Genomic DNA, 114,125 nt, shown 5'->3' on the forward strand with positions numbered 1-114,125 from the left:
AGCAAAGGCCGCTTCGAGGATCGCGTCTTTCGACCAGAACCCGGCGAAACCAGCGCCAAGATGATACACGCCGAGACCCGTAATCGCGAGAGTGCCCAAGAGCATTGCGACAAAGGTAATCGGGATCGCTTTCCTGAGACCGCCATAATAGCGCATGTCTTGTTCATGGTGCATCGCATGGATGACCGAGCCTGCGCCCAAGAACAGCAGCGCCTTAAAGAATGCGTGTGTGAACAGGTGGAACATCGCCACGCCGTATGCGCCGATGCCTGCTGCGAAGAACATATAGCCGAGCTGCGAACAGGTTGAGTAAGCGATGACCCGCTTGATGTCCCACTGCGTCGTGCCGATGGTGGCGGCAAAGAAGCACGTCGCCGCACCCACGATTGTCACGATCATCAAGGCAGTTGGCGCTGCTTCAAACATTGGCGACAGGCGGCAGACCATAAAGACGCCCGCTGTCACCATGGTCGCTGCGTGGATGAGAGCAGACACAGGCGTCGGCCCCTCCATCGCATCAGGCAGCCATGTGTGGAGGCCAAGCTGCGCTGACTTCCCCATGGCTCCGATGAAGAGAAGGAAGCACAAGATGTCCATTGTCGGCAGGCGCATGCCGAGGAAACCGATGGTAGATCCGCTCATGCCAGCAGACGCGGCAAGTATCTCAGGGATCGAGGTTGTCTGGAACACCAGGAAGGTGCCGAAGATACCTAGCATAAAGCCAAGATCACCCACGCGATTGACCACAAAGGCCTTGATCGCCGCAGCGCCCGCCGATGGCTTTTTGAACCAGAACCCGATGAGCAGGTACGAGGCAAGCCCCACCCCTTCCCAACCGAAGAACATCTGAACAAGGTTGTCAGCGGTCACCAGCATCAGCATGGCGAAGGTGAAGAGCGAGAGGTAAGCGAAGAAGCGCGGCTGATCCGGGTCTTCCTCCATATAGCCCCAGCTATAAAGGTGCACGAGCGCGGAAACCGAGTTGATCACCACCAGCATAACCGCGGTGAGAGCATCCACCCGCAATGCCCAGTCGAAAGTCAAATCACCCGACTGCACCCATTGCAGCACGGGAACGACTTCGGCGGAATGCGTGCCGGTTAGAAACCCGATGAAGATCGGCCAGCTCAATGCTGCGGACAGGAACAATCCGCCGGTCGTGATCGACTTGGCGATCGTGTTGCCCAGCATGCGGTTGCCAAGCCCAGCAACGATCGACGCGATCAGCGGGGCAAAGACGATGATAAGGATTTGCGTGTCCACGAAAGCTTATCCCTTCATCCGTGCGGCATCATCGACCGCAATCGTGCCTTGTCGGCGGTAATAGATGACAAGGATAGCAAGCCCGATTGCCGCCTCAGCAGCAGCAACGGTCAGCACCATCATCGCGAAAATCTGTCCTACAAGATCATTCATGAAGGCGCTGAACGCGACAAGGTTTATATTCACCGCGAGCAAGATCAGCTCAACCGACATCAGGATAACAATCACGTTCTTTCGGTTGAGAAAAATTCCCAGGACGCCAAGCACGAATAGGATCGCACCCACGATCAGATAGTGTTCCACACCAATGGTCATAGCTCGACCCCCTGACCAACGTCTGGGTTCTTCATAACGGTGGCCTCCTCAGGACGGCGGGCGATTTGCTTGCCGATGTCTTGCTGCGCGCGGCTACCTGGAGGCGGCGCTTGGAAGGTCAACACAATTGCCCCGATCATCGCGACCAGCAGGATGATCCCGGCGATCTCAAACAGGATGATGTAGCGGCCATATAGAAGCGCCCCGAGGGCCTCGATGTTTGACGCCCCAGCGCTCTGAGCAGCGGTGCCGTCGGGTGTGCCAAGATCCACCCCGCCCGCTCCATACGCGCCAAGGCCAAGGCCCAGCTCGGCCAGCAAGATAAGCGCAAGCGCAATGCCCAGCGGGAAGTTCTTGATGAACCCAGCTCTCATCGCCGCAAAGTCGATATCGAGCATCATTACCACAAACAGGAACAAGACAGCGACCGCGCCAACATAGACGATGACCAGCAGCATCGCGATGAACTCAGCGCCCACCAGCACCATCAAGCCAGCGGCATTGAAAAAGGCAAGAATGAGCCACAGCACCGAATGCACCGGATTTCTCGACATAATGACCATCACCGCGCTGGCGATGACGACACCTGCGAACAGGTAGAAGGCTAAAGCTTGTATCATCTGATCCCTGTTATCTCGTCCAGCCTGTCAAGACTTGGCCGCGCCCTTAACGATAGGGCGCGTCCGCTTCAAGGTTAGCCGCAATGGCACGTTCCCATTTGTCACCGTTAGCCAGGAGTTTGGCCTTGTCATAAAGCAATTCCTCGCGCGTTTCGGTGGCGTATTCAAAGTTTGGCCCCTCGACCACGGCGTCCACTGGGCAGGCCTCCTGACAAAAGCCGCAATAGATGCACTTCGTCATATCAATGTCATAGCGCGTGGTGCGGCGACTGCCGTCTTCGCGCGGTTCGCTCTCAATCGTGATCGCCTGCGCCGGACACACCGCCTCGCACAGCTTGCACGCAATGCAGCGCTCTTCGCCGTTCGGATAACGGCGCAAGGCATGCTCGCCGCGAAAGCGCGGGCTAAGCGGCGATTTCTCAAACGGGTAGTTGATCGTCGCCTTGGGCTTGAAGAAATACTTCAAAGTCAGCGCATGCGCTTTCAGAAATTCCCAAAGGGTGAAGCTCTTAAGGAGCTGTGTTGCGGTGGTCATTTTTCTTCGTCCGTCGCAGCGCAAGTGCCTTGTGCTAGCACTTTGAGGGGCTCACGACGTTCCTCTGTGCGAGTAAGAGCTATTGGCTGATAGTGAAAGTTCAGGCTTCCGTCGTCCTGCTGGACATAGTGCAGTGTGGCTCCACAATGCCCCTCGGTGAACATGCAAGGGCCTCGACCAACCCAAAACGCGGCAAATGAAGTCGGGCCAGTTTGGATCGCGGGTCGCTTACCCTCAAACTGCAAAGGGCTCGAAGGCCAAACCACCTCAATCTCTCGATCTGTTTTAGTAAGTTGGAATTGCCAAGCCGGGTTAGATTGTTGGCCGAATTGAATGGGAGAGGCTGAAACGCCTCCCTCGCTTTCATTTAGCGCATAGATTTCGCTGAAGGTGCAGTTAAATGACTGCGCAGACACCGAACCGGAAAAGACGAGCGCGCTAGCGGCTATGACTGATGCAATCTTCATGAGCGCTCACCCTCGGGAGCGGCTTCAATCTCCACAATTTCAGATGGAGTGACCGAAGCCGGCTCAACCAGCGGCGCTGGGCCGGTGAAATGCCCCGTCGCCATCAGATAGCCGCTGATCACGGCCACGAAACCAAGGCTCATCGGAAGGAACACCTTCCAGCCAAGGCGCATCAATTGGTCATAGCGATAGCGTGGTACGGTTGCCCAGATCCAGCTGAACAGCAGGAAGAAGAAGAAGGTCTTCAACAGGAACCAGATAAAGCCCGGCACATAGTACAGCGGCGCCCACTCAATCGGTGGCAGCCACCCGCCCATAAACAGGATCGTGCACAGCGAACACATCAGCAGGATATTCGCATACTCACCCAGCCAGAACAGCGCGAACGCCATGGACGAATATTCGGTCTGATACCCTGCGACGAGCTCGGACTCAGCCTCGGTCAGGTCGAACGGTGCGCGCGCTGTCTCAGCCAGAGCCGAGATAAAGAACACCACAAACATCGGGAAAAGCAGAGGGTTAAAGAAGAACCCGTTAACGATACCGAGGCCGTGCCCACGCTGCGCTTCGATAATGCCGGAGAGGTTGAACGTGCCCGCCCACAGGACCACGCAGACGAGGATAAATCCGATGGAGACCTCGTAAGAGATCATCTGCGCGGCGGCGCGCATGGCTGAGAAGAACGGGTATTTCGAGTTTGATGCCCACCCGCTCATCACCACGCCGTAAACGCCCAAAGAGCTGATTGCGAGGATGTAGAGAAGGCCCACATTGATGTCCGCGAGCACCCCTCCATCCCAAAACGGGATCACCGCCCATGCAGCAAGAGCCACGGTAAAGGTGATGATTGGCGCGAGAAGGAATATGCCCTTATTGGCCGCGCTTGGGATAATGGTCTCTTGCAAGAACACCTTAAGCCCGTCGGCAAAGCTCTGAAGCAGGCCAAATGGTCCCACCACATTGGGCCCACGCCGAAGCATAATCGCGCCCAGCACCTTGCGGTCGACATAGATCACCATGGCAACCGCAAGCATCACCGGCAGAGCTATGAGGAGAATGCCCGAGATCGTGGCGGTGAACCAGGCCCACTCATACGGGAGGCCGAGAGTTTCAAAGAACGCGGTCATTAATCGCCCCCTCCATCGCCACCTTCAAAGTCTCCGCCATAACCTGCATCGGAAGCTGTCTCGCTCCCTACGTAGATTCCCATGCTCTTCTTCATGAGACTTGCTTGTTCCTTAGTCTTTCTGTGCGAACGGCCTGCAAGCACACTAATGATCACAATTGCGGCGAACAGACCGAGAATGATCAGAATGAAATAAAGACCACTCATTCCGCAGCCTCCTTCATCTCATCGCCGTGGAGCAGTTCTGCCGAACATTGCTGCATCACAGCCGATGCGCGGGCGATTGCGTTGGTGAGGTAGAAATCCTTGACCGGATAGGCGTTGATGACGCCTTCGGCTTTGCTTTTGCCGTCGGCTTTGGGAAGCGCGCCGTAATCTGCCAGCGCTTCTTCACCCAGAGCAGGCACTTCGGCAATCATCGCGCCTTGCAATTGCGCGAAGCTGTCGAAGCCGACATTCACACCAATCGCATCGGCGAGAGCGCGCAGGATCGTCCAATCTTCGCGGGCATCACCAGGAGCAAACACGGCTTTTTCAGCGAATTGAACCCGGCCTTCTGTGTTGACGTAAGTGCCGTCTTTCTCGGCGTAGGACGCAGCAGGCAAGATGATGTCAGCGTTGTGCGCGCCCTTGTCACCGTGGTGGCCGATGTAGACCTTGAGGCTGTCCGCAAACGGCTCATAATCCATCTCGTCCGCACCAAGGCTGAAGAGCACTTTGGGTTTCGCAGCCACGATATCCGCCATGCCGCCCTCTTGCGCGTATCCGAGCATCAACCCGCCCATGCGCGCTGCGCTAAAGTGCAAGACGTTAAAGCCGTTCCAATTGTCTTTGACGAGGCCAAATTTGTCGACGAGCTTGAGGCCAGCGCCAAGCGCGCCTTGAGCCAACGCCGCGCCGCCAAGGATCACCGCAGGCCGCTCTGCTGCCTTCATGGCATCGCCGAGCGCTTTAGGCACCCGGTTCAGAGCCTTGAGGTCTTCACCAAGGAATTCTGCCGGATAAGTGGTCTCCCACTCAGGGCCGACCACAAAGACCTTCGCACCAGCCTTCACGGCCTTGCGAATACGAGCGTTCACAAGCGCCGCCTCCCAGCGGATGTGCGAACCAACAATCAGGATGCAGTCAGCTCTCTCAATCCCTGCCAGCGTCGAATTGAAATTCACAGCCGTAAGGTTCGACACGTCATAAGTCATACCCGTCTGGCGACCTTCAAGCAGGGCCGAGCCGCAAGCCTTGAGCAGGGTCTTGGCCGCAAACATGGTCTCACAATCCACCATGTCGCCAGCGACCGCTGCGACAGAGGACTTGTCAGCCTCAAGCGCGCCAGAAATCGCCCCAAACGCCTCTGACCAATCGGACGCAGCAAGCTTGCCATCCTTACGAACAAACACGCGGTCCAAACGCCGCTTGGTCAGACCATCAACCTGATAACGCGCCTTATCCGAAAGCCATTCCTCGTTCACATCATCATTGATGCGAGGAAGCGCACGCATAACTTCGCGGCCCTTTGAATGCAGCGAAATATTCGCGCCCACCGCGTCCGACACGTCGATGCTGAGTGTCCGCTTCAATTCCCAAGGGCGAGCCTCAAACGCGTAAGGACGCGAAGTTAGCGCTCCCACTGGACACAGATCGATCACATTGGCGGACAATTCATGCGCCGCCGCCTTTTCCAAATAGGTCGTGATCTGCATATCTTCGCCGCGATACAGCGCTCCGATTTCGTCCACGCCCGCGATCTCTTCAGAGAAACGCACACAGCGCGTGCAGTGAATGCAGCGGGTCATCACCGTCTTGATCAGCGGACCCATGTATTTCTCGGTCACAGCGCGGCGCATTTCCTGCGTGCGGCTTGTGCCCTTGCCATAGGTCATGGACTGGTCTTGCAAATCGCACTCACCGCCCTGGTCGCAAATCGGGCAATCGAGCGGGTGGTTGATAAGGAGAAACTCCATCACCCCTTCGCGCGCCTTTTTGACCATCGGCGTATCGGTGCGAATTTCTTGACCCTCGGTCGCCGGAAGCGCGCAAGACGCCTGAGGCTTTGGCGGCCCCGGCTTCACCTCGACCAGACACATGCGGCAATTGCCAGCGATGCTGAGGCGCTCGTGATAGCAGAAACGCGGGATTTCCTTCCCCGCTTCCTCACACGCCTGAAGCACTGTCGCCCCTGCTGGGACTTCGATCTCTTCGCCGTCTACGGTTACCTTAGGCATTAGTCCGAAAGTCCTTCATTCCACTGAACAATGACCGGCAGATTGGGCTTCATCAGAAGAAGCCACGATAGATCGGCATAAATTGCGTTAGCATTTGCCGTTGGCGCACCATCTTTAAGCGGGAGATGCTCGTAGCAATCCGGTGTTTCCTCTAACATCAGTATCAATGTATCATGCAGTGAAATCGGTCCAGTCTTCCGTTCAAGCGACTGTGCGGCAGCTAGAAGGTCTGCTGATTTAAGGAAATTTGCCCCTTGGCTGGTATAATTTGTCGCTACGCATTTCGAAAAAGCGGAATTTTTCCCAGAAGGTTCATACTGCCTAATTGTCTCAATCTCGGCCTCGGAAAGAGGCGGAACTTCACGTTTCTCAACCGCTGATGGTCTGGCAGCCAAACAAATCTGATTAACGAGATTAATCGCATTCAGTCTCATGCCTGCAGCGCGAGATCGACTGGAAGTAAGATTTGCATCCCAAACAAGAAATATCCAAGTGCGATCGACCAATGTTTTTGACTCAGTGCATTCGGCAAGGAGCTCGCTCGGATTGGCACGTGACTCATCGGGAATGACGAAGAAAATCGCGGCAAAAGCACACATAGCACTCAACACTTTTTTGAAACCAACGCTCATTCCGCCGCCTCCCGGAACTGTGCATTGTGCTCTTCGATCCGGCGCTCGAGCTCGGGGCGGAAGTGGCGGATGAGGCCTTGGATTGGCCATGCCGCAGCATCGCCAAGCGCGCAAATTGTGTGGCCTTCGACCTGCTTGGTGACTTCGTGCAGCATGTCGATCTCTTCGATCTCAGCGTCGCCTGTGCGAAGCCGCTCCATCATGCGCCACATCCAACCGGTGCCTTCGCGGCACGGCGTGCACTGGCCGCAGCTTTCGTGCTTGTAGAAGTAGCTGAGACGAGAAATCGCGCGCACAATATCGGTAGATTTGTCCATCACGATAACGCCAGCGGTGCCCAGCCCAGAGCCGAGGTCTTTAAGACCGTCGAAATCCATCGGCGCGTCCCAAATCTGCTCAGCGGGCACGAGCGGAACCGATGAGCCACCGGGGATGACCGCGAGGAGATTGTCCTTACCACCGCGAATGCCGCCGCAGTGCTTCTCAATCAGCTCGCTGAATGGAATGCTCAGCGCCTCCTCGACCACGCAGGGCTTGTTCACATGGCCGCTAATCTGGAAGAGTTTGGTGCCCTTGTTGTTCTCGCGTCCGAAAGAGCTGAACCACTCCGCACCACGGCGAAGGATCGTGGGCACAACCGCAATGCTCTCAACATTGTTTACCGTAGTCGGACAGCCATAAAGACCCGCGCCCGCCGGGAAAGGCGGCTTCAATCGCGGTTGACCCTTTTTGCCTTCGAGGCTCTCGATCATCGCGGTCTCTTCACCGCAAATATACGCGCCCGCGCCCCGGTGCATAAAAACGTCGAAGTCGTAGCCCGAACCGCTGGCGTTCTTGCCGATCAGCCCTGCGTCATAGGCCTCATCAATCGCGGCCTGAAGCGTCTCAGCCTCTCGGATGTACTCCCCGCGAATATAGATATAGGCCGCGCGCGCGCGCATAGCGAAACCGGCGATCAGAGCGCCTTCGACAAGCTTATGCGGATCGTGGCGGATAATCTCGCGGTCTTTGCATGAACCAGGCTCAGATTCGTCAGCATTGATGACGAGGAAGCTTGGACGACCATCCGCGCTCTGCTTCGGCATAAAAGACCATTTGAGACCGGTGGGGAAGCCCGCCCCGCCCCGGCCGCGCAAACCCGAGGCCTTAATCTCTTCAATGATCGCGTCTTGCCCACGCTCGATCAAAGCCTTGGTGCCGTCCCAATCGCCGCGTTTTTGCGCAGCCTTAAGGCTCCAATCCTGGAAGCCATAGACATTGGTGAAGATGCGATCCTTATCGGCCAGCATCGTCTGATCCCTTCTGCATTTCCCGTGCTTTGCGCGCCATTCGAAGCTGCCGCAAAGTCAAAACCTGAAATATCAATCCCATACCCATCAATACGATACCGGCCGTCTTCTGACCGGTTGCAGACAGGTAAGCGCCAAATCCAAAGCAGGCGAGGCCCGCAATCATCAGAGCAAGAACGCCGCCGTTCATTCGTCACCGCCAATCTTGGCATTAACGACAAACAGCACCACAGTCAGCGCCAGAATAACCGAACCAAGAGCGATCCAAACCGCGCTCATCCGATCACTCCCTGCCCAAAGAAACCTGACTTCCAAAGCCCGGCCATAATGCCGAAGATCAAAACGATCACAGCCACGCGAATGAGGCCCATCAACACCTTGTAGGCGATGAAGGCGAGGCCAAGCGTGAGCAGGATCGAGAGAATATCCATCGAGGATTACCAGTCCTCCCGGTAATCGTGATTGGATGTCACCATTTCTTTGAGCGAGGTCGGGCCGCCCGCAGGTTCAGACGTATGGCGCCCGGGCTCCTGTGTGCCAGCTTTTGGCGTTTCGCCCGCAGCCAACGCGTCAAGCACCGCATCGAGGCGTTCTGGCGTCAAATCTTCGTAATTGTCATCGTTGATCTGAACCATGGGAGCGGTGGCGCAATTGCCCATGCACTCAACCTCGGTCAGCGTCCAAAGGCCGTCGTCGGAGACCTTGCCAAACGCCATGCCGCGCTTTTTGCACGCGCTGATAATGTCGTCCGACCCGCGCAGCATACACGGCGTCGTGCAGCAAACCTGGACGTGATATTTTCCGACCGGCTTCATATTGTACATGAAGTAGAAGGTCGCGACTTCGAGCACGCGGATCACCGGTACGCCCAAATATTTGGCGACATATTCGATGACAGGCAGCGGGAGCCAACCTTGCGTATCGGTCTCTTCGCCCACCTGACGCTGAGCCAGATCAAGCAGCGGCATCGTCGCCGACTTCGCCCGGCCTTCGGGGTATTTGGCGATGTGGTAATCGGCCTTCTTCTTATTCTCTTTCGACCACTCAAAAGAGCCCCAACGCGCGCGCAGTTCAGGAGTATCGGGTGCGGGTGTACGGTCAGCCATTGGCATTCTCGTTCAAGTTTCCGGTGTTCAAACTGTATGTCCAACCCAAAGCAGAGACCAATACGCCACCTGCATAGGAGAAAGTCACATTCGAAAAAGTCTTACCGGTTGCCTCGATAAAGCGGATTTCAACCTTAGTAGGCTCACAAACGTCTTGAGCGAAATTCATAAAGTCCCATCCGGGATAGGAGTACTCAACCGCATTCAACCGCCTTGCGAGGCCTACAACTCCAACGAGCCCATTTTCAAAAGGCAAGCCAACGTCACCTGTGCCAAGGCGAAATTCCGCATCTTCATCAACGATATTTTCGACATCGCCAACCTCACCGGCAGCACCGGCGGTAACAATCTTTAAGCTACGCGCGACATAAGCCTCGTATTGCGCGCGGGCATCCTGAGCATCAGTCGGAGGGACGCAGCCAGTAAGCATCCCAACAGTGCCGAGAAACAGACTCACCGATCACACTCCCCAAATACAACATCAATCGCGCCAAGGATTGCCGTCGCATCGGCCAGCATGTGGCCTTTGGTCATCATTTCCATCGCTTGGAGGTGACTAAATGCCGTCGGGCGGATTTTGCAGCGGTAGGGTTTATTCGTCCCATCGCTGACGAGGTAGACTCCAAACTCGCCCTTAGGGCTCTCAGTTGCGACGTAAACTTCGCCCGCTGGCACGTGGAAGCCTTCGGTGTAGAGCTTGAAGTGGTGGATCAAGCTTTCCATCGATTGCTTCATCTCGCCGCGCTTGGGCGGGGAGACTTTGCCATCTTCGCTCGCAATGGGCCCCTGCGGCATATCGCGGATGCATTGCTTGATGATTTTGGCGCTCTCGCGAACCTCTTTGACCCGCACCATAAAGCGGTCATAGCAATCCGAATTGGTGCCGACAGGAATGTCGAATTCCATCCGGTCGTAAACATCGTAAGGCTGCGACTTGCGCAGATCCCATGGAATACCAGCTGCTCGGATCATTGGGCCAGAGAAGCCCCAGGCAATCGCATCATCGCGCCCAACGATGGCGATATCGACATTGCGCTGTTTAAAGATGCGGTTGTCCATCACGAGGCTCATCGCGTCGTCGAACAATTGGAAGAACCGGTTGTCGAGCCAGTCGCCAATATCAACCAGCAGCTTCTCGGGCACATCCTGATGCACGCCGCCGGCACGGAACCAAGCCGAGTGCATGCGCGCGCCAGAAGCTCGTTCAAAGAAGTTGAGGCAATCTTCGCGCAGCTCAAACACCCAAAGGTTAGGCGTCATCGCACCCACGTCCATAACGTGCGCGCCGATGTTGAGCATGTGGTTGCAGATGCGGGTAAGCTCAGCAAACAGCACACGCAGATACTGCGCCCGCTCAGGAACTTCGATGTTCAGCAGCTTCTCAATCGCGAGCACATAAGAGTGCTCCTGACACAGCGGCGAACAGTAATCGAGGCGGTCAAAATATGGCAGCGCCTGAAGGTAGGTCTTCTGCTCGATCAGCTTTTCAGTGCCGCGGTGGAGGAGCCCCACATGCGGATCAACCCGCTCAACTACTTCGCCGTCAAGCTCCATCACCATGCGCAGCACGCCGTGCGCCGCCGGGTGCTGAGGCCCGAAGTTGAGCGTGTAATTCTGAATGACCTCGCCGTCATTGGTGGGCGATTCTTCGATTTGGACGCTCATTTCTCGTCCTCCTCTTCAATTTCGATCTCGATCATATTGGGCGGAACAGCATCCGTGCCTTCCGCCGCTTTCTCATCCGCCTTCGCCCCAGCACCAGTGTCAGCCGGTTTCTCGGTCACTTTGGGCTTGTCCACCTGCGGCGGGCCGTCCGCTTTCTCATCACCGGGTAGCACGTAGTCCGAACCCTCCCATGGCGAAAGAAAGTCGAATGTGCGCATATCCTGCGGCAGCTCAACCGGCTCGGACACAACACGCTTTTCCTCTTCGGAATAACGCAGTTCGGTGTAGCCGGTCATCGGGAAGTCTTTGCGGAATGGGTGCCCTTCAAAACCGTAATCGGTGAGGATGCGGCGAAGGTCCTGGTTTCCTTCGAACACAACACCGTACATGTCGAACACCTCACGCTCGAGCCAACCCGCATTGGGCCACAGCGTCGTGACGGTGGACACTGGCGTGTTCGCATCGGTTGAGCACTTGACCATCACACGGTGGTTCTTGGTCAGCGAGAGGAGCATATAAACGACTTCAAACCGCTCAGCACGGTCAGGATAGTCAGCGCCAGCGATCTCCATCAGCTGCTGATACTCATGATCCTCTTTCAAGGATTGGAGCACCGTCGCGATTTCTTCGCGTTTCGCGGTGAGAATGATTTCGCCATGCTCTTCGCTGGTTCCATCGAGCCAAACGCTCAACGACTTGCCAAGCGCGTCAACTACGCCTTCGTTGGAGGCGCATTTGGGGGCGGAGTGGAGAACTGCCATCAGTCAAAAAACTCCAGCGTGTCAAAGAACTCAGCGGCCTTTTGCTGCCGCTGCGGGTCGTCGGCATCAGCCTCGTTATCAAGCGCTCCCCCCACATGGATCAGCACCGCCAGTTCGGCTTCGGCAAGCTCGACCACTTGAACAATCATGGAGGGGCTGTAGGGATTGACCGCGCGAAATGCCCGCTTACCGCTAACTTCGAAAACCTCTATCTGGCCATAACGATTGGTTTCGGTGAGCGCGGCGTGAATCCCGTCAAAAGTGTCGTCGCCTTCATCCGGCGTCAGACCATTGCGCGTCACCAGTGCTCCAAAACCAGAGCCATTGTCACCCACACGGCATTGCACTCCGGGCGAGATCGCGCCGGTCAACATGTTTGATATTGTCGGGGGCGCAAGGCGTCTTCACAGAGAAAAGACCCTGCCGGACATCAACACGGTGCCATTCAGCTGCCGCGTCGCCGCCCTCTTGGGCCAGACCAAGACTTGGCGCGCAAATTAGCGAAAGCGCAGCAAGAAAGAGCGAATGACGGATATTGATCACCGTTCAATCGTCCCGACACGCCGAATTTTGCGCTGCAATTGCATCACGCCATAAAGCAGCGCTTCTGCGGTCGGAGGGCAACCTGGTACATAGATGTCCACCGGCACGATCCGGTCGCATCCGCGCACAACGGAATAAGAATAGTGGTAATAGCCCCCGCCATTGGCGCACGACCCCATGCTGATCACATATTTGGGATCAGACATCTGGTCGTAAACCTTGCGGAGCGCAGGGGCCATCTTGTTGCACAGAGTGCCAGCCACAATCATCACGTCCGATTGGCGCGGGGAGGCGCGCGGGGCTGCACCGAACCGCTCCATATCATAGCGCGGCATGTTCACGTGGATCATCTCCACCGCGCAGCAGGCAAGACCAAAGGTCATCCACCACAGCGAGCCAGTCCGCGCCCATTGAAACAGGTCTTCGGTTGAAGTGACAAGGAAGCCTTTGTCGTTCACCTCGGATTGAAGCGCCCGGAAATAATCTTGATCCGGCGCACGCACTTCGCCGCCCTTGGCGGTTTCCAAAGCGCTTACGTCAGAAAGATTTGCAGGGGGAGTAATCGTATTCATAGCTAATCCCTAAGGGCCAGCGGCCTATTGCCAATCAAGGGCGCCCTTCTTCCACTCATACGCCAAACCGATGGCCAGAATGGTGAGGAAGGTCATCATTCCGATCCAGCCGGTCCAGCCGGTCTCGCCCAGGCTAACCGCCCAAGGAAATAGAAAAGCTGCTTCGAGATCGAAGATGATAAAGCTGATTGCGACAAGATAAAACTGTACGTCAAACTGGCTGCGCGAGATCCTCAAAAGCGGGAAAGCCGCATTCATATTCGGACAGCTTTTCGGCGTCCGGATTGTGCGTGCCAGTCAGGCGCGAGACGCCCATCGGCAGAAACACAAAAAGGACCGAAAGGCCAAGAGCTATTCCGATGAAGAGCAGTATCGGCAGATACTGGCTAAGGTCGACAGATTGGTCGAGCATCCCGCTGTCCATGTATTTTTAATCCCAATGGCCAGCCCCCTACGCCTGCCCTCGCTCTCGTGCAAGCGAAAGTAAGACGCAAAACGCAGCATTTCCCGTGCATAAAACCGAAGGCTTTGAAGGTACCTTTGGCAATCGGGGGCCACGCGAGAGCCCTCCTATAAAAAGGCCAAGCCCCAAAGACCCGGTCCAATACCGCGCAATCATCATCCAATACCGCGCGATTGGGCTGCTCCAGAGGCTACTTCATCAAGCCTGCAATCGCCTTTTTCGTGGCCTTACCGTAAGGCGGTTTGAACCCGCCCAGTTTTGCAATATCGAGCTTGGGTTGATGATAGACGGCGCGCGCGTGGCTAAATTCTTTAAAGCCTTCAATCGCATGATAGCTGCCCATGCCCGATGGTCCCACACCGCCAAAAGGCAGGTTCTCGTTCGAAATATGGAAGATCACGTCATTCGTAGTGACCCCGCCTGAGATTGTGCGGGTAAGGACACGTTCTTGCTCGGCCTTGTCTTCGCCAAAGTAATAGAGGCCAAGCGGACGGTCATTTTCGTTCACGTAGTCAACGGCTTCGTCGACCGCGCGGTAAGTTTTGACTGGGAGCACTGGACCAAAGATCTCCTCTTGCATCGCCTGCATCTCATCATTGACGTTTTTAAGGATGGTCAAAGGCATCTTGCGCTGGTTGGCATTGCCGAAGTCTTCGCCCGCAGGGTTGACCTCAATCACCTCAGCACCCTTGCCGCGCGCATCTTCGACCATGCTTTGCAGCCGTTCGAAGTGCCGGTCGGACACGATTGAGGCATAATCGTCATTGTGAAGCACGGTCGGATACATGCTGGTCGCGCCTTGCACCACGCCCTCAACCGCCTCATCCTCGCTGCCCTGAGGCACATACATGTAATCAGGAGCCAAACAGATTTGCCCAGCGTTCATCATCTTGCCCAGGGCGATACGCTCACCCGCCTTCGCAAAATCAGCGCTCTTGCCCATGATCACAGGCGACTTCCCGCCCAGCTCTAATGTCACCGGCACTAGGTTCGCCGAGGCTGCTTCCATCACCCGGCGTCCGGTGGCGGTAGAGCCGGTGAAGACGAGGTGATCAAACGGCAGTGATGAGAAAGCGGCTGCCACCTCGGGCCCTCCAGTTACAACCACAAGCTCGTCCTTAGTGAAATACTCATCGACAAGCTCAGCCATCAGCATGCTGGTGCGCTCAGTAAATTCGCTTGGCTTGATCATCGCGCGGTTGCCGGCTGCAAAAATCTGCATCAACGGACCAAAGGCGAGCTGAACCGGGAAATTCCACGGCGAAAGGATGCCAATCACGCCCTTAGGTTCGTAGCGAAGTTCACCCTTCCCGCCCAGAAGGTTCAGCGGAAATTGGGGACTGCGCTTTTCGGTTTTGGCCCATTTGTCCATGTTCTTGAGCGCATGTTTGCCTGCGCCAACCGTCGTTGCGATATCCGTAATCATCGACTGATCAATCGAGCGGCTGCCGAAATCTGCTGCCATAGCCTTGCACAGGTTCTCTCCGTGATCTTTGAGCAGCGCCATGGTTCGCTTGATCCGGTCCTTGCGCAAGGACATCGCCTCTGGCCTTGATGCAATGAATGCACCGCGTTGCAGTTTCAGCAGTGCTTCTTGTTCCTCGCGGCGATCATCGGCCATGTGCGACCCTCTCCCATATAGCTTAGTTTTAATTTGAGACGCATCTTGATCGAACTCAGCCCCTTGCGCAAGGTTATTGCGCCTTCACATTCCCAAAGCGCGTTGCGTTTCGGGAAAGCGGACCTTAATTGAGAATGAAGCAAACACCCCCTCCCCCTAAAAGGACAAAAACTATGAGCCAGTTCGCCGCCTCTGATCCCGTTGTTATCCTTTCCTATGCCCGCACCCCGATGGGCGGCATGCAAGGCGCTTTGTCTGACGTGTCAGCAACCGAACTTGGGGCGACCGCTGTGAAGGCCGCGGTAGAGCGCTCAGGCGTTGCGGGAGACAAATTCGACCGGGCTTATATGGGCTGCGTTCTGCCAGCGGGTCTTGGCCAGGCCCCTGCCCGGCAAGCTGCCCTGAAGGCGGGCCTTCCAAAATCCGTTCAAGCCACCACCGTCAACAAAGTTTGCGGATCGGGCATGCAGACGGTCATCATGGGCGCAGAGGCGCTTGCTAGCGGCACCATCGACTATGCCATTGCAGGCGGGATGGAGAGCATGACCAATGCGCCCTACCTCCTAAAGAAGCACCGTTCAGGCGCGCGGATCGGGCATGATACGGCCTATGACCATATGTTCCTCGATGGGCTTGAGGATGCTTATGAAGAAGGCCGCGCGATGGGCACCTTTGCGCAAGATACGGCGAACGAATACCAACTGACCCGCGAAGAGCAGGACGCCTATTCGATTGAATCGCTTGCCCGCGCCAACGCTGCAATTGAAAACGGGGCGTTTGCAGATGAAGTGGTCCCGGTGACGTTCAAAACCCGCAAGGGCGAGGTCACTGTCGATACAGACGAGCAGCCAGGAAAGGGACGCCCGGACAAGATCCCGGCCCTTCGCGCAGCCTTCGCTAAAGACGGCACCATTACAGCGGCCACCTCAAGCTCGATCTCGGACGGCGCGGCGGCTGTGGTCCTGACCCGCGAAAGCGTGGCGAAGGAAAACGGCCAAGAACCAATCGCCAAGATCACCGCGATGGCTGCCCATGCGCGCGAGCCGAAGGACTTCACAGTTGCGCCTGTGGGAGCCATTGAAAAGGTGCTCGCAAGCGCGGGTTGGTCCATCGACGATGTGGACCTATGGGAAGTCAACGAGGCTTTCGCTTGTGTTGCCATGTTCGCCATGCGCGACATCGGGATTGAACATGCAAAGATCAACGTAAACGGCGGCGCGACGGCTTTGGGTCACCCTATTGGGGCATCGGGCACACGTATCGTGGTAACGCTAATCAATGCGCTCAAATCGCAAGGCAAAAAACGCGGTGTTGCAAGCCTGTGCATTGGCGGCGGCGAAGCAACAGCGGTGGCGGTTGAATTGGTCTGAACGGGGTTGGGCTCGCCGCGAAACAGCGGCGGGTCTGACGCTTTACATCTCGCCTGAGCCCCAGATGCGTTCCGCAAGCACCCAACCGCTCTTGCCGCCGATGTCAATTTCACAAAAGCTATCACGGCATCGCAGCAGTTCACCTACCACCCCTGGCTGCGCCTGCCAGAGCAATTGCGCTGTGGTGCTCGGCTGTGCGCGAAGCTCAGCATTACCCTTACCCACAATCAGAGCGCCCAGTTTTGGGCTCAGCTGGCTAGAGGCAATCCACCCTTGTGTCCCCTCGGGATCGCGCACCAAACGCCAACTTTCGCGGAGCCGCACGACTTGCACGGGCAGGCCTTTGCGTTTGTAGACCCAGTCAATCGGAAAGTTCTCGCTCGGCCCTTTTCGCATATTCACCTGATCAAAGCGAAGCGTTGCCCAATATGGCGCCTCACGGTTTTGCGCTTGAAGAGCATTTTGCGGGGCGGCAGCCCAGATTGTGAGCACAGTCAGCAAAATGGCAAGAGTTCGAAAAGCTGTCATAATGCCTCGCGTGATAACCAAGCTGAGCGTTCAATTTCAAGACTAATGGCCGCCGCGATGTAAAGCCCTGTACCAAAGCGGGAATGGCGAAAGGGGCGAACCCATGCCTTGACGCATCTGCGTTCAAGGCCCTAGCGCTGAGACACAATGTCACAGTCCCATTCTCCTCCGCAATTCGCATCTGGCAAACCCAAGGTCGTGGTGACCCGCCATTTGGCCCCCGCAGTGGAAAAGCGACTGGGTGAATTGTTTAAAGTCAGCCTCAACACCGATGATACGCCTATGGCGCGCGAAGCGCTGGTTGCGGCTATGGCCTCGTGCGATGTCTTGGTGCCAACGGTTACTGACCGAATTGACGCTGAAATGATCGAAGGCGCTGGCAAAAGCTTGCGCCTTATCGCCAATTTCGGCGCAGGCACCGAGCATATTGATCTGGCTGCGGCTGCTGCGCGCAAGATCATTGTCACAAATACTCCGGGTGTTTTCACCGATGATACCGCTGACCTTGCCATGGCGGGGATCATCGGTGTGCCGCGCCGCATCCGTGAAGGCGTCGAGCTTGTACGCTCTGGCGAATGGAGCGGGTGGGCGCCCACGGGCTTATTGGGCCGCAAAATCGGCGGCAAGGTGCTTGGCATTATCGGAATGGGCCGCATCGGGCAGGCCGTGGCGCACCGGGCCCGGGCATTCGGGATGGAGATTGCCTATACCGGCCGCAAGCCTCTGCCCGCTGCGATGGAAACGATGCTGGGTGCGCGGTTCGTAGAGGATGTGGATGCCTTAATGGCTGAGGCCGATATCCTCACCTTGCATTGCCCATTGACTGACGCCACGCGCGGTATGATTGACGCGCGGCGCATTGCATTGATGAAACCGGGCTCCAGCATCGTGAACACCGCGCGCGGCGAGATTATCGACCAAGAGGCGCTTATCGCAGCGCTCCAATCGGGGCACCTCGCAGGTGCTGGATTGGATGTGTACCAAGACGAGCCGCTGGTCGACCCGCGCTTGATCCGCCATCCGAACGTAATGACCCTCCCCCACATCGGCAGCGCGACAGTCGAGGGGCGCGAGGCATCAGGCGAAAAGGTGATTGCCAACATTCAATTCTGGGTGAACGGCCATAGACCGCCCGATCAGGTGCTGACGGCGCTTGTTGGCGGTTAGTAAGCGCCGAGTTTTTCCAACTCGCCCACTACAATCTGCGTCACTTCTTCAGCAGCCCGCCGTCCGCAACCAAGCGCCATATGCCGGATGTCGACCTCATAGGTTGCATCACGCTCCGCCTTTGTGCCCCGCGCGCAGTCGGGGGCAATGATCCCATCTGAGTGCGACCAAACCGCCACCGTATGAGCCGGTGGCTTCACGCTGGGATCATCGGGCAGTTTGGGCTCTGTCACCGTATGATCATTCAGTGCATTATAGAGCCGCCAAGCGTTATTGGCCTGCCTGTCGCCCGAAAACGGCGTGCCTAACGTCACCACCATTTTTACGAGGTCAGGATGCCTTTGCGCAAGAACCCGCGCGTAGATACCGCCCAAACTCCAACCCACGATAATGGCGGGCGCGTTGTGCCGTTCAACCATTTCCACCAAGCCCACACGCCCCTTGTCGAGCCGCTCGGGAGTAACGCCTGTTAGAAGGCCAAAGCGCGAGGGGTACGTGGGAAATCCGCGCGCCTCCAAAGTGCGGCGCAGGAGGCTGGTCGAACCATCATCCGGGAATCACCATGACGGGCGGCGGAGTGCTCTTGGGCTTGCTGTTGAGGCCGCTCCCCTTCGTGCGTCTGAACCGGCTTGCCGCGATCACAGGGAGCCACGGAAGCTCTTTCAGCAATAGCCTGAAGGACGGCGGTTTGGCTGCGCTCATACCAATTCGAGAGAATAGAGCTTGTTGAAATCGCCCGGTTCATATCCGCCAAACGCGGCGCAAGGTTTGAACCCGAAGCTCTTGTAGAGACCAACAGCCGCCTCAAACAATTCACCAGAACCCGTTTCGAGTTTCACGCTGGTGAAGTTTAACTCCCGAGCCCGCTCAAGCAAATGCACCAGCATCGCCTTGCCAGCTCCCTTCCCCCTCGCATCGGGGTGCGCGCGCATGGATTTAAGCTCGCCAAAACCGTCATGGTGCCTAAGCGCGCCGATTGAACGAACGCTGTCGCCCTCCCAAGCGGCATAGACCTCTACCTCGGGCATTCTGAGGCCAGACAGATCAAGGAAATGACACGTCCCCGCAGGAGACCCCGCATCCATCTCGCGCCCATGCAGTTCGATCAGCGCGATGACTTCAGCCTCGCTAAGGTCAGTGCGCCGGATCTCCATGACTGCCTATCCGTCGAATTTACTCATCAACATCGAGCCATTGGTCCCGCCAAAGCCAAAGCTGTTGGTCATCACCGTATCAAGCCCAGCATTTTCAACGAGGTTGGTCGCGATTTCCTCTGGCGTTAGCGCGGGATCGAGGTTTTCGACATTGATAGAAGGAATGATGAAGTCGTCTTGAAGCGCGAGCAGGCAGTACACCGCCTCTTGCGCGCCGGTTGCGCCTTGGCTGTGGCCGGTCATTGACTTGGTTGAGCTGACCGGCGGCGTGGAGCCTTCACCGAACACACGGCGCACCGCTTCGATCTCACCGACATCGCCGACCGGGGTCGATGTGCCGTGAGCGTTGATATAGCTGACCTTGCGGCCCTCTGGCAGGGTCTTAAGAGCGCCAGCCATGGCGCGTTCGCCGCCCTCGCCTGATGGCGCGACCATGTCTGCGCCGTCCGAGGTGGCGCAGAAGCCGGTGACTTCGGCATAGATTTTCGCCCCGCGGGCCTGTGCATGCTCGAGGCTTTCAAGCACCAGCATCGCGCCGCCGCCGCCGATGACAAAGCCATCGCGGTCTGCGTCAAATGCGCGTGATGCGCGGGTCGGTGTGTCGTTATACTTGCTCGACATCGCGCCCATGGCATCAAACAGGCAAGAGAGCGTCCAATCGAGCTCTTCGCCCCCGCCGCCAAACATCACGTCTTGCGTACCAAGCGCAATCTGCTGCGCGGCCATGCCGATGCAATGAAGCGAGGTGGAACAGGCCGAAGTGATTGAGAAGTTCATGCCCTTGATCTGGTAAGCGGTTGCAAGGTTTGCGCTCACGGTCGAAGACATGGTTTTAGGCACGGCGAGCGGGCCAATACGCTTGGTCGCGCCGGATTTCAGAACCACTTGGTGCGCCGCCAACATTGCAGAGGTCGAAGGCCCGCCCGAACCCGCAATCAAGCCCGTCATCGGGTTGATCACGTCTTTTTCTTCAAGCCCCGCATCTGCAATCGCTTGTCCCATGGCGATATAGGCATAGGCAGCGCCCGGCCCCATGAACCGCAGCGTGCGTTTCTCAACATGCTCTTTGATATCAAGATCAACCGCACCCGCAATCTGCGAGCGGAAGCCGTGCTCGGCCATGTCTTCGTTGAAACTGATGCCAGATTTACCTGCTTTCAAAGAGGCGGTCACCTCTTCTGCGTTATTCCCAATTGAGGAGACAATCCCCAGTCCCGTTATCACTACGCGGCGCATTTGATCCCCTGATATCCTGCGTTCGAAATTACGCCTCTGAGAGCGCGACTTTCATGTCTTTAACCTGATAGATGACTTCGCCATCCGCCTCGACCACGCCGTTGGCAACGCCCATGGTCAGACGGCGCGTTTGCACGGCCTTGGTGAAGTTCACATAATATTTCAGTATCTTGCGATCAGGGCGCACCATGCCGGTAAGCTTTACTTCGCCTACACCAAGCGCGTAGCCCCGGCCCTTCCAACCGCGCCAGCCAAGGTTGAAGCCCGTCAGCTGCCACAGGCCATCAAGCCCCAAGCACCCTGGCATAATCGGATTGCCCGGAAAGTGGCAGTCGAAGAACCACAGATCAGGATTGATATCGTATTCGGCGACGACGTGACCCTTGCCGTGTTCGCCGCCGTCGCCCGAAATGTCCGTGATCCGGTCCATCATCAACATGGGCGGTGCGGGCAGCTGCGCATTGCCTTCGCCAAACAGCTCTCCGCGAGCACATTTCAACAAGTCTTCGCGGTCAAAACTGGTCGGAGAATCTGTCATTGCGAACCCTTGGCTCCTGGCCTTTTGTCTATCTTGTGCCGGGCGATTAGCACTGCGTTCGCGCTATGAAAAGACCGGTCGGCAACCCGCGTTGATAAATGGGAAATTGGCCTGTGAGTTAAGTTTTTGAGCAAGCTTCGATCTGGTCAGGTTCGACCAGCGCATCCCCGCGTTCAAAACGCGTGAAATAGCTGCGCAAGTCAGGCCGCTCAACAAACTCTACCAGCTTATAGCCAACCGCCTCCATCTCACAGAACAGCAGCGTTGGCGGAATACCTCCGGCGTGGGTGGGGCGATCATATTCCACGATGATAATCTGGCCGCCGCGCGCAAGCGCTGGCCACATACGCCACATGAATGCGTAAGGTTCGGTCACTTCGCTGTAGACATGGACTAGGAAAATTCGGTCGAAGCTATCAGTCGGAAGCCGCGGATCGTCCAATTCGCCAAGCTTGATAAAAGTGTTCTCCAGCCTTTCGCGCTCTACACGCTGACCAAGGCGCGCCAGGGCCTCGCCGTCGATATCCTGTGCAAGAACGCGGCCGCCCTCGCCGACTCGCGTGCCCAGACGCACGGTGTAATACCCCTCGCCTGCACCGATATCCGCGACTGTCATGCCTTCGGTGATATTGGCCAGGTCCATGATCGCCTGCGCCTCGCCGCGTTCCTCGCGCGCGTCCTCGTCGGGGAAAGGATCAGCGCCGGTCGCAGCTTCATCGGGCACCGTCCTGTCAGGTTCTGGAAACTCGGCGATATCCTCTGGCCGCTCGCTCAATGGCGCATCGCACCCTGATAAAAGCAAGGCGGCCAACGCAGCAAAACCGATAGAAGCGAGAGGAAGCCTCATCGGATCGGTAGGCTCGCCGATGCAGGGACTGGCTTGTTCAAGAAACCCACCGCCATGATCAGCTCCTTATCGAGATATCCAAGTTGTAGCCCCGGCAGATAGGTGCATCCCAACGGCGCTGAGCTGTAAGAGCCAGAGGCAGGCTGCGAATGAGCCGCATTCTATTCAACGTCTTCAACATCAACCGTTTCCCCGGTCACACGCTGCGCAAGCGCTGCTGAAATATAGCCATCAATTTCACCGTCGAGCACCTTATCGGGCGAGGAACTGGTGAAGCCTGTGCGAAGGTCCTTCACCATCTGATAGGGCTGCAGGACATAGGAGCGGATCTGATGACCCCAACCAATCTCGCTTTTTTCCTGATATTCTCCAGACGCTTCAGCCTCGCGGATCTGCATTTCACGTTCAAAAAGCCGCGCTTTGAGCATGTTCATCGCGGTGGCGCGGTTCTTATGCTGCGAGCGGTCGTTTTGCGACGCGACCACGATGCCCGTCGGTTGGTGGGTGATGCGCACGGCACTATCTGTCGTATTGACGTGCTGACCACCTGCGCCAGAGGCCCGGTAAGTGTCGACTTTGAGGTCTGCTGGGTTGATCTCGATGTCGATATCATCGTCAATAACCGGATAAACCCAAACGGAAGAGAAGCTGGTGTGGCGCTTGGCGGCGCTGTCATAAGGACTAATCCGCACAAGCCGGTGGACACCGCTTTCCGTCTTGGCATAGCCATAGGCGTTCTCACCTTTGATGTGCAGCGTCGCCGACTTGATACCCGCCTGATCGCCCGCCTGATATTCGACCGTTTCAACCTTAAACCCGCGCCGCTCAGCCCAGCGGCCATACATGCGGAACAACATCTCGGCCCAGTCCTGGCTTTCGGTGCCGCCTGCGCCTGCGTGGATTTCGAGATAGGTGTCGTTGCCGTCTGCCTCTCCGGAAAGAAGCGCTTGAACCTTGTCAGCGTCAGCGCGGGCGGCGAGTTTTTCCAGGCTGGCAAGCCCATCGTTGACGATGCTCTCTTCGCCCTCAGCCTCACCCATTTCGATGAATTCCACCGCATCGCCCATCTCGGAAGAGATATCGTTGACCGTGCCGACCGCATTTTCGAGCAGCTTTTGCTCGCGGCTGATCTTTTGCGCTTCTTTAGGGTTGTCCCAAAGCGCCGGGTCCTGAACCCGTGCGTTCAACTCATCCAGGCGCCGCAAAGCGCTTTCCCAATCGAGCGATTGGCGAACAAGATCAAGTGCCGCTTTGATCCGGTCGATATAGGCTTGGGCCTCAGCCCGCATGAGAATTCCTTTGGTTTAAGCTGTGTCCGCTCGCGCTTAGCGACACGGGTTCAATTGTAAAGCAGGCGCGCTATTTGGCGAGATCGCGCACCGCTTGGAGTGTCTTTGAAACATGGGTGCGGTAATCGCTGTCGGAATGCACCAGAGCAATTCGGCCATCGGGGGCGATTACATAGGATGTACGGCTCGCAAGGCCCGATGCGCCGAGCGCCACATCATAGGCATCAATCAAGCGTTCGCCTGCAACGCCCACCGGGAAAGCGTCGCGGCATTCCTCTTTGCTAAAGCGCTTGAGCGTGCCGATTTCATCATTGGACATGCCGATGACGCTTGCGCCTTCTTTGCGAAAGTCGGGCATCGCCTCTGCAAAGGCATTGGCCTCAAGCGTGCAGCCCGAGGTGAACGCCTTGGGGTAGAAATACAGCACCACCGGCCCCATGCGCAAAGCGGCGGCAAGCGAGAAGCCCATCTCCTTGCCTGCAAGGGCTGCTCTTGTGGTGAATGGCGGAGCTTTGGTTCCCTCGGCCAAATCAGCCTGAGCAGGGGTTGAAAAAGCCAGACCTGCGACAAGGCCCGTAAGAGCCAATTTCAAAACGCGCATCAGTAAATTCCGCCTTGCTCTTCGGCAAAGTTTTCAGGCTCACCCTCGGTCCGGCGAACTGTGGTTCCGCCGCGCCGACCCGCAGCAATCAGAGCGAGGATTTCATCGCGCTTGGCTGCAATCTCGTCCTGACGGGTCGAGCGTTCAGGTTCTGTGTCGGGTTTGAACGCCTCCCAGATAATGTCCGATTTCGCGTCACCGCTGGGCCAGCCTGCAAGCACTTTTTTACCGGTGCGCCGGTCAACGCGGACCATCCGAATACCCTCAGGGGCAATAGGCGGCAGGTCAGACCATTGATCGCGCGAGTTCTTGATCAAATCCTTGATGATCGGCGCAACAATTGTCCCGCCATAAGCATAACCGCCCATATTGCGCGGCGTGTCAAAGCCCATATATGCGCCAGCGACAATGCGCTGCGTGCCGCCAACGAACCATACGTCCTTAGGGCCGCTTGTGGTGCCGGTCTTGCCGAACAGCGGAAGACCAAGGTCATTCAGCACAGTGGCCGTTCCGCGTGAGACAACGCCCTCTAACATATGCATGATCTGGAAAGCGGTGCGCGGGTCCATCGCCTGGCGGCCTTTGATACCGAAACGCGGCATCGAAGAGCCGTCATAGGCCGTCATATTGCAGCCATTGCACGGGCGATTGTCCGCACGCCAAATAACTTTGCCCATGCGGTCCTGCACATAATCAATTACCGTTGGACGGTTGAGCCGCCCGTGGTTCGCAAGCGCGCCGTAGGCCGCCACAATGCGCGAAACAGTGGTTTCCTCCGAACCCAAGGACGTCGCTGCATAAGGATCGGCATCATCGCTAATATCGAGCGTTTTGATCATATCGACCACATTGCTCATGCCCGCCTGCATGCCGATTTGCACGGTCATGATGTTTTGTGACTGCTCAAGCCCGTACCGCATCGGGAACTGTCCCGCACGCCCGCCGCGAATGCACTTCTCACCCAGTTGTCGGCCCTGATAATAGCAATACCGCGTGTTATCTATTTCGGTTGACGGGGTCATGCCGTTATCGAGGCCGGTCGCATAAACGAACGGCTTGATGGTTGAACCGGGCTGGCGCATCGCCTGTGTTGCCCGGTTGAAGTCGGACAGCCGGTGGTCAAACCCGCCCTGCATGGCAAGCACGCGGCCGCTTTGAGCGTTCTGTACCACCAGCCCGCCTTCAGCCGCTGGCGGGGTCTCTACCCGGAAACCATTGCCGCTCGGGCTCGCCGTGATCACATCGCCGGCTTTCAAAGCATTGGGTAGGTTCGTAAGGGGCGCTTCATCACCGTTGGAGAAGCCAATTGTGGCTGAAGACCCGGTCCGCGTGGTCACAACGCCCACTCGCCAATCCTCATAGCGCACCGAAAGGAACGAGCTTGCCAGCTGGCTTGCCCAATTGCCTTCGCTTACATCAATAGTGGCAATCGGCCCAGACCACCCTCGCCTCCCGTGGTAGCGCCTCAAACCGCGGCGCAAACTATCACGCGCGGCGTTTTGCATGTCCACATCGAGCGATGTGCGGACCCAAAGCCCGCCTGCATAAACACTGTTCTCGCCGTCTTCCGCTGATTCGCCAAAGTCTGCGATGAGCTGGCGGCGAACTTCTTCAAGGAAGTATCCTGCATCCGCGCTGCGCTGCGAGCGTTGACGAACAAGCCCCAGAGGTTGAGCAGCAGCCGCTGCGCGCTCTGCCTCAGAAATGAAACCGTTGTCTGCCATCTGCGCGAGAACGAAATCACGCCGATCCATCGCGGCTTCTTCCTGCCCTGTTCGGCCATAGCGTTCTGGTGCCTTTGGAAGGATTGCAAGGAAGGCAACCTCATGCAGGTCCAGATCGCCTACATCTTTGTCAAAATATGCTCGCGCTGCCGCCTGCACGCCGAATGACCGCCGGCCCAACGGAATTTCATTGAGGTAAAGCTCAAGGATTTCTTCCTTCGACAATACGCCTTCGATACGGCTCGCAAGGATCATCTCTTTAAGCTTACGTGTGATCGAATATTCATCCCCAAGCAGCAGAATCTTGGCAAGCTGCTGAGTGATCGTGGAACCACCGACCGCGCGCTCTCCCGACCCATATTTGGTCGCGTAATCGAACACCGCGTTCGCCGTGCCTGTTAAATCCACACCGCCGTGGCTGAAGAAGGTCTTGTCTTCGGCCGATATATAGGCCTCAACCAATTGGTCAGGAAAATCGGCAAATTGCAGTTGGACCCGGCGTTCGCGCGCATAAGAATGCACTATCTCACCATCCGCGCCGCGCACAACGGTCGGCAGCGGAGTTTGATATTCCACGAGACCCTCCGCCTCAGGCAAATCGCTGGCGAGGAAAAACCACAGTGCGATCCAAAGCAAAGCAAGGCCAATCAACGCAGCAGCAATGAGCTTAAACAAACGGCTTGTCCGCCATTTCTGGCCAAACCACGCAGCAGCCCCGCCCAAATCACGCGCCAAACGGTAACGGACGTAAGCCAAAAACGGGAGATCAGCTGAACTAGCTGTGGGGGTATCGGTCGACATAGGCTCTCAGATTTACGCGGGTTCGCCGAGAATTGCTAGCGCTTAGGTGGTCCATGAAAGCTCAAGGTTCACGTTTCCGCGCGCCGCGCAAGATAGACCCGGATTGCGCGCTCTAAGGTCTCGACATAGTCCCGGCGCCCGTCCTTGCTCATAAGCCGCTCCAAATCACGCTCATTGGTGACGAACCCGCTTTCAAACAACACGCCTGGAACGTCAGGTGCTCGCAATACGGCGAGTTCAGCTGAACGCTTGGCAAAGGGATGAAAGGCAATTCTGCCCTCGCCTTCTCGAAGGATAAGCGATGCAAACTCGCTTGCGTCTTCCTGAGTGCGTTCCTGCGACAACTCGACCAAAATGTCGCTTACAGGTGAGCTATCGGTCTCAACCCTGATCCCGTTCAAACTGTCAGCAGCATTTTCGCGCGCAGCAAAGCGCGCTGCGGCCTCGTTCGATGCTTCCGTTGACAAGGTGTAGACTGTAGCCCCTGAGACTTCAGATCTATCGCCCGCTGAATCGATATGGATCGACACAAATAAATCGGCTCCCAGCTGGCGCGCGATTTCAGGGCGGTACGCCAACGGAATGATCCGGTCGTCATCACGGGTCAATGCAACGCGCACCCCGCCCCGCTCCAACAATATGTCACGCAGTTCCAACGAAAATGCGAGCACGATGTCTTTTTCATAGACCTCTTCGCCATTGGGCCGGATTTGCACCTTGCCTGGATCACGCCCGCCATGCCCTGCATCAATCACGACCAATGGCCGCGTGGTGTCAGTGGGACCCTCTACATCCGGAAGCTGAAGCGGCGGTGCTTCAGACGAGAGCACGATCCGCGTTACATAGTCGCGGCCCCACTCGGGCAACGGTATCGTCACACCCGCAACCTTTGCCCCGCCAAGCACAAGTACCGGCAGCGCAAGGATCAGGAGAAGGAGTGTGCGGACACTCATAATGCAATCCGGATTAGAATGTTGCGCATGGATAGCGCAATAGTGTTGCGGGCAAGTTCCCACGGTGCTAGCCACGCAAATGAAAGCAGAAAAGGCTGGCCCCTTAAGCTGACCTTACCAGTTTTGCTTTATTCGCAAGGCCAAATCGCTCGGGGAATCGCCCCGCCCGGTAATGGCCACACACAGGTTGATGCAGTGACGAGACGCTCCTCCTCGCAAACACATATCAAGCGCGCTTGCGCGGGTGTGCTTGCGAGTCGCAGCGCGGGAGAAACCCGCAGCTCGCCTCTAGCAGACACGTTCATGGCGTTCATTTCGGCAGACAGCCGGAGCGCTCATCTTAACATCAGTGCGCAGAGTCAGAAGCTGAAAACGCGCGCTGTTCACCCCAACAATACACGCCCACCTTCCGCTTTAACGATGCGCAGATCCGGCGTTTGGAGAAATTTACATGGCAACGCGCATGCTAATAGATGCGCGCCACTCGGAAGAAACCCGGGTGGCGGTCCTCAAAGGCAACCGGATTGAGGAATTCGACTTCGAATCTGCTGAACACAAGCAGATAAAAGGAAACATTTATCTGGCCAAAGTCACGAGGGTGGAACCCTCGTTACAAGCGGCATTTGTGGATTTTGGAGGCAATCGCCACGGCTTTCTTGCCTTCAACGAAATCCACCCTGACTATTACCAGATCCCACAGGATGATCGTGAAAGGCTGCTCGCCGAAGAGGCTGAGGCCGCTGAAGAAGAGGCTCGTCTTCGTGCTGAGGAAGAGGAAGAGGGCGTAACTCCTGGCGAAGAATATGACGCAGATGAGGAAAGCGCAGAGGGTCTAGCGGAAGACCTCGCTGAGGACGGTCTCGAGGAGATCGACACCAGCGACAAGGACAAGGTTTCCACCATCGAAGACGGCGCGTCAGATGACGACGGCGAAGACGACGATGATGATGATGACAGCGACGAAGAGGAAGACGCGGAAGAGACTTCGGAAGACGGTGAAGAGGCGAAACCCCGCCGCGGACGCCGTGGTCGTGGTCGCCGCCGTCAAGGTCGCGGCAGCAAAAAAGGCGGTGCCAATGGAGGCGGTCGCAGCCGCGCCAAAGAAGTCGACGAAGTGCGCGCCAAGCGCATGGCCCTTCGTCGCCGCTACAAAATTCAGGACGTTATTCAGCGCCGTCAGGTACTTTTGGTGCAGGTCGTCAAGGAGGAGCGCGGCAACAAGGGCGCAGCTCTCACCACTTATTTAAGCCTTGCTGGCCGTTACACCGTTCTCATGCCCAACAGCTCGCACGGCGGCGGGATCAGTCGCAAGATCAACTCGTCCAGCGACCGCAAGCGTTTAAAAGACGTCGTAAGCGGCCTTGAGCTGCCCAAATCTATGGGCCTGATCGTGCGAACCGCTGGGCTTTCGCGCACCAAAACCGAAATTAAGCGCGACTTTGACTACCTCGCGAGGCTGTGGGATGGCATTCGCCAGAACACGCTCTCCTCCACTGCGCCATCGCTGATCCATTCGGATAGCGACCTAATCAAGCGCGCGATCCGCGACATCTACAATCGTGAGATCGAAGAGGTGATCGTCGAAGGGGCTGAGGGATACAAATCGGCTAAAGCCTTTATGAAAATGCTAATGCCCAGCCATGCGCGCCGGGTGAAAGCGTATTCTGACCCCGTGCCTTTGTTCCAACGCTACGGTGCGGAAGATCAATTGCGGGCGATGTATGATCCGATGGTTCAGCTGAAATCGGGCGGTTATCTGATCATCAACCCGACCGAGGCTCTGGTTTCCATCGACATTAACTCGGGCCGCTCCACTAAGGAGCACGGTATCGAGCAAACAGCGCTTCACACCAATCTTGAGGCCGCGCGCGAGATCGCTCGCCAATTGCGTTTGCGCGATATGGCAGGTCTGGTCGTGATCGACTTTATCGACATGGACTATAATTCCAATGTGCGAAAAGTCGAAAAGGCGATGAAAGAGGCCTTGAAGAACGACCGTGCGCGCATCCAGGTTGGCCGCATTTCGGGCTTTGGCCTGATGGAAATGAGCCGTCAGCGCCTTCGCACCGGCGTGCTTGAAGCCACCACCCGCGAATGCCCGCACTGCGATGGCACCGGCCTTGTGCGCACTGCGTCCTCGGCTGGTCTATCAGCTCTGCGTCTTATCGAAGACGAAGCGGCCAAGGGCAAAGGCACGATAATCAAGCTCGCTGCCAGCGCGGAAGCGGCCTTCTATCTCCTTAACGAAAAACGCGCCGAGCTGATGGAAATCGAGCAGCGTTACGGTGTCACTGTCGAAGTTGCTCCGGGCAGCGAAGATGAAGGCGCAAAGATGAGTGTCTCAAGCGCAGGCCCTCGCCCATCACAAGCGCCCAAGTTTGAGCCCATCGTTGACGATGACGAGGACGAGGACATTCCAGTCGAAGATGACTTCGATGAGGATGACGAGGACGGCCCCAGAAAGAAGAAGCGCCGCCGCCGCCGTGGTGGCCGGGGCCGCAACAAAAAGCGTCAGGATGAAGGTTCGGAGGAAAGCGAAGAGGGTTCGGACGAAGCCGCTCAGGAAAGCGCTTCTGAGGACAATTCTTCGGGCGAACATGCTGATAGCGACGAGAAGCCCAAGCGCCGCCGCCGGCGCGGTGGTCGTGGACGCCGCCGCAAACAGGATGGTGAGGCTGAAGAAAAGGCGATTGAGGAAGGAGCTGAGGCTCTCTCCGAGGTTTCCGAGAAAGTCGAAGCAGACGTGGCGGTTGTCGCAGCTCCCGACGGCGAAGAGGACGCTGTCCCGGCGACCGAACCTGCCAAAGAGGAAAAGCCCGCGGAAGCTGAGAAACCAAAGCGCAAACGCGCTCCTCGCAAGAAGAAGGTCGAAGAACCCGCAGAAGACAAAACCGCGGACAAAACCGCGGCCAAAACCGCAGAGAAACCTGCGGAAGAGGCACCTGCTCCTGAACCGGAAGCCGAGGAAAAGCCCAAACCCAAGCGCAAACGCGCGCCTCGCAAGAAGAAGGTTGAGCCAGAGGCTGAGGCGGAAGCCTCCGAGGCAACCGCTGCTGAGACAAAGGCTGCTGTAGCAGAGGCCACTGAGGCAGAAGCTGCGCCAAAAGCGTCAGCACCTGCACAAACTCCTGTTGCCGATGAAGCGCCTGCTGACAATGCATCAAATGATGATGCTGACGCTCCTAAAAAACGTGGGTGGTGGCAGCGCACTTTCGGCGAGTAATCGCCTTCTGATACAAAAGGCCCGCCTTCGAGACACTCTCTCTAAGGCGGGCTTTTTATTGACCTAGACGCCCGCTTTCCTTGCCTCGCCCCATTCATTCCACATGGCGAACTTTGGCGCTTTGGGCAGATAGCCTTGTCCCAAAGGCGCTACCTCAAATCCAGCTCCCCGGAATGCCGAGCCGATGGGCCGTGTCAAATGGCATCCGCCTGCAAGACGCTTCCATACAGGCTCAATGCGGTTCTGCCATTTGGCAACGTCCTTATCAGGCGCGCGGCCATGTTCGAGGAATAGCGCTTTCCCGCCCGGGCGAAGAATACGGCGCATTTCAGATAGTACCGCGTCCGGATCCTGCACTGAACACAGGGTAAAGGTGCAAACAACGGTGTCGAAAGAACTGCTCGCGAACGGGATGTTCTCTCCGATCCCTTGGCGGATATCGGCAGGCCAGCCCTTGGCCTCAGCCTCGGCTTTCGCAGCGTCCAAAAGCCCCCCATGTGGGTCGATCCCGGCATAGCTTTTGACCGCGTCAACATCATAAAACTGCTGATTAATGCCGCCACCGCAGCCAAGCTCAAACACATCGCCCTTTGCCAAAGGCACCACATGAGAACGCCGCTTCATCACCTGACCCGTGCTGCACGCACAACGAATGAGCCGCGGCATCACATTTGCATCGTACCAGTCTCCCAGCCCCATGACGCGCTCCTTTTCCTGTCGCTTTGGGCGAGATATTGCGCGAAATGGTTCCATTTGTCCACGCAGCCTAGGGATCGATCAGTTTCCCCGCAAAATCAAACACCTTGCCGCTATCTTCAGGGCTAGCGCGCAACATGACCTCAATGAGGTTTTGCGCCGCCTGCTGAGGCTCGGTAAGCTGACCATCGGGCAGGCCCTTTTGGAACGGTTTGGAGAGCCCTGTATCAACCGTTCCAGGGTGGAGACCCAGAACAACGCCGCGTTTATGTGTGCGGCCCATCTCGTTGGCAAAGTTTTTGATCAGCATATTGAGCGCGGCTTTTGACGCCCGGTAAGAATGCCATCCGCCAAGCTGATTGTCCGAAATCGACCCGACACGCGCACTTAATGCGGCAAACACAAACCGGTCGCCGCGCGGCATCAAGGGTAGGATGTGCTTGGCAATTAACGCCGGGCCGATCGTGTTGAGCGCGAATATCTGGGCCATGACGTGCGGATCGAGCTTGCGCAAAGTGCGCTCCGGTCCCTCCCCGCTTTCCGAAGTTAGAACACCGCTTGCAACTATAACCAGCTCCGGAGGTGCATCGCGCATCAGTTTCGCGGCCTTTGCGATGCTCGTCTCATCAGTCAGATCAAATGCGAATGGTATCTCTCCGGCATAAGCGCCCGCGCCGCCGGACCGCGAGCCAGCATGAACCCGTTCGCAGCCGCCCTGCACCAGCTGCCTGACCAGCGCCCTGCCAATACCCCCACCTGCGCCAAAGACTGCGGCGCTGCGCGGTGTTACTCTGCCTAAACCGGCGTCTCGTTCTCTTAAATTGCTCATCAAAGCTACAGTGAAGCTGAGACGATTGAGTTCCCGCCGAAAAGCATGAGAAAATGACGGCACGTCTCGCCGACTATCATTATCCAGTGATGTCAGATATTTACGACCATCAATGAATGGGCTGGTGCAACAGCCGTATTGTGTTAGCGACCATGCGCCTCCAAGAGCGGGGGGCCGAGGTTGAGGCAAAAACAAGTGCTATCCTAATCCTCGCAACACCCACTGACTTGCCACCCGCGCACAAGCCGTTAGAGAAGAAACAACGCAAACAGGGATTAAGCGATCATGGCGACTTTCACGCTTCCGAAAAATTCGAAGATCACGAGCAATGGCCAAGTTCACAAAGCATCTGGCGGCTCGCGAGTGAAGTCGTTCAAGATTTATCGTTATGATCCCGATACAGGCGACAACCCGCGCTATGACAAGTTTGAGATCGACCTGGACGAATGCGGTCCCATGGTTCTGGACGCGCTTTTCAAGATAAAAAATGAGCTCGACCCTACGCTGACCTTTCGTCGGTCATGCCGCGAGGGGATTTGCGGGTCATGTTCGATGAATTTGAATGGCAAGAACGGTCTGGCCTGCACCACCGCAATTGAAGACCTTAAGGGTGAAATCCGCATTACTCCTTTGCCGCATATGGATGTGATCAAGGACCTTGTACCTGATTTCACTCACTTCTATGCGCAATACGCCTCGATCAAGCCATGGCTGCAAACGGTCAGCACGACGCCTTCTGGTAAAGAGCGCCTGCAAAGCCCGAAAGAGCGCGAGAAGCTTGACGGTCTTTATGAGTGCATTTTGTGCGCCTGTTGCTCGACCTCGTGCCCATCATACTGGTGGAACTCGGACAAATTCCTGGGGCCCGCTATTTTGCTTCAAGCTTACCGCTGGCTTGCCGATAGCCGGGATGAGATGACGGGCGAGCGCTTGAATGAACTCGAAGACCCCTTCCGCCTCTATCGCTGTCACACAATCATGAACTGTGCGAATGTGTGTCCTAAGGGGCTGTCGCCTGCCAAAGCGATTGCGGAAACCAAAAAAATGATGGCGGAACGCGCTATTTAGGCTTTCAGCTCATGTCGTCGCGCGAGGAATATTTCCAAGACGGTCCCTGCCCCGATAATCCGGGTTGGCGGCAATGGAACATCAGGGATAAAACCTTGTTCAATGGCGCGGTCATGGGGCACCTTATTACCCGGGTCGACGATGATAGAAAAGCGCGACTGCGCATGTTTCCAGAGCGTAAGCATCAGAACCTGCAAGGCAATATGCACGGAGCAGTGACGCTTGCGCTGATTGATATCTCAATCTTCAATGCAATGCATATGATCGGTAGTGGTAACGCAGGCCCTTCAGTTACGCTCGAAATGTCAACGCAATTTGTCGATGCAGGTGATCCGGCCCTGCCTCTGGATGCGGTGAATGAAATCGTCCGCGAAACCGGCAAGCTCATGTTTATCCGCGGGCAAGTTGTGCAAGGCGAGACCATCATCGCCTCGCATTCGGCAATTGTGCGCAAGATTATAGCCAAACCTGCACCACAATGACTGGCACGCTTGCGAGGTTTGAACAGCTCATCGCGAATGGAGAGCTGCAAGAAGATGTCGATCAAAGGCGGGCCGCAGCGCGGCTCGATTCCTTGCAGAAAGAGCTAGAAGCGGAGCGTCCGGGCGGGCTCTTGGCCCAACTTTTCGCAAAGAAAGCGCCCCGCGCCCAAGGCGTATACATGTGGGGCGGCGTTGGCAGGGGAAAATCCATGCTGATGGATTTGTTCCACGACAGCCTGACGATCCAAGAAAAACGCCGGGTCCACTTTCATGCCTTTATGCAGGAAGTACACGCCGAAATGCGCGAAGCGCGAAAAACGCACGAGGGTGATCCGATCCCGGTAGTCGCGGCAAAACTCTCCGAAGGCGTACGTGTCCTCGCATTTGATGAGATGGTTGTTACCAATTCTGCCGATGCCATGATTATGAGCAGGCTGTTCACTCAGCTTATAATGGAGCGCGGGGTGACGATCGTGACCACATCGAACCGGGTTCCTGGCGACCTTTATAAAGACGGTCTGAACCGAGAACATTTTCTCCCGTTTATTGATTTGATCAATGAAGAGCTCGACGTGCTGAGCCTAAATGGCCTCACGGATTACCGGCTCGACCGAATTGGCGATATGCAATGCTGGTACGCGCCTGTGGGTGATAAGGCGACGGCGAAAGTGCGTGAGGTTTTCTTCCGGCTCACGGATTTTGCACCAGAGGATGCAGCCAACGTCCCCTCAGGTAAACTCGCGGTGAGTGCAAAGAGGAGTTTGCACGTTCCCAAATCATTGAAAGGCGTAGCCGTTTTCAGCTTCAAGCGTCTTTGTGGCGAAGCGCGCGGCGCCGCCGACTTCCTTACGATTGCGCGCGAATTTCACACGGTGATTATCGTTGGCATTCCGCAGATGGGACCGGAAAAGCGCAACGAAGCGGCTCGTTTTGTGACGTTGATTGATGCCCTCTACGAACACCGGGTCAAACTTTTCGTGACCGCTGCAACAGCGCCAGAAAACCTCTATCAGTCGGGTGACGGAAGCTTTGAGTTTGAACGAACGATAAGCAGACTTAACGAGATGCAGAGCGCAGATTACATGGCGCTTGGCCACGGCGCCGAAGGTTGATTGCGGTGCCCGATATATTCGCGGAGGATGGGGTCAGGCCGCAGCCAAACGGTCCGCAATTCGGCCTTGAGCTGCAACAAGTCTGCTCATCACTTTGAGGTCGGTTTCGCTAAGCTGAAGCGCAGTATCAGCCCAAAGTTCAGTGATCGCATTGAGTTCAGCAAGCTCGATTGGCCATACGAGACCAGTGGCTTTGCGCGCTGCAACCAAGCCAGCGTGTCGCCGTTCCGACTTCTTGATAAATTCGCGCACCGCGCTCTCACCTTCGCCCGGCTCCACGACCTGTTGAACAATGCCGAAATCATACATCTCTTCAGCGGTATACGTTTTGTTCGACAGAATTATGCGCTCAGCCATGGCAGTGCCAAGTTTGCGCGAGAGGAAGACATGCGCCCCCATCCCAGGATACAAACCAAACATAATCTCCGGCAATCCAAACGTCGCCTGGCGCTCTGCGATGATGTGATCGAACGACAAAAGAGATTCGAACCCGCCACCAAGCGCTGCACCTTGTACAAGTCCAATCGTGAGCATCGGCAAATCGAGCGAACGCGCGTTGCGCTCTAGGATCGCGCAGCACCGGTGGCCATATTCCACCAACCCATCGCGGTCCTTTGACCGGATCAAATTTTGAAAAAGCTCCAAATCACCGCCGAAGCAAAAGACGTCCTGTGACCGGCTCCCGAGTATAAGATAACGAAGCGGCACATGGTCCGCACCAAATCCTGCTGAGATGAGTTCTTGCCATGCTTCAAAATTTTCCAGCATGGACGAAGTGAAACTTGGGCGTCCAGTAGGCCTCATGTAAGTCCACAGAGCGGCACTACTGTCGTCATACAGAACATCAAGTTCTGAAAGCTTGAAAAGTCCTTCAGGAACGGCGTTGTTTAGAACGCTCGATGACATAGCTTCGCCTTCTTCAGAAAACGAAATCGGATTTCCAATGCTACTGTCCACGACACCGAACTCCGGACTTGACCCTAATTACGGTGATCTATTGATCATCCGCCTGCACCACGTGATCGCGCTGCGTTGATGAGAGACTACTCCGATTTTGCGATATTTTGCAAACATATAATTTGAACCGCCGAATAGTCTTGGCCATTGCTGTGACAAAATGAGACAGGGCTGTATAATTTTATTACAAAAGCGTTGACATTATTTCCGGCACTCGCGGGCTGATCAACCTTGCACCTGAAGCGCGCGAAGTGATTTTTCGAGCATTAACAACTGCCAAAGCGTTCGTGAATGATCGCTTCGACCCGAAATGTGGGCCTCGGCCAGATTGCCCACAGTTTGTCCATTGATCCATCCAGATTGAACCAATTTGGAGGACCTGGAAATAGAGCGAATTTGGTCGGCCAGAGGCCCGCGCATCCACAATGCTATCGGGGTCACAAAACCTTGCTTGGGACGGTAAAGCACTTCGTCTGGAAGGTAGCGCTCCATGCATTTTTTAAGCAGATATTTGCCGGTTTTGCCTTTCACTCGCATGCCCTCCGGCAGTTTCGCTGCGAACTCCACCAATCGGTGATCGAGCAGCGGCTCCCTCGCTTCAAGGCTCACCGCCATGCTTGTTCTGTCGACCTTAGTAAGGATATCGCCGGGAAGCCAAAATGTGAGATCGGCATATTGCGCACGGTCGAGCCCGCTTCGCGCTGGGGCACTTGCCATCACGGCGACGAGTTCATCTTCTGCCTGAAACCCGCTTAGCTCGCGGCGATACTCATCAGAATACAGATCATGCCTTATGCGCGGCGTGGTCACACCAAGTGCGCGGGCATAGGCAGCCTCTCCATTCTCAGCGAGCGCCAGAAACGTGGTTTTCGCACGCAGAGCCCGGGGTGCCCAATCGGCTTTTGGCCAGGCTCGGCCCAGAGCGCCAAACACGGACCCGCGCACGCTTGATGGGAGCAGCGAGCGCACTCGGTCTTCATTGTGTTGGAAGACTTGTCTGCGATATCCGGCAAATGCCTCGTCCGCGCCGTCTCCAGAAAGCGCTACGGTCACTTTCTTGCGCGCCAATTGACACACCCGCCAAGTTGGCAAGGCGGATGCATCGGCAAAAGGCTCATCAAACATCGCAGCGAGCGTGTCGATTTCGGCAAAATCGTCGGGGCTGACGGTCTTGGCTTCGTGTGATGTTGCGAATTGCTGAGCGATCTTCTCAGCGTAACTCGTCTCGTCGAGCGCCTCTTCGTCAAAGCCGATTGAACATGTGCGAACAGGCTGCGCGCTGGCCTCGCTCATCAGGGCAACAACGCTCGAGGAATCGACACCGCCGGAAAGGAATGCGCCCAAAGGCACATCAGAGACCATGCGCGATTGCACAGCCTCGCGTAGCAAGTGAACCAGCTCCGCTGACAGATCAGCCTCGTTACCAGTAGCCCGGTCTGCAAAGTTGATATCCCACCAACGCCGCTGCTCATTCAAGGGCTTACCTTGATCAAGCAGCAGAAAGTGGCCGGCCCGCAGTTTGGAGACCCCCTCAATTATGGAATGAGTGTCGGGCACATACCCCCATGCCATAAAGGCGTCGAGCGCCTGCGGGTTCATCCGTCTACGCATTAAGGGATGAGTGAGCAGCCCCTTGAGCTCAGAGGCGAAAATCAAGCTTCCATCAGAAAGCTGCGACAAGAACAGCGGTTTGACGCCAAATCGGTCGCGGGCGAGGAACAGTTGCCTTTTGTCAAGATCATAGAGCGCGAAAGCGAACATGCCATCAAGACGCGAAAGGCAATCAGGGCCCCATTTTTGCCAAGCAGCCAAAATGACTTCCGTGTCGCCCTGCGTTTTGAAGCGCGCACCGTCCCTTGCAAGCTCATCACGCAGCTCGCGAAAATTGTAGATCTCCCCGTTGAAGACGATCACGGCCCTTCGATCGGGCGAATGCATCGGTTGAGGGGACCCTTCAAGGTCGATGATGGAGAGGCGTCGATGCCCTAACCCAATGCCCTGATCGATCCATACCCCGGAACCATCTGGTCCTCTGTGGACCATAGCATCGCACATGCGCTCGACCCGGCTAGGATCGACCGGCTTTGGCGTTTCAGAATGAAATATCCCGGCGATCCCGCACATTATGCAAACGCAACTAGCCTAAGGATGCAGGAGCAGCAATGACTGCGACCGAGCCTGCGCATAAAGTCATAGCCAATATCGCGGTGAGTACTGCTATTGGACGCGCGAAACCTGTCTCGAGACGTTTGATCAGGCCGAAGGATGAAAGCTCACTGACGCTCCACCCGTATTCTTCAGGGTCGAGTTCAAAAAACCTCCACGCAAGGCCCAAGATGAACACAACGACGAAAGCGAAGAAGAACCAACCATAGAACACATGGTCAAATCCAGCGGCGAATTCGACCCCTTGGCTTTGCGCGATATAGACGGTGCCCCACGCTCTAATGCCATTGGCAATGATCGGGACAATGATCGACACCGCGATAAAACCCAAACGATTAGACCAACGCTTAAAGCGGGTGAATGCCACCAAAATCGCAAGCGTGAACATGGCGATGAGGAAGCGGACACCGGAACACGCCTCGGCAACAATGAAGAGGCCAACGGGTGTGTCGATATAAATGCCGTCAAAATGGGCCGGAATACCGCTCCAATCGGTGAGAGCGATTGCGATGTGCGCTGTGATCACCTGCAAAGGTTCAATTATCTCATCACCAAACGGAACGAGAAACACAGCGAAACACAAGGGTAGAGCTATGAGCGTTGAAACGCGGGGGCCAAGCGAGGCGATGACCAGCCCTTGAAGCGCTCCAACGGCCCCGGCATGCGCGATGAGGTTTGCGCCGCTTACCCGGCCAAGCAACCAGAGCCCCAATCCCGCTGCAAGGACGCACAGACCCGGTAACCAGGGGCGCGGATCAAGCGTGACGAGCTGACGGGCTTTTAACGCGACAAGCCACCCAATGATAACCGGCACGAGGAGGACATGGGAATAGGTGTCGATATTCCACCATTGGTGAAGCATCTCTGCCCATTCGCGCATAGTGATTGTAAAGAGGGCGAGGGTCCCGAGCGCTAAAATCCCTAAGGCCTCGCGCCATGCTTTGCTGAGCGATCCGAGACCCATTGCTTCAAGCCTGCGATTGAGAGAAGCGTTATGCTGCATCGCGCGTCACCCCTTCCCTCGATTGAACAAGCTCATCGAGAGGGCTGAGCACCGCGTCCCAGGCATGATTGTCCAAAACAAACTGCCGCGCATTGCGGCCCAATTCGGCTGCTCCTGCTGGATCACCCAATAGCTTATCCATCGTCGCACACATGGCCGCCGCGTTTGCCTCGCACAGAGCCCAATGCACACCGTCGGTTGCATCAATGCCTGTCGCTGCTTGCGGTGTCAGGACCACAGGGCGCGCCATCGCCATCGCCTCAAGAACTTTGTTTTGCACACCCCGCGCAATGGAAAGGGGCACAACGACGCAGTCAGCAGCCGCGATGAAGGGACGCACATCGGGAACCTCTCCCCAGATTGTCACACCGTCCCGTGCCGCGTCCTTCACGCGCCGCGTTGGGCTGCGCCCAACGACGTGGATTTCCGCATTAGGATGCTGAGCGCGGTATGTTTCCCAAAAATTATTGATCGCCCAAAGTGCAGCCTGTTCGTTGGGCGCGTAATCCATTTGGCCGGTAAACACGAGATGCGGACCGGGACGCGAGACGATTGCGCTGTGAGGCTGGGTTTTATCGGGGTCGAAGAATTGCGCATCAATGCCGTTTCCAATCACTTGGACATTGGTGCCCGAGGCATCCTCCAAGCGGGAACGGAACAGTGACGCTTCATTTTCGCTGATGAGTACAGTTGTATATGCGCGTTTTGCCAAGCGTTCTTCTTCACGCGAAAGCAAGCGGCCTTCCCGCGCATTGAGCCAGACCCGCTGGCCTGCCTGCGCATAGCTTTCAAATTTGGCGCTATCCACATCGCAAAGGTCAACGACAACACGTCCGGCAAAATCGTCGGGAATGTACTGTCCCATCTGGCCTGAGAAAACGAAGATCGTACTAATCGGCCTGCTTGCAAGGGTATCATGGACCCATTTCTCAAGACGATCACTGTGAAACGCAGTCAGGCTGACAGGCTTGCCAGATAGCACGGCTTCAGCGCCTGCAAGGACGAGCGGCTTGCTCCGGTTTACGACCGAATGAGATGCGGCGATTGCATTGACCTGCGCCCCCCAGCCCTGTCCTCATCACTTTCTGCAAAACAGCCGACATGAACAGGTGCGAGCTGTGCGAGCTTCTTCAGCAGGTTGCTGCTGCGGATCTTGTCTCCGCGATTGGGCGGAAACGGCACCCGGTGCGCCAGAAAGAGAATTTCGCCCACGCCAAAGTTTCCTATGCAAGGCCGCGGGCGATGATTGGGCCCAGGGTGTTTGCCACAGGCAAAGGAAGCTTCTTCCAAAGCTCAATCTTGCGGCTGTAAGCTTCGCTGGTCGGATCGACATCGCGTGCCTGCGCGCCGGGCGGCGTCCAGGTGGCATAGGTGAGAGGCTCAGGATCAAAGCCCCAGTTCTTCTTGAATTTTGCAGGCCCGCTGGCGATTTTCGACCGCCCAAAATCAAACCGCAGAATGCCCCTGCTGCGTGCATGGCGCATTAGCTCAAAATACATCAACTCATTGGCTCTCGCCCCGCGCGCTGCAAAGCCGCCTCCCCCCAAAATGGGAGCACTGCGCCCCCATGATAAAACGAAAGCACGCTCGCGAGGGGCTTGCCGTCTCGCGCGATAGTCAGAATGTCGCTTTCATCCGGAAATGCTTCAAGCATTTTACGGAAAAGAGCTTTGGGAAATACAGGCGTACCTAGGTTTCTGACGCTTTCGGAATACGCGGCATAATGCGCGGCCAAATCCTTGGACGATCGGCCTGTGAAAACATCGAGACCGTTCTTCAATCCTTTACGCACCTCGGCACGCGACTTTCGAGGAATAGCAAGCAATTCTGCTTCGTCATCCTCGGCAAGATCGCGCTCAAAGCCGCAATGTTTGTCGGCGACAGCCTGCCAACCATCCGGCACGGGGCCGCCGCGCAGTTCGGCGCTGCCTGCGCCCAGTTTTACCGCAAGCGCCTGCGCCGCGGTTACGAGCTCGCGGGCTGCCTCAGGCGTTTCGGCGACGATCCCGCCGCCAACTCCAAACCCGCTCGAGACCAAAGCTTTGCCAAAGAGAAACGAGCGCACCTCAGTAAGGGGCAGCCAGCCCCGAATAACGCCGAGCTGCTGCACCAAGATACCGCCGGCACGCTGACCTGCTCCGCGCTCTGCCGCCAGAAGCCAGGCGGGACGGTGAAATATACTCGCCCCCATTTCTTGCACGAAAGCATCAATGCGTAAGGCTTGCTTTTTGTCCGAAAGATCGACGCTTTCGGCCTTCACAGTAAGATTGACAGGAGCATTCATCACACGGCCTCAGCGGCCTGGGATGCAGGTGCGAAATCGAAAGCCCGCCTCGCCTCTACCTCAGCAAGCTCATCCATCCGGCCCCAGCGAAAATCCTTCACAAGCTTAGTGAGCTTGGGCGCCATCTTTTTGAGGTTTGTATAGTGCCGCAGTTTTGAACGAAGCGGCGCATTTGGCACCCGTGGTTGATCTGGGTCCACTTCCCATGGGTGGAAATAGAAAACCGCAGGGCGCTCATCTTCTCGGTTCACCTGAGCGATTGCCCAGCGCGAAAATGCATAAGGAAGAACGCGAAAGAAACCTCCGCCGCCCGCAGCCAACCGGCGTGAGCCAAGAAGCGCTGTTGTCACCGGGATTTCGAGCATCCGCGAGCCAGATACAGGGCGAAAAGCAAATCGGGGAGCTTCGCGCCAGCCATAATGATCGTGAACAATCGGGGCGACGCTTGAGGAATAAGTGTAACCTTGCGCTGCCAGCACATCGTATGCCCAAGACGAACGCGGGTCTATCGAAAAGCTTGGCGCACGATATCCAATGACCTTTTGACCTGATGCGTCTTCAAGGATTTCGCGGGTCTTACGGATATCCTCGCCAAATTTGGCGGGGTCCAGCGTGAATACACGCGTGTGATCATACCCGTGGCTTGCCACCTCGTGGCCAGCCTCTGCGATCCGCCGAATGATATGCGGACAGCGCTGTGCCACCCAGCCAAGAGTAAAGAACGTCGCGTTCACTCCCGCTTCGCCAAAGAGGCTAAGAATGCGCTCCACATTGCCCTCAACACGGCTTTGCAAACTGTCCCAATCATCGCGCCTAATTGCGTTCTCGAACGCGCCGACTTGAAACCAATCCTCTACATCAACCGATAGCCCGTTGATGATCGGCCGGTTGGTCGCGTCTTGAAAAGGAAAAGGACTTTGTGCGTTCATCGAATTAGGCCGCCTCGCGCGACTTATCGTCCTCAAGCCATTCAATCAGCATTGTCATGACGTGCCGGAACGAACGCTCCTGCTCCTCAAGGCGTGCTTCAATGCGCCCCAAAGCCATCGTCAGATCTTCATCGCCCACCGATTGCGGCATCTTGATTTCTGGTTCAGCGCCTGCGGCTTGAAGCTCGCCAATGGCTGCCTCAAGTTCAGCGGCCCGCGCATCGCGCTGCGCCATCATGGCAGCGACTTCGGTTGCCGGAACACTTTCAATTTGAGCTTCCGCTTCAGGATCGACCGGCTCTGCAAGAGCATCTTCCTCCGCAACAGCTTCCAATGACGACTTAAACTCCGGCACCGGCTCGGTGAGTTCGAGCGTTTCAACCTCGTCCTCTGCTTCGGATTGAACCACAGCGGTAGGCGCATCCTCCGGTTTCGGAGGATCCACCGCCAATGACCGCGCCTTTGATCCGCGCAATTGGTCCTCCTGCATTTCGTCCAGCACTGCATCCAACATGCGCAAACCGATCTCATCGCGCTCTTCAATAGCGCCGAGCAAAAGCACCCGGTTCATGATCTGGTTCACACGGCGAGGAATGCCGCCTGTCGCTTGGTAAAGCGCAGGCAAAAGCCCAGCTTCGAGCGATGGCTGGTGCTCCCACCCCACATGAGTGAGGCGGTGGTGGACGTAATCCTCCAGCTCTTCTTCATCGAGCGCCTCGAGGTGATGCGAGGCGATGATGCGTTGACGCAGCTGATCAAGGTTCGGATGATGCGCCAATGTTCTGCGGAATTCTGGTTGACCCAAAAGCAGGCTTTGGAGAAGAGGGTGGGAACCGAGCTGGAAGTTTGAGAGCATACGAAGCTCTTCCAAAGCGGTGAACTCAAGGTTCTGACACTCATCCACGATCAGAAGGCAGCGGCGGCCTTCACGCGCCTCATCTTGCAAGAATTGCTCAATCGCGCCCAATGCGCCCGCTTTGTCTTTACCATCCACAGGGATGCCAAAAGACTGCGCAACCACATGGATCAGCTCTTCGCCGTCAAGCGCAGAGGTTACCACTTGAGCAACGGTCAAAGCCTCTGGATCAATGCGCTCCATCAGATGTGCTACGAGAGTGGATTTACCAGCTCCCACCTCGCCAGTGATGACGATAAAGCCCTCGCCCTGATTGAGCCCATATCCGAGATAGCTCATCGCCTTTTTGTGGCTGGCACTCTCAAAATAGAACTCCGGATCAGGGGTCAGCTGAAACGGTCGTCCACTAAAACCGTAATAAGAATCGTACATTTTCCCTAACGCTCCATCGGTCCCTTAGAAGTCATACCGTAGGCCCAGCAAACCTGTGGCTGTGGCAAAGTCTTCATCAGTGAATTCGCTGTCGAAAAAGTCCACGGCAACAGCTGCCCGCGCAGACAATCGGCCTGCGATTAAGCGGCTGTAAGCGGCTGAGGCACCAAATGCGGTGAGATCGCCGTTTTCGTCGCCATCGGTTTTGAACAAATTTGCATAAGCGGTTGCGGACAGATCACCGCTGCGCCCAATGGCCCGGCTAAGCGAGCCAGTGACGTAGTAGCTTTCATCCACCACACCATCGATTGGGCCTAAAACGCCATCTGCATCAGCAATGAACGTGCGGCGATCATAGCCAACGCCGAGCGCTGCATTGAGACGGCCAATCTTTTGCTGATAGCTCGCTGCCACGCCTCGGCCCCGGAAGGCGGAACTGCGGACAGAGCCAAGCGGATTGACGAGGCCTACACCGTCATTGCTTTGCACAAGGCCGCCAAAGTCGCCTGACAGCGGGTTGCGCTGCGCTTCGAAGTCGGAGGAAAGCTGTGCGAGCGAATTGTTGAGTACACCGCCAAAGCCGGAGATACTGTCATAAACCTGCACCGCAAACGAGCTGCGGGTGCTCGGTACATAGCTGAAGGTCCCATAGTAGGTCGTGCTGTCATAGCGACGCCCCACGCGCGCCTCGAGGCTGGTGCGCGAACTTGGGCGCCAAAGGACACCAACGTCCCACAAAAGCCCATCAACATCGAATGCAACAATGCGGTCTGACGCGCTATCAGTTACAAGGCGGCCGCTTTCATCACGGATTGGATTGCCTGCTGCATCTAGGAGAGCATCGCGGGCGGAAACCTCAACGTCTTCATAACCGACGCCGCCCACAAGGGCGAGGGTTGGTGAGACAGGGACAGTGACGTCGCCGCGCACGTAAAGATCGCGCACCCGCTGATCAAGGTTAGAGACATCTTCTTGATACCCGCCTGCGGACACCGCCACACCGACCGGCAAAATATCACCTGGCGCAGTGCCAATCGCAGCCCGGCCCCCATAAGTGATCGAATCGTCGAATGTGTCGACTAGACCGCCGGTGGAATCGAACACCGCATCGTTCGCCTCAAAGCGGTTATAACCAACCCGGGCGTTACCCGCGATTTCGAATGCGCCAGCGCGGGTTTTGAATTCGGGCCCTACAAAGCCACTGAAAACCTGGCTCGTAGCATCATCGCTGACAAGCGGGTTTGCAGATACGGCCCCTCCTTCATCCACCCGCGAGCGGCTAGCCAATGCGCCTGCCTGGAGGGTGAGAGCCTGCGGAACGACCGAGAGATAGCCTCGAGCGATCCCGCTGACTGTGTCTGTATCAAGCGCATCATCGCCGTAGCTAATGTTGCGCTCATACCGGACAGAAACCGATGCGCCGCTGTTTCGACCACGCACACCGGTATCAACGCCGGCCGCGATTTGGGTAAATGTAAGCTGATCGCTTTCCGGGGAAAGCTGCGCTGTGAGAATTTGAGAGACCTCGATGTAAGGCTGGATGGTCACGCGGCTCTCTTGCCGGCTTTCTTGGCCGTCTTGAGCAAAAGCAGGTGCCGCAATCGCAAGCGTCGCAAATCCGGTCATTAGAGTTGCAGTGAGGGTACGCATTGTCATTCCTCCCCTTCGCCATAATAGTCGCCAAAGCGGCGACCCGACGGGCTGAATTGTGTTGCATTGAGAAGCAGTTTGATGTCGGAACACGCCGACAAGAGTTGCACCGCATCGTCGAGAGCAGCACGGCTTGTGTCGTCTGCTCGAACGACCAGAACGGTCTGGCCGACATGCGCTGCAAGCTCTGCTGCTGGTGATGCTGCAAGAGCAGGCGGTGTATCGAAAATCAGAAAGCGGTTCGGCGCCCCGCGCGTCAGGCGGTCTAGGACGTGACCCGTGCGAACGCTGGTCAAATATTCGGAATCGCGCGCGCTGCTTGTGCCTGCTGGCAGGACAAACAATCTTGGAATATCGGTCGGAGAAACAAGGTCCTCAGGACGCAGCGACTTATCCGCCAATGCATCCATAAGTCCGGGCCCTGTTTCGATGTCAAACCGGCGTGCAACCGATGGGTTGATCACATCGGCATCCACCAAAATCACCTCAACATCGCGCTCTGCTGCCAAAGCGATTGCAAGGTTCATGGCGCAATACGTCTTGCCTTCATCGGTGAGCGGAGAGCTGACCAGCACGCGGCGCGCATAATCCTCGCCTGAATGGCGCGCTTCTGCCAGAAGCTCGCGCTTGATGATGCGAAACTCTTCAAGAAGACCGGTGACCGGTGCCTCAGGACAAATCAGCCCCTCTTCTTGCAACACCTCTCGGTCGATTTGGACGCGCGGCCCGCGCAAAGTCACCGGACGCACCGGTTTTGGTGCAGGCTCGGCCACAAATTCGCTCGGGGGCGTCTCACGGGCTTGGTGCTCGACCTCGCTTTGAGGAACCGCAATTTGCGGCGCCGAAGAGGGCGCGGCACGCTTTGCCGGGGGGACAAATGGTCGCGGGGCGGCAGGCAGATTGGCCGGAACCGGCTTTGTGCCAAATCCGTCCAGGCCAAATGCCGCATCCGCCCGCTCCAAAAGAGAGGTGCGGCGCCGCATGGCGTTGTTGCTAGCCGGATCGCCCGCTGGGTTGGCCGTCTTGCGTGAGAAGTTGCTCTGGTCTGTCATCTTTGTTTCCTCACACAATCGTCCCAATCGAGACGACCTCGATGACCAAAAGGATGGCCAGCACGCCAAAGAGCCCTGCAAAAGCCCCCGCGAACTGCTTAGTGCGCCGCTTGCTATGACCCCTTGCCGCGTCAGAAAGGTTCAACGAAACCGAACCGATAACCGGCAGTCCCATTGATTTTTCGAGCTTTTGCGCCGTCACAAATCCAGATCTGAGCTGTCCCAAGACCCATGCTACACCCACGCCTGCGCCTATTCCGGCGATCAAAACTCCGAGCAGAAGCAGCGGGCGATTTGGCGCGGCTGGCGATTGGGGCACGACGGGAGGGTCGACCAAATCAAATTTGTATTGGCTGGTTTCGTCGACCACATCGCTGCGGGTGCGCAATTTCTCGCGGTCTTCCAAAAGGCGTTCATAATTATCGCGAAGCACCTCGTAATCTCTGCTGATCCGGTTGGCTTCGGCTGCCACTGCCGGTTCCGTTGCCTGACTGGCAGCAAGCGATGCCAGCTGCGATTGCAACGCAGCGCGGCGTGATTGAAGCGATTCTATCGAGGCCTGCCGATCAGCGCGAAGTGCTTGCAGCTGCGAATAGGCAGGGTTTGGCGTTCCAACCACTTCGTTAGGACCAGCGCCAGCGACTTGCCGGGTCAAAATCTCGACCTGACGCATTGTCGATACGACGTCTGGATGCTCTTCAGTGAGCCCGCGCGATCTAAGACCCGCAAGCTGAGTTTGAGCCTGAAGCAGCGCGGCCTGGGGACCTACAGCCTCAGCCGAACCAACGATTGTGCGCGGTGTGCTCGCAATCTGTGAATTCATCGCTGCCAGAGCGCTTTGTGCTGCGGCCAGATCCGCTTCGATATCGCGCAGTTCGGTGCGTGACTGCTGAACCCTCGTGGAAAGGGTCGCTGTCCCGCCGATCAGGTCAGGATATTGCGCCTCGAACGCCAGACGGCGCTCTTCGGCCTCTTCGAGTTCGTCTTTGCGCTCTTCGAGCTGTTCATTGAGATCACTGATCGCCCCGCTGATTTCAGCGCGATTGCCGGAAATATGCTCCTCGCGGAAAATATCGAGCAGCTTTTGTACGACATCACGCGCAAGAACTGCGTTTTCTGAATCGCTCAGACCGCCCTTGCCGACGGTCGCGCTGATTGAAAATAGCGTGTCTTCCTCGCTCTCGACCTGAACGTCTTTGGAGAGCGCACCGATCGCCGTTTCAAGCTGAGTGCGATCAGAAATGCCATCGCCAAGCTTCGTGGTTGTGATCACCTTCTCAAGGTTGACCGAGCTCAAAAGCGTCTGGCGAACTTGAGCGATCTCGTCCTTGCCATCGCCTGCAATTCCCAATTGCTCAGACAAAACGTCGTCCACATCCACAAAGATGCGAGCCTTCGATCTCGTACGTATTGGGAATGAGCGCCACGACGAGCCAGCCCAAAAGGCATACACCCCAGGCAACAGCAAGCGCGATCCAGCGGCGATGCCAGACCGAATAAAGCGCTGCGCGCAGTTCTTCGAAAAGTTCGTTCATTGTCCCGTCCGCGCCCCTTTAGAACCGGCTTTCGGGGATAAGGATGGTGTCCCCCGGCATCAGCATCACGTTGGCTGTGCTATCCCCGCGACGAAGCAGGTCAGACAGGCGCAGCTTGTATTCTTTCTGTTGCCCCGTTTCCCGGTCGATCCGCAGCAATTTGGAGCGGTTGCCTGAAGCAAATTCGCCCAGCCCTCCCACAGCAATCATCGCGTCAAGAACGGTCATATTTGCGCTGAAGGGGATCGACGTCGGCTGCGCAGCCGCGCCAACCACCTTGATTTGCTGATCGAAGGTCGAGTTGAAGTCGGTGACGATCACCGAGACAATAGGTTGTTCGATATACTGAACCAGCACATCGCGAATGTCGTCTTGCAACTCGGTCGCCGTTTTTCCAACCGCTGGCATATCACGCACCAATGGAATGGTGATCCGGCCATCGGGCCGCACTTGAATATCCTCAGCGCTCAGCTCAGGATTGCGCCACACATGAATGTTCAGCGAGTCTCGGGGGCCGATAAGATATTCTGTAGAAGGGGTAAGATCGCTTTCCACGTAACTGGCCGACGGCAGCTCTGGACCCGTCGCGGCGCAAGCTGCGAGCGTCATGGTCGCAAAAAACGCGCCTGCAAGACGGATAAAGTTGAGCGATTTAGGCATCGATGCAATTCCTCAAGGTCAGTTGTTGCGACAAGGTTTCTGGCCGTGCGAGGAGCGACCTCACGCAAAGACCTTTTCGCGATTGACTGGGAGTTACTGCCCAATAATGGTGAACATAATGTTAGTAATACTGGGACTAATGCCTCTCCATCCCATTTCGGGACAGGCGATTTAGTGAAGTTTAAACAACAACCTCTGCTGCTGGCCCATGTCCGAGGAAGTTTGCAGGTGATGCGGTTGCTCCATAAGCGCCTGCGCAGAACACAGCCACGAGATCGCCAACTTCGGCACGCGGAAGCTCAGCTGCATCTGCAAGCCGGTCGAGCGGGGTGCAGAGGCATCCCACCACATTTACAGTTTCATCAGCGCTCGCATCGAAGCGTGAAGCAATCGCCACTGGATAGTTACGCCTCACCACCGTTCCAAAGTTGCCAGATGCAGCCAATTGATGATGCAAACCCCCGTCTGTGATAAGATAAGTCTGGCCGTGGCTAACTTTTTTGTCGATCACCCGGCATAGATAAACGCCCGCTTCGCCAACAAGATAGCGGCCGAGCTCTACGCACAGATCGGTTTGGGCAAGATCGTCCGATTTGGCCGCAACCAATTCATGCAAAGCATCGCCCACAGCGTTTAGATCAAGCGGTGCATCGCCCGGAAAGTAAGGAATGCCAAAGCCGCCCCCCATATTGAGTTTGGGCAAGCTCGCACCGATTTGATCGGTCAGACTGAGCGCCAAGTTCAATACGTTACTTTGCGCTTCGATGATCGCTTCTGCGCTCAGGGTTTGGCTGCCGGTAAAGATGTGAAGCCCGCACCACTGTGCCCCTTGCGCAATGATCATCTTTGCAAGATCAGGCACTCGCTCGGCATCTACGCCAAACGGCTTTGCCCCCCGCCCATCTTCATTCCCGATCCTTTAAGCTCAAAATCAGGATTGACCCGGATCGCAATACGAGGCGTTTTGCCAATTCTCTGACCAATCGCAAGCGAACGCTGGGCTTCGCCTTCTGATTCGCAGTTGAGAGTGACGCCCGCTGCAAGCGCGGCCTCTAATTCATCATCACGCTTTCCCGGTCCAGCAAAGCTAATCCGTGCAGCGTCAATGTGAGCGCGCTCAAGCATTGCAAGCTCGCCCGACGACGCAATATCAAACCCGTGCACGAGAGCGGCCATATGCGCGATCACATCGGGGTGAGGGTTCGCCTTTACGGCATAATTGATGCCAATCTGCGGCGGTAAAGCCCCGCGCAATTGCGCAACGCGCGCGGAAAGATGGGTCTTTGAATAGACAAACAAAGGCGTTTGCCCGGCTGCCCTGACGAGATCACCAGCTTTGTGGCCATCAATCGCCAACTCGCCGTCGACCGCGCAATAACCAGCAGGAACAGGGCCAAGAGGTTTGGTCTTCATACGTCCTCTCCTGCGGTCAACTCACGATAGAGCGCGGCGCGATCAATCTTGCCATTGGGGTTGAGCGGCATTGCACCGACCCAATGGATTTTGTGAGGCTGCATAAAATTGGGAAGTTCCTTTAGCAGGGCTTTGGGAAGGCGAGTTTTTGCCTCTGCATCGCTCGTTTCTCTCACCACCAAATGCACCGCATGCCCAAGCCTTGCATCAGGAATGCCAAGAGCAACTGCCTCGGCGACAAAGCCGGTCGCCGCCGCAGCTTCTTCGATTTCTTGAGGGCTAATCCGGTTGCCTGCGCTTTTGATCATCGCATCTCGCCGGCCCACGAAATACAACAGCCCGTCCTCATCGCGAATAACTCGGTCACCTGACCACACAGCCAAACCGCCATAAAGCGAGCTTTCTGGAGCCGGCTTAAAGCGCTGCTTTGTCCGGGCTTCATCCTGCCAATAACCTCTGGCCACTAACGGCCCGCAGTGCACTAACTCCCCTTCTGCGCCTGGACCTGCGACCCCGCCCTCATCGTCGATGACTATGATTTCTGCAAAAGGGATTGCCGTGCCCATGCTCGTGGGATGACTTTCGACAAGCTCGGGCTCCAAATAAGTGGAGCGAAACGCTTCGGTCAGGCCGTACATGGGATAAAGGTCCGCGCGCGGAGATAGTCGCCTGAGATCGCCAACCAGATCAGACGTCAGCGCGCCGCCGCTGTTGGTGAGCCGCCGCAAAGACCCGCTTGCCTCATTCGGCCAGTCAAGCTCGGCCAATTGAACCCACAGCGGCGGCACAGCCGCAAGCGTTGTCACTTTATGCTTGGCGCAAGCTTTTGACACATCGCGCGGGAACAAAAAATCGAGAGGAACCACGCTCCCACCCGCATACCAAGTTGAAAGCAGCTGGTTTTGGCCATAATCAAACGAGAGGGGCAGCACCGCTAAAGTCACATCATCCTCTGCCAGCTTTAGGTAATGAGCAACGCTGACCGCCCCCAGCCAAAGGTTTGTATGCGTAAGCACAACCCCCTTGGGCTGGCCCGTTGAACCGCTGGTGTATAAAATGGCGCAGATATCGCCGGGATTGGCCGAAGAGGCCTCCAATCCCTGCTCAAGTTCAGCCGCCTCTTGAAGCGGTTTCGCCTCCTCAAAAAGCCCGCAATTGGCAGGAATATCCGCTTCTTTAAGCGATTTCAGCCGCGAGGGTGTTGCGATCAGTAATGACGCGCCGCAATCAGCCAAAATATGCGCCACCTGCGCGCGTTTGAGCAAAGGGTTTATCGGTACATGGATCAATCCCGCACGCGCCGCTGCCAAGGGGAGAAGACAGGTGAGCTCGCCCTTTGCAGCCCAGCTGGCAACACGCGCGCCTTTTGCGGGAAGAACCCTCGCCAACCATCCTGCCAAACGGGCCACACGCTCTTTTAACGCCTTGTGGCTAAGGGTTTGCCCACGAAGCACCAAAGCGGGTCTCTCACCCTGCCCATTGGCACACGCTCGTTCGGCGAGGTGATCCAGGGGAAACGGCGTCGGATCAGGGCTTTGGGTCATCAGGATCCTTTGAAAGGGCACTCAAGCGAGTGATCGAAGCGCGATATCACGACACGGTTAACGTCTTGCAAGAGCTGTTGGAAGATGGTTCTGCGGGAAATGTTGCTGCGCCTTTTGATCGGTCGGAGTGGTATTCGCTTTTGGCAGAAACCGGGCTTACCCCGCTGATCGCCATTGCGAGCGAGCCTGAAAACAGCGCAGCGCTCGCCTTAACCGCAAGCAAAGGTCATATCACCCCTCTGCGCAATTGGTACAGTTTCACATGGCGCCAGCTCGCTCCAAGCGGGGCGGCGGGCGACAGATTGCTTGGTGAAATCGCCAAACAGCTGAAGGCGCGCGCGCACCGTGTCACCCTTGCCCCTGTGCCTAATGAGGATGGTTCAGCCACGCGCCTTTCCAAAGCATTCGCAGCAGCAGGTTGGCGCGTCGAAGTCACCCAATGCGATACCAATCACGTTCTGTATGTGGGCGGACGCAGCTTCGACGAATACTGGGCCTCGCGCCCCGGCCAGCTCCGCACCACCTTTAAGCGCAAAGCAAAAAAGGTTGAGACGAAGATCGTCTCTCACTTCGACGCCGCAATGTGGGAAGCGTTCGAGGGCATTTACGAGGCGAGCTGGAAGCCGGACGAAGACCAACCGGCAATGCTACGAAAATTCGCAGACGCTGAAGGCAAAGCGGGAAGACTGCGCCTTGGACTTGCGACCTGCGAGGGTGAAGCGGTCGCTGCGCAATTCTGGACGGTTGAGGCGGGGTGCGCGTTTATCCATAAACTCGCCCATCTCGAAAGCGCTCACAACCTCTCACCCGGCACAACGCTTTCAGCGGAGCTATTCCGGTGCGTTATTGATAAAGACCGGGTCGAAGTGGTCGACTTTGGTACAGGCACACAACGCTATAAAGCGGACTGGATGGACCACACCCGGCCTCGCTATCAGATTGATTGCCTTGATCTTTCATCGCTTCGCGCATGGCTCGATTTGGGCCGGTTGGCGGTCAGCCGGACGCTTCTGGACGAAGTTCCCAAGCTTGCACCTTGTCCTCCACGTGGGTAAAGGGCCCACGCTCAGGTGCAAACTGAGATGAATAGAGTCAAGTGATCATAAAGAAGGATCAACCGGCAATGAGCTCTCAACCGGCCAAGGCAGACGGGGACGCAACTGGGCATGCGCTAGACCGCGAGCTCAAGTCAATCATCGCTGATGTGCTTGGTATTGATTCCGCTCAAGCAGAGGCATTTACCGAAGAAAGCGGCTTATTTGGCCACCTTCCTGAACTCGATTCCATGGCAGTTGCCGGCCTCCTGACTGAGATCGAAGACCGCCTGAACATCGTGATCGACGATGAAGATGTTGATGGCGAAATGCTTGAGACTTTTGGCGGGCTGCTGGCCTTTGCGCAAAATAAAGTGGTCGAAGTCTAACCATCATGGAGGAGCCCGAGCCGCGCACTATCGCGACTTGGCGCGCGCCTACTTTGGAAGGTAAAACTTCCGATGAGCTAATCCTCGCATTCGACCGAAACCGTGCAAATCGTGTGTTGATCTTGCCTGCCCTGTTTGATGAGGCAAATAAGCTGCGGCGGTTCACCGTTCAAACCATGCGCGCGCTTGATGAGACCCGAATTGACACCTTTCTGCCTGACTTGCCGGGTCAGAATGAAAGCCTTGTTCCGCTCGAAACGCAGTCGCTTGAAAGCTGGCGCGATGCTGTAGGCGAGGCAGCACAAGCGTTTGGGATAACCCATTTTCTTTCGATAAGAGGCGGAGCGTTGCTTGCTCCTGCGGCCATTCCCGGATGGTCCTACGCGGAGCAATCGGGTCCAAAAGTTCTCAAGGGTCTGATCAGAGCGCGGACATTGGCCTCGCGCGAGAACGGCACACCAGAAACATCAGAACAATTGCACAGCGAAGGACGCAGTCAAGGATTGGTCCTGGCAGGCTGGCCATTAGGCGCTCAGATGTTTCGCGCTCTCGAAGTTTCCGAAGCCATCAGCGCTCCTAACCGCTCACCAATATCGCAAAAGGATACAGGCGGCGCTCCCCTGTGGCTGCGCGCTGAACCTGGCGAAGACAAAGCGGGAGCCGCAAGGCTCGCTGCACTCATTGCTGATAGCCTTGGAGACACCGTGTGAGCCGGCTGCATTTCCAATTCGGATGCCGCGGCCTCAAATTGGCAGGTGCACTCGACACAGCGCCAGGCATCACTGGCCTTTTGATCGTCAACGGTGGCAATGAAATCCGCTCTGGCGCGTTTTCTGGCCAGTCTCTGCTGGCCGCCAGCATCGCTCAAAAGGGATTTCCGGTTTTCCGCTTCGACCGCCGAGGGACAGGCGACAGCGAAGGAGACAACCGGGGCTTTCGCAAGAGCGCGGGCGATATTGAGGCCGCTTTGGAAGCCTTTCGCGCCATGGCGCCGCAAGTTGAGAGGATTGTCGCCTTTGGCAATTGCGATGCGGCCTCTGCGCTCATGCTTTCTCACGGTTCTGGCTGCGACGGATTGATCCTGTCGAACCCATGGACGTTTGAAGAAAGTGAAGAGGAAAGTGACAGTCCAAGCCATAGCCCTGAGGCGATAAGGTCGCGGTATGCGGCCAAATTGAAAGAACCGCGCGAGATAATAAGATTGCTAAAAGGCGGCGTAAATTTGCGAAGGCTTGCAAGCGGGCTCGCAGGCTCCTTGCGCCCTGCTAGACCGCGCAGTCCGCTGGCCGAAGACATGCAAAAGGGTTTGGCTCAGTTTGATGGGAGCGTCCACATACTGCTGGCCGAAGCGGACCGCACGGCGCAGAATTTTGAAAGCGTGTGGGATAAGAACGACCCGCGGATTGAACGCTGCGAGGGTGCTGGCCATGCTTATGCCGAACCGGAGCATCGCCAATGGCTAGAAGCGCAGGTTCTCGCTGCCCTTCGCAGTTAAGCGAGTTGGCGCTCGAACAAGCTTATGAGTTCAACATGGGTCGACCAGCGGAACTGACCCACAGGACGCAGCTTGCTGAGCTTAAATCCGGTCTCTGCAAGCCTTGCCGCATCACGAGCCCAGCTTGACGGGTTGCAACTCACGTAGACCACGCGGCCAATCGTGCTTTCGGCAATTTGTTCAATCTGAGCCTTTGCGCCCGCTCGCGGCGGGTCCAAGAGCACCGCGTCAAACCGGTTAAGTTCTTCGGCCTGAAGCGGGTTGCGAAACAAGTCGCGGTGGATCGCAGCCACCTTGCCTCTGGTATGAGCAGCAGCTGACTTGCAGGCTAAATGAGCGGCTTGATCGGCCTCCGCTGCGAGCACTTTACGCCCCGTCACACCGCATTGCGCCAGTGCAAAAGCAAAGGTGCCCAGCCCCGCAAACAGATCTGCGACAATGCGCGCCTCTCCCAGCCAGTCACACGCATCCTCGATAAGCCGTTTCTCGGCATCAGGCGTAGCTTGAAGAAACGCGCCAGCAGGCATCGCGACAGGCAAACCGGATAAAGTCACCGTTACCGGCTCAGGCTCCCATAAGGTTTCGGGCCCATACCCTTGATCCACACTCAGCCGCGCCAGCGCATAATCTTTGGCAAAATCCAAGACTGCTTCGGTGGAGGCCAAACCATCAAGCGGAAGATTCGAGAAGCCCGCATCAACGCCTTGGTCACAAACAGTAAGCGCGATATCCACATTCCCCTTGGGACCATGCCGCGCGATCAGCGTTCGCAATGGGCCGGTTAAGTCAGTAAGGGCCGGATCAAGGACTGGGCACTGTTCCAGATTGACCAATTTGTGCGATCCCGCCTCGCGGTAACCCAGTAAAGCGCCGCCTTTGATCTTGACCCCGTGCAGCCCCGCACGTCTTCTTGACCGAGGCGGTGAGAGATGTTCGGGATAGAGTTGGCCGATATCCACGCCTTGGCCTTTAGCGGCATTGACTACTCTTTCACGAACAAAGCGGGCAAGAACCTCATCGTCCGCGTGCTGCAATTGACAGCCGCCGCAGACCCCAAAATGGGGGCAGACAGGTTCGATATGGTGCGGGCCGTGCATGATGTTTCCATCGGCATCCACTTGATCGCCGGGGACGCCAAAGCGGGCATGGCGGCCTTCCTCATCCACCCCATCACCGCGAGCGGCCAGTCGCACAATTTCTTTTATAGACATGCTGCGTAAGCCTTTGAAACTTGGTGCGCAAGCTCGTCTGCCGCAAACGCCGGTCCAGACATACGCGCCGCCTCCGCGTGGAGCCATACCGCCTCGCAGGCGGCTTCGAATGGCGCGCGCCCAGTCGCCATCCGGCTTACCGCGACCCCTGCAAGAACATCGCCCGTCCCCGCAGCGGAAAGCCAGGAAGGCGCTGGCGGCGCAATCGCGAGAGAGCCATCTGGCGCAGCGATGATTGTATCCGGTCCTTTGGCGCAAATGACCATGTTGCTAACCTTGGCAAGGGTGAGAACGCGCGAGCGCCGGTTTTTGCCAATCACCGAGAATGTCTCAAACAGCGACTCCAATTCCCCTTCATGGGGCGTCGCAAGCGTCGGAGCAGTTCGTGCGAGCTTAACCTGAGCCAGAAGGCGCAGTCCGTCGGCATCAACGACGGTCGGTAGGTTTGCGCAAAGCACCTCGTCAAGGCGATGACGCGCCGCCTCATCAGTCCCGAGGCCTTGCCCCACAAGCACAGCTCTTAGCCGTTTATCGGCAAGCTGTTCGTTTAGCGGTGCGCTGGAAACAGGCAGGCTGGGAGGAGCCTCTTCTATCGAACCGCTATGCACAAGCTTTACATACCCTGCCCCTGCCCGCTGCGCTGCGAGAGCCGCTAGGATGGATGCACCCGGCAAAGCGCCAGCGACAACCGCGCAATAGCCTCTTGTGTATTTGTGATCCTCAGTGCCTGGCACTTTAAGGCGCGGCCGGGTGATAAGATGCGCGGCTCCTTCTGCGCGATCGACACAAATATCGACCAAGCGCAACGTCCCCATCATTGCCCTGCCGGGAAGCGACCAATGCGCATACTTCCAAGCCCCAAGCGCAAGGGTCACGTCGAATGATGGCAGTCGTTCGTTCAGAACCGCGCCCGTGTCACTCGCAATTCCGCTAGGCACATCGAGGGCGACGCAGATGGAGTGGCGCTCGGCCAAATCACGCAGCAAGAGCGCATGAGCGCTGCTCAAAGGCCGGGTAAGTCCCGAACCAAACAGGCAATCCACCAGGACGTCACCAGTAGCCTGGCCTCCTGATGTCAGAACATCGCCCTTCCACAGCGTGCGGGCCTGTTTTGCTGCTGCGGTTTTTGGAGGTTCTGGCGCAATCACCTGAACTTGGAGCCCTGCGGCCTCAAGACGATGCGCGATGACATATCCATCGCCGCCATTATTGCCTGGACCGCATAACACCGTGACGCTGCGGCCAGCTGCAATGCGCCTGATCCACTCAGCCGCGCAGCTTGCGGCGAGATTCATCAAATCAAACTGAGGCATCCCTGCATCGAACAATCGCTGCTCAGCATCGCGCATCTCCTGCGCGGAAAGGATTTGGTTCAAGGGCACCTGAAAGCGCGCAATTACGCCCCTGAAGGCGGCGAGGTCGGCATGCGGTAACTGTCTCCTGCGACCGAAAATTGCATGGTGCCGCTTTGTGAAGACCCGGCCATTTCAAGGCTTTCCGCGCCGTCTTTCAGGATGACTGTGCCCGGCTCCTCACCAAAGGTGAAGCGCCGGAAGCCTCCGTCTGGATGGTGGATCAAAAATTCGCTGGCCCAAGCGTCCCCTGCCCACTCAAGCGTACAAACAGACGCAAACTCGCTGGCACCGGCAACCGCACAGTCAAGGGTATCTCCCTCGGGTTCAGGCGACTGCGCCGCTTCGCAAGCGGTTAAGGCTCCGAGTGCAATTACGCTACTAAATATCCGCAAAAACATGGGTTTCCGCCTTCGCTCCTGGATGGGTCAGCGCACCGTCCCGCGCTGGCCCTACGTTTTGAGCATAGCGCCAAAGTGCGCCGGATTGATAGTCATTGCTGCGCGGTTGCCACGCATCTTTGCGTTTCGCGAGCGTTGCCTTATCAACCTCAAGTTCAATTGTGCCGGCTTCCGCGTCGATGGAGATGGTGTCGCCATCCTCGACCAATGCGATGGGGCCGCAATCGGCGGCCTCTGGACCCACGTGGCCAATACAAAAACCGCGCGTCGCGCCTGAGAAGCGGCCATCAGTGATAAGCGCAACTTTCTCGCCCATGCCCTGCCCATAGAGAGCCGCGGTGGTGGAGAGCATCTCGCGCATTCCGGGACCGCCTTTCGGTCCTTCGTAGCGGATGATGATCACGCTTCCCTCAGTGATATCGCGCTTCTCGACAGCGGCGAAAGCGTCTTCTTCGCAATCAAACACGCGCGCCGTTCCGGTGAACTGCAAGCGTTCCATCCCAGCCACTTTCACGATCGCACCATCGGGCGCAAGCGACCCTTTAAGCCCGACCACACCGCCTGTTGGGGTGATCGGTGTCTTCACATCGTAGAAGACTTTCTGGTCAGGCTTCCAAGTGATCTCTTCGATGTTCTCACCAAGGGTCTTACCCGTCACGGTAATCGGATTGGGGTCGAGGAATCCGCCTTCAAGCAGCGTCTTCATCCCCATGTAAATGCCGCCCGCCTCATGCATATCCTTGGCGACATATTTGCCGCCAGGCTTGAGGTCCGCGATGTAAGGGGTTGATTTAAAGATTTCTGCGACGTCGAAAAGGTCGAAATCAATCCCCGCTTCGCTAGCCATGGCAGGCAGGTGAAGCGCGGCATTGGTTGAACCACCGGTTGCCGCCACAACGCGCGCGGCGTTCTCAAAAGCTTCCTTGGTGCATATCTCGCGTGGACGCAGGTTAAGCTTCAAAAGCTCCATCACCTGAACGCCAGCAGCGCGCGCAATCTCTTCGCGTGATCTGAAAGGAGCAGGCGCCATATTGCTGTTTGGCAAAGACAAACCGATGGCCTCACCAACACATGCCATAGTGTTCGCAGTGAACTGACCGCCGCATGCGCCGTGGCCGGGACATGCGACTTTTTCGAGTGCGATCAATTCTTGAAGCGGACAATTGCCCGCCGCGTGCTGTCCCACAGCCTCAAACACGTCGACGACAGTTACATCCTCGCCCTTATGCGTGCCGGGAAGGATCGAGCCGCCATAGACAAAGATTGACGGCACATTGAGGCGCAGCATCGACATCATCATGCCGGGCAAGCTCTTGTCGCAGCCCGCAAAGCCCACCAGCGCATCATAACAATGACCGCGCACAGAAACCTCGACGCTGTCTGCGATCACCTCGCGGCTGATGAGCGAGCTCTTCATGCCTTGGTGGCCCATAGCGATGCCATCGGTCACGGTGATTGTGTTGAACCGGCGCGGCGTACCTCCGCCAGCGATCACCCCCTCGCGGCAGATATCGGCCTGCGCGTTCAGTGTGGTGTTGCAGGGCGCTGAATCATTGCCTGCGCTCGCGACGGCCACGAAAGGCTGTGCGATCTCTTCCTCGGTCATGCCCATGGCATAATAGTATGAGCGATGCGGTGCGCGTTCTGGCCCTACGGAGACATGGCGCGAGGGAAGTTTGGATTTGTCGAAAGACATAATGTTACTCTCGGAGCTAGATTTGCGACACGGCCTGTGCCCTTAGCCAAGCTTTTGTGCAACCCTTGAAGCCACTTTCGCCAGCAATGCTGCCCACCGCTTTTGGCCTTCCGAAGTGGCGATCAGGTCTTGCCTGATCTCGGTTGCCGGTACGGCCTCCCACAGCTTTCCGCGTGGCGGTTCATCGTCGCGTTAAGCTGGCGGCCTGAGTAAGGCTCGTTGTCACCAACGGTGAAGCCCTCCACTTCAAAGAACTGGATAGCAAGGCGCGCGGCGCGGTCGTCGTGGTTGTAGAGGAACGCTATTTCCCATGGGCGCAGGCAATCGCTGGTGGCGAGCTTTGGCGTGAAGCTGTGGAGCGAGATGATGAGGCCCGGTGCGCGCTCATCGAGCCACTTGGCCATCGCTTCGTGATAGGGGCGGTGGATCCGCTCAAGCCGTGCTTCGACGTCGCAGCCAATGTTGCCGTGGATTGTGTACCCATCGCTTTCCTGCGGGACGACGTGCGCGTGGTCCTCTTCGCGGTGAAGATCGACCACGAGACGGCTGACAGTGGCGAGATGCGCGGGGATGCCGTAGTCGCCGGCCATCTCTTGAGCGATACCTTCGACGCCGATATCGACCGCAATATGTTCGCGCATGAGCGCCTCGTCGATGCCGAGGTCTATGCCTTCAGGCACGCGGTTGGAGGCGTGGTCTGAGACGCAGACTATTCCGCCTTTTGTGGGCTCTCCAATCTGGCGGAATGGTTTGCTCATCGCAGTTTTCCAGCAAGCTGCCACCATTCGGGCCGTTTGCGAGTGACCGCTTTTGCTGCGTCATCGCGTGCTTCTTCGCTCGCGAAGAGCGCAAAACAGGTCGCGCCAGAGCCCGACATGCGCGCAAGGATCGCATCGGTTGCGGTCAATTGCTCGAGAACATCGCAGATCGGCAAAACAATATCGCAAGCCGGGTTCTCCAGCGAATTTCGGCCAAACAAGGCGATATCCATTGCCGTGCCTTCTGGGAGCGGACCTTCATCTATGCCGTTCCATGCCTTGAACACGGGGCCCGTTGAAAGCGGAATGCGCGGGTTCACCAAGAGCACCGGTGTGCCCTTCATATCGTCCTCAAGCAGCTCGAGCTCGGTGCCAGTGCCACGCCCAATTGCGGTTTTGCTGCGAACGCAGGAAGGGACATCTGCGCCGAGCTTAGCGGCGCGTTCTTGCCAGTCATCGGGAAGGCCGTGGAGGCGCTCAACCAGCCGGAAAACCGCGCCTGCATCTGCTGACCCCCTCCCAGCCCTGCGGCGACGGGTAGGTTCTTTTCGAGGGTGATGTTGAGACCTTGTGGGCGCGGTAGGGCCGAGAGAGCCTTGGCCACAAGATTGTCGAACGGGTCGTCGATCCCGCCCGCAAACTCGCCAATGGTCGTAACTTGGTCCTGCTCGGCCGTGTGAGCGCTCAGCGTGTCGCCCGCATCGACGAAAGCGAACAGGGTCTCAAGCTCATGATAGCCATCCTCGCGCCGCCTACGAACATGCAGCGCAAGGTTGATCTTGGCGTAGGCGGTTTCGTGCATCACTCGTCATCTACCGGTTCTGAATTTGCCCAGAATTCAAGTTCAAGCAGCCACCGGACCGTAGCCGCTAAGCCGACCATAAAACCTCCCAACAAGACTACCCGGTCAACGCCTGTAAGGACAGGTTTAACAAGCTCATTGCTATGGCCAACAAATGCAAAGCCGATAAAAAACAAGGCTAAGCAAACTATCGTTCGGGTTATGACTAGAAAGCGCCTCAAACGAGCCCCGCGCTACATATTCGGATAGTTAGGCCCGCCCATCCCTTCTGGAGTTACCCAGTTGATGTTCTGGTTGGGGTCTTTGATGTCGCAAGTCTTGCAGTGGACGCAGTTTTGCGAGTTGATTTGGAAGCGCGGCTCTTTGCCTTCTTCCTCGATCCACTCGTAAACGCCCGCCGGGCAATAGCGCGATGATGGTCCGCCAAAGACGTCGTATTCGCTCGCTTTTTGAAGATCGAGATCCCCCACTTGCAAGTGAACCGGTTGGTCCTCTGCGTGGTTGGTGAAGGAGTATGCCACATTGGTGAGGCGGTCGAAGCTAATCTCGCCATCGGGCTTGGGATAGTCGATCTTGGGATAGAGGTCCGCCCGGCCGGTCATGGTGTAGTCGGCGTGGTGCTTCATGCTGATCGGCAGACCGATCTTGAGCGTGCGCATCCACATATCGGCGCCTGCAAGGATAACGCCGATATCTTCGCCATATTTTGCCACCGCAGGCCCGGCATTCTGGACGAGTTTCAACTCATCCGCGATCCAGCTTGAGCGAACGCTTGGCTCATAGGCTTGCAGTTCTGGCTTGCTCTCGTGGCCCTTAATCTCAGCGACAATCGCTTCTGCGCAGAGCATCCCGCTTTTCATCGCGGTGTGACTGCCCTTGATGCGTGGTACGTTGAGGAACCCAGCCGCACAGCCGATCAGCGCGCCGCCGGGGAAGGCGAGTTTTGGGACGGACTGCCAGCCGCCTTCGTTGATAACGCGCGCGCCGTAAGCAACGCGGGTGCCGCCTTCGAGGATTTCGCGGATTTCAGGGTGCTGCTTCCAGCGTTGGAATTCCTGATAAGGCGAGACCCATGGGTTCTTGTAGTCGAGCCACGTAACAAATCCCAAAGCCACCTGACCGTTTGCTTGGTGGTAGAGGAAGCCCCCGCCATTGGTGTCGCTTTCATTAAGCGGCCAACCTTGTGTGTGGATCACACGGCCTGGAACATGCTTTTTCGGGTCAATGTCCCAAAGTTCCTTTGTGCCAAGGCCATAGACTTGAGGTTGGCAATCGGCCTCAAGGTCGAATTTGGCTTTGATGCCTTTGGTAAGGCTGCCGCGCGCGCCTTCTGCAAACAGAGTGTATTTCGCCTCGATCTCCATGCCGGGCTGATAATCGGGCTTGTGGCTGCCATCTTCGGCAATGCCCATGTCCTGTGTGACCACGCCTTTGACAGCGCCATTATCATCATACATTACGCCTGATGCCGGGAAGCCGGGGAAAACCATGACGCCAAGCGCTTCGGCCTGTTCGCCAAGCCAGCGGGTCATGTTGCCAAGCGACCCTGTGTAGCAACCATCATTGCTCATAAGAGGCGGCATCATCAGGTGCGGGAGCGAGGTTTTGCCCTTCTTGGACAGCACCCAGTGCCAGTTATCGGTCACCGGCGTTTCCGCCATGGGGCAATCCATATCTTTCCAGTCGGGGAAGAGTTCGCCCAATGCTTTGGGGTCCACCACCGCGCCTGAAAGAATGTGGGCCCCGATTTCTGACCCTTTTTCAAGGACAACGACTTCGAGTTCCTCGTTCAACTGCTTCAAACGAATGGCAGCCGACAGGCCAGCTGGCCCGCCGCCCACAATTACGACGTCGCATGGCATTGATTCGCGTTCGCTCATGAGCTTTTCTATCCCAAGTGTTTCGCTGCGAGCTTTCTCGCATCATTGTGTTTAACTGCACTTGCTAAGCGGCGTGGCTACAGTCAAGGGGGCGTTGAATGCTATGACCAAGCCAGACCCGTCTTTATCCAGCCAATTGCGCGCCGCGATGGAGTGGTGGGAGATGGCTGGTGTTGATAGCGATTTTGCTGATGACGCTACGGACTGGCTCAGTGGCGCAGCCGGACAAGGCGTGGCCGGAATGGCGTCTGGCACTGCGCAAAGTCAGAAAAATCCGCAAGGGACCTATCAAAATCAGGAAGGGGATGCAGAGCCGGTCGCGCCTAAGCGGGTCGACCTGTTGGGTGCGAATCCCCAAAAGATCTCGCCGCGTTTCGCGAATGGTGGCTGTCTGCGCCTGGTCTTGACGCGATTGGCCCTCGCGGAAGGGTCGCGCCGCGCGGGCCTGTTAATGCCGAACTGATGGTTCTGGTGATCGACCCTGAGCAAGGCGACACCGAACAATTGCTCAGCGGACCTCAAGGGCGCTTATTATCGCGAATCGTTACTGCAATGGGATTGGCGCAAGAATCGGTATATTTTGCTTCTACATTGCCCCGTCATACCCCGATGGCCGATACTGCGGGCATTGCTACAACCGGAATGGATGAAATTACGCGGTTTCACGTTAACCTTGTTTCCCCGCGGCGCGTCTTGGCTTTCGGTACAAGCATCCCGCCGCTTTTGGGCCACGGATTAACGAATGACCTCTCGCTTTTACTCGAAATCAACCAAACAAGCACACCTATACCGTTGTTCGTGACCGAGGGGCTTGATGCCATGATGGCAATGCCCCGCTTAAAGGCACGGTTCTGGCGGAGATGGATCGAATGGTCGGCCAAGGGATGACGGTAAAATTGATGCGTAAGCTTGCGGCCGGATTGGGTTTGGTATCCGCTCTCACCATGGCGCCTGCCGTGATGGCGCAGGACAGCGGTCTGGTCGCGCAATACGACCGCAGTGGAGCGCGTTCGGGCGCCGTATCCGCAGTTTTGAGTGTGGATGAACGCCGTCACTATGAGCAGGTGTTTGCCGCTATCGACGCCCAGCGCTGGGCCAAAGTTCGATCGCTCTTAAACAGGCGCTCTGACAGCGTACTCCACCAAATTGCGGCGGCTGAATTCTACACCCATGCCAAGAGTCCAAAGGTCTCTGCCGAGCAAGTATCGCAATGGCTGAGTTCGGGCGTCGAACTTCCTCAGGCTGAACAACTCGGCCGTATTGGAACCAATCGCGGACTTGAGTGGCTTCCAGCCTTTCCGCGTACAATCAATCTGGCCCGCCAACCGGGCATCACAAAACGCACGCGGCCCCGAACCGTCGATGATGGCACGATGCCTGCGCAAAGCCGCTCTCAAATTCTCGATGCGATCCGCAATGATGATCCCATGGGCGCTTACACCATCCTACAAGAGGCCGACGGGTATCTCAGTGCAGAATCGCGTGCAGAATGGCGTCAGCGCGTCGCGTGGAGCTTCTATATTGAGAACGATGACCAGAACGCGCTTGCACTGGCTGAGACGGTTTCACAAGGGTCAGGCGCATGGGTTGCTGAGGGCGAGTGGGTTGCAGGCCTTGCTGCGTGGCGGCTTGGATATTGCCAGCTTGCGGCCAATTCCTTTGCAAGAGCCGCTGACCGCTCGACCAATTCTGAACTGACGGCTGCTGCGCATTACTGGGCGCACCGCTCACTCGTGCGTTGCCGCGAACCTGGCGCTGCACAGGCGCATTTGGAGAACGCGGCGCGTTATGACGAAACTCTCTACGGCCTGCTTTCTGTAGACCAGCTCGGTGTTGAATTGCCTTCGTCCGCTCCGGTTGCGCCGCTTTCAAGCAGCGAATGGGCTTCGATTTCTCAGCGAACCAACATTCGCGTGGCAAAAGCGCTGGTGGAGATTGGAAGGCCGGGCCTCGCCGATGAAGTGCTTCGCCATGAGGCCCGTATTGGCCGCGCTCAAGATTATCCAGCGGTCGCAAAACTGGCGCGCGAACTGGGCCTGCCTTCAACACAGCTGTTCATGGCGAATTACGCTCCTCGCGGATACCTCGCTGACAGAAGCCTGCGCTTTCCCGTCGCTCATTGGCAGCCTCGAACCGGCTGGCGCGTTGACCCATCGCTCGCCTTTGCGCACGCTTTGCAAGAAAGCAATTTCCGCGCCCGCGCCGTTAGCCCAGCCAACGCACGCGGCTTAATGCAGATCATGCCCGGCACCGCGCGCGATCATAACCGCCGCCTGAATTTGGGCGCGAGTTATGCCGATCTCAACGACCCAGAGGTCAACCTCGCCTACGGCCAGCGGCACCTCGAGATGCTCCGCGATTCTGGCGCTACACAGGGCCTTCTGCCCAAGATCATGGCGGCTTATAATGCGGGCCTCTCTCCGGTCAGCCGCTGGAACAGCGAGATCAACGATCAAGGCGACCCGCTGCTCTGGATGGAATCGATCCCTTATTGGGAGACGCGCGGCTATGTTGCCATCGTGATGCGCAATTATTGGATGTATGAACGCGCCGCAGGTGTCCCCTCGCCCAGCCGCCGCGCTCTTGCACAAGGGCAGTGGCCTACCTTCCCGCTTCCGGCTAGAACCCGCTCTGCTCGCATTGAGTATCAGCAGTAACGGGAAGCACCATAGTGGCGATTGACGAGACACGAACTTTCAAACCCATCAACATCGCCGTCCTTACAATCTCCGACACACGCACAGCTGATACCGATTCCTCAGGCGATATCCTCGCAGAGCGAGTGACCAGCAAAGGCCACCGCCTGGCCGCGCGCGCCATTGTCAAAGACGATGCCGAAGTGCTCGCCGCGCAATTCGGCGCCTGGATTGACGATCCTGACATTGATGCGATTATCTCAACCGGAGGCACTGGCCTTACGGGCCGCGATGTGACCCCCGAAGCATTCACCCGGATCGAGGGCGCTAGAGACATCCCCGGATTTGGTGAGCTCTTCCGCTGGCTTTCCTACAAGACCATCGGCACCTCCACCGTCCAATCGCGCGCCTGCGCCATTGTCGCACGCGGGACGTACCTGTTCGCTCTCCCCGGCTCCAACGGGGCGGTCAAAGACGGCTGGGACGGCATCCTTGCCGAGCAACTCGACAGCCGCAATCGCCCCTGTAATTTTCTTGAACTCATGCCGAGACTTACAGAAAAATAGCGCGCATCCGGCCATTTCTCAAACAGGCAAGTCTCGCGGATTTTCGTGCGGAAAAGGGCATAGGCAGGCTGCAACAGCAACAATTAGCGCAAGCCATTCTCGCATTTACCCGCTAAGGGGCCATTTAAACGCATTTGGCAGCGACCGCTGCCCGCTTGAGAAGTGCGCCAAACTTGCACTCTTCTCTCGCCCCTCTCCCCTCACCGCAGCATCCCCGCGCGGCTATCCAAGCGAAAACAAATGTCCTTTCAATTTCTTCCGCCTCAATTGAATGAGGCTCTCACTGAACGCGGCTATCTGGCCCTTACTCCGGTGCAGACCGCCGTTACCGCGCCTGATGCAGCGAACCGCGACTTGCTTGTCTCGGCGCAAACTGGATCAGGCAAGACCGTGGCTTTTGGCATCGCCATCGCGCACAATATCCTGAGCGGCCCAGATGCGCCGCCTGCCATGGCGCCCCTTGCGAAAAAGCCACTGTCCTTGATTATCGCGCCAACGCGCGAGCTCGCCTTGCAGGTGAGCCGTGAGCTTGGCTGGCTTTACGCAAAGGCAGGCATGCGCATTGCCACATGTGTGGGCGGAATGGACGCGGGCAAAGAACGCCGCGCGCTGCGATCGGGCCCTGCCATCGTCGTTGGCACCCCGGGCCGGCTAAGAGACCATTTGGAACGCGGGTCGCTTGACCTCACTGGCCTTGCAGCCGTCGTGCTCGATGAGGCGGACGAAATGCTCGACATGGGCTTTCGTGATGATCTTGAGGAAATCCTTGATGCCGCGCCCGAAACGCGCCGCACGCTGCTTTTCTCCGCCACTTTGCCGCGCGGTATTGTGCGTTTGGCCGAACGGTATCAGAGCAATGCCCTGCGCCTCTCGCTAGCGGGACAGGACCGGGGCCACGGCGATATCAGCTATCAGGCGATCACCGTTGGGCCATCGGAGATTGAGAATGCGGTGGTCAATCTGCTGCGTTTTCACGAAGCGGAATCGGCGATCTGTTTTTGCGCCACACGCGAAAGTGTCCGGCGGCTTCACGCAACCTTGCAAAATCGCGGCTTTGGCGTTGTCGCTTTGTCTGGTGAACATTCGCAATCAGAACGCAACCAAGCTCTCCAATCCATGCGCGACAGACGAGCGCGAGTGTGCGTTGCCACCGATGTTGCCGCCCGCGGAATTGACCTTCCCACTCTCAGCCTTGTTATCCACGTCGATACACCGCGCGATGCCGAGGCGCTGCAACACCGGTCTGGCCGGACCGGGCGCGCTGGTAAGAAAGGCATTGCGGCGATCCTCGTGCCCTACAACCGGCGGCGGCGGGTCGAAGGAATGCTGCGCGGTGCGAAAATCGAGGCGCAATGGCTCGGTGCGCCCACCCCGGAGGCTATTCGCAAGAAAGACCATGTGCGGTTGATGGAAAAACTTACCGCGCCTGCCGAGTATGAAGACGATGAGCGGGCGATTGCCGCTGAGCTGCTTGAGCGGATGGCATCAGAGGATATCGCCGCAGCTCTCGTTCAAGCGCACCGGTCAAAGCTGCCTGTGCCCGAAGAAATGCTTGCCAACACGCCCGAAGCGCGGGCCAAGGACAAAGCTGAACGCCGCCGTCCCGGATTTGAAGATGTCGTCTGGTTCAAAATGGGGATCGGCCGCAAGCAGAACGCCGAGCCGCGCTGGCTCTTGCCGCTGATTTGTCGGCGCGGGCACATCACTCGTAACGAAATTGGGGCGATCCGTATTGGCCAGCACGAAAGCTGGTTTCAAATCCCGAGCACCATTGCACCCAAATTCGCCGAGACCTTAGGCCGCACTGCCAGTTCTGAGGATGAACAAGACGCGATTGCGATCGAGCAATCCGCAGAAGGCCCAAGGATGGAGGCTCGAAATAATCGCAAAGGTGGCTCCCCCCGCGTTGAGGCAAGGCCGGCGCATGGCAAAAAGCCCTACAAGCAGGGCTCGGGATCAAAACGTGGGAAAAAGCCGGGTGCGAGGGGATATGCCGGTAAAGATGCTGGAGGCAAGGAAGGCTTTCGCGGCGGGAAACCAGCGAAATCGCGCCCCGAGGCTAAGAAAAAGCTTGGCAGTCCGAAAGGCGCAAAAACGGCTAAACACAGCAAGCCATAAGGCTATTTGATTGGGCGTTCTACGCCGCCAAAAATTCCCACCACTATGATGACTGCAAGAAGGTAGATCACTATGTCACGTTTGGCGGTGAACCAGCTCCATAGAAGTCCCAAAGCCAAGAGACCATTGTAGAGGCCTTGGTTCATTGCGAGCAGCGCCGATGCAGCTGATTGCTCTTCAGTCATGGACAAAATGCGGCGACCCGTCGGATGGTCCCAAAAGAGCATCAGCTAAGCAGCGTTCTCACGCCAGCTTCGATACCGTTTCGTTCGCTTACTTGTACGCATCCGATCGCCGATTAGTGCAAAAAACGGCGAAACGCTGGGTTTGGGAGGCTTGCCAACCGCCAATCGCTCCAGTTGCGCTTTGGTAACCGCCATCGTCGCAAGGCCAGCTAATGCCTGATTTTTCCAACCAACTTCTGGAATGTGGATGTCGAGGCTTTCGTCCGCATCCCACTTTTCGGGCAGATCAGGCTCAAATGCCATTGCTCGCGCTATACCCAAAACAGAGACTCCAAAGCCTCCCGAATCCTTCGCCAGCGCATCTTCGGCAACGGACCGGCGCCGGATCCCGCCCGTCACCATGATCGGCATCTCGGCGATCCCGGCAATCTCGCGAGCAAACTCGACAAAGTATGCCTCGCGCCTGCCGGTGCTGCCGTCCTGCGCGCGGCCTTGCATCGCGGGGCTTTCATAGGAACCGCCTGAGAGCTCGAGCAAGTCGACACCCAGGCCGGACAATTGTTCGACAACCCATCGGGCGTCCGCTTCATCAAAGCCGCCTTTTTGAAAGTCGGCAGAGTTGAGTTTTATCCCGACGCAAAAGCCAGAGGACACCGCCCCGCGGACTGCCTTCACCGTCTCGATCACCATACGTGCACGGTTCTCCAACGAACCGCCCCAAGTGTCCGTGCGTTTATTGGTCAGAGGAGAAAGAAACTGGTTGATGAGGTATCCGTGCGCAGCGTGGATCTCGACGCCTGTAAAACCTGCTTCTTCAGCCAACTTTGCGGTTGTCGCAAACCGAGCAATGATGCTTTGAATTTCGTGCTCTTCAAGCGCGCGCGGTTGGGCGAAGAGCCTCGAATATTTGCCCAGATCAACTGGCGTGCCTGAGGCCGAGACGGCCTGTTCACCCATAGCTGCATAAACTTGTCGGCCAGGATGATTAATCTGCATCCAGAAGTGCCCGCCATTTGATCGGCCAGCCTCAGCCCACTCCTTGAATGGAGCTAGATCGACGCCCTCCTCCAGAACCACTCCGCCAGGACCGGTGAGCGCATCAGGTGCAATCATCACATTGCCAGTCAGAAGCAGCCCTGCCCCGCCGTCGGCCCAGCGTCTATAGAGAGTGAATAGCCGTTCGCCCGGACGTTGACCGGGGTCGCTCAAATTCTCTTCCATCGAAGCTTTGTAGATCCGGTTCGGCAGAATCGCACCATTCGGTAGCGTTAGTGATTGAAATAGCGGGCTTTCGTGCGTGCTGACGTTTTCTTTTCCTTTGTCTTTAGGCTCGCCGGAGACTGCCGCCATTTTCATTGTGCAAGAGGTGCCCTGGTCACTAACCTACGTTTGTTGCTTCGTACATTCCTGCCACAATGTGCGCCAGGTTGGCCCCGTAAAGCCCGCCCCGCTCATTGCCCCGCCTTTAGCGCGTTCTATTGTGTAGGGAATTTCGCCGGATCCATATATTCGTCGATGCGCGCAATCTTATCCTCTTTGATGACGAAGATAATCGCGACCGGCAATGCGACCTCATGACCGCCCTTTGATCGTCCGCGAAAGACATGCTGTTGGACGAAGCCGGTCTCTGTCATTTGGCGGTCAAGTATCTCGTAGTGGAGACCTTCGATGAATTCGCAAACATATCGCAAGAGCGCCAAGTTTTCGGATTTCGACTGTCCGGTCGCTCTTTCATCAAGCGCCCTGTTGCTATGCCAAACGACGATGTCGTCGGCGTAGAGCGCCTCAACGGCGTCGATATCGCCCTTCTCAATTGCGGAGAAGAACCGATCGGCGATTGCAAAGGTTTGGGCCCTATCCATGCTTGCGCAGCTCCATCAGCTCATTCCGCCGCGCGCGCCGCCGCTGACCGTTAGGACCTGGCCTGTAACATAGTCCGAAAGCGGTGAGGCGAGCCAGAAGATCGACTCCGCTGCCTCGCGGATAGAACCTGAGCGGCCCAGCGTGATCATTGGATTTGGCTTGGTCGCGTAGATTTCTTCTTGTGTGGGCTTGTGGTCCGGATCGACCTTTACGCCCATCCGCGCAGCTTGCTTTGCCGTCATGCCGACATGGATTTTTCGGCCATCCACTTCGATGACCTCGTCTTCGGATTGCGGTTGACCAAAGCGTGTTTGGATGACGCCAAATGCGACGGCGTTGGAGTTTACGCGATAGCGCCCCCATTCCTGAGCCAGCGTGCGCATCAGGCCCAGCATCCCGGCTTTGGCCGAGGCGTAATTGCCTGCGCCCATCAGGCCCCATTGCCCGGCCATGGAGGAGACCATGATCATCTTGCGGTAATCGGCTGCTCCGCTCGCATCCTCTTTCTCAGCCGCCGCCTTGAATATCGGGGCACAGGCGCGCGAAATGCGGAACGGTACGATAAGATGGATATCGAGCATCGCCTGAAATTGCTCGTCACTCATGGAATGGATGCCGCCATCCCAGGCATAGCCAGCGTTGTTCACGACAATGTCGAGACGGCCGCGTTCCTTTGCGGTTCCGTGGACAATCTCGTCGCAGGCACCTTCGGCAATAAGATCGCCTACAAATGGGCTGGCGCTGTCTGATCCAAAAGCGCCGTTGATGTCGCGGGCCGCTTTCTGGGCTGCGTCAGCGTCAACGTCCGCGATAACCACATGGGCGCCGTTCGCAGCGAGCATCTCAGATGTCGCACCGCCTATGCCGCGGCTGCCGCCGGTGACGATGGCCACTTTGTCTTTAAGAAGATCGCTTTGAAGGCGTGGTTCAATAAGCACGAGAAATTTCCCTTGATCTGGTCGTTAACTGCTTAGTTCGACAGGACGTGGACGTAACAGACCGCGCCGACGCCAACCATGTGCGCAAGGCCATGCTTGGCATCCGGTTGTTGACGCTCGCCCGCTTCTCCGCGCAGTTGCATGGTTAGCTCACCAATTTGCCCGACCCCGGTTGGTCCGACCGGATGGCCCATCGCGATAAGTCCGCCAGAGGGGCTGATCGCGCATTGGCCGCCAATATCCCAATGGCCATCTTTGAGCATCGGGATGAATTCACCGGGATTACAGATGCCCGTTGCCTCGGCGTAAAGCAGTTCCTCTGTCGCGAAGGCATCGTGCAGTTCGATCACATCAAGGTCACCTGGTGTGATCTGAGCCTCTGCAATCGCCCGCATCATTGTCTCATTGCTAAGCGCAGTGTCCGGGTTGAGCCCTTGGTTGGCCTTCTCACTGCCCGCCGCCGATGAAGCGACGCGGATTGCCCGGGAGGGCTCTATTCCAAGGCGCTTGATCCCTTCTTCCGAAGCGACAATCACGGCTGCCGCGCCCTCGCCAATGGGACAGCATTGCAAAGCGGTTAGCGTGCCGGAAATTGGCGGCGCCCCCACCACATCTTCCAGTGAACGAACCTTCTGCCGCTGGGCATTGGGGTTTTTCGCCCCATTCGCATGGTTCTTGACTGCGATCCTGGCGATGTCTTCTGAGGCGATGCCATGGCGATGGCTGTATTCGTCGCTCAGCAGAGCAAAATGCGTGAACGGAGCGATCGCGTCATCCGCCAGATTGTCGATACCCGTTTTTGACCGGAACACGCCCTTTTTGGGCGGTTTATCGACACCAACGGCAAGGGACACATCGCTGATACCGCTGGCGACTTCGATGCAGGCATGACGAAACGCGGTCGAACCCGAGGCCGAGGCATTTTCAACGTGCACGATCGGTTTGCCCAACGCGCCAAGGTGACTAAGCATCGGGCGTCCCACCGCCATTCCGAGGAGTGCGTGAGCCACATAAGAGCTCTCAACGCCTTCCCATTCAATTCCTACATCCAAAAGCGCACCCCGGACGGCTTCTAGTCCAAGCTCAACATAGGGCGTGGCAGAGGCATGCTGGTAGCGGTGAAAACCAACGCCAACGACATAGACCGGCGCAAGATCAGAGATCAGTTTAGCCATGGTCAGTTTCCTTTCGCAGCTGGTGCAAATCGTAGGTCATGTTCGCCTTTGCCTTCGCGCGGTTGCGGCACCAGTGTCGCCTCCATCGCATCGCCCGGGGTGAGCTGCGTCCCTGGCTCCACAGCCAGCATGGTGCGCACTTTGGGACCATCTTCCAACGCAATCGAGCCAACGGTAAAGGGCGCGGGAAGAGCCGGGTTCATCGACATGAAGACAGGCGCGCTGCAAATGAGTGTGCCGCGCCCGGTCAACTTTTGCGGCGCGAGATCTTTTGACCCGCACGCCTGACAGCCATAGGTCTGCATCGGGAAAAACACAGCGCCGCAAGCGTTGCACTTCCCGCCCAAAAGCGATGGAACATTTGCGGCAGCATCAGTGCCCTCTGCGGAAAACAACGCGTCGTTTGCGCTATCCATGATTGTCTCCTTATTACGCGGCATCGTTACACGGCATCTCTTCGCATTGGCTCAGACTGCCTTCAAGTCATTTATTTGTTCACTGGCAAATATGTTGGTCCGCGTGTCATTACGCGACTGCTGGCTCCGTTTTGTCACCGGGCGCGCCCAGATGATTTCCAGCAATCCAAAAATGCACAGCGGCCCAGACGTTCACCGCCAGAAATATGCATAAGGTGTAGCGCAGCGAGTCCGAGCCATATGCAGGCTTCAGAAGATCGCTCAAAATCCCGACGCCTTGCGGGCCCAGCCCCATGCCGATGATGTTGAGCAGGAACATGGAAATCGCCGATGCCACCGCGCGCATGCGGGGTTGAACCAGATTTTGAATAAGCGCGGTTGAAGGCGCAAGATAGAAGCCGCCGAGCAGCGCGGGGACCGCATAGAAGCAAAGCGCCAACCAATAGCTGTCGATTGTGAACCAGAAAATCGAGAATGGAACCACGATCACCATGGATACTGCCATCGCCCAAGCGCGCCAACGCTCGTCAAACTGCCCGAGATAGTCGGTTATGCGGCCTGACATAAGTGTACCAATGGCTCCGCCGATACCTGCGAACAGTGCAAGGGTCAGCCCGATTTCGGTCCCGCTCAAACCGTGGGTGCGAACCAGAAATGCTGGCGTCCAGACAATCATTCCGTAGCCAACAAATCCCCCCAGAGACTTGCCGATCAAGATATGGCGGATCGCCTTGTTTTTAAGCATGTGCCGGACAGTTGGCCCAACAGAGGCTTTGTCATCAGGTGAAGATTGCGGCGGCACTGGCGGTTCGGGCACCACAAACAGCACCAGCACCCCAAGAAGGATGCCGGGTATGGCGACGATGATAAATGTCTGCCGCCAGCCGACCGTATCAAGCAGATAGCCGCCTCCAAGAAAGGCGAGGAGCACGCCAAGGCTTGCGCCCATGGCAAAGACGCTCATCGCAGTTGCCCGGCGCTTTTCATCGAACAGCGATGAGATAATTGAGATCGAGGCAGGGGTCGATCCGGCTTCTCCGACTGCCACCCCCATTCGCGCGAAAGCCATCTGGGCATAGGTGTTCACCATCCCGCACACTGCCGTCATTGCGCTCCAGACAATGACGGAGGCGGCGATGATGTTGCGGCGATACCCTTTGTCGGCAACCACGGCGATTGGGATGGCGAGGAAGGTGTAGAACACCGCAAATGCCAGTCCTACGAGAAAGCCCATCTGCGTATCTGATGCGCCCAAATCCTGTTTGATCGGCTCGAGCAAGATGCCCATGATCTGGCGGTCGAGTTGGCTACAAGCATAGACCGCGCAGAGCATCGCCACGGTAAGCCATGGCCGCGTCGTGATCGGCGTTTCCGTGGGACTTTGCGCAGCGGGGTTCATTTCCCTGTCCAGACAGGGTCCCGTTTTTCAGCAAATGCTTTGAGGCCTTCAAAACGGTCCGCCGAATTCATCATCGGTTCCACGATCGGCCCCTGTTCTTTCCAAGCCTGCTTGTCGGTCCACTGCTCGGCCACAGACCGGTAAGCCAGCGCCTTCGATGCCTTGACCGCAATCGGGCCATTGCGCGCAACCAGTTTGGCAAAGCGCGTTGCCTCATCCATCACTTCATCTGATTTCACCACGCTGTTGACGTAGCCAAAGTGATGCATGTCTTGCGCTGATCTAGGCTCAGCGGTGATCACCATTTCCATCGCGATATTATGCGGGATCCGGTGGGGCAGGCGGAAGCACCCTCCGCCCACAGCAACCAGCCCGCGCTTCGCCTCGGCAAGCCCGAAAACGGACGTTTCAGAGGCGACAATAATATCGCAGCACAAAGTCAGCTCCATCCCGCCTGCCAAGGCCTGTCCGTCAACCGCTGCGATAAGCGGCTTTTCAGGAGGCATGCTCATAATGCCGAAACCGCCGCGCTTTGGCGCAACCGCTAATTCGCCTTTCAGCGCTCCCTTAAGGTCTTGCCCTGCAGAAAAGGTCGGCCCCTTCGCGCAAATGATCGCGCAGCGAAGCTCGGTATCGGCCTCATAGTCGTCGATGATCTGCTCCATCTCCTCGGCCATCGCCCGGTTAAAGGCATTGCGCGATTCCTGACGGTCGAGCGTTATGGTCAGAATATGGTCATGCGTTTCGGTCGAAATATACGTCATCTTGCGGCCTCTCTAAATGCGTTAACGAGCGTCACACTGCGCGCTCGCGGCCTTCCCAAAAAGGTGCCCGCAAATCTTTCTTCAAAAGCTTGCCCATAGTGTTGCGCGGCAACTCTTCACGAAACTCGATAACGCGCGGCCTTTTGTATGAGGCAAGATGTTCGCTTGCGAAGTCGCGCAGGTCATCTTCGCTCAAGCTTTTACCCGGTTTAGGTTCGACAAAGGCCATGACCTTCTCGCCAAATTCTTCGTCCGGCACGCCGATCACTGCAACGTCCTGAATATCAGCATGCTGGATCAGGGCCGCCTCAATCTCAGCTGGATAGATGTTCACGCCGCCCGAAATGATCATGTCTTTGACCCGGTCGGTGATGTAAATATAGCCGTCCTCATCGAGCATCGCCACGTCGCCAATACGGAAATAGCCGCGATCATCCAGCGTATCGCTGGCGAGCAATTCAGCGTTTACATAGTTGCGGATCGTGACAGGCGTATTGATCCAAATCTCGCCAGCTTCTCCTGCGGGAAGCACATTGCCATCATCATCCCGGATTTCGATCAGCACATGTTTATGCGGCTTGCCCGACGATCCGGGTTTGAGCTTTTGCTCCTCGGGAGCCAGATTGCTGATCATGCCTACTTCGGTCGCCCCGTAGCTTTCGTGCAAGACCTCACCGAAGAATGAGCGGATCCATTCCTTTAGCGATGCTGGAACAGGGGCCGCACCAACGCCAAGCGAGCGAAGCGAAGACACATCGTATTTGTTCAGCGTTTCTTCCGGCAGGCCGTTGATCCGTTTGTACATGGTCGGAACGCCGGTCCAGAACGTGACCTTGTGTTGCTCCATCAATTGCAAAGTGCCTTCCGGGTCGAAGCGCTGTTGCAAAATCCCCGTATTGCCATTGCCTAAGGTTGCCCGAACCAAACCTGGACCAGCGCCATGGTGCATCGGCATCGAGATCAAGACCACATCGCCGGGAATTTGCGGGCGAGCGGCAGCAAGCGATTGGAAATACTCCATGATCTTTTGCATATCCGCGCCTTCGCCCGGGCTCATATTCACGCCCTTGGGAAGGCCCGTCGTGCCCGATGTGTAAATGATGAGCGGCGCCTCTCCCTTTGAGAAGCGCGCCGGGGCATCATCAACGAGAAGGTCGTCGTAAGAGACAAACTCATCGGCTGGAACGTCGAGAGAGACCTTAAGCTTGAGCGCAGCCCCTTCGAATGCGGGAAGCAATGCCGACGGATCAGCATCGTCGCAAACAAGCACTTTCGCATCACTGTTGGTGAGAACGTAGTTCACTTCGCTTGGCGTAAGACGCCAGTTCAAACCAAGGATCGAGCAGCCAAGCTTTGCCGCAGCCGAAGCGACGATGGCCCATTCCAACCGGATTTGCAGACGCGTGACGATAACGTCGCCCGCTTCCACTCCCCGTCGCGCAAAACCTTCCGCGACCTTGTCGGCTTGCGCATTCCACTCGCCGTAGGTCAGCGATTTATCGCCCTCGACAAGTGCCAATGCGTCAGGTTTTTCCGAAGCCCAATATTCGACCGTTCGCGGGGTCACAGCTTTCGCTTTTGCATCATCTGATTTGGTCGTTTCCATAGCGGCCATCGCGACTCTCCTAAGCCAAAATTTCGGTTGGCTTTTCGCACATATTTACTGTGTGTTCAACAAAGATGACCCAAAGTAAATTGGCTTCTGCATCAACGTCCTTGCAAGTCCTTGAGAACGAACTTGGCCGGACAATTTCCTTTTGCTCCACGCAGCGAGAACGCCGCCAAAAGGCTTTCAGCAACGCACCAACTCTCCAGTAAATCGACCCATCAATGAACGCGGCGCTCTTGGCCTTCCCAATACCGTTCTTTCACGACCCGTCTCAGGGTCTTGCCAACCGCGCTTTTGGGTAGGGCATCGACGAAATCGACGCTGCGCGGTGCCTTGAAACGCGCGAGGCGCTCAGAGCAATGCGCGACCAATTCCTCTTCGCTCACGTCAGCTTTGGTCACGACAACCGCCTTGACCGCCTCGCCCCATTTGTCGTCTGGTACACCAACAACAGCAGCCTCAAAGACGGCTGGGTGTTCCATCAGTGCGTTCTCGACTTCGGCTGGATAGACGTTGAAGCCGCCGGAAATGATCATGTCGGATTTGCGGTCCACCAAATACAAATACCCATCCTCGTCAATCCGGCCCATGTCGCGGGTGTAAAGCCAGCCATCCTTGATCGTATCAGCGGTCAGTTCAGGTGCATTCCAATATCCCTTCATCACCATATCGCCGCGCACGATGATCTCGCCAATGTCGCCAGCAGGAACATCATCGCCTGCTTCATCGACTATGCGAACATCCACGTCGAAAGATGGTTTCCCAGCCGATGTAAGACGGTGAACTATGGATTGATCGTTGACCGCGAGGTGATCCTCCAGTCCGAGGGTTGAAATGACCGCAGTCGATTCCGTTTGCCCATACCCCTGCGACAAGACCGGCCCGAATGCAGCAAGCGCTTGCTTGATACGCTCGGGAGCCATCGGTGCAGTGCCGTAGACGATCTTCGTAAGCGAGGAGAGATCGCGTGTCTTTATATCGGGGCATTCGAGCAGCATATTGATCATCGTCGGGACGAGCAGCACGTCGGTGACCTTGTATTCCTCGACGACCCGCAGAAAGTCAGATGGCTCGAATTTGGTAAGGAGGAGATTGCTTCGGCCAGACAGAAGGTTCGCTAATATCTGTCCGCCAGCAGCATGTGTGATAGGCGCGACATAAGCGGAAAGCCTAGCCCCCGATGCGTCAAGGCCCGGCCCGAGGAGATAGGCCCTTGTGAGGTAAATCCAGTTGCCATGCGTGAGCATCGCCGCCTTTAGAACGCCCGATGTCCCCGATGTGTAGGCAAGCTTGTACAGACTGTCTTTGTCCAGCTCCGCAGTGACCGGATCGGTGCTCCCGGCGGCTTTGAAAGCATCGAAATCCGTCCAGCCGAGGCCGGGATCAACATCGCCAACAACCACGACCTTTCGAACTCCGTCGACGCCCTCAAGGCTTGCCTTGGCAAGGTCGGCCAAACCAGCGTGGGTGAACAGGATCGAGGCTCCGCTGTCCTCAAGCATTCCCTTAAGCTCGCCTGCCGAAACGCGCGCATTGAGCGGCACTTTTACAATCCCGCTTCTCATAATCGCACCATCGACGGCAATCGCTTGATGGCAATTGGGCATTAAGATGGCCGCGCGGTCCCCCTGGTTTATGCCAGCCGCCAACATTGCATTGGCCAGGCGAGTCGCGCTCTCGCCAAGCTCAGCGTAACTGATGCGCTGCGCGCCATCGATAATGGCTTCTTTGTTTGCAAAAGCCGAAATGGCGCGGTCAAACTGAATCCCAAGGTGCATTCTTCTCTCCCAAATACGCTGGCGGCCCCTGTCCAATGCCGTGCCCGCATCCCTTCTGATCAGCCGAGTTTTCCTCAGTCTGACAATATATTTGACGGCCAACAAGTATCATGCTTGATGATGAGTCAAGAACAATGTCCCTTGGGGTGAGGAAATTCGCGCATGTACCAATTCTCGGAAGAAACGACCGCGATTGTTGATCTGGTCCGGCGATTGGTCAAAGATCATCAAGTGCCGCTTGAACGGCGCATATTGGCGGGTGAGACGCTTGTCCCTGACGACTTTGCGCCCGGACGTGACGCAGCAAAAGCGGCTGGTCTTTGGGGGCTAACAGCGCCTGCAACGCTTGGCGGAATTGAGCTGCCGATTGTCACTTATCTCGCCATCTTTGAAGAGAAATGTAAGTGCCTTGCGGAGCTTCAATTTGGCGGAAGCAGTACGCTCACCAATCTTTACGGTTTGGAAGGTGAGCAGAAGAAGCGGTATCTTGACCCGCTTCTAGCAGGCGAAAAGCGGCACTGCTTCGCTCAGACCGAGCCCAGCGGCGGCGCTGACCCTGCAATGTCCGTCAACACCAGCGCAAAGCGCGATCCGGATGGGAGCGGCTGGGTTATCAATGGCGACAAGATCTGGATCAGCAACTTTGCTCACGCGGATTATGTTTTCGTTGTTGCCCGCACCGAGAAGGGCAAAGGAGCCCCCGGTATCTCCATGTTTGGCGTTGAGACAAGCAACCCTGGTATCACGGCGCGTGAAATTCCAATGCTGGGCCAATTTAAAACTCACCAGCTGATCTTTGACGATTGCAAGGTGGACGAGCTTTCACTGATCGGCGGCGAAGGCGCTGGGTTTAAGGGGGCGCAAAAGGCCCTCTCCGCTGCGCGTTTCGAGGTCGGCGCACGTGCACTTGGCATCGCTCAGCGCTGCTACGAAATGATGGTCAACTATGCCAAATCGCGCCACGCTTTTGGCAGTGCGCTGAGCGAGAAACAGGCAATCCAATCGATGATTGTCGACAGCTGGATTGAGATCCAACAAAACCGCTTGATGATGTATGCTTGCGCAGAAAAGGCCGACCAAGGCCATGACACGCGGGTAGAGGCAAGCATGATCAAAATGGTCTGTACTGAAATGGTGGGCAAGGTGATCGACCGCGCGATCCAAATCCACGGGGGCGCTGGCGGCACCTATGAAAGCCCGCTTGCCCATTGGTTCGATGGTCAAAGGCTTGCCCGCATTTATGAAGGCCCGACCGAAGTGCACAAATACCGGGTAATGGCGCGGCAATTGCTGAAATGACGGGTGTCCTTGCCGGGGTCAAAATCATTGAAATCTCTGGGATAGGTCCGGGGCCGTTTTGCGGCATGCTGCTCGCTGACTTAGGCGCAGAGGTCATCGCGATTGAGCGTCCCGCCTCAGACATGGGCAAAGCGCGGCCGAACCAGATATACCACCGCGGCAAGCGCTCGATTGTGCTCGATCTCAAAGCGCCTGAAGCAGCTGAGGTCGTGCTCAAGCTAATCTCTGGTGCAGATGCGCTGATTGAAGGAATGCGCCCCGGCGTGATGGAGCGTCTGGGGCTCGGTCCGGATGTATGCCTGACACGCAATCCAGCGCTGGTCTATGGGCGAATGACCGGGTGGGGACAGAGCGGACCGCTCGCCCAAGCGGCGGGACACGATAGTAACTACACCTCGCTTTCCGGGGCGCTGTGGTATGCTGGAGCATCAGGCAGCGCTCCGCAGGCGCCTTCTACGGTGCTAGGCGATATTGCTGGCGGCGCGCTCTATTTGGCGCTCGGTATTCTCTCCGGGGTGCTGCGCGTGAGGTCAGGCGGACAGGGGCAAGTCGTCGATGCTGCAATCGTCGACGGATCAGCAAATCTGCTCAATCTGCTTTTGTCTATGGTGGCCGCGTCAGGCGGCGATTTTGCCCGAGATGCGCAAGGCTTCGACAATTCACACTGGGCTGGCCAAAGCTATCGGTGCGCTGATGGCGGCTGGATCAATATCGCCCCGCTTGAGCCGCAATTCTACGCCGAACTTATAGAGCGCCTTGGACTTGGCGCAGATGAGCGCTTTACAAAAGGGCAGCTCGATCCGGCCCTTTGGCCTGAGCTGCGCGATGAACTCACACAGCTTTTTGCAAGCCAGCCGCGCGCGCATTGGCAATCGCTTCTCGAAGGCACCGACAGCTGCTTTGCCCCGGTCCTTGCTCCTGATGAAGCGGCGCAGCACCCTCATATGGCGCACCGGCAAGTCTATCACCGCGTGGACGACGTGTTGCAGACCAAAGCGGCGCCTGAATTTTCACGCGATGCCAGCGCTGCTCCGCAGGCGCCCCCGCCAAGGGGCAAAGACTGGAAAGCCATTCTCAGCGGTGCCGGGTACAGCGCCAATGAGATCGAACACCTTATCGAAAATGGAACAGTGTCAGCGTCGTAAATGACGACGACGCCTATGAGAGGATCTCACCCAATGGACAAAGACATGCTCGATCAATCAGGCCGCGTTTCACTGGTAACGGGCGCGGGGCAAGGTGTGGGCAGGCAGATCGCCCTTCACCTGTCCGAGCACAATAGCGGCGGCGTTGCCGTGAACGACTACCGTCTCGACCGGGCAGAGGCGGTTGCCGAAGAAATCTGCGCGCAGGGCGGCAAGGCGATTGCGGTTCAGTGCGACGTGACCGATCTCGATGCCGTCAAGGACATGGTCGCGAAGGTCAAAGCGGACTTGGGGCCGGTTGGAACTTTGATCAACAATGCGGGCAATATGGGCGCAAATCCTACCGCCGAAGTGATGAAACCCTTCTGGGAAACCGGGCCAGATGTTTGGAACCAGTCGATTGGCGTCAATCTCTACGGCGTGATGAATTGCACCGCGGCGGTCATGCCTGATTTGATTGAGCGCGGCGCTCCGGGCCGGATCATCACCATCATCTCCGATGCTGCACGCAATGGCGATGCGGGACTCGAAATGTATGCCGGCGCAAAGGCAGGTGCCGCAGGATTCATGCGCAGCGTCGCCCGCACCGCCGCCCGGTTTCAGGTCAACGCAAACTGCATAGCAATCTCCGCCACCCGCACCCCAGCGATTGAAAAACAACTGGAGGATGCGGAACGGGTGAAAAAGATGTTCTCCCGCTACATTGTACGCCGACCTGGCGAACCTGATGATATCGCCAATATGGCGCTCTTCCTGGCCTCTGATGCGAGCTCGTGGATCAGCGGACAGACCTATCCGGTAAATGGCGGATTTACGCTGGCTCTTTGAGCGGAGTTGAGCAGTGTCGAATAGATGACACTGACTGGTCTGAGCCCCTAGATTTGCTCCAGCGATAAATAGAGTCCGACCCTGGCAAGGAGACGGACGAATGAAGCGGAGCAGGTTCAGCGAAGAGCAGATCAACGCTGTTTTAAAGTAACAGGAGAACGAGCGTCTGAAGAAGCTGCTGGCAGATTCGATGCTGGCCAACGCCATGCTCAAGGAGATCAGCACAAAACAGTTTTAGCGCCCGGTGCCAGGCGACAGGAGGTGGCTCATCTCCAGGAGATCTTCTAGGTGCGCCCCATAATCTTTTTGGCGCCGTGCCTGCATGGCGCTGGGCGTGGACCAGACCATGGTGCGCTACGTCAGTCGTCCGCCTGAATTGGCCGGGCAGATGCGGTTACTTTGACCACTTCGTAACAAAGAAAACACAAAGCAGTCAGCGGACATGTATACAGCTTGCGGCATGTTTAGGATTTGCCAGATGGAGAAAATCATATGCGGGCTTTGATCGTACTTTTCTGCTCAGCTGCAACCCTATTTGCCTGCCCGGTTCTCGCAATGCCGAATGCTTCGCCAGAGCTTTACGACTTTCTCGTGCAGGATGTTTGTATTGATGTGGAGGGCGAGGCGATCAAAGGCGATCCAGCAGTTTGCGGGAAGCGGCGGAACATCGAGATCGGTGAGCCCTCCCCTTACTTGATGACCGATTGGGACACGGCGAGCCAAATCAGTTATGCGGCGTGGAATTCTATACCGGTGCGCGGCGAAGATGGGGAGGTGCGGGTTCTGGTCTCCCGAAATCTGGACACAGATTTCGACGCTGGCTTTACCTTCTCGTTTTCTGAAGAAAGCGATAGCTTCGATCTCATTGATCTGACGCACGGCCCATATTCTTCGATCATTCGAACCTCCGATGGCGGATGTCTTGATCAGTTGTTTGCTCCCAAACTGGCGCGTGAAATCCCGCGCGGCACCCGGTTCAATAGGCGAAAACCGCGTGACAAGCGCGCGCTCAATTCCCCAGAATTGCGGGCTGGCGGATGGGTCTTGTTTCCGCTGCAAACCCCGCCAAGTGAATGGCCTGAAACAAGCAGGATCACCAATCGAAACACGCGAACACCGCTTCAACAAGAGAGCGGCTGCAATGCCGGTGGCAGTCACGGCGTGACCTTCTGGAATGCGCCGATGAACTACACGTATGAAGGCAATGAAGATGGCCGCCGCAAGACCCTTTTGTCGATCCGTTCGGACCACTTTGGGTCGCGCGATCTGTCTTCGCAGGGCAATGCATTGGAAAGGTTCTATTTCACAAAAGAGTACGGAATGACGCGCTGGGAAGCATGGATTCCGCGAAGCCGATGCACTGCGCAAACAAAGCGTGTGCTTGATGGAGCGCTCCGCTCGCAGTGCTTTCCCGAGCAAGCAAACAGGGCCCCTGCCCCCGGTCCTGAATTGAACCTTCGCGCGCGCTGCAAGGACCTGAATGTTACCAGCACCGGTCATCCCGATATCGAACGCTGGGGGGATCAGGATTGGGTTCGCGTGGATTGCCGCGACCTAACGCGCTACCTTGAACTCAGCACACCGGTGTTGATGCTGGATAAGCGCATGGCGCAGATCAATGGGGTGGATGATATAGATTACTGAGTGTGGACGCTCTCCTCAGCCAAACCCCCCGCCAGTCTCGCCCGGCTTAAAGCGCATTAAGCGGCTGTCCAGCAGGGCCGCCGTCCGGTTCACCACAGCAAGCTGGTACTCTGCATCCTTAATCATCGCAAAAAACGCACCGGAGCCGGGGTACTGCGCCACAAAACCATCGTGCCAGACCTTATCGTCGGGCTCAGGCCCCGTGACCATCGTCTGGAAAGCGCCGCGCCAAACCACGCTACCGCCTACGCCTGCAAAGATAGGCCCAGACGTCTTGCCATATTCCTCATAAGCGCGCCGCCCTGTCCACCCATTGCCATGGTGCTCATGCCCTTCCGGATATTCAGCCAACTCGCGGTATCGCAATAGGTTGAGCATATGGATCGGCTCATCGCGCGGCAGGTCTTTGAACGCCTGAAAATTGGTGGGTGATGGGTCGATATAGGTTTCGACCATGCTTATTGCTCCAGCTTGTAGCCAGAGAAACGTGCACGCAGGTCTTTCTTAGAAATCTTGCCGGTGGCCGTGTGCGGAATGTCGTCCACAAACTCGACCGCATCGGGAAGCCACCATTTGGCGATCAGCGGCTTCAAATGCTCAACGATGTGGTCACCCGTGACGCTAGATCCTTCGTTTCGGACCACGAACAGCACAGGCCGTTCATCCCATTTGGAGTGGTACATGCCAACACAGGCCGCCTCGGCGACTTCCGGATGACCTACCGCAGCGTTCTCAAGCTCGACCGAGCTGATCCATTCGCCGCCTGATTTGATAACATCCTTCGTGCGGTCGGTCAGTTGCAGCGTGCCGTCAGGGTGGATGATTCCAACGTCGCCGGTATCGAACCAGCCATCCTCATTGGTGGCATCGTTCTCCGCCTTCAAATAGCGCTGGATAATCCAAGGTCCGCGGATTTGCAGCGCGCCAGAGGCCTCCCCATCGCGCGGCAATTCGGTGGTCATATCGTCGAGATCAACAATGCGAAGCTCCACGCCAAAGATCGGCCGTCCCTGCATCGCGGTCTTATCGACCTTTTCTTTGAATGAAAGCTGATCCCAATCCCAGGTTGGCCCGCCAACTGTGCCAATCGGTGAAGTCTCCGTCATACCCCAAGCGTGCTGAACCCGCGTGCCGTTTTTCATCAGGCGCTCAATCATGAAGCGCGGGCAGGCTGAACCGCCAATCGTCGCCGCTTTCAAAGGCGGCAGGTCGATGCCTTCCTTGTCGCAATATTGGAAGTGAGCGAGCCAAACGGTTGGGACACCTGCGCTGTCTGTCACCCCTTCGCGCAGCATCAGCTCGTGCAGAACCGCAGGGTCATTGACCGCAGAGAACACAAATTTGATCCCCGCCATTGCGCCTGCATAGGGCAGCCCCCAGCTGGCCGCATGGAACATTGGCACCACCGGCAGCATGACCGAAGAGCCCGAGAAATTGAAGGTTGAAGGCTGCAATCCGGAAACCGCATGAAGCACTGTCGAGCGGTGTTCGTACTGCACGCCTTTGGGATTGCCCGTTGTCCCTGAGGTGTAGCAAATCATGCAAGGATCTCGCTCGTCACCGGCAAACCATTCGTATTTGCCGTCTTGTGCGCCGATCCAGTCTTCGAAGGACTGAGAGTGCTCATCTGAATCGTAGCAAACATAATGCTCAATCGTGGTCCAGCGGTCTTTCATGTTGTCGACTATCGGCTGGAAAGCTGCATCGTAGAGAAGCACGCGGTCTTCAGCGTGGGTGACAATATATTCCAGTTGGTCTTCGAAAAGCCGCGGGTTCACCGTATGGAGCACCCCGCCCATCCCTGCGACACCGTACCAGCTCACCAAATGGCGCGAATGGTTCATCGCAAGGCTCGCCACGCGCTCACCCGGTTTAATGCCGAGAGCTTCCAGCGCCTGCGCCATTTTTAAGGCATCGGTGCGAATGCCGGCCCAATCGGTGCGTGTCTCGCTGCCATCTGCCCAGCGTGTGACAATTTCGCGGCCACCTGCCTCTCTTGCGGCATGGTCAATCACATGAGTGATCCGCATCGACCAATCCTGCATCGCGCCAAGTGTCTGTGTGGGCATGGGTATCTCTCTCCCTCAATCGCTTATTTGGCAGCCGCGTCGCTGCTGTTATTAGGACAGATAATGGCGCGGCGCGATTGCCTTGGCAATCGTCATTTTTGCAGGATCAAATCGCCCTTTGACGCAGGCGCTGGACAAACGTCAGGGATAAGACCACTCTTCAACTTTAATATCGATTCTGGAGCCAATGGCGCTGATCCCGACACAGAAAGCGTGACAAGAAAGTGACCTGTTTTCAGCAAAATGTAAAAATTTCGGAACCCGGCGGCCCCACGAATGTAATTGTCTTGCCAAACCCAACGATAAGAAATATCGAAACATGGCATTAATACGAGGATTGCGATGAACAAACATCTATTTTTACTGGCTGGAGCGGCCGCGATTGTGGCAGTCCCCGCCCAAGCGCGCGAAGGCCAGCCATATGTTGGTATTGAGGGCGGTTACGTCCTTGGGACCGATATCGACCTTGATCTTGAAGCCCCAACCATCGAAGAGCGGACAGCCCGTGTAGACCGCGAGGGCGGCTATGAAATCGGCGGCGTTGCTGGTTATGACTTTGGCGCCTTCCGCCTTGAAGCTGATTTGAGCTATCGCAAAAATGATGCGGATGCTCTCGAAGCGATCACTCCTGGGTTCATCGATAACGCGGGTGTTCCCGTCGGTGTGAGCGAGACAGACATCGGCGCAGCTGACGTTTTCGCTGCAATGATCAATGGTATAGTTGAGTTCGGCAATGACGACGGCTTCACCGTCTTCGGCGGCGGCGGTATTGGTCTTGCACATGTCGAAATTCAGGCAGGTAATGACACAATTGGCGTTCCGATCAGCGACGGCGACACAGGCCTTGCCTATCAGGCTCTAGCCGGTGCGCGATTTGCCTTGAACGACAATGTCGATCTCGGCGTGAAATATCGCTACTTTGTGCGCGACGATGTAGACCTTACCGCTCGCGGGGCGACTGATCTTGAAGCAAGCTATGAATCGCACTCGATTCTGGCGAGTATCTTGTTCAACTTCGGTGCACCAACGCCTCCACCACCACCACCGCCAGCTCCGGTTGCACCGCCGCCGCCACCACCGGCGCCGCCTCCCCCACCGCCCCCAGCGCCTCCGCCCTGTAATACTGGGCCTTACATCGTGTTCTTCGATTTTGACCAGTCGGTCATCACATCGGATGCAGCAACGATTCTGGACAACGCTGTGACGGCCTACTCAAACTGCGGTACAGCATCCGTGATGCTCGCAGGTCACACCGACCGTTCAGGCAGCAATTCATACAACCAAGCGCTTGCTGAGCGTCGTAATGCGAGTGTGAACCAATACCTGGCTGGTCGCGGCATTCCAGCGGGCCGTATTTCCTCACAAGCCTTTGGTGAGACGCAGAACCGCGTTCCAACCGAAGACGGTGTGCGCGAACTGCAAAACCGCCGCGTAGAAGTTACTTATGGTCCGGGTTCGGGCATGTAAGACGCGGCTTTACAGCTGATAAATGAAAAGGGGCCGGAGTGATCCGGCCCCTTTTTTGTTGGGTTTGAACATGACCACTCGCTCGCGATCAATCTTTTTGCTAGCGAATGAAATATCCCGCAATGTCGAAATCGCTTCCATTGCGCACCAAGATCACCGTTTCGGTAGAAATCATGCCACTCTTGGCAAACTTGGTGTTGTATTGAAGAATCTCATAATCCCCATCTGGAGCGCCAGGCAGAGTTTGTACTTTTTGTACGTTCGTGAGACGCCGTTCCTCGGCATTGCCTAGCGGCGAGCGTACCGGTTGAATGACGCTGGTCCATTCATCAACGCTGGTCTGCGCCTGAAAGAATGGACCTGCAGCATCCCAGCTGCCTTTCCAATCACTGGCATCCACTGCACCAATAAAGCGCAGCGCCCGCGCCTCTGCAGCCGGACTTGCCTGACTTTCTTGAGACACTGATGCTGTTGTTGGCGCTGAAGGTGAGTTTGCGCCTTCACTCGGCGTGGCACTCTCTTCGCTTGATGTAGAGACTGCTGCAAAGATAGCGGCTGCAATAATAAGAGACATAATGAGCATTCCTCCTGCTAGCCACAGGGCCCGAGAAGGACTCTTTTGGCTTCGTTGATTGATGGCTCCATTATCCGCAGCTGGTCCTCCCGCTGCTATCCCGATTTGTGTGGGTGTCACACTTTTGGGTGTGTTTTGGGGTGTATTTGTGGGTGCGTTTGTGGGTTTGGGCCCCGTGACGCCCTCGGCATCCCGCAAAATCCTTGCGGCCTCTCGGCTGCTCGACACTTCCAATTTGCGGCGCGCATTGCGCAGGCGGTCATTGACCGTGTGGACCGAAATATCGAGAAGCGCAGCGGATGACTTTGCGTCGTGCCCCTCCACCAGAAGGCGCAAGGCCTCCTTCTCTTTTTCGGTTAGGTCACTGACCGCGTTCGTCACTACGCCACCAATTTAAGGTTTGCGCGGCCCCGCGCTGGGGTGATCGTGACATTGGAGAGCCCCTCAAGCTCGGCGAGACGTTCTGCGAGTTCGCCATTAAGCAGATAATTCATACCAAGGCGCACATGGGCCTCTTCTTCATCACCAAGGATCAACCGCAAGAGCACTTCCCCTTGCGCGCCTTGCGCAGTGCCGAGTGCCAGCTTCAGCTCAGCGATTGCATCCACGCTTGTAACATCCGCTTTGAGGATCATCGGGATTGAGCCCGAGACGGCCGCCAGCGGTTTTGCGCCGCGCACGGTCAAGCGCGGCGGTTCACCGGGATTGGGGCTGTCGAGTTCAACGGTGAGAAGGACGCATTCGCCCGAGGCAGCCCATTCGGGAAACTTATCGACGAGCGATTCTTCAAAGCATGCGCTGGAGAATTGGCCTGAACTGTCGGAGAAATCTGCGCGGATGAACTCAGCCCCCCGCTTGGTGCAACCTTTGTTGGCACTTTCGACCATCGCAGCAATGACAGCGGTTGACCGGCCGCCCGCGGGCGCGCCGCCTTCCATCAGGCTTTGATAAGTCCTTGCACCGTGAGCGGAGGCGGCTTCGCGATATTGCTGCACCGGGTGCGCAGAGAAATAGAAGCCGAAGTTTTCGCGTTCCCTCGCCATTTGCTCGATGCGCGGCCAGCTTTCTGCTGCCTGCAGGCGCAGGTCCTCTTGCGGGGCGTTTTCACCGCCAAACAATCCGCCCTGCCCGCTTGACCGCTCGCGCGCAGCCGCGTCTGCTGTGGCAAGCAGAAGGTCGGCATTGGCAAACAGCTCGCCGCGATTGGGGTGGAGCCCGTCCAAGGCGCCTGCACAAATGAGCCCCTCCAACTGGCGCCGGTTCATGGAGCCTTGAGGAATGCGCTCGAAAAAGTCCTTGAGGCTTTCAAACTTTCCATTCGCCTCCCGCTCGGCAACGATGGCGTCCATCGCTTTTTCGCCCACGTTGCGAATACCTGCTAGCGCATAACGCACTGCATATCCGTGATCGGTTTGCTCGGTCGTGTATTTCGCCTGTGAGTAGTTTACATCGGGCGCGAGGACTTCGACGCCGTTCACCTTGGAATCTGGGCCCCCTTCACGCTCCACCGGATACCGCCGCGCATCATCGACGAAAATGCTGAGCTTGTCGGATTGGTGCATGTCGAAGCACATGGAGGCCGCGAAAAATTCCTCAGGGTAATGCGCTTTGAGCCATGCGGTCTGGAAGGCGAGAAGCGCATAGGCAGCCGCGTGCGACTTGTTGAAACCGTAACCTGCAAATTTGTCGATCAAATCGAACAGCTCGTTGGCTTGTTTTGCCTCAATATCAGAGACTTTCTTACAGCCTTCGACAAAGGTGCCGCGCTGTATGTCCATCTCTGCCTGGACCTTTTTACCCATGGCCCGGCGAAGCAAATCTGCGTCCCCAAGTGAGTAGCCAGCCAGTATCTGGGCTGCCTGCATCACCTGTTCTTGGTAGACAAAAATGCCGTAGGTTTCTTTAAGGATGCCTTCGAGTTTTTCGTGCGGATATTCAATCGGCACCTCGCCCGCTTTGCGTTGTCCGAAGAGCGGGATGTTGTCCATCGGGCCCGGGCGGTAGAGCGAAACAAGGGCGATAATATCGCCAAAATTCGATGGCTTCACCGCCTTAAGCGTGCGCCGCATGCCTTCCGATTCCAACTGGAACACGCCCACCGTGTTACCCGACTGCATAAGGTCATAGACGCCGGTGTCATCAAGCGGGAGCGCTCCAAGGTCGATATCAATCCCGCGTTCGGCAAGCAGGTCCACCGCTTTGCGCAGGACCGAGAGTGTCTTGAGCCCCAAAAAGTCGAACTTGACCAGCCCAGAGCTTTCAACATTCTTCATGTCGTACTGCGTCACCGGCATGTCCGAGCGCGGATCGCGGTAGAGCGGGACAAGCTGAGCGAGGGGGCGGTCCCCGATCACAACACCCGCCGCGTGGGTTGAGCTGTTCCTGGGCAAACCCTCGAGCTGCAAGGCCAGATCAACGAGGCGCTTCACTTCGTTGTCGTTGTTATACTCCTGTTTGAAATCCGCTGCTCCATTGAGCGCACGCGGCAGTGTCCAAGGGTCGGTCGGATGGTTCGGCACCATCTTGCACAGCCGGTCGACCTGGCCATAGCTCATCTGCAAAATCCGGCCGCAATCGCGAAGCACCGCGCGGGCTTTCATTTTACCAAAGGTGATGATCTGTGCGACGTGATCGGCTCCGTATTTCTCTTGGACATAACGGATGACTTCGCCGCGCCGTGTCTCGCAGAAGTCGATGTCGAAGTCGGGCATCGACACACGTTCCGGGTTCAGGAACCGCTCGAACAGCAAACCCAATTGAATGGGGTCCAAGTCGGTGATCGTCAGCGCCCAGGCCACAATCGACCCCGCACCAGAACCGCGCCCCGGTCCCACAGGTATCCCTTGGTCTTTTGCCCATTGGATAAAGTCGGCAACGATCAAGAAGTAGCCCGGGAACCCCATATTGACGATGATGCCAATTTCGTAATCGAGCCGGTCAAAATAGACCTTGCGGTCTTCATCTGACAGGTCCTCGTATGACGACAGCCGGTCCTCGAGCCCCGCCTTGGACAGGTCAGCCAGCATCTTGGCCTCGCCCTCAAGGTCGCCAGCAAGGCTCGGCAAGATCGGATCGCGGTAAGGCGGCGCATAGGCACAACGCTGAGCTATGACGAGGGTGTTCGAAATTGCCTCTGGCAGGTCGATAAACAGGTCGCGCATCATATGCGCGGTCTTGACGTAAGCCTCCGCATTGGTGCGGGGGCGGTCCTCGTTTTCGATATAGGTCGAGTTCGCAATGCACAGCATGGCGTCATGCGCCTTGTGCATATGGGGCTCTGCAAAGTTCGAAGGATTGGTGGCAACCAGTGGGAGGCCGCGCGCATAAGCCATGTCAATCAGCGGCTCTTCCGCGCGTTCACACACGGGATCGCCGTGGCGGGCAAGTTCGATGTAGAGCCGATTTGGGAACAAGTGCTCAAGCTTTTCGACCAACTCGCGCGCCGCGTCATTCTGCCCCTCGGCCAGAAGGCGGGTTAGAGCCCCCTCGCCTGCACCTGTCAAAGCAATCAGCCCGTCCGAATGCCCCTCCAACTCAGACATCTGAACATGGGGCTCAAGCTCCAAAGGCCGGTCGAGGTGCGCAGCGGAAACCAGATGACACAGATTGTTATACCCCGCCTCATCTTTGGCAAGCAGCGGAAGGTAATCGACGAGGCGTCCATCAGATCCTTCCCGTGCAACGCCCAAAAGCGTACCAATAATCGGCTGAACGCCCTCACTCTTGCAAGCACCTGCAAACATGACCGCTCCATAAAGGCCATTGCGGTCGCAAATGGAGATCGCGGGATACTCGCGTTCCTTTGCAAGCTTGGCGATGGCCTTGGGATCAATCGCCCCTTCAAGCATCGAGTATGATGAGAGCACGCGTAAAGGGACAAATGGAGCGTAGAGCATGACATTGAAGGTACGCCTCACCGCGCACCATTCAAGCTTGCGCGCGTGCCCACTTGGGGAAAAGCTGGGGGCAAGCTAATGTGAGGAGGATGGAGGAGACACATGGCCGAGATGACCGAGGTTGAGAACGTCAACACGCCGGGCAAGACCGTGCGGGTAAATGCAGCGAAATATGCCAATATGCTTACAGCGTTTGAAAACGCATTGCCGCACTGTTCGCCGGGTCTCAATCAGACCGAAATCCGTGATGCGGTGAAGCTTCACTTGTCTGATGCCCTCTTTCCCCAAGGCAAAGCATGCGGGTGGTGGGCGAAAACTGTGCAACTCGACCTTGAAGCCAAAGGCAAGCTTGTTCGCGAAGCCACGAAGCCGCTGAGATGGCATTGGAGGTGATAGTATTGGAAAAGCAAGAAGAAGGCGGTCCACCCCCAACCCCTCCCGCAAGCGGGAGGGGAGCGAGGCTTAGCTAGGCGTCAACGAAGTCGGGCGCGGGCTTAGTCGCAGCGGGGTGGGCCGTTAAACCGCGCTAAAGCAATTTCTCAATATCCTTAGCAATCGCTGCGGGAGCATCCTGCGGGCCATAACGCTTCACCACGGTGCCGTCGCGGTCGATCAGGAATTTGGTGAAGTTCCATTTGATCGAGGTCGAACCCATCAGACCCTTTTTCTCCGACTTCATCCAGTCGAACAATGGCGATGCATCTGCGCCGTTCACGTCGACCTTTGCCATAAGCGGGAAAGTCACACCGAAATTGACTTTGCAAAATTCAGCAATCTCATCGGCATTGCCCGGTTCTTGAGCGCCGAACTGATTGCATGGGAAACCGAGGACTTCGAAATCCTGGTCTTTGAAATCCTGATAGAGCTTTTCGAGCCCATCATATTGCGGGGTAAACCCGCATTTGGACGCGGTGTTTACGACCAGCAAAACTTTACCCTGTTTGGTCGCAAGGTCGAGCGTCTCGCCGCGATTGGTGGTGACTTGGAAATCGGCAAGAGTGGTCATGTGTCGGTCCTCAAAAACGGTGCGCTCTAAGGATGGTGCCTTAGAGCGTCAGGTCAAGACCCCGTCATGCAATCGCACTATGCGGTCCATGCGCGAGGCTAAGCGTTCATTGTGGGTGGCAACTAATGCCGCACTGCCCTCGCCTCGCACGAGCTCGAGAAATTGCCCGAGCACAGTGTCAGACGTCGCTTCATCAAGGTTTCCCGTGGGCTCATCAGCGAGCACCAATGTAGGCTGGTTTGCAAGAGCCCGGGCAACGGCCACGCGTTGCTGCTCACCGCCAGAAAGCTGGCTGGGCCGGTGGGTTAATCGGTGCCCCAGACCCAGGCTGGTGAGAAGGCTCTCCGCGCGCGTTTTGGCCTCTTCTTCCGGGATTCCTGCCACCATTTGCGGCATCACCACATTCTCAGCCGCGTTGAAATCGGGGAGCAGATGGTGAAATTGATAGACAAAGCCCAAATGCTCACGCCGCACGCGGGTGCGCCCGTCAGACGCCATATTCTCGGCGCGCTCACCTGCAATCTGGATAGAACCGTCAAAGCCTCCCTCAAGCAGACCCACCGCCTGAAGCATGGTCGATTTACCTGAACCCGAAGGCCCCAAAAGTGCGACGATTTCACCCGGCATTATGTCGAGATCAACCCCGCGCAGCACGTCGATGCGTGTGCCGCCTTGTTCAAAGCTTCGGCATAGCCCGCGCAAAGATACAATCGGCTCACTCATAACGCAGCACCTGCACCGGATCAGTGTTAGAGGCTTTGAGCGCCGGGTAAAGCGTCGCGAGGAAGCTGAGCCCGATACCAAGTGCCACAATTCCGGCGATCTCCCAAGGCTCCACCCGCACAGGAAGCGAGGTCAAAAACCGCACTTGAGGATCCCAAATCTCTACCCCGGTGACAGCGGCGATGCCGTTCACGATTGGATTGCGGAAATACAGTAGCACAAAGCCGAGGATCAGCCCCGCTATCGTGCCCAGGGAGCCAATCGTGGTGCCGGTGGTGACGAAAATCTTAAGCAGCGAGCGCCGCGATGCGCCCATTGTGCGCATAATCGCAATATCGCGCGTCTTCGCTCGCACCAGCATTACGAGGCTGGACAGAATATTAAAAGAGGCGACGAGCACCATAAAGCTGAGCACAAAGAACATCGCCACACGCTCCACCTCAAGCGCTTCAAAGAGCGTTGAATTGATCGTCTTCCAATCGGCGATTTGGGCGCGTCCAACCAATTGCTCTTCAATACCGCCAAGGATATCGTTCACATCGTCAGGGTCGGTGACGGTGACTTCAATTAGACCGATTTTGTCCCCCAAAAGCAGCAGTGTTTGTGCATCAGGGATCGGCATAACAACGAATGTTTCATCAAAGTCATAAAGACCCATCTCGAAAATTGCGCCAACTTCATAGCCGACCGTGCGCGGGCTAGTCCCAAAGGGTGTGGCGCGTCCTTGCGGGTTAATGATGGTGATCGTGTCGCCAACCCTGATACCGAGATTGGTCGCCAATTGGACGCCAATAGCCACTCGGCCAGCGCCGGTTTGAATATTGGCTATATCGCCCATCACAACTTTTGGGCCAAGCGACGCAATATCGTCGGCCGTGTTGCCCCGCACAAACACCACGGCGTTGCGTCCATTGTACCCGCCTATCAATGGCTGTTCGATCAGCGGAGAAGCACTGACAACACCATCTGTTGCACGAACCCGGTCCAGGACGTTTTCCCATCCATCCAGCTCACCGCCATAGGCTTGAATAACTGCGTGGCCGTTGAGCTCAGAAAACTTGTCCAGCATTTCTGAGCGAAAGCCGCCCATGACGCTCATCACAAGGACGAGCATGGCGACAGACAGCATCACAACGCCCACTGAAATACCAGCGACGAGCGCAATAAACGCCTCGCCTTTGCCCGGCCATAAATAGCGCTTGGCGATCATTCTTTCAAAGGGTGTGAGCATGATTGGATGCGCTTGTGATCAGTCCTTGGTGAACGCAGGCTGTAAGCGCCCCGCAAAACCTGCACAATGCGCAATGCCGCGCTTTCTGTGTGTAATCCATTGGCCTCACTTTTGTACCCTTGGCTGCACTATGCGTAGAATCTCGGGGAGCAGGTCAACAATCCCACGCATTGGGCTTGTAATTGATCGGTAACACAGCCATTGACCTCGCCATCAACGGGGATCTTACGACAGCGCAGCGGGCGAGGAACGTAATGGCACTTACCGGATCGGGTCAGTTTGACGGTAATATCACCCACCCATTCATGGACGAAGACGGCGATAAGCTGCGCGAAGAATGTGGTGTCTTTGGTGCGATCAATGCAGAGCAAGCATCAGCTGCAACGGCGTTAGGCTTGCATGCTCTTCAACACCGCGGGCAGGAAGCTGCTGGCATTACCAGTTTCGATGGCAATGACTTCATCTCGCGGCGGGGCCTTGGTCATGTGGCGGAGCACTTCTCTTCTCAAGAAGCGATTGATGAACTCCCGGGTTCGATGGCAGCAGGTCATGTGCGTTATTCCACCACCGGAGGCGCAGGGCTTCGCAATGTGCAGCCGCTCTATGCGGAGCTTGCAAGCGGCGGCTTTGCGATTGCGCACAATGGCAATATTTCCAATGCTTTGGCCTTGCGTAAGGATCTGGTTGGCAAGGGCTCGATCTTCCAATCGACCTCTGACACAGAGGTGATCATCCACCTTGTGGCAACTTCGCGCTATCCCACTGTCGCTGATCGGCTCATTGACGCACTGCGCCTTGTTGAGGGTGCTTATGCGCTGATCGTTATGACGCCTGAGGGCATGATCGCCTGCCGCGATCCTCTTGGAATTCGTCCGCTTGTCATGGGCAAAATGAACAAGAGCGACGGGACCGATACGATCCTTTTCGCCAGCGAAAGCGTCGCCTTTGACGTTGTCGGCGCAGAATTTGTCCGCGAGATTGAACCGGGCGAGATGCTTCAGGTGGGCTTTGACGGCACGATTGATACGATGCGCCCGTTCGGCAATCCGCCTCCTCGCCCCTGCATTTTCGAACACGTCTATTTCAGCCGTCCGGACAGCACGTTTGCAGGCCAGAGCGTCTATGAAGCGCGCAAAGCCATCGGGCGCGAGCTTGCTATCGAGGCTCCTTGCGATGTGGACCTCATCATACCTGTTCCCGACAGCGGCGTGCCAGCAGCCATCGGCTATGCACAAGAATCGGGCGTGCCATTTGAGCTTGGTATCATCCGCTCCCACTATGTGGGCCGTACCTTCATCCAGCCCGGCGATGGTGCCCGCGATTCGTCAGTGAAGCGCAAGCACAATGCCAATCGCGGCCTTGTAGAGGGCAAACGCATTGTCCTCATTGACGATTCTATCGTGCGCGGCACCACCAGCCTCAAGATCGTGCAAATGATGCGCGATGCAGGCGCCAGCGAAGTGCATTTCCGCGTCGCCAGCCCGCCAACGGCGCATTCCTGCTTTTACGGTGTAGACACACCTGAACGCTCCAAATTGCTCGCCGCGCGCATGGATCTGGAGCCGATGCGCGAATATATTCAAGCCGATAGCCTGGCTTTTGTCTCGATTGATGGCCTTTACCGGGCTGTTGGCTCGAAGGGCCGCGATAAGTCATGCCCGCAGTTTTGCGATGCATGTTTTACCGGTGAATATCCAACCTCGCTCACAGATATTGTGCGCGCCAAGGAAGGCAGCGATGAGCTCCCTTTTGCTGATCCAAAAGCGGCCTAGGGCCAACATCCCCCCTGAGAAAGCCACTCCATGACCGACACCAAACCGCTTGCAGGCCAAACAGCGCTCGTAACTGGCGCAAGCCGAGGCATTGGCGCTGCGACCGCTATCGCATTGGCCGATGCAGGCGCGCATGTGATCATCACCGCGCGTAAGGTAAAAGAGCTCGAAGCGGTAGAGGACAAAATTCATGAGGGCGGCGGCACCTCCACTATTGCGCCTGTCGATATGATGGAGCCGGACGCGATCAGCCGCCTGGCCGGAGCCATTGCGGGGCGCTGGGATACACTTGATCTGATGGTAATATCAGCGGCTTATTTGCCAGAGCTCACACCATTGAGCCAGATTGATCCAAAGCAGTTTAACACAGCGATCCTCACGAATGTTGTCGCCACACAGGCGCTTCTTGCAGGGTTCGATCCGCTTCTGAGACGCGCAAAAGCGGGCAAAATTATCGGCCTCACCAGCAGCGTCGGGGCGTCCCCTCGCGCATTCTGGGGCGCTTATGGTTCGACCAAAGCCGCCTTCGACAATCTGCTCGAAACCTACGGCGCGGAAGTTGAAAAGCTGAGCGAGCTGCGGGTTGCTATCGTTGATCCGGGCGCGACGCGCACGGCAATGCGCGCCCGCGCATACCCCGGTGAAAATCCCGATACACTCAAAGGGCCAGAGGTCGTTGCAGACCGCCTGGTCGCGCTTGCAACCGATGGCTTTGAGACCGGACACCGCGAACGTATAGACTAAACCCCCAGTACGCTCATTAGCGGTACATTAACCCTTCCCCGCAACACTCTCGAAAGGGAATTTGTGGCAATCAGCGTGTGATCAAAAGAGCCTCCCGCCGATTTGAAGAAGGTTTGCCAAGGCTATGCCATCTGCGAATAACAGTTATCACGCTGCTTCACAGGAAGACCGCTGTTCGCCGCGCACGCGCTTGACTATCCCTGCGACTTTGCGGGCCTCAGGCGGCCGCGCGTTCCAGACCAACGTGCAGGACCTTTCAATCTCTGGCTTTTCCGCCAATTCGATCAACCGGATGCATGACGGCCAGATGTGCTGGCTCACCCTGCCCGGCCTCGAATCGCTCCAAGGTCAGGTCGTTTGGTGGGAAAACTGCATCGTAGGCGTCGCATTTGAAGAGTTGCTTAGCCCGATCGTGCACGACAACATCCTGCAACGCTACAGCAACACCGGCGTCTCGCGCACAATCATTTGACTGGTGCCGGACTGACTCAGTCCAATGCAGAAATCCTGTCCGCCACATCGCGCCATGCGGCTCGGTGGGCGTTGCTGGTTGCTGTCGACCAATTGCCAACCACTGTCAGCACCAACTCCTCCTGAGGAACGATAGTGATCGACTGGCCGAAGATCCCTTGCGCGCCGAAGCCGTTTGGATAGGTCCACCATTGATAGCCATAGCCAAAGCCTCGCGCACTTGGATTGGTGTCGCCAAAATCGACGTGGGCTTTACCTGCTTCAGCAAACCAGCCCTCGGGAACGCTATCGCCGCCCCCTTCAAGCACGAATACCCCCATGCGGGTGTAGTCGCCAAGTGAGAGCGAAAGGCAGCATCCTCCAATGCTCCCCCTCGCGTATCAGCCATCCAAAACAGACCATTCGCAAGCCCTGCAGGTTCGACGATTTTTTCCTGAGCGTATTCAGCCAAAGACAGCCCAACCGCGTTCTCAATCACAAGACCGATGAGGTTGGTCTCACCGGTCTTGTAGAGCCACTTTTCACCCGGAGCCGTCTCCCGCCCAAGCTCACGTAGCTGCGCAACCGTAGCTTCGGAGCCGTATTTGAGCATGTACTCATTCATGCGGGCAACGTCTGATTTGGGATCAGTGTAATCCTCATTCCAGGCAACACCGCTGGTCATTGTTGCGATCTGGCGGACGGTAACGCCGTCATAAGCTGAGCCGACAAGCCCGGGCACATAGACAGTCACAGGATCGTCAAGACTGGCGATAAAGCCATCATGAACCGCTGCTCCAAGCAGGGTTGAGGTGAAGCTCTTTGCGACCGAGAAACTGGTCCAGCGCTGATCTGGACCGAAGCCAAGACCGTATTCTTCGAAGCGTACCGCCCCTTTTTGATGAACCATGACCCCGGCGGCATTGGTCTCGGCCATCACTTTGCGAATATGGGCTGCCAGCTCACCGGGCAGGTCCTCACCTTTGGTCAACGCGCCCGGGTTGCTCGATGCGGGCACTTCTTTGCCTGCAAACCAGTTCTCCATCTCGCGAAAGCGTGCGGAGCGCTCCGCCTCGTTCCAGAACAGGACCTGCAATTCCTCTGGCGAGCGTGCGGGCGGAACAACATCCTCCACCGCTGCAAGCGCCAGTGGAGCGCTTTCGAAACCATCGGCTACGCCGTAGCTACACGCGCTCAACGAAAGCGCTGCAGCGCTGGTCATGAGAAGTGCGATACGGTTCATGATGTGATCTCGCTTTCGTCTGAAGTCTCAAGCGCATCAATCGCACTTTGAACAGTTCGGTAGAATTCCTGTCTTTGCGCGTCTTGCTGCGCTGGTACGGCGCTAGGCCAGTTGGCGTTGGAGGCGATGACAAGATCACGCGCTGGGTCGATGAAGATGCCCTGTCCAAAGATCCCTTGCGCGGCATATGAACCATCATCATAGGTCCACCATTGATAGCCATAGCCCTCACCGGGTGTGCCGATATCAGCTTGCTTGACTGTCGCGGCGTCAATCCAGCCCTCTGGCAAAATAGCCTCGCCGCCGACCTTACCGCCGCCCAGCATGAATAGGCCAAAGCGCGCCATATCGCGAGTGGCCGCCTGAATGCAGCACCCGCTGATCTCATTATCCGAATTGTTGAGCAGCCATGTCGCATCTTGCTGCATACCAAACGGCGCCCAGATCTTCTCGGAAAGATAATCTGCCAAAGGTCTCCCCACCGCCTCGCTTACCAGAATGCCGATCAGATTTGTCTCGCCCGTTTTATAGACCCATTTCTCACCCGCTGGCGCTTCACGGGGTAGTGAGCGCATGTAGCTCACCGTGGTATCCACTCCTGCTTCGGGCTGGTGGTTGTTGAATTTGGCAACATCAGAACCCGGATCGCCATAGTCCTCGTTCCAAGCAACTCCGCTGGTCATGGTGAGGAGCTGCGCAACCGATACATCGTCATAGGCTGAGCCTTTGAGGTCGGCGATATATTTAGTGACGGGATCGTCGACCGATGTGATTGCGCCGTCCGCAATCGCTGCTCCGACTAGGGTTGATGTGAGGCTTTTGGCGACGGAGAAACTTGTCCATTTGCCGCCGGCTGAAAAATCGAGACCATAGTCTTCGAAGACCACCCTGCCTTTATGGACGATCACCAGCGCAGAGCTGCGTTGATCGGCCATATAAACGGCCACATCGGTGGGAATAGCAAGCGGCTCACCTTCCGGCAGTTCTAGCGTCTCACCGCCCGCAGCAATGGCGCGAGCGCCTGCGAGCATAGGAAATCCGTCGAGCACGCGGAAGCCTGCATCGCGTTCTTCAACCGACCAAAACAGGACATTCGGACTTGTCTGACCCATGGCAAGGAATGCGCGCGCATCTTTGCCGAGCGCAAGCCATGCCCCGCCAATGCAGAGCGCCACCACCGCCAGAATACCGAAAATTGCTTTCTTCATGCAGGTGATCCCACTCCCGCCGATTGCGATATGCGTTTTTTGACGCTTGAGCGAGCTTCTCCCATGCAAATTCGCAGGTGGCAAGCGTACTCGCCCCCACCTACCGATAACTGCCCCTGCCAAAATTGGCCCTTGCCGTTATTCTGCTTTCATAACTTTGTACGCGGTTAGCGCACGCTCGCGCGCAGCCTTGTGGGCAATTATCTTGGGCGGGTAGGCTTTGGGCAGACGGCCGAATTCCTCCGGATCGTGAATATAAGGTTCATCCAATCCGGCAAGCTCAGGCACAAATTTGCGAATATAGTCAGCCGCATCAAATTTCTCTGATTGGCTAAGCGGGGCCATGATCCGCACGAACATATTGGAATCGACGCCAGTGCCAGCGGTCCACTGCCAATTGGTGGCGTTCGAGGCGTAATCAGCGTCGAGCAATGTATCCCAGAACCATTGTTCGCCGTGACGCCAATCAATCAGCAAGTGCTTAATAAGAAAGCTCGCGGTGATCATCCGCACCCGGTTGTGCATCCACCCGGTCTGCCAAAGCTCGCGCATGCCAGCATCGACAATGGGGTAGCCGGTGCGGCCCTGTTGCCATTTCTTGAGGTCTTTTGCGGCCTCTCCATCCGTTTCCGGATCGCGCCATTTGATTTGGTCGAAATCCTCTCGGTAATTGCTGCGGGCATAGAGCGGAAATTGCGCAATGGTGTTCTGCGCATAATCGCGCCAGATCAGTTCGCTCTCGTATGTGCCCCAGCCTTTGGAGCGTTTGCGCTTGAAGTGATGCCATATCTGTACCGGCGTAATCTCGCCAAAGTGCAAATGCGGGGAGAGCTTTGAGACCTTATCGACGCTTGGGAAGTTCCGCTTGTCGTCATAGTCGTCGACGTGGTCCGACCACCATTCAAGGCGCTCATGCGCCGCTTTTTCGCCGACGTCCCATGCCTCGCGGATACCGCCAGACCAATCGGGTTTTGTCGGCAGCAGATCCCAATCGCGAAGATCATCGCTTCTGGGCCAAGTATCAAGTGAGGAGAGTGTTTCTGGCTCAGGCAATTCGCCGCGCGGCGGAAACTGCGTGCGGACGGCCCTGCTGAATGGGGTGTAGATTTTGTACTGGCCGCCAGTGCCCGTTTTGATTGACCCCATGACCGTCAAGAAATTCGCATCATCATAGCGCTGAAGGTCGATTTTCTCACCCAGCTGCTTTTCCGCATTACGCCACCATGGTTCAAAGTGGCGATTGGCGTGGATGGTCTTAGCACCGGTTTCTTCGGCGATTTTAAGCAGTTCTTCCACGCAGTAGCCCTTGCGAAGGATAATTTTCGCATGACGTTTGGCAAAACTTGCTTGCAAGCTTTCAAGCGAGTGATGCAGCCACCAGCGCGACGCGCCGCCATAGGCATGGGTCTTGGGAGCTGCGTCATCGAGCACATAGACGGCAACAACAGGACCCATTTTCGAGGCCTCGTAAAGGGCGGGATTGTCAGCCAGACGCAGATCGCGCCTAAGCCATACTATTTGTGTTTCATTCATGGCAATCTAACGCCGTCACGCTCAACTAGTTTCAATGCCACATCATTTTCTAGACCGTCATCCCGGACGTGATCCGGGATAACCCTTACCGCTTGGCGCACGGCCGATCGAGGTATCCTGAAACAAGTTCAGGATGACGAGATCGGGTAAGGGCGCACATTTCACATCGGGCAGTGCCAGAGAGAAACGGTCGCGCGCTCGTGGATCGTAAAAACGGGCGTCTCGCAATATGATTGAACCATCCTTCGCAAGCTCGGCAAAGGGTGCTCTTGACCAAAACAGGAAAGCATCAAGCTGACTGTTAACGTGCCGCTCTTCGCTCAAATCTGGAAGAACACATTGCACAGCCTCGGAATGACGGTAGCCATGGCCAGCGTCCTCTCCCTGCCATGCGTCCGACACCCAGCGCCCGTCCTCAAGCTTTGCGATCCGCTCGCGCGCAAGCGAGGCGATTGGCTTTGGCGAGGCAATGTATTCCACCGGGTAAGGCTCTGCCATTATCCCCTTGTTCAGATAATTGAGCGATGTGATCGTCCAATTCATCGCGATATAGGCAAGCATAATCGCAATCGCGCTGCGGGCAATCGAACGCTGGTTCCCGCCCGATTTTTCCCGCCGGTATCCCCACCACACAGAAACGATCAGCAAAGCCCAAAGCCACACGTCGATGATGAAAAGTGTGTCGCCATAGGCCCAAGTGGGCGCAAACGGCTCCCAAAAACGCACACCGTAAACATTGAGCCAATCGAACAGTGGGTGGCTTAGAGCGCCGATAAAACTGAGTGTGTAAAGCCAGCCAAAGTGCACCTTGACCCGGTCGACTGGCCTGGTGCCTTTCCTGGTTTGCCAGCGGTCATAATACCAAAGAATACCCGCCAGTATCAGCGGCAAAATCACCAGAGCAGGCGGTCCGTGCGTGATCCCGCGCCGAAACCCCAAATGCTCTGTGCCCTCCAGCCAGAAAAAGCACGCGGCATCCACATCAGGCAAATTTGCCCCGATAATCAGCGCCGGCATACCAAGGCCCGTTTTGCGTTTGAGGCCCGCTTGGCCCATCACTGCGCCGACAAGGCTGTGTGTCAGGTTATCCATTTGCACACGCCTAACCTTCGTGCATAGCAGCGTCAAAGAAGACTAGCGCGAGAGAGCTTGAACCATGACCGACACTCCCTTTATCCGGCCCGATATGAAGACCTTTTTGGACGGGCTTGCAGCCGCAGGCGGCCCTCCAATTACGGAGATGACCCTTGAAGAAGCGCGCGCTGCATATGGCGCTCTGCACGGCATGGCAGATCGCCCCGCACGCGAACTTGCTGTTATCAAGGATCTGGCCTGCCCTGGACCTGCCGGAGACATTCCACTTCGGCTATACGATGCGCGCGAAACCCGTGAGGCGGGGCCAGTGATCACCTTTTTCCACGGTGGTGGCTTCGTGATCGGTGACCTTGATACCCACCACAATCTCTGCACCGAAATCGCATACCTTATGGACCTGCCTTTGGTCGCGGTCGATTACCGCCTGGCCCCCGAACATCCGTTCCCCGCCGCGATTGATGACTGCGAGGCGGCGGCGCGCTGGGTGGCTTCTTCCCCGTCTGAATTGGGCCGCGAGGCGACCGGGATCATCACCATTGGCGATAGCGCAGGCGGCAATGCGACCATTGCAGTGAGCCAACTGCTCACAGCAAATCCCGCCGATGTTCCAGTGGTCCTTCAAGCGCCCATCTTTCCGCTGGCAAGCGATGCCAAGGGGTCGGCCAGCATTGAGGAATTCGCCGATGGATATGTCCTCACCAAAGCGGCAATTGAATTCTTCGATATGGCCTACAAGGCAGGCAAATCAGACCCGCGCGGTTTCCCTATCTTAGGCGACCACAGCACTGCGCCGCCGACCGTCCTGACAACCGCAAGCCTTGATCCGATACGCGATTCCGGGCGCGATTATGGCAAAGCGCTGGTGGATGCAGGCCGCGACGTGGTGTTCCTCGAAATGAAGGGGCTCTGCCACGCGCACACCAATATCCGCGCCGCTGTGCCAAGCGCGCAGGCCGATCTTGAAAGAATGGTCGGCGCAATGAAATTCATGTTGGCAACCGCATAGAATGAGTGACCTTCCTTACCGCCCATGCGCAGGCTTTATGCTGGTGAATGCCGACGGGCTCGTTTTTGTTGGCGAGCGTATCGACAAGCGCGCGCATGGTTTCTGGCAAATGCCGCAAGGGGGGATTGATCAGGGCGAAGACCCCAAGACCGCCGCCTTGCGTGAGCTTGAAGAAGAGACAGGCATTAGCGCGGACCAGGTTGAGATTATCGCGGGCGGGTCAAAGACCTTCAAATACGACCTGCCGCCAGAGTTGCTCGGCAAAATCTGGAAAGGCAAATATCGCGGCCAAGAGCAATATTGGTATTTGGGCCGCTACAACGGTTCAGACGCCGATATTGACCTCAACGCGCACGATCCGGCCGAATTTCAAGCATTCCGCTGGGTCAATGTGCGGGATCTACCGGAGCTGATCATCCCCTTCAAACGCACGGTTTATGAAGAGTTGGTCGCCGAGTTCGCGCCACTCATCTAAACCTTGCCCCTTATCTAGAACTTGAAAGTAATGCTCTCACGATTGTCCTTCGCACGAGCTGCTTTGAAGCTGTCCAATGCCTCGACCCTGTCAAACTAGGCGTTCACATTTGGATAGCCGCCCTCGAAAAGTCCTTTATCACGCGCGGCAAACATCGGATAAACCAGTGTAATATCGGCGCTTGTCAAATTGTCGCCGCCAAAAAATGGCTGCTTGCCAAGGTCCTCTTCCATCAGCTTCAAAATGGTTGCCATACGCGGGTCGAGGAAGAGTTTGCGCACCTCGCTGAAAACCGCCTTCAAAAGCGAGCTGATCGGCCAAGGGCTGCGGCCCTCAAGCAGGCCAAAGATCATAGCGATACTTTGCAGGTTCATGAGCGAGCCGGGCGATGAGTGATACCAAAACAAGTGCCGAGCGCGGTCTTTGTGCCCTGCCGCTGGATTGAGCGGGCTGCCGGGATATCTATCGAGGATATAGTCGATGATCGCATTGCTTTCCGCCAGCACCACATCACCATCAGTCACCACGGGGGCGGTCCCTAAGGGCGAAAGGGCCTTGTACTTATCCGGCGCAAGATGATTGTCCGTGTTGCGATTGTAGAGCTCCAGCTCATACTCCGCACCAAGCGCCTCCAGCAGCCAAAGGATGCGGAAGCTTTGCGAATATTCGAGGTGATGAAGTGTCAGCATGGCGGCGCTTCTAGCGCCCCCGCTCAGTTGGTGACAGCGCTTTCCTCAAGGCTGTCTGCGGCAAGGCGTGCTGGCGGGCCAGCGGCGATGCGCTGCTCAAGCGCAAGCGTTTCAGGGCAAGATGCACCGCACAGACTTTCAAGCCGCGATAGATTGCGCTGCGCTTTTTCAACCGCACCCTTCTCAACCAAAGCCTCGCCCTCGCCAGAGATCGCTGCGAAATTGTCAGGATCGCGCTGCAATGCCTCGCGGTAATAGCCGATGGCCTTGCCTTGCAGCCCGTCTCGGCGAGCAGCTTCGGCCAATTGAACGAAAATCGGGGTGTATGCGGGATCGACGGCAAAAGCGGCCTCGAAAGCGTCAATCGCGCCTTGGGTATCGCCAGAAGCGAGCGCCTTCTGGCCTGCTTCGATTAATTGCGCTGCCAGCGGGCTAGGCGTTTTCTCACCCGCGCTCGTCACACTCGCGGTCGTTGCTAAAAATAGTGAAAGGGCAGCGGCAACGGGCGCGAAACGCATGAATAGCTCCTTGAAGTCAGTGGGCCTTGAATTTCCAGCCCCGAGAGATGATGGCTCAGCCATGGCTCACTTAGCTATCATCCGAAATGGAGGTTGGCGACAAAAAACCCGTCTGTGTTGTCATGAAACGGTGTGAGGCGCCTGCCGTAACCGTGTTTTCGGCCAATGGGCATATCTGGCGCGCTGGCGCTCCACCCTTCGCGGCGGGCCAAAAACGCCTTGATCCGCGCAGGGCCTTCATCATCGAGCACAGAGCATGTCACAAAGGTCATGGTGCCGCCGGGCCGGGTCAAATCCGCTCCAATATCAAGCACATGATCCTGAAGCTCGGTCAGCCGTTCAAGCTCTTTGGCGTCAAGCCGCCAGCGGCCCTCTGGGCTACGCCGCCAAGTGCCGCTGCCTGAACAGGGCGCATCGACCAGAACCCTGTCCGCCTTCCCGTGTTCTGGCCCTAGCCAAGGGGCAAGCGCCTCGCGCTCTTGTTTTGGATTAAGAAGAACGGTGTGATCGACCTCAGCGCCGGCCCGCACCGCGCGAGGCGCAAGATTACCAAGACGCCGCTTATCGGTGTCGCATGCAACAAGGCTCGCCGCATTGCCAAGCTTCGCCGCCAGAGCGAGTGTCTTGCCCCCTGCCCCTGCACACAGATCGACAATCGTCTCGCCTGCTTGCGCCTCAAAGCTCTCGCACACCCATTGGCTTGCATGGTCTTGAATTTCGATCAGCCCATCGCGGTATGCAGGCCATTGCTCGACCTGTGTTCCTTGCGCAAAGCGCAGTGCATTGGGGGCAGCAAGAGGTTCGCCTTGTTCTGGTAGCTCAATCGTCTCGCGGCTCGCCTTGAGCGTGTTTACCCGGACATCAAGCGACGCACGGCCAAGCAGCCCTTTCGCCTCTTCGCCCACGATGCCTGACGCCGTCAGCTTCTTCTCCAGCCATTCAGGTGCGATCCCGATGAAGGCGGCCATTTCAGCTCCTGCCATTTTCGCCGGACCATGGGCGGACCCATCGAATAACGGCACGAGGCTCGCATCCTGTGTGGCCACCGCCAGCATGGCGGAGCGCCCGTCGTAAGGCACCTCACCGCACAGCCTAATTGCTTGATAAACAAGGTCGCGCACAGCCCGCCGGTCTTTCGACCCTGCATAACGGCGCGATTTGAAATAAGCCGAGATCAAACGGTCCGCCGGCGCGCCCTTGTTGCGGGCGCCTTCGATGATTTGGTCCAACAGCTCAATTGCGGCTTGGACGCGTGCTGAAGGTGTCATTGCGGGCGATCAAATTCGCGTTTGAACAGCGCATTCATCTCCGAACGATCAGGAAATTCAACGCAGCGGGCGGTGTATTGCAGCGCAGCGTCTTCGGCCTTCACACGCTCCAAAACCGTCGCGCTTGCAGCCTCGCATTCCGCAATGGAGGCGAACAATGCAGGCTCTCTTTGCATGGTGATGGCGTCAGGATTTTCAGGGTTCCATCCAAGGATGAAAAGCATAACTGGGATGAACTCTATCAACATGGGTCCTAACGCGTCGGGTAATTCGGGGCTTCGCGGGTGATCGCGACATCGTGCACATGGCTTTCCGAAAGCCCGGCATTGGTGATCCGCACAAACTGCGCGCGCGATTGCAAGTCTTTGATCGTCTCAGAGCCAGTGTAACCCATCGCCGCTTTAACACCGCCCACAAGCTGGTGGATGACATCGGAGGCTGGGCCTTTGAAGGGCACTTGTCCCTCAATTCCCTCAGGCACCAATTTCAGTGCAGAGACATCTTGCTGGAAATACCGGTCCGCAGATCCGCGCGCCATTGCGCCAACGCTGCCCATACCGCGGTACGCTTTATAAGAGCGCCCTTGATAAAGGAACACTTCGCCGGGGCTTTCCGCAGTCCCTGCCAGCATTGAGCCGACCATGACGCTGGATGCGCCGGCCGCAAGAGCTTTTGCCGCATCGCCAGAAGTGCGAAGGCCGCCGTCTGCGATCACGGGAACGCCCGATTTTGCCGCTTCTTCGGCGCTTTCCATCACTGCGGTAAGCTGCGGCACGCCAACACCGGCAACAACGCGGGTGGTGCAGATTGAACCGGGGCCAATGCCCACTTTCACAGCATCCGCGCCTGCGTCAATCAATGCGCGTGTAGCCTCTGCGGTTGCGACGTTGCCCGCGACAACCTGTACCGAGTTGGAGAGAGCTTTCACCCGCTCAACCGCGCGGCTCACATCTTGGTTGTGGCCGTGAGCTGTGTCGATCACGACAACATCGACTTCGGCATCAACCAAAGCCTCGGTGCGCGCAAAGCCTTTGTCGCCAACAGTGCTTGCCGCCGCGACGCGGAGACGCCCTGCGCTGTCCTTGGTTGCATGCGGGTAATTGACCGCCTTCTCGATGTCCTTGACGGTGATCAGGCCGATGCATTTGTAATCATCATCGACCACAAGCAGTTTTTCAATCCGGCGCTGATGCAGCAAACGGCGCGCGGCTTCTTGACCTGTACCGAGCGGTACGGTCGCAAGGTTCTCAGTCGTCATAAGTTCGCGAACAGGCTGAGCGGGGTTTTCCGCAAAGCGCACATCGCGGTTGGTGAGAATGCCGACAAGCTTGCCCGCATTATCGGTCACGGGAATGCCGCTGATCCGGTGTTGATCCATCAAAGCTTGAGCATCGCCAAGAACAGCGTCAGGCCCGATGGTAATCGGGTTCACAACCATGCCGCTTTCAAAGCGCTTGACCGCGCGAACGGCTGCAACTTGCTCATCCAAATCCAAATTGCGGTGAAGAACGCCAATGCCGCCCAACTGCGCCATCACAATCGCCATGTCCGCTTCGGTCACGGTATCCATCGCAGAGGACAGTACCGGAATATTGAGAGCAATATCCTTGGTCAGCTGCGTATGCGTATTCGCCATGCTGGGCAGCACATTGCTTTCCGCAGGGCGAAGGAGAACATCGTCAAAAGTAAGGCCGAGGGGGATTTCAGTATGCACGTCGTGGCTTTCATCGGAAGTGGAGCGATTCGTGCAAGTCCCTGTAGGGCGGACTTTCATTGAGCGCTAGAGGCGAGCCACTCGCTATCGGCGACTACTGCGAGGCAGCGGTGTCATTTGCGGGATAGCTTTGCACCGAGGCAAGGCGCTTGACGAGGCTTTCGTGAAGGAACAGATCATCCACAGCGCCTCCCATTTCAAGCTCTCCCACATCGTCGGTTGGCCGGTGATAATCTGTGGCAAGATAAGGGCCTATCACGATTTCTGAAGCAAAGGCGGTCGACAAAAGAACGGACGGAACGCCGCGCTCAAGCAGCACCCAGCCATCGTGACGGCGAAGAAAACTGTCCGCAAAATCGCGGTTGCCCAGTTCCAGACCGCGCGCCTCAAGCTCCTGCGCTATCACCGGGTCAAGCTTGGTGAGCCCCTCTCCCACAAGTCCAAACGCGCCGCCTGCACGCGCAACCGCGACGGAATCGAAGTTAAATGCGGCGACAACCCCCTCAAGCGGCATGGGAGGCGCATCAGCGAAGGCTTTCGCGCCTAGTAACCCTGCTTCTTCCGCACTGGTAGCGACCAGATAGATATCGCGGTCATGTGGACCTGCCGCTCTCAACCGCGCCGACAGCTCAAGCAGCAAAGCAACCCCGGACGCATTATCAACCGCGCCATTGCAAATCGGGTTAGGTGTCCCGCTTGCGCATTCCCCGAGGTGATCCCAATGCGCCATCAAGACAAGCGACCCTGCACCCGGTAACGCACCAGGAATGCGGCCAATGACATTAGAGCTGGTAAATTCGCGGTGATCAGAACGCGCATCAATCGCGATGGTCGCTTCAAGAATTTCGGACTGAAAGCCAGGGCTTTGCGCCAGAGCGGTCATACGCTTCCACTCACCCTCAGGCAGTGCAGAGGCTAAGGCCTCGGCGGTCACAAATGCGATCAAACGATTGGAGGTTTCATTTGCAAGCAAAAGACGCTTTCTACCAAGAGACTTGCGCAGCTCATTGAGCGCCCGCTTACTGCGCACCACGCTTAAGACAGCCGCTGGATTGGCAGCAAACAAGGCCTCCCGCTGGGCCTCATTGGTGCGCGACTGCATCACTACAGCGATACGGCCTCGGATCTTATCGGCAGGGATATCAGCAATGCGCGGGCCCACAAAAATGACCTCTACACCGTCGATCAAAACGCGGCTGCTTGTTGAGATAGCGGCGCTCTGGTCCTCGGGAAGGACGAGGGAGCCCTTTGCCGTGCGCACTGTGATGACATGGCTAACCGGCTCAGTGCTGATCAACTCAAAGGGTGCCCGCCACGCGCTGCCCGGATCATTTGTGCCCGATTGCAGACCAATTTCCTGCATGCGGTCAATGATATAAGACACGGTGCGCTCACCGCCCGGTGTGCCCGGCATGCGCCCGCCAAATTCGTCGCTGGCAAGCACTTCGATATCGCGCAACATCCGCTCTGCTGCAGCGTCCCGTTCAATCTGCAGGTTTGGTCCCGATGGAACTGTCGCGCACGCGGCGAGCACGCAGCACAAGGCCGCCACCATCCAAGACCGCAAGCCCCCATCCATTATTCAGCCGTCCAGCCTCCATCAATGCTCCAATTGGCACCGGTCACATTGGCCGCTTCATCCCGGCATAAGAACACTGCAAGAGCTCCGATTTCGTCAGGCTGAACGAACTTTTTGGTTGGCTGTTTGGCAAGAAGCACATCGTTGATCACTTCATCACGCGAAAGACCGCGCGCGGCCATGGTATCGGGAATTTGCCCTTCAATCAGAGGCGTCCACACATATCCCGGCGAAATACAATTGGCAGTAACACCGGACCTTGCCAGTTCCAAAGCGATGGTCTTGGTAAAGCCATCAACCGCATGTTTGCTGGCATTGTACGCGCTTTTGAAAGGCGATGCGCTCTTGGAGTGTGCGCTTGCCGTATTGATAATGCGCCCCCAGCCCTTTTCTTTCATATGAGGCACGGCAAGGCGCGTTGTGTGAAAAACCGCGCTAAGGTTCAGCGCGATGATTTGATCCCATTTCTCAGCCGGAAAGTCCTCAACCGGCGACACATGCTGCATCCCGGCGTTGTTTATGAGGATATCAACACCCCCCGCCTCTCGCATCATCGCCTCAATCGCCAAAGGGTCGAGCATATCTGCGCCCTGATGCGCCGCACCCAGTTCCTCGCACAAAGCTGCAATTTCCGCTTCATCGCCAAAACCGTTGAGGATGACCTTCGCCCCTTGCGCGCTCAATGCGCGGGCCATGGCAAGGCCGATTCCTGATGTTGACCCTGTGATTAACGCGCGTTTGCCTTCAAGCATAAGACCAGTTTCCTTTTTTGCAGAGCCGTTGCGAGCTCGTCCAAGACGTGTACGATGCCTCAGAAGAACTTTTGCGGCGCAAATCGGCTGTGTCCAGTGAATTGCGAACCATCTGGATGTTGGTAGGTATATCAGTAAGGCTGGGAGCAAAATTTTTTAGGGCAAATGAGGAGAATGCCGTGCGGCTAGGGCGGTATGATACATCAAAGATCAAAGTCAGGTCCGCTGGTGGCGGCGCGCGTGGGCGCGTAGGCAAAGCAGGCGGTGTTGGATGCGGCACGATTGTCGTTGCAATAATCGCAGCGCTAATATTCGGCGTTGATCCGATGCAGACAATCGGAATGCTAGAAGGCGGACAAAGCCAATCTGGCCAAACAAGTCAGCAACCAAACTTGACAGTAGACCAGCTGTGCTCAAGCGGCCCCTACGCCCAAGAGGCGTGTCAGGCGATGACGAGCCTCAACGAAACGTGGGCCCCCATTATTCGTCAGTCTGGCTTGCGGTTTGAGGAGCCTGAATTGGTGCTCTACCCGCCCGGGCCAGTTTCCACCCAGGGGTGCGGGCGTGCGAGTTCTGCCGCAGGCCCGTTTTATTGCCCGGCAGACCTTGGCATTTACATCGAAACCGGCTTTTTCGACCAGCTTGCACAGATGTCTGGCACCAACGGCGACTTTGCGCGCCTGTATGTCATGGCGCATGAATACGGCCATCACATCCAAAACTTGACCGGCCTTTCGTCCCAAGTGCGCAGCGCGCAGGCGCAAAACCCTCGTCAGGCAAACCAATTGCTAGTGCGCCTTGAACTTATGGCCGATTGTTACGCAGGTGTTTGGGCAGGCCAGAACCGCGCACTAATAGACCCCGGTGATCTGGAAGAGGGAATGCGCGCGGCAAGCGCAGTTGGCGATGACACCCTACAAAGCCGAGCGGGTCAACGGATCAGCCCTGAAAGCTTCACCCATGGAACCAGTCAGCAGCGCATGGAAGCGCTCAGACGCGGATTGCAGAGCGCGGATGCAGGAGAGTGCAATGTTTATTTCAACGAGGGCTAAGGCTGCATTGGGCTGTACATTGCTGGCCCTTAGCCTTCCGGTTCACGGCGCGCATGCGCAAATGATGACGGAAGACCCGGACGCGATGGACGTGGCGCGCACACCGCTTGAAGACTTCAACATCATGTCCGAGGACATCCCGGATGCGCTCCTCGCGGCCGCTAAAGATCCCTATGCGATCTCAGGCCTGAACAGCTGCAATGACCTTGTTCAACAGATTGCGGGCTTGGACAATATCTTGGGCCCTGATCTTGATATTCCACAGGATGAAGCACGCAGGATCAGCGCAGGACGCATTGCTAAGAGCGTTGTCGGTTCATTCATCCCCTTTCGCAGCATTGTGCGCGAGGTATCAGGTGCCAACAAGAAACGCACAGAACTGCGAATAGCGGTGACCGCTGGAATGATGCGCCGCGCTTATTTGAAAGGAATGGGTGAAGCGCGTGGATGCAGTTACCCCGCTAAACCCCGGCGCGATCTGACTCCTGTCACGGACTACAGCCCGTCTAATATCCCGCCCAATATTGAGCGTGATATCTCTGCCGATGAAGCGGTACAGGATGCAAATCAGGATTTGATGCCCGTTGGCCGATAAAAACCGGCACGAAAGCTCTTGCCTCCGCGCCGGTCATTGAAACTTGAGTTCGCGCAATGGCGTTTAACGCGCTTCGCTCTCCCACCGTGAAATGACACGGTCGATCTCGCGCAGAGCGCTCGCGCGGGCCGCACGGTCCATATCGGAGCTTCGGATTGAGGAGCGCGCTTCGCGAAGGCTTTTGAGTGACTGCGCCATCAGACCTTTTTTACAGACGCGAATGATCTGAACGCCGTCGTCATCGGTGGAACTCGTCACGAACTCGGTGTCAGTGCCCGTGCAACCGGAGACCACTTGCAGGCGGCGCTCCAGACCGATCCGTGAACCATCCGCTGCGCTTCGCGCTACTTCAGCCTCGGCCTGCGCCTTTTCAATGATCTCAGGGAGCTCTTCTATCACCTGATTGGCTTCTTCCAGACTTTCACGCACTTCCTCAAGGATTTCATCGATTTGCTCATCGCTGAGCTTACCTTGTGCATCCAGTTCCGAACGATCGAAGAAGCGCACCGAATTGCCGCGGCCTTTCAGCAGTACACGAGAATTCTTGGAGCGCTCAAACAGCTTTTCCAGATCCTCTTTGCTCATGCCTGTGGAACCAGAGAAATCGAAACCTTCGAAGAACCGAGCTTCCCCCTCGCCTCTTTCAAAGACGAAGCGCTTCTCCTGATCGCCTTCTGCAAATTTCCAGACGAAGACATCGTCGCCAATCTCTCCATCGCTTGAGACATTTCCGTCAGGATCAATGGCGGTGATGCGTTTTTCAGAAAGAGCGGCCTCGGCCTCCTGCGCAGTGGAAAGCGCCCCTTGCACATCGGGCCCGGGCGAAGCGATCGCAGGAGCCACGTCCGATTGCGCAACCTGCGGCGCTTCGCTTGCGGCATAGCTAATTGAGGCGGTCATTGGCAGCGCCGCCACAGCAGCGCCGAGCATAAGCCTGCCCGCCACCCGGCTTTTCATATTGGTATTGTCCATTTTCAGGCTCCTTAAACGATGAACAATCGACTTTTCGCCCAGAACCGGACACGCCATTGGCGCGGTGAGCGCATGGCTTGGCGGTCCATCCGGGCAAGCTGCGAAACTGACGATTAGATTGGCATAGACCTCGCGGTCCTCGCGCTCAGCTTTTTGCATGACGCGGGCATCGCAGGCTGCCTCTTGATCGCGGCGCAGAGCCAGCCAGCCATAGCGGCCAAGCGGGTTCCACCAATGGATCGCAAACAAAGGCTGGACCAAAATATTGGCAAGAAGATCGCCGCCTTTGTGGTGCTGAAGCTCGTGTGCGAGAGCGAGATCGCGTGCCTGACGGTCAGGCAAAGCCATAAATCCATCGGGCAGGGCCACGACTTTATCCAAGACCCCAAAGGCGAGCGGCGCTTTGGTGCCCGGTGTCTCCACCAAGCGCACAGACCCTGCCCGGCCCACCTCTCTCCCATCTTCGAGCAATGCACTGCGAAGCTGGAAGTAGGCCAGAAAACGTGAGCTTAGAAAAATGGCGGCGCCGATAAGCCACGCAGCGACACCCACAGCAAAGAGCGTCTCAAGATCGGGACTGAAGACCTCGAAAAAACTGCTTTGGGATGTAGGTGTTTGGGTGATTGCTGATGGGTTATCGGTCGCCGCACCCAAAGCATTATCGGGGTGCGCCGCAACAATGCTTTGGGAATGCGCCTCGCGGTTTCGCAACGCGGTTGTGAGATTTACTTGGGCCCCGGATGAGACAAGCACCGGGTCAGCGGCGGCCTCTTGCGCAGTGACGCGCATCCAAGCGGGCAATTCGATGGGCGGTAGTATCAGCCTGAGTGCAGGCAATGCCCACAATGCATAAGCAATCTGCGGGCCAAAGGTCCGGGCAACAGGCCGGCGGACCAGAAGGACAAAGACAATCAGGACCGCTGTCCAAATCAGCGTTTCAATGAGCCAACCGGTCATGATTTGAGCTCCTTCAAAAGAGCTTCAATCTCGCTCAGATCATCGTGCGTCAAAGCTTCGGTTTCAGCCAGATGCGCAACAAGCGAAGACGCTTTGCCGCCGAAAAGCCGGTCCACCAAACGCCGCGATTCCCCGCCGACATATTCTGATCGTTCGATCAAAGGACTGTAAAGATAGCGCCGACCGTCGGGACGCGTTTCAATCGCGCCCTTTTGAACAAGCCGCGAAAGCAGTGTTTTGACGGTGGGAAGGCTCCACCCGCGCGCACCGCAAACCTGCTCGCAAACATCCGAAGCCGTCGCAGTGCCCTGATCCCACAGAGCCTCCATCACCGCGTGTTCGGCCTCGCTGATCCGCTCTGGGCTTGGATTGCCCGCCTTCCTCAAGTCTGACTTACTCAAGTCTGCCTCCTCTAACCCTAGGCAAAAAAGTTCTGCGCCGGGCGAATGATTACGCCTGTAGTCATGTCGACTACGACTGTAAACATTGCTCCTAGATGAACGTATGGAATGACCCCTTGTTTCTCGGCGAGAGGCCGATATTGCAGGACGAATGACATTGAGACTGCTATTGACCGCGATCCTTTTGACGAGCGTTCTTGCGGGCGTATCGGGACAAGCAAGCGCGCAAGATGAAATCTTTGCTGAAACTCAGCCAGTTGAACTCAACCCTGAGGCACCGGACTCCCGTGAAGCTGGTGAGCTGATCTTTCGCGGCGGGTTGGAGATCGCGCCAGGCAAGGAAGAGATCGGCGGCATTTCTGGCCTCACTTGGCATCAAGGCCGGCTCTATGCAGTCAGCGATGATGGGCACTGGCTCACGATGGAGACCGATGAATTTGATGGTCAGTTGATCGACCT

108 protein-coding genes and 6 pseudogenes (2 of these 114 only partly in view) are annotated in these 114,125 nt (G+C 56.9%); 29 read left to right on the forward strand and 85 right to left on the reverse strand.

The genetic code is table 11. The features are described 5' to 3' along the window. The 19 genes and pseudogenes from nuoL to AC0V60_RS06275 form a co-directional block, all read right to left on the reverse strand. Positions 1-1,263, reverse strand: the 5' portion of a protein-coding gene (gene nuoL / locus AC0V60_RS06185) for an NADH-quinone oxidoreductase subunit L (RefSeq protein WP_486177627.1). It extends 732 nt beyond the left edge of the window; only the first 1,263 of its 1,995 coding nucleotides appear in the window; it begins with the start codon at positions 1,261-1,263; its stop codon lies beyond the left edge, outside the window. 6 nt (positions 1,264-1,269) lie between these two features. Further along, positions 1,270-1,578: an NADH-quinone oxidoreductase subunit NuoK gene (nuoK, locus tag AC0V60_RS06190; RefSeq protein ID WP_486177628.1), complete on the reverse strand. Its 309-nt coding sequence runs from the start codon at positions 1,576-1,578 to the stop codon at positions 1,270-1,272. Then, positions 1,575-2,198 carry an NADH-quinone oxidoreductase subunit J gene (locus AC0V60_RS06195; RefSeq protein WP_486177629.1) on the reverse strand — a complete coding sequence of 208 codons (624 nt, stop codon included), beginning with the start codon at positions 2,196-2,198 and terminating at the stop codon, positions 1,575-1,577. Before AC0V60_RS06195 ends, nuoK begins: the two co-directional genes overlap by 4 nt. A 46-nt stretch (positions 2,199-2,244) precedes the next feature. Beyond that, a complete protein-coding gene (gene nuoI / locus AC0V60_RS06200; RefSeq protein WP_486159079.1) occupies positions 2,245-2,733 on the reverse strand; it encodes an NADH-quinone oxidoreductase subunit NuoI in 489 nt (162 codons plus the stop codon). Between the two features lie 463 nt (positions 2,734-3,196). Then, positions 3,197-4,327 carry an NADH-quinone oxidoreductase subunit NuoH gene (nuoH, locus tag AC0V60_RS06205; protein ID WP_486177630.1) on the reverse strand — a complete coding sequence of 377 codons (1,131 nt, stop codon included), beginning with the start codon at positions 4,325-4,327 and terminating at the stop codon, positions 3,197-3,199. Next, positions 4,327-4,533 carry a hypothetical protein gene (locus AC0V60_RS06210; RefSeq protein ID WP_486177631.1) on the reverse strand — a complete coding sequence of 69 codons (207 nt, stop codon included), beginning with the start codon at positions 4,531-4,533 and terminating at the stop codon, positions 4,327-4,329. Before AC0V60_RS06210 ends, nuoH begins: the two co-directional genes overlap by 1 nt. Then, positions 4,530-6,545: an NADH-quinone oxidoreductase subunit NuoG gene (gene nuoG, locus AC0V60_RS06215; protein ID WP_486177632.1), complete on the reverse strand. Its 2,016-nt coding sequence runs from the start codon at positions 6,543-6,545 to the stop codon at positions 4,530-4,532. The genes AC0V60_RS06210 and nuoG overlap by 4 nt, the downstream gene beginning before the upstream one ends. Next, complete coding sequence (locus AC0V60_RS06220; protein ID WP_486177633.1) at positions 6,545-7,177, reverse strand: hypothetical protein; 633 nt, start codon at positions 7,175-7,177, stop codon at positions 6,545-6,547. The genes nuoG and AC0V60_RS06220 overlap by 1 nt, the downstream gene beginning before the upstream one ends. Then, positions 7,174-8,466, reverse strand: coding sequence for an NADH-quinone oxidoreductase subunit NuoF (gene nuoF, locus AC0V60_RS06225; RefSeq protein ID WP_486177634.1), 1,293 nt, complete (start codon positions 8,464-8,466; stop codon positions 7,174-7,176). Before nuoF ends, AC0V60_RS06220 begins: the two co-directional genes overlap by 4 nt. After that, positions 8,453-8,656 (reverse strand): hypothetical protein, encoded by a 204-nt coding sequence (locus tag AC0V60_RS06230; protein ID WP_486177635.1) that lies wholly within the window; start codon positions 8,654-8,656, stop codon positions 8,453-8,455. Before AC0V60_RS06230 ends, nuoF begins: the two co-directional genes overlap by 14 nt. 85 nt (positions 8,657-8,741) lie before the next feature. Continuing rightward, positions 8,742-8,897: a hypothetical protein gene (locus AC0V60_RS06235; protein WP_486177636.1), complete on the reverse strand. Its 156-nt coding sequence runs from the start codon at positions 8,895-8,897 to the stop codon at positions 8,742-8,744. Between the two features lie 6 nt (positions 8,898-8,903). Then, entirely contained in the window at positions 8,904-9,572 is a 669-nt protein-coding gene (locus tag AC0V60_RS06240) for a complex I 24 kDa subunit family protein (protein ID WP_486177637.1), read from the reverse strand. Continuing rightward, positions 9,565-10,029 (reverse strand): hypothetical protein, encoded by a 465-nt coding sequence (locus AC0V60_RS06245; RefSeq protein WP_486177638.1) that lies wholly within the window; start codon positions 10,027-10,029, stop codon positions 9,565-9,567. The genes AC0V60_RS06240 and AC0V60_RS06245 overlap by 8 nt, the downstream gene beginning before the upstream one ends. Further along, positions 10,026-11,237, reverse strand: coding sequence for an NADH-quinone oxidoreductase subunit D (locus AC0V60_RS06250; RefSeq protein ID WP_486177639.1), 1,212 nt, complete (start codon positions 11,235-11,237; stop codon positions 10,026-10,028). The genes AC0V60_RS06245 and AC0V60_RS06250 overlap by 4 nt, the downstream gene beginning before the upstream one ends. Continuing rightward, entirely contained in the window at positions 11,234-11,998 is a 765-nt protein-coding gene (locus AC0V60_RS06255) for an NADH-quinone oxidoreductase subunit C (protein ID WP_486177640.1), read from the reverse strand. The genes AC0V60_RS06250 and AC0V60_RS06255 overlap by 4 nt, the downstream gene beginning before the upstream one ends. Next, the gene (locus tag AC0V60_RS06260; RefSeq protein WP_486177641.1) at positions 11,998-12,372 is read right to left on the reverse strand and encodes a hypothetical protein; all 375 of its coding nucleotides are present in this window, start codon (positions 12,370-12,372) and stop codon (positions 11,998-12,000) included. Before AC0V60_RS06260 ends, AC0V60_RS06255 begins: the two co-directional genes overlap by 1 nt. A gap of 165 nt (positions 12,373-12,537) precedes the next feature. Next, positions 12,538-13,113: a NuoB/complex I 20 kDa subunit family protein gene (locus AC0V60_RS06265; protein ID WP_348156867.1), complete on the reverse strand. Its 576-nt coding sequence runs from the start codon at positions 13,111-13,113 to the stop codon at positions 12,538-12,540. Positions 13,114-13,137: 24 nt separating this feature from the next. Continuing rightward, a pseudogene (locus tag AC0V60_RS06270) lies at positions 13,138-13,525 on the reverse strand (NADH-quinone oxidoreductase subunit A). A 241-nt stretch (positions 13,526-13,766) separates the two neighbouring features. Next, positions 13,767-15,197 carry a coniferyl aldehyde dehydrogenase gene (locus tag AC0V60_RS06275; RefSeq protein WP_486177642.1) on the reverse strand — a complete coding sequence of 477 codons (1,431 nt, stop codon included), beginning with the start codon at positions 15,195-15,197 and terminating at the stop codon, positions 13,767-13,769. Positions 15,198-15,370: 173 nt separating this feature from the next. Between AC0V60_RS06275 and AC0V60_RS06280 the strand changes: the two genes are divergently transcribed. Continuing rightward, positions 15,371-16,567, forward strand: coding sequence for a thiolase family protein (locus AC0V60_RS06280; RefSeq protein WP_486177643.1), 1,197 nt, complete (start codon positions 15,371-15,373; stop codon positions 16,565-16,567). Between the two features lie 42 nt (positions 16,568-16,609). On the opposite strand, the gene AC0V60_RS06285 is transcribed toward AC0V60_RS06280, so the two are convergent. Beyond that, entirely contained in the window at positions 16,610-17,095 is a 486-nt protein-coding gene (locus AC0V60_RS06285; RefSeq protein WP_486177644.1) for an SH3 domain-containing protein, read from the reverse strand. A gap of 147 nt (positions 17,096-17,242) precedes the next feature. Here AC0V60_RS06285 and AC0V60_RS06290 point away from each other — a divergent pair, with 147 nt between their 5' ends. Continuing rightward, the gene (locus AC0V60_RS06290; RefSeq protein WP_486177645.1) at positions 17,243-18,262 is read left to right on the forward strand and encodes a 2-hydroxyacid dehydrogenase; all 1,020 of its coding nucleotides are present in this window, start codon (positions 17,243-17,245) and stop codon (positions 18,260-18,262) included. On the opposite strand, the gene AC0V60_RS06295 is transcribed toward AC0V60_RS06290, so the two are convergent. The 9 genes from AC0V60_RS06295 to AC0V60_RS06335 form a co-directional block, all read right to left on the reverse strand. Then, positions 18,259-18,681, reverse strand: a complete 423-nt coding sequence (locus tag AC0V60_RS06295) for an alpha/beta fold hydrolase (RefSeq protein WP_486177646.1) — start codon at positions 18,679-18,681, stop codon at positions 18,259-18,261. The genes AC0V60_RS06290 and AC0V60_RS06295 overlap by 4 nt on opposite strands. Positions 18,682-18,960: 279 nt before the next feature. Continuing rightward, positions 18,961-19,416, reverse strand: coding sequence for a GNAT family N-acetyltransferase (locus AC0V60_RS06300; RefSeq protein WP_486177647.1), 456 nt, complete (start codon positions 19,414-19,416; stop codon positions 18,961-18,963). A 6-nt stretch (positions 19,417-19,422) separates the two neighbouring features. Beyond that, complete coding sequence (locus tag AC0V60_RS06305; protein WP_486177648.1) at positions 19,423-20,652, reverse strand: beta-ketoacyl synthase N-terminal-like domain-containing protein; 1,230 nt, start codon at positions 20,650-20,652, stop codon at positions 19,423-19,425. Between the two features lie 28 nt (positions 20,653-20,680). Next, complete coding sequence (gene fabA / locus AC0V60_RS06310; RefSeq protein ID WP_486177649.1) at positions 20,681-21,190, reverse strand: bifunctional 3-hydroxydecanoyl-ACP dehydratase/trans-2-decenoyl-ACP isomerase; 510 nt, start codon at positions 21,188-21,190, stop codon at positions 20,681-20,683. A gap of 118 nt (positions 21,191-21,308) precedes the next feature. Then, positions 21,309-22,037: a class I SAM-dependent methyltransferase gene (locus AC0V60_RS06315; RefSeq protein WP_486177650.1), complete on the reverse strand. Its 729-nt coding sequence runs from the start codon at positions 22,035-22,037 to the stop codon at positions 21,309-21,311. A 161-nt stretch (positions 22,038-22,198) separates the two neighbouring features. Further along, positions 22,199-23,326 (reverse strand): peptide chain release factor 2, encoded by a 1,128-nt coding sequence (gene prfB / locus AC0V60_RS06320; protein ID WP_486177651.1) that lies wholly within the window; start codon positions 23,324-23,326, stop codon positions 22,199-22,201. Between the two features lie 70 nt (positions 23,327-23,396). After that, positions 23,397-23,927: a peroxiredoxin gene (locus tag AC0V60_RS06325; protein ID WP_486177652.1), complete on the reverse strand. Its 531-nt coding sequence runs from the start codon at positions 23,925-23,927 to the stop codon at positions 23,397-23,399. Next, a complete protein-coding gene (locus AC0V60_RS06330; RefSeq protein WP_486177653.1) occupies positions 23,927-26,452 on the reverse strand; it encodes a penicillin-binding protein 1A in 2,526 nt (841 codons plus the stop codon). The genes AC0V60_RS06325 and AC0V60_RS06330 overlap by 1 nt, the downstream gene beginning before the upstream one ends. A 68-nt stretch (positions 26,453-26,520) precedes the next feature. Then, a complete protein-coding gene (locus AC0V60_RS06335) occupies positions 26,521-27,405 on the reverse strand; it encodes an N-acetylmuramoyl-L-alanine amidase family protein (RefSeq protein WP_486177654.1) in 885 nt (294 codons plus the stop codon). A gap of 451 nt (positions 27,406-27,856) precedes the next feature. Between AC0V60_RS06335 and AC0V60_RS06340 the strand changes: the two genes are divergently transcribed. Continuing rightward, on the forward strand, positions 27,857-30,628 hold the full coding sequence (locus AC0V60_RS06340; RefSeq protein WP_486177655.1) for an Rne/Rng family ribonuclease: 2,772 nt from the start codon (positions 27,857-27,859) through the stop codon (positions 30,626-30,628). Positions 30,629-30,691: 63 nt separating this feature from the next. On the opposite strand, the gene AC0V60_RS06345 is transcribed toward AC0V60_RS06340, so the two are convergent. Together AC0V60_RS06345 and AC0V60_RS06350 are read right to left on the reverse strand one after the other, a co-directional pair. After that, entirely contained in the window at positions 30,692-31,327 is a 636-nt protein-coding gene (locus AC0V60_RS06345) for a class I SAM-dependent methyltransferase (RefSeq protein ID WP_486177656.1), read from the reverse strand. 67 nt (positions 31,328-31,394) lie between these two features. Beyond that, a complete protein-coding gene (locus AC0V60_RS06350; RefSeq protein ID WP_486177657.1) occupies positions 31,395-32,153 on the reverse strand; it encodes an SDR family NAD(P)-dependent oxidoreductase in 759 nt (252 codons plus the stop codon). 285 nt (positions 32,154-32,438) lie between these two features. On the opposite strand from AC0V60_RS06350, the gene AC0V60_RS06355 reads away from it, so the two are divergent. The 3 genes from AC0V60_RS06355 to zapE are packed head-to-tail and all read left to right on the forward strand — an operon-like array spanning position 32,439 to position 34,815. After that, entirely contained in the window at positions 32,439-33,221 is a 783-nt protein-coding gene (locus AC0V60_RS06355) for a succinate dehydrogenase iron-sulfur subunit (protein ID WP_486177658.1), read from the forward strand. An 11-nt stretch (positions 33,222-33,232) separates the two neighbouring features. After that, on the forward strand, positions 33,233-33,703 hold the full coding sequence (locus AC0V60_RS06360) for a PaaI family thioesterase (protein WP_486177659.1): 471 nt from the start codon (positions 33,233-33,235) through the stop codon (positions 33,701-33,703). Then, positions 33,700-34,815 carry a cell division protein ZapE gene (zapE, locus tag AC0V60_RS06365; protein ID WP_486177660.1) on the forward strand — a complete coding sequence of 372 codons (1,116 nt, stop codon included), beginning with the start codon at positions 33,700-33,702 and terminating at the stop codon, positions 34,813-34,815. Before AC0V60_RS06360 ends, zapE begins: the two co-directional genes overlap by 4 nt. A 33-nt stretch (positions 34,816-34,848) precedes the next feature. Here zapE and AC0V60_RS06370 read toward each other — a convergent pair whose 3' ends face one another. The 15 genes and pseudogenes from AC0V60_RS06370 to AC0V60_RS06440 form a co-directional block, all read right to left on the reverse strand. Beyond that, a complete protein-coding gene (locus AC0V60_RS06370; protein ID WP_486177661.1) occupies positions 34,849-35,772 on the reverse strand; it encodes a crotonase/enoyl-CoA hydratase family protein in 924 nt (307 codons plus the stop codon). A 225-nt stretch (positions 35,773-35,997) separates the two neighbouring features. Further along, a complete protein-coding gene (locus AC0V60_RS06375) occupies positions 35,998-37,896 on the reverse strand; it encodes an XrtA/PEP-CTERM system amidotransferase (protein WP_486177662.1) in 1,899 nt (632 codons plus the stop codon). Between the two features lie 13 nt (positions 37,897-37,909). After that, on the reverse strand, positions 37,910-38,941 hold the full coding sequence (xrtA, locus tag AC0V60_RS06380) for an exosortase A (protein ID WP_486177663.1): 1,032 nt from the start codon (positions 38,939-38,941) through the stop codon (positions 37,910-37,912). Beyond that, positions 38,931-39,923: a glycosyltransferase gene (locus tag AC0V60_RS06385; protein ID WP_486177664.1), complete on the reverse strand. Its 993-nt coding sequence runs from the start codon at positions 39,921-39,923 to the stop codon at positions 38,931-38,933. The genes xrtA and AC0V60_RS06385 overlap by 11 nt, the downstream gene beginning before the upstream one ends. A 38-nt stretch (positions 39,924-39,961) precedes the next feature. Continuing rightward, complete coding sequence (locus AC0V60_RS06390) at positions 39,962-40,153, reverse strand: hypothetical protein (RefSeq protein WP_486177665.1); 192 nt, start codon at positions 40,151-40,153, stop codon at positions 39,962-39,964. A gap of 11 nt (positions 40,154-40,164) precedes the next feature. After that, positions 40,165-41,225: pseudogene (locus tag AC0V60_RS06395) on the reverse strand (FemAB family XrtA/PEP-CTERM system-associated protein). Further along, positions 41,225-42,154 carry an XrtA system polysaccharide deacetylase gene (locus AC0V60_RS06400; RefSeq protein WP_486177666.1) on the reverse strand — a complete coding sequence of 310 codons (930 nt, stop codon included), beginning with the start codon at positions 42,152-42,154 and terminating at the stop codon, positions 41,225-41,227. The pseudogene AC0V60_RS06395 and the gene AC0V60_RS06400 overlap by 1 nt, the downstream one beginning before the upstream one ends. A 4-nt stretch (positions 42,155-42,158) precedes the next feature. Next, positions 42,159-43,442 carry an XrtA/PEP-CTERM system-associated ATPase gene (locus AC0V60_RS06405; protein WP_486177667.1) on the reverse strand — a complete coding sequence of 428 codons (1,284 nt, stop codon included), beginning with the start codon at positions 43,440-43,442 and terminating at the stop codon, positions 42,159-42,161. A 24-nt stretch (positions 43,443-43,466) separates the two neighbouring features. Next, positions 43,467-45,092, reverse strand: coding sequence for a preprotein translocase subunit YajC (locus AC0V60_RS06410; protein ID WP_486177668.1), 1,626 nt, complete (start codon positions 45,090-45,092; stop codon positions 43,467-43,469). 2 nt (positions 45,093-45,094) lie between these two features. Further along, complete coding sequence (locus tag AC0V60_RS06415) at positions 45,095-46,144, reverse strand: P-loop NTPase family protein (protein ID WP_486177669.1); 1,050 nt, start codon at positions 46,142-46,144, stop codon at positions 45,095-45,097. Between the two features lie 10 nt (positions 46,145-46,154). Further along, on the reverse strand, positions 46,155-47,525 hold the full coding sequence (locus tag AC0V60_RS06420; RefSeq protein WP_486177670.1) for an XrtA system polysaccharide chain length determinant: 1,371 nt from the start codon (positions 47,523-47,525) through the stop codon (positions 46,155-46,157). Continuing rightward, positions 47,500-47,679 (reverse strand): hypothetical protein, encoded by a 180-nt coding sequence (locus AC0V60_RS06425; protein ID WP_486177671.1) that lies wholly within the window; start codon positions 47,677-47,679, stop codon positions 47,500-47,502. The genes AC0V60_RS06420 and AC0V60_RS06425 overlap by 26 nt, the downstream gene beginning before the upstream one ends. Positions 47,680-47,697: 18 nt before the next feature. Beyond that, positions 47,698-48,339 (reverse strand): XrtA/PEP-CTERM system exopolysaccharide export protein, encoded by a 642-nt coding sequence (locus AC0V60_RS06430; RefSeq protein WP_486177672.1) that lies wholly within the window; start codon positions 48,337-48,339, stop codon positions 47,698-47,700. A 181-nt stretch (positions 48,340-48,520) separates the two neighbouring features. Further along, positions 48,521-49,752, reverse strand: a pseudogene (locus tag AC0V60_RS06435) (pyridoxal-dependent decarboxylase, exosortase A system-associated). Next, positions 49,749-51,296 (reverse strand): acyl-CoA ligase (AMP-forming), exosortase A system-associated, encoded by a 1,548-nt coding sequence (locus tag AC0V60_RS06440; protein WP_486177673.1) that lies wholly within the window; start codon positions 51,294-51,296, stop codon positions 49,749-49,751. The pseudogene AC0V60_RS06435 and the gene AC0V60_RS06440 overlap by 4 nt, the downstream one beginning before the upstream one ends. 29 nt (positions 51,297-51,325) lie before the next feature. Here AC0V60_RS06440 and AC0V60_RS06445 point away from each other — a divergent pair, with 29 nt between their 5' ends. The 4 genes from AC0V60_RS06445 to AC0V60_RS06460 all read left to right on the forward strand — a co-directional run bounded on the left by AC0V60_RS06445 (position 51,326) and on the right by AC0V60_RS06460 (position 54,214). Then, complete coding sequence (locus tag AC0V60_RS06445) at positions 51,326-52,351, forward strand: GNAT family N-acetyltransferase (protein WP_486177674.1); 1,026 nt, start codon at positions 51,326-51,328, stop codon at positions 52,349-52,351. 68 nt (positions 52,352-52,419) lie between these two features. Further along, the gene (locus AC0V60_RS06450; RefSeq protein WP_486177675.1) at positions 52,420-52,719 is read left to right on the forward strand and encodes an acyl carrier protein; all 300 of its coding nucleotides are present in this window, start codon (positions 52,420-52,422) and stop codon (positions 52,717-52,719) included. 5 nt (positions 52,720-52,724) lie between these two features. After that, positions 52,725-53,429, forward strand: coding sequence for a hypothetical protein (locus tag AC0V60_RS06455; RefSeq protein ID WP_486177676.1), 705 nt, complete (start codon positions 52,725-52,727; stop codon positions 53,427-53,429). Next, entirely contained in the window at positions 53,426-54,214 is a 789-nt protein-coding gene (locus AC0V60_RS06460) for a hydrolase 1, exosortase A system-associated (RefSeq protein WP_486177677.1), read from the forward strand. The genes AC0V60_RS06455 and AC0V60_RS06460 overlap by 4 nt, the downstream gene beginning before the upstream one ends. Here AC0V60_RS06460 and AC0V60_RS06465 read toward each other — a convergent pair. The 7 genes and pseudogenes from AC0V60_RS06465 to AC0V60_RS06495 all read right to left on the reverse strand — a co-directional run bounded on the left by AC0V60_RS06465 (position 54,211) and on the right by AC0V60_RS06495 (position 62,314). Then, complete coding sequence (locus AC0V60_RS06465; protein ID WP_486177678.1) at positions 54,211-55,425, reverse strand: class I SAM-dependent RNA methyltransferase; 1,215 nt, start codon at positions 55,423-55,425, stop codon at positions 54,211-54,213. The genes AC0V60_RS06460 and AC0V60_RS06465 overlap by 4 nt on opposite strands. Then, positions 55,416-56,807 (reverse strand): NAD(P)H-hydrate dehydratase, encoded by a 1,392-nt coding sequence (locus AC0V60_RS06470; protein ID WP_486177679.1) that lies wholly within the window; start codon positions 56,805-56,807, stop codon positions 55,416-55,418. Before AC0V60_RS06470 ends, AC0V60_RS06465 begins: the two co-directional genes overlap by 10 nt. 14 nt (positions 56,808-56,821) lie before the next feature. After that, positions 56,822-57,178, reverse strand: a complete 357-nt coding sequence (locus tag AC0V60_RS06475) for a hypothetical protein (RefSeq protein ID WP_486177680.1) — start codon at positions 57,176-57,178, stop codon at positions 56,822-56,824. After that, positions 57,159-58,874 carry a dihydroxy-acid dehydratase gene (gene ilvD / locus AC0V60_RS06480; RefSeq protein WP_486177681.1) on the reverse strand — a complete coding sequence of 572 codons (1,716 nt, stop codon included), beginning with the start codon at positions 58,872-58,874 and terminating at the stop codon, positions 57,159-57,161. Before ilvD ends, AC0V60_RS06475 begins: the two co-directional genes overlap by 20 nt. Before the next feature lie 122 nt (positions 58,875-58,996). Next, positions 58,997-59,632: an N-formylglutamate amidohydrolase gene (locus AC0V60_RS06485; RefSeq protein WP_486177682.1), complete on the reverse strand. Its 636-nt coding sequence runs from the start codon at positions 59,630-59,632 to the stop codon at positions 58,997-58,999. Next, positions 59,629-60,434: pseudogene (locus AC0V60_RS06490) on the reverse strand (4-(cytidine 5'-diphospho)-2-C-methyl-D-erythritol kinase). Before AC0V60_RS06490 ends, AC0V60_RS06485 begins: the two are co-directional and overlap by 4 nt. Positions 60,435-60,667: 233 nt before the next feature. Beyond that, positions 60,668-62,314 (reverse strand): electron transfer flavoprotein-ubiquinone oxidoreductase, encoded by a 1,647-nt coding sequence (locus AC0V60_RS06495; RefSeq protein ID WP_486177683.1) that lies wholly within the window; start codon positions 62,312-62,314, stop codon positions 60,668-60,670. 103 nt (positions 62,315-62,417) lie between these two features. Between AC0V60_RS06495 and AC0V60_RS06500 the strand changes: the two genes are divergently transcribed. The 5 genes from AC0V60_RS06500 to AC0V60_RS06520 all read left to right on the forward strand — a co-directional run bounded on the left by AC0V60_RS06500 (position 62,418) and on the right by AC0V60_RS06520 (position 67,634). Then, on the forward strand, positions 62,418-62,777 hold the full coding sequence (locus tag AC0V60_RS06500) for a hypothetical protein (protein WP_486177684.1): 360 nt from the start codon (positions 62,418-62,420) through the stop codon (positions 62,775-62,777). Next, positions 62,777-63,202: a uracil-DNA glycosylase family protein gene (locus AC0V60_RS06505; protein WP_486177685.1), complete on the forward strand. Its 426-nt coding sequence runs from the start codon at positions 62,777-62,779 to the stop codon at positions 63,200-63,202. The genes AC0V60_RS06500 and AC0V60_RS06505 overlap by 1 nt, the downstream gene beginning before the upstream one ends. A gap of 11 nt (positions 63,203-63,213) precedes the next feature. Further along, positions 63,214-64,971 (forward strand): lytic transglycosylase domain-containing protein, encoded by a 1,758-nt coding sequence (locus tag AC0V60_RS06510; protein WP_486177686.1) that lies wholly within the window; start codon positions 63,214-63,216, stop codon positions 64,969-64,971. 14 nt (positions 64,972-64,985) lie between these two features. After that, entirely contained in the window at positions 64,986-65,516 is a 531-nt protein-coding gene (gene moaB / locus AC0V60_RS06515; protein ID WP_486177687.1) for a molybdenum cofactor biosynthesis protein B, read from the forward strand. A gap of 240 nt (positions 65,517-65,756) precedes the next feature. After that, positions 65,757-67,634 (forward strand): DEAD/DEAH box helicase, encoded by a 1,878-nt coding sequence (locus AC0V60_RS06520; RefSeq protein WP_486177688.1) that lies wholly within the window; start codon positions 65,757-65,759, stop codon positions 67,632-67,634. Between the two features lie 2 nt (positions 67,635-67,636). Here the strand turns inward: AC0V60_RS06520 and AC0V60_RS06525 are convergent, their stop codons facing one another. The 10 genes from AC0V60_RS06525 to AC0V60_RS06570 form a co-directional block, all read right to left on the reverse strand. Next, positions 67,637-67,861, reverse strand: a complete 225-nt coding sequence (locus AC0V60_RS06525; protein ID WP_486177689.1) for a DUF1304 domain-containing protein — start codon at positions 67,859-67,861, stop codon at positions 67,637-67,639. Between the two features lie 3 nt (positions 67,862-67,864). Then, positions 67,865-69,175 carry an NADH:flavin oxidoreductase/NADH oxidase family protein gene (locus AC0V60_RS06530; protein ID WP_486177690.1) on the reverse strand — a complete coding sequence of 437 codons (1,311 nt, stop codon included), beginning with the start codon at positions 69,173-69,175 and terminating at the stop codon, positions 67,865-67,867. Positions 69,176-69,294: 119 nt separating this feature from the next. Beyond that, positions 69,295-69,681: a nuclear transport factor 2 family protein gene (locus AC0V60_RS06535; RefSeq protein ID WP_486177691.1), complete on the reverse strand. Its 387-nt coding sequence runs from the start codon at positions 69,679-69,681 to the stop codon at positions 69,295-69,297. A 15-nt stretch (positions 69,682-69,696) separates the two neighbouring features. Further along, complete coding sequence (locus AC0V60_RS06540; RefSeq protein WP_486177692.1) at positions 69,697-70,620, reverse strand: SDR family NAD(P)-dependent oxidoreductase; 924 nt, start codon at positions 70,618-70,620, stop codon at positions 69,697-69,699. Positions 70,621-70,652: 32 nt separating this feature from the next. After that, entirely contained in the window at positions 70,653-71,795 is a 1,143-nt protein-coding gene (locus tag AC0V60_RS06545; RefSeq protein ID WP_486177693.1) for a thiolase family protein, read from the reverse strand. A 2-nt stretch (positions 71,796-71,797) separates the two neighbouring features. Then, positions 71,798-72,211: a Zn-ribbon domain-containing OB-fold protein gene (locus AC0V60_RS06550; protein WP_486177694.1), complete on the reverse strand. Its 414-nt coding sequence runs from the start codon at positions 72,209-72,211 to the stop codon at positions 71,798-71,800. Positions 72,212-72,320: 109 nt separating this feature from the next. Continuing rightward, positions 72,321-73,610, reverse strand: coding sequence for a spinster family MFS transporter (locus AC0V60_RS06555; protein WP_486177695.1), 1,290 nt, complete (start codon positions 73,608-73,610; stop codon positions 72,321-72,323). Beyond that, complete coding sequence (locus tag AC0V60_RS06560; RefSeq protein WP_486177696.1) at positions 73,607-74,374, reverse strand: crotonase/enoyl-CoA hydratase family protein; 768 nt, start codon at positions 74,372-74,374, stop codon at positions 73,607-73,609. Before AC0V60_RS06560 ends, AC0V60_RS06555 begins: the two co-directional genes overlap by 4 nt. A 31-nt stretch (positions 74,375-74,405) precedes the next feature. Continuing rightward, positions 74,406-75,989, reverse strand: a complete 1,584-nt coding sequence (locus AC0V60_RS06565) for a class I adenylate-forming enzyme family protein (RefSeq protein ID WP_486177697.1) — start codon at positions 75,987-75,989, stop codon at positions 74,406-74,408. A gap of 212 nt (positions 75,990-76,201) precedes the next feature. Continuing rightward, the gene (locus AC0V60_RS06570) at positions 76,202-77,761 is read right to left on the reverse strand and encodes a class I adenylate-forming enzyme family protein (RefSeq protein WP_486177698.1); all 1,560 of its coding nucleotides are present in this window, start codon (positions 77,759-77,761) and stop codon (positions 76,202-76,204) included. Between the two features lie 162 nt (positions 77,762-77,923). On the opposite strand from AC0V60_RS06570, the gene AC0V60_RS06575 reads away from it, so the two are divergent. From AC0V60_RS06575 to AC0V60_RS06590, 4 genes are all read left to right on the forward strand, one after another. Continuing rightward, positions 77,924-79,060 carry an acyl-CoA dehydrogenase family protein gene (locus tag AC0V60_RS06575; protein WP_486177699.1) on the forward strand — a complete coding sequence of 379 codons (1,137 nt, stop codon included), beginning with the start codon at positions 77,924-77,926 and terminating at the stop codon, positions 79,058-79,060. Beyond that, positions 79,057-80,205, forward strand: coding sequence for a CaiB/BaiF CoA transferase family protein (locus AC0V60_RS06580; RefSeq protein ID WP_486177700.1), 1,149 nt, complete (start codon positions 79,057-79,059; stop codon positions 80,203-80,205). Before AC0V60_RS06575 ends, AC0V60_RS06580 begins: the two co-directional genes overlap by 4 nt. A 33-nt stretch (positions 80,206-80,238) precedes the next feature. Beyond that, positions 80,239-81,033: an SDR family NAD(P)-dependent oxidoreductase gene (locus AC0V60_RS06585; RefSeq protein ID WP_486177701.1), complete on the forward strand. Its 795-nt coding sequence runs from the start codon at positions 80,239-80,241 to the stop codon at positions 81,031-81,033. Between the two features lie 492 nt (positions 81,034-81,525). Next, a complete protein-coding gene (locus AC0V60_RS06590; protein ID WP_486177702.1) occupies positions 81,526-82,677 on the forward strand; it encodes a hypothetical protein in 1,152 nt (383 codons plus the stop codon). Positions 82,678-82,692: 15 nt separating this feature from the next. Here the strand turns inward: AC0V60_RS06590 and AC0V60_RS06595 are convergent, their stop codons facing one another. Next, positions 82,693-83,133 (reverse strand): DUF1330 domain-containing protein, encoded by a 441-nt coding sequence (locus AC0V60_RS06595; RefSeq protein WP_486177703.1) that lies wholly within the window; start codon positions 83,131-83,133, stop codon positions 82,693-82,695. A gap of 2 nt (positions 83,134-83,135) precedes the next feature. Further along, entirely contained in the window at positions 83,136-84,746 is a 1,611-nt protein-coding gene (locus tag AC0V60_RS06600) for a long-chain fatty acid--CoA ligase (protein WP_486177704.1), read from the reverse strand. A 342-nt stretch (positions 84,747-85,088) separates the two neighbouring features. Here AC0V60_RS06600 and AC0V60_RS06605 point away from each other — a divergent pair, with 342 nt between their 5' ends. Further along, a complete protein-coding gene (locus tag AC0V60_RS06605; RefSeq protein WP_486177705.1) occupies positions 85,089-86,213 on the forward strand; it encodes an OmpA family protein in 1,125 nt (374 codons plus the stop codon). Positions 86,214-86,313: 100 nt separating this feature from the next. Here AC0V60_RS06605 and AC0V60_RS06610 read toward each other — a convergent pair whose 3' ends face one another. From AC0V60_RS06610 to dnaE, 3 genes and pseudogenes are all read right to left on the reverse strand, one after another. Further along, complete coding sequence (locus AC0V60_RS06610; RefSeq protein ID WP_486179456.1) at positions 86,314-86,796, reverse strand: DUF4019 domain-containing protein; 483 nt, start codon at positions 86,794-86,796, stop codon at positions 86,314-86,316. 249 nt (positions 86,797-87,045) lie between these two features. Beyond that, positions 87,046-87,168 (reverse strand): annotated as a pseudogene (locus AC0V60_RS06615) (LuxR C-terminal-related transcriptional regulator); the annotation flags it as partial. After that, positions 87,168-90,683, reverse strand: coding sequence for a DNA polymerase III subunit alpha (dnaE, locus tag AC0V60_RS06620; RefSeq protein WP_486177706.1), 3,516 nt, complete (start codon positions 90,681-90,683; stop codon positions 87,168-87,170). The gene dnaE and the pseudogene AC0V60_RS06615, both read right to left, overlap by 1 nt. Before the next feature lie 102 nt (positions 90,684-90,785). On the opposite strand from dnaE, the gene AC0V60_RS06625 reads away from it, so the two are divergent. Then, a complete protein-coding gene (locus tag AC0V60_RS06625) occupies positions 90,786-91,076 on the forward strand; it encodes a DUF6958 family protein (protein ID WP_486177707.1) in 291 nt (96 codons plus the stop codon). 133 nt (positions 91,077-91,209) lie between these two features. On the opposite strand, the gene AC0V60_RS06630 is transcribed toward AC0V60_RS06625, so the two are convergent. The 3 genes from AC0V60_RS06630 to AC0V60_RS06640 are packed head-to-tail and all read right to left on the reverse strand — an operon-like array spanning position 91,210 to position 93,646. Further along, on the reverse strand, positions 91,210-91,689 hold the full coding sequence (locus AC0V60_RS06630; RefSeq protein ID WP_486177708.1) for a glutathione peroxidase: 480 nt from the start codon (positions 91,687-91,689) through the stop codon (positions 91,210-91,212). A 48-nt stretch (positions 91,690-91,737) separates the two neighbouring features. Next, complete coding sequence (locus AC0V60_RS06635) at positions 91,738-92,412, reverse strand: ABC transporter ATP-binding protein (protein WP_486177709.1); 675 nt, start codon at positions 92,410-92,412, stop codon at positions 91,738-91,740. Continuing rightward, positions 92,405-93,646, reverse strand: a complete 1,242-nt coding sequence (locus AC0V60_RS06640) for a lipoprotein-releasing ABC transporter permease subunit (RefSeq protein ID WP_486179457.1) — start codon at positions 93,644-93,646, stop codon at positions 92,405-92,407. The genes AC0V60_RS06635 and AC0V60_RS06640 overlap by 8 nt, the downstream gene beginning before the upstream one ends. A 251-nt stretch (positions 93,647-93,897) precedes the next feature. On the opposite strand from AC0V60_RS06640, the gene purF reads away from it, so the two are divergent. The 3 genes from purF to AC0V60_RS06655 all read left to right on the forward strand — a co-directional run bounded on the left by purF (position 93,898) and on the right by AC0V60_RS06655 (position 96,631). After that, positions 93,898-95,415 carry an amidophosphoribosyltransferase gene (gene purF / locus AC0V60_RS06645; RefSeq protein ID WP_486177710.1) on the forward strand — a complete coding sequence of 506 codons (1,518 nt, stop codon included), beginning with the start codon at positions 93,898-93,900 and terminating at the stop codon, positions 95,413-95,415. 30 nt (positions 95,416-95,445) lie between these two features. Beyond that, complete coding sequence (locus AC0V60_RS06650; RefSeq protein ID WP_486177711.1) at positions 95,446-96,159, forward strand: SDR family NAD(P)-dependent oxidoreductase; 714 nt, start codon at positions 95,446-95,448, stop codon at positions 96,157-96,159. A gap of 124 nt (positions 96,160-96,283) precedes the next feature. Then, positions 96,284-96,631 carry a PilZ domain-containing protein gene (locus AC0V60_RS06655; protein ID WP_486177712.1) on the forward strand — a complete coding sequence of 116 codons (348 nt, stop codon included), beginning with the start codon at positions 96,284-96,286 and terminating at the stop codon, positions 96,629-96,631. A 16-nt stretch (positions 96,632-96,647) separates the two neighbouring features. Here AC0V60_RS06655 and AC0V60_RS06660 read toward each other — a convergent pair whose 3' ends face one another. The 5 genes and pseudogenes from AC0V60_RS06660 to AC0V60_RS06680 form a co-directional block, all read right to left on the reverse strand. Then, complete coding sequence (locus AC0V60_RS06660; protein WP_486177713.1) at positions 96,648-96,950, reverse strand: serine hydrolase; 303 nt, start codon at positions 96,948-96,950, stop codon at positions 96,648-96,650. Positions 96,951-97,090: 140 nt separating this feature from the next. Continuing rightward, positions 97,091-97,852 (reverse strand): annotated as a pseudogene (locus AC0V60_RS06665) (serine hydrolase domain-containing protein); the annotation flags it as partial. Then, positions 97,849-99,060, reverse strand: coding sequence for a serine hydrolase domain-containing protein (locus AC0V60_RS06670; protein ID WP_486177714.1), 1,212 nt, complete (start codon positions 99,058-99,060; stop codon positions 97,849-97,851). The gene AC0V60_RS06670 and the pseudogene AC0V60_RS06665, both read right to left, overlap by 4 nt. 138 nt (positions 99,061-99,198) lie before the next feature. After that, the gene (locus AC0V60_RS06675) at positions 99,199-100,593 is read right to left on the reverse strand and encodes a cryptochrome/photolyase family protein (RefSeq protein WP_486177715.1); all 1,395 of its coding nucleotides are present in this window, start codon (positions 100,591-100,593) and stop codon (positions 99,199-99,201) included. A 57-nt stretch (positions 100,594-100,650) separates the two neighbouring features. Continuing rightward, the gene (locus AC0V60_RS06680) at positions 100,651-101,685 is read right to left on the reverse strand and encodes a metal-dependent hydrolase (protein ID WP_486177716.1); all 1,035 of its coding nucleotides are present in this window, start codon (positions 101,683-101,685) and stop codon (positions 100,651-100,653) included. A gap of 64 nt (positions 101,686-101,749) precedes the next feature. Here AC0V60_RS06680 and AC0V60_RS06685 point away from each other — a divergent pair, with 64 nt between their 5' ends. Further along, positions 101,750-102,694 carry an alpha/beta hydrolase gene (locus AC0V60_RS06685; RefSeq protein WP_486177717.1) on the forward strand — a complete coding sequence of 315 codons (945 nt, stop codon included), beginning with the start codon at positions 101,750-101,752 and terminating at the stop codon, positions 102,692-102,694. A gap of 1 nt (position 102,695) precedes the next feature. Next, positions 102,696-103,169: an RNA pyrophosphohydrolase gene (locus AC0V60_RS06690; protein WP_486177718.1), complete on the forward strand. Its 474-nt coding sequence runs from the start codon at positions 102,696-102,698 to the stop codon at positions 103,167-103,169. Between the two features lie 95 nt (positions 103,170-103,264). Here the strand turns inward: AC0V60_RS06690 and AC0V60_RS06695 are convergent, their stop codons facing one another. The 7 genes from AC0V60_RS06695 to AC0V60_RS06725 all read right to left on the reverse strand — a co-directional run bounded on the left by AC0V60_RS06695 (position 103,265) and on the right by AC0V60_RS06725 (position 109,689). Next, the gene (locus AC0V60_RS06695; RefSeq protein WP_486177719.1) at positions 103,265-103,858 is read right to left on the reverse strand and encodes a glutathione S-transferase family protein; all 594 of its coding nucleotides are present in this window, start codon (positions 103,856-103,858) and stop codon (positions 103,265-103,267) included. A 23-nt stretch (positions 103,859-103,881) separates the two neighbouring features. Further along, complete coding sequence (locus AC0V60_RS06700) at positions 103,882-104,376, reverse strand: tetratricopeptide repeat protein (RefSeq protein ID WP_486177720.1); 495 nt, start codon at positions 104,374-104,376, stop codon at positions 103,882-103,884. A gap of 77 nt (positions 104,377-104,453) precedes the next feature. Next, positions 104,454-105,644, reverse strand: coding sequence for an RsmB/NOP family class I SAM-dependent RNA methyltransferase (locus AC0V60_RS06705; protein ID WP_486177721.1), 1,191 nt, complete (start codon positions 105,642-105,644; stop codon positions 104,454-104,456). Beyond that, the gene (locus tag AC0V60_RS06710; protein WP_486177722.1) at positions 105,641-105,892 is read right to left on the reverse strand and encodes a hypothetical protein; all 252 of its coding nucleotides are present in this window, start codon (positions 105,890-105,892) and stop codon (positions 105,641-105,643) included. The genes AC0V60_RS06705 and AC0V60_RS06710 overlap by 4 nt, the downstream gene beginning before the upstream one ends. 5 nt (positions 105,893-105,897) lie before the next feature. After that, positions 105,898-107,358, reverse strand: a complete 1,461-nt coding sequence (guaB, locus tag AC0V60_RS06715) for an IMP dehydrogenase (protein ID WP_486177723.1) — start codon at positions 107,356-107,358, stop codon at positions 105,898-105,900. A gap of 94 nt (positions 107,359-107,452) precedes the next feature. After that, the gene (locus AC0V60_RS06720) at positions 107,453-108,925 is read right to left on the reverse strand and encodes a M20/M25/M40 family metallo-hydrolase (protein WP_486177724.1); all 1,473 of its coding nucleotides are present in this window, start codon (positions 108,923-108,925) and stop codon (positions 107,453-107,455) included. A gap of 11 nt (positions 108,926-108,936) precedes the next feature. Next, entirely contained in the window at positions 108,937-109,689 is a 753-nt protein-coding gene (locus tag AC0V60_RS06725) for a 3-hydroxybutyrate dehydrogenase (RefSeq protein ID WP_486177725.1), read from the reverse strand. Positions 109,690-109,868: 179 nt separating this feature from the next. On the opposite strand from AC0V60_RS06725, the gene ypfJ reads away from it, so the two are divergent. Next, the gene (gene ypfJ, locus AC0V60_RS06730; RefSeq protein ID WP_486177726.1) at positions 109,869-110,741 is read left to right on the forward strand and encodes a KPN_02809 family neutral zinc metallopeptidase; all 873 of its coding nucleotides are present in this window, start codon (positions 109,869-109,871) and stop codon (positions 110,739-110,741) included. Beyond that, positions 110,719-111,336, forward strand: a complete 618-nt coding sequence (locus AC0V60_RS06735; RefSeq protein ID WP_486177727.1) for a hypothetical protein — start codon at positions 110,719-110,721, stop codon at positions 111,334-111,336. The genes ypfJ and AC0V60_RS06735 overlap by 23 nt, the downstream gene beginning before the upstream one ends. Positions 111,337-111,399: 63 nt before the next feature. On the opposite strand, the gene AC0V60_RS06740 is transcribed toward AC0V60_RS06735, so the two are convergent. Both AC0V60_RS06740 and AC0V60_RS06745 read right to left on the reverse strand, forming a co-directional pair. Then, the gene (locus tag AC0V60_RS06740; protein WP_486177728.1) at positions 111,400-113,265 is read right to left on the reverse strand and encodes a M56 family metallopeptidase; all 1,866 of its coding nucleotides are present in this window, start codon (positions 113,263-113,265) and stop codon (positions 111,400-111,402) included. Then, complete coding sequence (locus AC0V60_RS06745) at positions 113,262-113,666, reverse strand: BlaI/MecI/CopY family transcriptional regulator (RefSeq protein WP_486177729.1); 405 nt, start codon at positions 113,664-113,666, stop codon at positions 113,262-113,264. Before AC0V60_RS06745 ends, AC0V60_RS06740 begins: the two co-directional genes overlap by 4 nt. Before the next feature lie 151 nt (positions 113,667-113,817). Here AC0V60_RS06745 and AC0V60_RS06750 point away from each other — a divergent pair, with 151 nt between their 5' ends. Then, positions 113,818-114,125 carry the start of an esterase-like activity of phytase family protein gene (locus AC0V60_RS06750; protein WP_486177730.1) on the forward strand. 1,270 nt of this gene lie beyond the right edge of the window, so the window shows 308 of its 1,578 coding nt (coding positions 1-308); the start codon lies at positions 113,818-113,820; its stop codon lies off the right edge, out of view.

Source organism: Erythrobacter sp. S259, from assembly GCF_057364965.1.

Bases quoted from the DNA above. Each gene is read 5' to 3' on its own strand.
- AC0V60_RS06375 (WP_486177662.1), bottom strand. From the start codon at position 37,896: ATGTGCGGGATCGCCGGGATATTTCATTCTGAAACGCCAAAGCCGGTC.
- AC0V60_RS06595 (WP_486177703.1), bottom strand. From the start codon at position 83,133: ATGGTCGAAACCTATATCGACCCATCACCCACCAATTTTCAGGCGTTC.
- AC0V60_RS06485 (WP_486177682.1), bottom strand. From the start codon at position 59,632: ATGAGCAAACCATTCCGCCAGATTGGAGAGCCCACAAAAGGCGGAATA.
- AC0V60_RS06465 (WP_486177678.1), bottom strand. From the start codon at position 55,425: ATGTCTATAAAAGAAATTGTGCGACTGGCCGCTCGCGGTGATGGGGTG.
- AC0V60_RS06495 (WP_486177683.1), bottom strand. From the start codon at position 62,314: ATGAGCGAACGCGAATCAATGCCATGCGACGTCGTAATTGTGGGCGGC.
- ilvD (WP_486177681.1), bottom strand. From the start codon at position 58,874: ATGTCTTTCGACAAATCCAAACTTCCCTCGCGCCATGTCTCCGTAGGG.
- AC0V60_RS06685 (WP_486177717.1), top strand. From the start codon at position 101,750: ATGACCGACACTCCCTTTATCCGGCCCGATATGAAGACCTTTTTGGAC.
- AC0V60_RS06430 (WP_486177672.1), bottom strand. From the start codon at position 48,339: ATGCCTAAATCGCTCAACTTTATCCGTCTTGCAGGCGCGTTTTTTGCG.
- dnaE (WP_486177706.1), bottom strand. From the start codon at position 90,683: ATGCTCTACGCTCCATTTGTCCCTTTACGCGTGCTCTCATCATACTCG.
- nuoG (WP_486177632.1), bottom strand. From the start codon at position 6,545: ATGCCTAAGGTAACCGTAGACGGCGAAGAGATCGAAGTCCCAGCAGGG.
- AC0V60_RS06335 (WP_486177654.1), bottom strand. From the start codon at position 27,405: ATGAGTGTCCGCACACTCCTTCTCCTGATCCTTGCGCTGCCGGTACTT.
- AC0V60_RS06285 (WP_486177644.1), bottom strand. From the start codon at position 17,095: ATGACAGCTTTTCGAACTCTTGCCATTTTGCTGACTGTGCTCACAATC.
- AC0V60_RS06670 (WP_486177714.1), bottom strand. From the start codon at position 99,060: ATGAAGAAAGCAATTTTCGGTATTCTGGCGGTGGTGGCGCTCTGCATT.
- AC0V60_RS06560 (WP_486177696.1), bottom strand. From the start codon at position 74,374: ATGACGTATATTTCGACCGAAACGCATGACCATATTCTGACCATAACG.
- zapE (WP_486177660.1), top strand. From the start codon at position 33,700: ATGACTGGCACGCTTGCGAGGTTTGAACAGCTCATCGCGAATGGAGAG.
- AC0V60_RS06260 (WP_486177641.1), bottom strand. From the start codon at position 12,372: ATGTTGACCGGCGCGATCTCGCCCGGAGTGCAATGCCGTGTGGGTGAC.
- AC0V60_RS06345 (WP_486177656.1), bottom strand. From the start codon at position 31,327: ATGGGGCTGGGAGACTGGTACGATGCAAATGTGATGCCGCGGCTCATT.
- AC0V60_RS06410 (WP_486177668.1), bottom strand. From the start codon at position 45,092: ATGCGTACCCTCACTGCAACTCTAATGACCGGATTTGCGACGCTTGCG.
- AC0V60_RS06625 (WP_486177707.1), top strand. From the start codon at position 90,786: ATGGCCGAGATGACCGAGGTTGAGAACGTCAACACGCCGGGCAAGACC.
- AC0V60_RS06690 (WP_486177718.1), top strand. From the start codon at position 102,696: ATGAGTGACCTTCCTTACCGCCCATGCGCAGGCTTTATGCTGGTGAAT.
- AC0V60_RS06195 (WP_486177629.1), bottom strand. From the start codon at position 2,198: ATGATACAAGCTTTAGCCTTCTACCTGTTCGCAGGTGTCGTCATCGCC.
- AC0V60_RS06315 (WP_486177650.1), bottom strand. From the start codon at position 22,037: ATGAGGCTTCCTCTCGCTTCTATCGGTTTTGCTGCGTTGGCCGCCTTG.
- AC0V60_RS06555 (WP_486177695.1), bottom strand. From the start codon at position 73,610: ATGAACCCCGCTGCGCAAAGTCCCACGGAAACGCCGATCACGACGCGG.
- AC0V60_RS06700 (WP_486177720.1), bottom strand. From the start codon at position 104,376: ATGCGTTTCGCGCCCGTTGCCGCTGCCCTTTCACTATTTTTAGCAACG.
- AC0V60_RS06360 (WP_486177659.1), top strand. From the start codon at position 33,233: ATGTCGTCGCGCGAGGAATATTTCCAAGACGGTCCCTGCCCCGATAAT.
- AC0V60_RS06255 (WP_486177640.1), bottom strand. From the start codon at position 11,998: ATGGCAGTTCTCCACTCCGCCCCCAAATGCGCCTCCAACGAAGGCGTA.
- AC0V60_RS06220 (WP_486177633.1), bottom strand. From the start codon at position 7,177: ATGAGCGTTGGTTTCAAAAAAGTGTTGAGTGCTATGTGTGCTTTTGCC.
- AC0V60_RS06350 (WP_486177657.1), bottom strand. From the start codon at position 32,153: ATGAGCAATTTAAGAGAACGAGACGCCGGTTTAGGCAGAGTAACACCG.
- AC0V60_RS06605 (WP_486177705.1), top strand. From the start codon at position 85,089: ATGAACAAACATCTATTTTTACTGGCTGGAGCGGCCGCGATTGTGGCA.
- AC0V60_RS06330 (WP_486177653.1), bottom strand. From the start codon at position 26,452: ATGTCGACCGATACCCCCACAGCTAGTTCAGCTGATCTCCCGTTTTTG.
- AC0V60_RS06725 (WP_486177725.1), bottom strand. From the start codon at position 109,689: ATGCTTGAAGGCAAACGCGCGTTAATCACAGGGTCAACATCAGGAATC.
- AC0V60_RS06275 (WP_486177642.1), bottom strand. From the start codon at position 15,197: ATGGCCGATGATCGCCGCGAGGAACAAGAAGCACTGCTGAAACTGCAA.
- AC0V60_RS06300 (WP_486177647.1), bottom strand. From the start codon at position 19,416: ATGGAGATCCGGCGCACTGACCTTAGCGAGGCTGAAGTCATCGCGCTG.
- purF (WP_486177710.1), top strand. From the start codon at position 93,898: ATGGCACTTACCGGATCGGGTCAGTTTGACGGTAATATCACCCACCCA.
- AC0V60_RS06575 (WP_486177699.1), top strand. From the start codon at position 77,924: ATGTACCAATTCTCGGAAGAAACGACCGCGATTGTTGATCTGGTCCGG.
- AC0V60_RS06530 (WP_486177690.1), bottom strand. From the start codon at position 69,175: ATGAAAATGGCGGCAGTCTCCGGCGAGCCTAAAGACAAAGGAAAAGAA.
- xrtA (WP_486177663.1), bottom strand. From the start codon at position 38,941: ATGCAGCATAACGCTTCTCTCAATCGCAGGCTTGAAGCAATGGGTCTC.
- AC0V60_RS06295 (WP_486177646.1), bottom strand. From the start codon at position 18,681: ATGGTTGAACGGCACAACGCGCCCGCCATTATCGTGGGTTGGAGTTTG.
- AC0V60_RS06230 (WP_486177635.1), bottom strand. From the start codon at position 8,656: ATGAACGGCGGCGTTCTTGCTCTGATGATTGCGGGCCTCGCCTGCTTT.
- AC0V60_RS06520 (WP_486177688.1), top strand. From the start codon at position 65,757: ATGTCCTTTCAATTTCTTCCGCCTCAATTGAATGAGGCTCTCACTGAA.
- AC0V60_RS06340 (WP_486177655.1), top strand. From the start codon at position 27,857: ATGGCAACGCGCATGCTAATAGATGCGCGCCACTCGGAAGAAACCCGG.
- AC0V60_RS06565 (WP_486177697.1), bottom strand. From the start codon at position 75,989: ATGGCCGCTATGGAAACGACCAAATCAGATGATGCAAAAGCGAAAGCT.
- AC0V60_RS06635 (WP_486177709.1), bottom strand. From the start codon at position 92,412: ATGAGTGAGCCGATTGTATCTTTGCGCGGGCTATGCCGAAGCTTTGAA.
- AC0V60_RS06510 (WP_486177686.1), top strand. From the start codon at position 63,214: ATGCGTAAGCTTGCGGCCGGATTGGGTTTGGTATCCGCTCTCACCATG.
- AC0V60_RS06600 (WP_486177704.1), bottom strand. From the start codon at position 84,746: ATGCCCACACAGACACTTGGCGCGATGCAGGATTGGTCGATGCGGATC.
- AC0V60_RS06265 (WP_348156867.1), bottom strand. From the start codon at position 13,113: ATGAATACGATTACTCCCCCTGCAAATCTTTCTGACGTAAGCGCTTTG.
- AC0V60_RS06250 (WP_486177639.1), bottom strand. From the start codon at position 11,237: ATGAGCGTCCAAATCGAAGAATCGCCCACCAATGACGGCGAGGTCATT.
- AC0V60_RS06675 (WP_486177715.1), bottom strand. From the start codon at position 100,593: ATGAATGAAACACAAATAGTATGGCTTAGGCGCGATCTGCGTCTGGCT.
- AC0V60_RS06505 (WP_486177685.1), top strand. From the start codon at position 62,777: ATGGTTCTGGTGATCGACCCTGAGCAAGGCGACACCGAACAATTGCTC.
- AC0V60_RS06710 (WP_486177722.1), bottom strand. From the start codon at position 105,892: ATGTTGATAGAGTTCATCCCAGTTATGCTTTTCATCCTTGGATGGAAC.
- AC0V60_RS06455 (WP_486177676.1), top strand. From the start codon at position 52,725: ATGGAGGAGCCCGAGCCGCGCACTATCGCGACTTGGCGCGCGCCTACT.
- AC0V60_RS06590 (WP_486177702.1), top strand. From the start codon at position 81,526: ATGCGGGCTTTGATCGTACTTTTCTGCTCAGCTGCAACCCTATTTGCC.
- AC0V60_RS06705 (WP_486177721.1), bottom strand. From the start codon at position 105,644: ATGACACCTTCAGCACGCGTCCAAGCCGCAATTGAGCTGTTGGACCAA.
- AC0V60_RS06400 (WP_486177666.1), bottom strand. From the start codon at position 42,154: ATGAACGCACAAAGTCCTTTTCCTTTTCAAGACGCGACCAACCGGCCG.
- AC0V60_RS06450 (WP_486177675.1), top strand. From the start codon at position 52,420: ATGAGCTCTCAACCGGCCAAGGCAGACGGGGACGCAACTGGGCATGCG.
- AC0V60_RS06735 (WP_486177727.1), top strand. From the start codon at position 110,719: ATGTTTATTTCAACGAGGGCTAAGGCTGCATTGGGCTGTACATTGCTG.
- nuoH (WP_486177630.1), bottom strand. From the start codon at position 4,327: ATGACCGCGTTCTTTGAAACTCTCGGCCTCCCGTATGAGTGGGCCTGG.
- AC0V60_RS06610 (WP_486179456.1), bottom strand. From the start codon at position 86,796: ATGCTCATTATGTCTCTTATTATTGCAGCCGCTATCTTTGCAGCAGTC.
- AC0V60_RS06660 (WP_486177713.1), bottom strand. From the start codon at position 96,950: ATGGGGGTATTCGTGCTTGAAGGGGGCGGCGATAGCGTTCCCGAGGGC.
- AC0V60_RS06475 (WP_486177680.1), bottom strand. From the start codon at position 57,178: ATGTTTTTGCGGATATTTAGTAGCGTAATTGCACTCGGAGCCTTAACC.
- fabA (WP_486177649.1), bottom strand. From the start codon at position 21,190: ATGACAGATTCTCCGACCAGTTTTGACCGCGAAGACTTGTTGAAATGT.
- AC0V60_RS06405 (WP_486177667.1), bottom strand. From the start codon at position 43,442: ATGTACGATTCTTATTACGGTTTTAGTGGACGACCGTTTCAGCTGACC.
- prfB (WP_486177651.1), bottom strand. From the start codon at position 23,326: ATGCGGGCTGAGGCCCAAGCCTATATCGACCGGATCAAAGCGGCACTT.
- AC0V60_RS06235 (WP_486177636.1), bottom strand. From the start codon at position 8,897: ATGGATATTCTCTCGATCCTGCTCACGCTTGGCCTCGCCTTCATCGCC.
- AC0V60_RS06585 (WP_486177701.1), top strand. From the start codon at position 80,239: ATGGACAAAGACATGCTCGATCAATCAGGCCGCGTTTCACTGGTAACG.
- nuoI (WP_486159079.1), bottom strand. From the start codon at position 2,733: ATGACCACCGCAACACAGCTCCTTAAGAGCTTCACCCTTTGGGAATTT.
- AC0V60_RS06570 (WP_486177698.1), bottom strand. From the start codon at position 77,761: ATGCACCTTGGGATTCAGTTTGACCGCGCCATTTCGGCTTTTGCAAAC.
- AC0V60_RS06525 (WP_486177689.1), bottom strand. From the start codon at position 67,861: ATGCTCTTTTGGGACCATCCGACGGGTCGCCGCATTTTGTCCATGACT.
- AC0V60_RS06290 (WP_486177645.1), top strand. From the start codon at position 17,243: ATGTCACAGTCCCATTCTCCTCCGCAATTCGCATCTGGCAAACCCAAG.
- AC0V60_RS06655 (WP_486177712.1), top strand. From the start codon at position 96,284: ATGCCATCTGCGAATAACAGTTATCACGCTGCTTCACAGGAAGACCGC.
- AC0V60_RS06630 (WP_486177708.1), bottom strand. From the start codon at position 91,689: ATGACCACTCTTGCCGATTTCCAAGTCACCACCAATCGCGGCGAGACG.
- AC0V60_RS06500 (WP_486177684.1), top strand. From the start codon at position 62,418: ATGACCAAGCCAGACCCGTCTTTATCCAGCCAATTGCGCGCCGCGATG.
- AC0V60_RS06425 (WP_486177671.1), bottom strand. From the start codon at position 47,679: ATGAACGAACTTTTCGAAGAACTGCGCGCAGCGCTTTATTCGGTCTGG.
- AC0V60_RS06280 (WP_486177643.1), top strand. From the start codon at position 15,371: ATGAGCCAGTTCGCCGCCTCTGATCCCGTTGTTATCCTTTCCTATGCC.
- AC0V60_RS06325 (WP_486177652.1), bottom strand. From the start codon at position 23,927: ATGCGCGTTTTGAAATTGGCTCTTACGGGCCTTGTCGCAGGTCTGGCT.
- AC0V60_RS06535 (WP_486177691.1), bottom strand. From the start codon at position 69,681: ATGGATAGGGCCCAAACCTTTGCAATCGCCGATCGGTTCTTCTCCGCA.
- AC0V60_RS06740 (WP_486177728.1), bottom strand. From the start codon at position 113,265: ATGACCGGTTGGCTCATTGAAACGCTGATTTGGACAGCGGTCCTGATT.
- AC0V60_RS06550 (WP_486177694.1), bottom strand. From the start codon at position 72,211: ATGGATAGCGCAAACGACGCGTTGTTTTCCGCAGAGGGCACTGATGCT.
- nuoK (WP_486177628.1), bottom strand. From the start codon at position 1,578: ATGACCATTGGTGTGGAACACTATCTGATCGTGGGTGCGATCCTATTC.
- AC0V60_RS06695 (WP_486177719.1), bottom strand. From the start codon at position 103,858: ATGCTGACACTTCATCACCTCGAATATTCGCAAAGCTTCCGCATCCTT.
- AC0V60_RS06650 (WP_486177711.1), top strand. From the start codon at position 95,446: ATGACCGACACCAAACCGCTTGCAGGCCAAACAGCGCTCGTAACTGGC.
- AC0V60_RS06415 (WP_486177669.1), bottom strand. From the start codon at position 46,144: ATGACAGACCAGAGCAACTTCTCACGCAAGACGGCCAACCCAGCGGGC.
- AC0V60_RS06355 (WP_486177658.1), top strand. From the start codon at position 32,439: ATGGCGACTTTCACGCTTCCGAAAAATTCGAAGATCACGAGCAATGGC.
- AC0V60_RS06580 (WP_486177700.1), top strand. From the start codon at position 79,057: ATGACGGGTGTCCTTGCCGGGGTCAAAATCATTGAAATCTCTGGGATA.
- AC0V60_RS06680 (WP_486177716.1), bottom strand. From the start codon at position 101,685: ATGGATAACCTGACACACAGCCTTGTCGGCGCAGTGATGGGCCAAGCG.
- AC0V60_RS06305 (WP_486177648.1), bottom strand. From the start codon at position 20,652: ATGCGCCGCGTAGTGATAACGGGACTGGGGATTGTCTCCTCAATTGGG.
- AC0V60_RS06545 (WP_486177693.1), bottom strand. From the start codon at position 71,795: ATGGCTAAACTGATCTCTGATCTTGCGCCGGTCTATGTCGTTGGCGTT.
- AC0V60_RS06240 (WP_486177637.1), bottom strand. From the start codon at position 9,572: ATGGCTGACCGTACACCCGCACCCGATACTCCTGAACTGCGCGCGCGT.
- AC0V60_RS06440 (WP_486177673.1), bottom strand. From the start codon at position 51,296: ATGACCCAAAGCCCTGATCCGACGCCGTTTCCCCTGGATCACCTCGCC.
- nuoF (WP_486177634.1), bottom strand. From the start codon at position 8,466: ATGCTGGCCGATAAGGATCGCATCTTCACCAATGTCTATGGCTTCCAG.
- AC0V60_RS06210 (WP_486177631.1), bottom strand. From the start codon at position 4,533: ATGAGTGGTCTTTATTTCATTCTGATCATTCTCGGTCTGTTCGCCGCA.